Below are 115,343 nucleotides of genomic sequence, written 5' to 3' on the forward strand. Positions count from 1 at the left end.
CAGCGTCTGGGCCGATCTGGACCCTCAATCATGACGGATCACGCCGTGTCCTCCCCGACTCCCGCCGCAACCGGCCTGCCGCCGCGCACGCGCATCAAGCTGTGCGGGCTGTCGCGCCCCGAGGACGTGCTGCACGCGGCGGCGCTCGGCGCCGACGCGATCGGCCTCGTGTTCTATCCGAAGAGCCCGCGCGCGGTGACCATCGCGCAGGCGGCCGAGCTGGCGAGCCTCGCGCCGCCGTTCGTGTCGGTGGTCGGGCTGTTCGTGAACGCGACCGAAGCCGAGATCGAGGCCGTCGTGCGCGACGTGCCGCTCACGTTGCTGCAGCTCCACGGCGACGAGACGCCCGAGCAGTGCGACGCGCTCGGCCGCGCGGCACGCCTGCCGTGGCTGCGTGCGGTGCGCGTCGGCCCCTCGACGCAGCGTGCCGATTTGGTAGAATCGGCTCTTCATTATTCGAAAGCGCGCGGCCTCCTGTTCGACACCCTGGTGCCGGATTACGGTGGTAGCGGCAAGGTCTTCGATTGGTCTCTTATTCCCGCAGAGCTCGCGCATCGGGCCGTTTTGAGTGGTGGCTTGAGCGCGCAAAACGTCGGTGATGCGATCCGCCAGCTGCGTCCGTTTGCTGTCGATGTCTCGAGTGGCATCGAAGTAGAGGGCGCAAAGGGCGTGAAGGATCACGCCCGGATGGCGGCGTTCGTACGCGCGGTGCGCGAAGCGGACGCCCGGTGATGCAAGCGGTGCGGCCTGGCAAGCGGGGCGCGCCGACCGATCGAGAGAGACACCATGTACAACCTTCCTGATGATCGCGGCCATTTCGGCCCGTATGGCGGCGTGTTCGTCGCCGAGACGCTGATTCACGCGCTGGACGAACTGCGCGCGGCGTATGAAAAATTCCGGAACGATCCCGACTTCGTCGCCGAATACGAGCGCGAGCTGAAGTATTTCGTCGGCCGTCCGTCGCCGATCTACCACGCGCAGCGCTGGAGCGAGATGCTCGGCGGCGCGCAGGTCTACCTGAAGCGCGAAGACCTGAACCACACGGGCGCGCACAAGATCAACAACGTGATCGGCCAGGCGCTGCTCGCGAAGCGCATGGGCAAGAAGCGCGTGATCGCCGAAACCGGTGCCGGCCAGCACGGCGTCGCAACCGCGACGATCTGCGCGCGCTTCGGCATGGAGTGCATCGTCTACATGGGCGCCGAGGACGTGCGCCGGCAGGCGGCGAACGTGTACCGGATGAAGCTGCTTGGTGCTACGGTCGTGCCGGTCGAATCGGGTTCGCGCACGCTGAAGGACGCGCTGAACGAAGCGATGCGCGACTGGGTCACGAACATCGAGAGCACGTTCTACATCATCGGCACGGTCGCGGGCCCGCACCCGTACCCGATGATGGTGCGCGACTTCCAGCGCGTGATCGGCGACGAGTGCAAGGTGCAGATGCCCGAACTCGCGGGCCGGCAGCCCGATGCGGTAATTGCCTGCGTCGGCGGCGGCTCGAACGCGATGGGCATCTTCTATCCGTACATCGACGACGAATCGGTGCAGCTGATCGGCGTCGAAGCGGCCGGCGACGGCCTTGACACGGGCCATCATGCGGCCTCGCTGATCGCCGGCAGCCCGGGCGTGCTGCACGGCAACCGCACGTACCTGCTGCAGGACGACAACGGCCAGATCATCGAGACGCATTCGGTGTCGGCGGGCCTCGACTATCCGGGCGTCGGCCCCGAACACGCGTGGCTGAAGGACAGCGGCCGCGCGCAGTACGTGCCGATCACCGACGACGAAGCGCTGAAGGCATTCCACGACTGCTGCCGGATCGAGGGGATCATTCCCGCGCTCGAGTCGAGCCACGCGATCGCGTATGGCGTGAAGCTCGCACCGACGTTGCCGAAGGACAAGATCCTGCTCGTCAACCTGTCGGGCCGCGGTGACAAGGACATGCACACGGTCGCCGAGCGATCGGGCATCGACCTCTGACCCGACCGATGCGTGACCTGATCGAAGAGCCGGGCGGCGGTGCCGCGAGCGAGGCGGAGGCGGTTCAGCCCGTCGCCGCGGCGCCGCGCGCGCTGCCGTCCGGTATCGAACTGCATAACCGCGATTTCCTGACCGATGCCGCGCACCTGCCGGATGCGTCGATCGACCTGATCGTCGCCGATCCGCCGTACGGGCTCGGCAAGGACTACGGCAACGACTCGGACAAGCGTTCGGGCGACGATTTCCTCGCGTGGACGCGCGAGTGGCTCGAGCTCGCGATTCCGAAGCTGAAGCCGAGCGGGTCGATGTACATCTTCTGCACGTGGCAGTACGCGCCGGAAATCTTCAGTTTCCTGAAGACGAAGCTCACGATGGTCAACGAGATTATCTGGGACCGGCGCGTGCCGAGCATGGGCGGCACGACGCGCCGTTTCACGTCGGTGCACGACAACATCGGCTTTTTCGCGGTTTCCAAGGCGTATTACTTCGATCTCGATCCGGTCCGCATCCCGTACGACGCCGATACGAAGAAGGCCCGCTCGCGCAAGCTGTTCGAAGGCAGCAAGTGGCTGGAGATGGGCTACAACCCGAAGGACGTCTGGTCGGTCTCGCGCCTGCACCGGCAGCACGCGGAGCGCGTCGATCATCCGACCCAGAAGCCGCTGGAAATCATCGAGCGGATGGTGCTCGCAAGCTGCCCGCCGGGCGGCCGCGTGCTCGATCCGTTCATGGGCAGCGGCACGACCGCGGTGGCCTGCGCACGGCAGGGGCGCGACTTCGTCGGCTACGAGATCAACGAAAGCTATTGTGCGATCGCGCACGAGCGCGTGAACGCGCTCGCGGCGCCGGCGTGCGCGTGAATCGCGCCGCCGCATCGCCGATCGCAATGCATCCAGGAAAATTGCCATGTCCCGTATTCAGCAGACCTTCGCCGCGCTCGCCGAACAAGGCCGTAAGGGCCTGATCCCGTTCATCACGGCCGGCGACCCCGATCCCGCGAAAACCGTCGAATTCATGCACGCGCTCGCCGCAGGCGGCGCGGACGTGATCGAGCTCGGCGTGCCGTTCTCGGACCCGATGGCCGACGGCCCCGTGATCCAGCGCTCGTCGGAACGCGCGCTGGCGCGCGGCGTCACGTTGAAGAGCGTGCTCGCCGACGTGAAGCGTTTCCGCGAAACCGACCCCAAAACGCCTGTCGTGCTGATGGGCTATGCGAACCCGATCGAACGGATGGGCGTCGACGCGTTCGCGGCCGAAGCGCACGCGGCCGGCGTTGACGGCGTGCTGGTGGTCGACTATCCGCCGGAAGAGGCGGGCGTATTCGCCGAAAAGATGCGTGCCGCGCAGATCGATCCGATCTTCCTGCTCGCGCCCACGTCGACCGACGAACGCATCGCCGACGTCGGCAAGATCGCGAGCGGCTACGTCTATTACGTGTCGCTCAAGGGCGTGACCGGCGCAGGAAATCTGGATGTTTCGAGCATTGCGGGTAAAATCCCGGCCATCAAGTCGCGCGTGCCGGTTCCGGTGGGTGTCGGCTTCGGCATCCGCGACGCCGAAACGGCGCGCGCGGTGGCCGAAGTGTCGGACGCCGTCGTGATCGGCAGCCGCCTCGTGCAGCTGCTCGAAAGCGCCGAACCGGACGCTGCCGCCGCCGCGCTGAAGACTTTCATCGCCGAGCTGCGTGCCGCCCTGGACGGCGCGGGCAAGACGGCGCGATAAACACAACAGGAAGCGGGCGGGCCTTGCGGCTCGTCCCGCCACGGAACAGGAAACCATACGATGAGCTGGCTCGACAAACTGTTGCCGCCGAAGATCAAGCAGACCGACCCGAAAAGCCGCAAGGGCATTCCGGAAGGCCTGTGGGTCAAGTGCCCGTCCTGCGAGGCCGTGCTGTACCGCAATGACGTGGACGCGAACCTGCACGTGTGCCCGAAGTGCGATCACCACATGCGCATCGGCGCGCGCGAGCGCCTCGACGGGCTGCTCGATCCGGAAGGCCGCTATGAAATCGGCCAGGAAATCGTGCCGGTCGATTCGCTGAAGTTCAAGGACAGCCGCAAGTACCCCGATCGTCTGAAGGAAGCGATGGACGACACGGGCGAAACCGACGCGATGGTCGTGATGGGCGGTGCGATCCACACGCTGCCGGTCGTCGCGGCCTGTTTCGAGTTTTCTTTCATGGGCGGCTCGATGGGCTCGGTGGTCGGCGAGCGCTTCGCACGCGGCGCGCAGAACGCGCTCGAACAGCAGGTGCCGTTCATCTGCTTCACCGCTTCGGGCGGTGCGCGGATGCAGGAAAGCCTGCTGTCGCTGATGCAGATGGCGAAAACCACCGCGATGCTGACCAAGCTGGCCGAAGCGAAGCTGCCGTTCATCTCGGTGCTGACCGACCCGACGATGGGTGGCGTGTCGGCGAGCTTTGCGTTCCTCGGCGACGTCGTGATCGCCGAACCGAAGGCGCTGATCGGCTTTGCCGGCCCGCGCGTGATCGAGCAGACGGTTCGCGAGAAGCTGCCGGAAGGCTTCCAGCGCGCCGAATTCCTGATCAAGACGGGCGCGATCGACATGATCGTCGACCGTCGCAAGATGCGCGACGAGATCGCGCAACTGCTCGCGCTGCTGCAGCGACAGCCGGCCGACGCGCTGGCTTGACCGGCGCAAGGTTGTGAACTCCGCGCGTCGCCTGGCTGCAGCGTCAGGCGGCGCGCTTCGTTTTTTGGCGTAGTGGCGGTACCGATCCAGATTTGATCCGATGAGCACTTTTCCCACTCTCGACGCGTGGCTTTCGCATCTCGAACGCGCGCACCCGGTCGGCATCGACATGGGCCTGACCCGCATCGGGCAGGTCAAGGCGGCGCTGCAGCTCGAATTCGCATGCCCCGTCATCACCGTCGGCGGCACGAACGGCAAGGGCTCGACCTGCGCGTTCCTCGAGACGATCCTCGTGCGCGCGGGCTACAAGGTCGGCTGCCATACGTCGCCGCACCTGCTCGAATTCAACGAGCGCGCGCGCGTGAACGGGCAGAACGTCACCGACGACGAACTGCTGCCGCATTTCGAGGCCGTCGAAGCCGCGCGCACGTCGCTGGCCGAACCGGTGTCGCTCACGTATTTCGAATTCACGACGCTCGCAATCCTGCACCTGTTCGCGTCGCGCGGGCTCGACGCGGTGATCCTCGAAGTCGGCCTCGGCGGCCGGCTCGATGCGGTCAACATCATCGACACCGATTGCGCGATCGTCACGAGCATCGACATCGACCACACCGAATACCTCGGTGACACGCGCGAGAAGATCGCGTTCGAGAAGGCCGGGATCTTCCGCGCGGGCAAGCCGGCGATCTGCGGCGATCCGGCCGCGCCGCAAACGCTGATCGACCACGCCGAGGCGATCGGCGCCGACCTGTGGCTCGTCGGGCGCGACTTCCGCTACGAGGCGCAGGCAGGCGCGGAGCGCCAGCAGTGGAGCTACCTCGGCCGCGAGAAGCGCTATCCGGCGCTGGCGTATCCGGCGCTGCGCGGCGCGAATCAGCTGATCAATGCGTCGGCCGCGCTCGCCGCGCTCGAGGCGCTGCGCCCGGTGCTGCCGGTGTCCGCGCAGGACATCCGGCTCGGGCTCGCGAACGTCGAGCTGCCGGGGCGCTTCCAGGTGCTGCCCGGCAAGCCCGCAATCGTGCTCGACGTCGCGCACAACCCGCATGCGTCGGCCGTGCTCGAGCAGAACCTCGGCAACATGGGGTTCTTCCCGTACACGTACGCGGTGTTCGGCGCGATGCACGACAAGGACATCGGCGGCGTGCTGCAGCACCTGAAGGGCGAGATCGACCACTGGTGCGTGACCGACCTGCCGCTGCCGCGCGCGGCCTCCGCGGAGCAGCTCGAAGCCGCGCTGCGCAAGGCCGGCGTGGAGGAGGGGCCCGATTCGAGCGTGACGCGTTACGCGTCGCCTGCAGAAGCGTTTCGCGATGCACTAAAAAGAGCATCCGAGAATGATAGAATCGTGGTTTTCGGCAGTTTCCATACGGTTGCCGGCGTGCTGGCCTACCGTAAATCGCAGCAACACTGACTGACGGGCAGTTTCGGACTCAGCCATTCATGGGCATTTTCTCGTTCGGCAAAAAAGACGACGACGCGCCGCCGCGGCGCGGCGGTCGTACCGGGACCTCCCGGAACGTGCGCACGGAGCGCACCACTGAACGCGTCGAGCGCCGCTCGCGCCGCACCGAGCGTCCGGAATCGGACGCGCTGCTCCTCGATCCGACCCTTCCAGAAAAGCAACGCGCACGCCGTCGCCTCGTCGGCGCGATCGCGCTCGTCGTGGCAGCGGTGATCGTGCTGCCGATGGTGCTCGATTCGCACCCGAAGCCGGTCACGGACGACATCGCGATCGACATCCCGAACCGGCCCGCGCACCAGGCGGTCGCGCCGCGTGACGACGATGCGGCCGATGTGCAGGCAGGCGTCGCGCACGACGAACCGCCGGCGTCCGACACGGCCGTTGCGGCTGCACCGGCACCTGTGCCGGCGCCCGCAGCCAAGCCGGCCGCGCAACCCGATACGACGGCCACGGCGAGCGTGACGCCGCCCAAGCCCACGCCGAAGCCGGCCGCGCCCGCACCGAAACCGGCCGCGCCGAAGCCCGCGACCGTCGCGAATGCCGACGCCGCGAGCCCAGACAGCAGCGACGCATCGTCGCCGGCATCGCCGGCCGGTGCGCGTTTCGCGGTGCAGCTCGGTTCGTTCAAGGATGATGCGACGGCCCGTTCGTGGGCAACCAAATTGAAATCGGCGGGTGTGCCCGCATATGTCGAGCATCGCAAGCAGGCAGACGGCAGCACGGCTACACTGTTGCGTGCAGGCCCGTTCGCGGATCGCTCGGCGGCATCCGCCGCGATCGCGAAGGTGCGCGAAGCCGGTCTGACGCAGTAACGCGCGATGCTGACGGCTTTCGACTACGCTGTATTGGCGGTGATCGTGTTGTCGGCGCTGCGCGGTGCGTGGCGCGGCTTCGTGTCGGAGATATTCGGGCTGATCGGCTGGATTGCGGCGATCGTGATCGCGGGCCGCTACGTCGGGCTGGTCGTGCCGTATATCCCGGCGAACTGGCCGGGCGGTGCGCTGACGCAATGGGTGATCGCCTTCGCGGTGCTCGTGATCGGCGTCGTGCTGGTCGCCGGTGTCGCAAACGCGCTGCTGTCGCGGATCGCGCAGGCGAGTGGCCTGGGCGGCGTCGACCGCTCGCTGGGCATGATGTTCGGGCTCGTCCGCGGCTGTGTGCTGGTGGTGCTGCTGGTCGCGGCGGCCGGGCTGACCGAACTGCCCAAACAGGATTTCTGGCGCAATGCGCTATTGCGTCCCTTTGCCGAACAGGGCGTGCACGAGCTGAAGCAGCTCCTGCCCGACGGCATGGCCCAGTACGTACGCGTGTGACGACGCGGCCGGGCAGGACGGAACCGATTTTGTCATTCTGAAGGACATGCCATGTGCGGCATCGTAGGCGTTATCTCCCAATCCCCGGTCAATCAGCTGATCTATGACAGCCTGCTGCTCCTGCAGCATCGCGGTCAGGACGCGGCGGGCATCGCGACGGCGGACGGCAGCAATTTCCACATGTACAAGGCGAACGGCATGGTGCGCGACGTGTTCCGCACGCGCAACATGCGCAGCCTGCCCGGCACCTACGGCATCGGCCAGGTGCGCTACCCGACGGCCGGTTCGGCGTCGAGCGAAGCCGAAGCGCAGCCGTTCTACGTGAACGCGCCGTTCGGGATCATCCTCGCGCACAACGGCAACCTGACGAACTGGCAGCAACTGAAGGACGAGATGTTCCGGATCGACCGCCGGCACATCAACACCAATTCCGACAGCGAAGTGCTGCTCAACGTGTTCGCGCACGAGCTGCAACTGTCGACCACCGGCCTCGAGCTCGATCCGGCGTCCGTGTTCAAGGCAGTCTCGGGCGTGCATCGCCGCCTGCAGGGTTCGTATGCGATCGTGTCGCTGATCGCCGGCTACGGCCTGCTCGCGTTCCGCGATCCGTTCGGCATCCGTCCGCTGTGCATCGGCAAGCTCGAGACCGAGCACGGCACCGAATGGATGGTCGCGTCGGAGTCGGTGGCGGTCGAAGGCATCGGTTTCGAATTCGTGCGTGACCTGGAGCCGGGCGAAGCGATCTTCATCGACAAGGCCGGCAACTTCCACAGCCAGCAGTGCGCGGTGAACCCGACGCTGAATCCGTGCATGTTCGAATACGTGTATCTGGCCCGTCCGGATTCGTGCCTCGACGGCGTGCCGGTCTACAACGTGCGCCTGCGCATGGGCGACTATCTCGCCGAGAAGATCAAGCGCGAACTGCCGAACGTGCCGATCGACGTCGTGATGCCGATTCCCGATTCGTCGCGCCCGGCTGCGATGCAGGTCGCCGCGAAGCTCGGCGTCGAGTATCGCGAAGGCTTCTTCAAGAACCGCTACGTCGGCCGTACGTTCATCATGCCGGGGCAGGCCGTGCGCAAGAAGTCGGTGCGCCAGAAGCTCAACGCGATGAGCATCGAGTTCAAGGACAAGAACGTGCTGATCGTCGACGACTCGATCGTGCGCGGCACGACCTCGCATGAAATCGTGCAGATGGCGCGCGATGCGGGCGCGAAGTCGGTGATCTTCGCGTCGGCCGCGCCGCCCGTGAAGTTCCCGAACGTGTACGGCATCGACATGCCGACGCGCGGCGAGCTCGTCGCACACGGCCGCTCCGACGAAGAAGTCGCGAAGATGATCGGCGCCGACCACCTGATCTACCAGGACGTCGACGACCTGCGCCGCGCGGTGCGCGACATCAACCCGAAGCTCGAGCGCTTCGAGGCATCGTGCTTCGACGGCAACTACATCACCGGCGACGTGACGCCCGAGTATCTCGATGCGATCGAGCGCGCGCGTCTCGCACCGGCGTCGCAGGCCGATCGCGACACGGCCGGCGACACCGAGCGTTCGCAGATGAACCTGCAACTGTCGGTCGAGTGACACCGGCGCACGCTTGCGGAGAAGCGTGATAGGATGTGGCCTTGCGTCGATTTGATATCAGCTTGCGGACGCGGGGCGACTTCCCAAAACAGCTAAAGCGAAGGCCGGCGACAGCCGGCCCGAGTCGATCGCTGTCGTACCGCACCGAAGCCCGCTGATGCAGACGCATAGCGGGCTTTTTGTTTTTTGGCCTGGTTTTGATCTGGCCTGCGCGATGCGCGTGGCCATCGGATACGGAAAACGGAACATGGACGACTCCCTCAACTTCGACACGCTTGCCGTGCGCGCAGGCACGCTGCGCAGCGACTTCAACGAGCACTCGGAAGCGCTGTTCCTCACGTCGAGCTTCTGCTTCTCCAGCGCGGCCGACGCGGCCGAGCGCTTCGCGAACTCGGAAGACTACTTCACCTATTCGCGCTTCACGAACCCGACCGTCACCATGTTCCAGGAGCGTCTCGCGGCGCTCGAGGGCGGCGAGGCGTGCATCGCGACGGCGTCGGGGATGGCCGCGATCATGTCGGTCGTGATGTCCGCACTGCAGGCCGGCGACCACCTCGTCAGCTCGCGCAGCCTGTTCGGTTCGACGCTCGGGATGTTCTCGCAGATCTTCAGCAAGTTCGGGATCACGACGACCTTCGTCGACCCGACCGACCTGAACGCATGGCAGGAAGCCGTGCGGCCGGAAACGAAGATGTTCTTCCTCGAGACGCCGTCGAACCCGCTGACCGAACTCGCCGACATCGAGGCGATCGGCAAGATCGCGAAGGCCGCGAATGCGCTGTTCGTCGTCGACAACTGTTTCTGCAGCCCGGTGCTGCAGCAGCCGTTGAAGCTCGGCGCGGATGTCGTGATGCACTCGGCCACGAAATTTCTCGACGGGCAAGGCCGCGTGCTCGGCGGTGCGCTGGTCGGCTCGAAGGAATTCATCATGGGCAAGGTGTTCCCGTTCGTGCGCAGCGCGGGCCCGACGCTGTCGGCCTTCAACGCGTGGGTGCTGCTGAAGGGGATGGAAACGCTGTCGCTGCGCGTCGAGAAGCAATCGGCGAACGCGCTGGAAATCGCGCGCTGGCTCGATTCGCATCCGGCCGTGGCGCGCGTGTTCTATCCGAGCCTCGAATCGCATCCGCAGCATGAACTCGCGAAGCGCCAGCAGAAGGCGGGCGGCGCAATCGTGTCGTTCGAGCTGAAGGGCGACACGCCAGAGCAGCAGCGCGCGAACGCGTGGCGCGTGATCGACAACACGAAGCTCGTGTCGATTACCGGCAACCTCGGCGACACGCGCACGACGATCACGCATCCGGCCACCACGACGCACGGCCGCATCACGCCGGAAGCGCGTGCGGCAGCCGGGATCACCGAAGGGCTGATCCGCCTGGCGGTCGGCCTCGAGCACGCAGCCGACGTTCGCGCCGATCTCGCGCGCGGTCTCGAAGGCTGAGTCGCGCCGCCGGGCTCCGGGCCGGCATGAATGAAGCGGGCCGCTCGAAAGACCGGCCCGCTGTCGTTTCCGTGCACGCCGTTACACGTGCGTGGCGTCGCCCGGTTCAGCCGGCGTGCCCGGGCGGCGGCGCGGCGCGCATCGCGTCGACCATCCACCGCAGCGTTTCATCGAGCGGCGTGACGGGCAATTCGCCCACCGCGCGCCGCAGCTTGTCGCGCGACCCGCTCAGGCTCTTCACCTCGTTGTGCCGCACGAAGCGCGGATCGATCGTCACGTCGATCACGTAACCGGCGATGCGCGACAGCATCGCCAGCACTTCCTTCAGCGAATACGCGCGCTCCGAGCAGACGTTGAACGTCTCGCCGGCCGGTGCGGCTTCGACCAGCTTCAGATAGGCGGCCGTCACGTCGCGCACGTCGGAGAAATCGCGGCTCACGTCGAGGTTGCCGAGCGAGATCCGCGGCGCGTTGCGCGCGTAGTGCGCGACGAGCTTCGGCAGCAGGTACGCGTCGCTCTGGCCGACACCCGTGTAGTTGAACGGTCGCGCGATCACGATCGGCAGCCGGTCGGCCCACAGCTTCCCCGCGTATTCCATCGCGAGCTTGCTGACCGCGTAGTCGTTCGCCGGGGCCGGTGCGACGGTTTCGTCGAGCACGCCGGCCGTCGAGTTGCCGTAGATGTTCGCACTGCTGGCCAGCAGCACGGCCGACGGGCGGCGGTCGAGGCCCGCGAGTGCGGCCAGCAGGTTGCGCGTACCGGAGATGTTGACCGCGTAAGTTTGCGACGGCTCATCCTGTGCGACATGCGCGCGCGCGGCGAGATGCACGACCGCATCGGGCCGTGCATCGGCCGCCGCCGCGCGCATCGCCTCTGCGTCGAGCAGGTCGACCGGCAGCAGCGTGCAGTGCGCGAACGCCGGATCGTCGGGGCGCGGCGCGCCGGGCGCGATCGTACCCCAGACGTCATAGCCGGCCGCCTGCAGGCGTTCGGCCATGTAGCGGCCCGTGAAGCCCGTCAGGCCCGTGACGAACGCACGGCGCGACGGGCGTCCGCTTTCAGAACGTGTCATGGTGTTGGTTCCGCGTCAAATCCGCTTCGACCATCATCTGGCAAAGTTGTTCGAGCGTCGTCTTGGGTGCCCAGCCAAGTTTGCTTTTCGCCTTGTCCGCGCAGCCGATCAGCAGGTCGACCTCGGCAGGGCGGTAGAACTTCGGGTTCACTTCGACGAGCACGTTGCCGGTCGCCGCGTCGAGGCCGCGCTCCTGCTCGCCCTTGCCGGACCATTCGAGCTGGTAGCCGGCCGCCGCGAACGCCATCCGGACGAAGTCGCGCACGGTCTCGGTGCGGTTGGTCGCCAGCACGTAGGTGTCGGGCTCGTCGGCCTGCAGCATGCGCCACATCCCTTCGACGTATTCGAGTGCAAAGCCCCAGTCGCGCTTTGCGTCGAGGTTGCCGAGCTCGAGGCGCGTCGCCTTGCCGAGCTTGATCTTCGCGATCGTGTCGGTGATCTTGCGCGTGACGAACTCGCGGCCGCGCAGCGGCGACTCATGGTTGAACAGGATGCCGCTGCTGCCGAACAGGCCGTACGACTCGCGGTAGTTCACGGTCATCCAGTGCGCGTACAGCTTCGCGACGCCGTACGGGCTGCGCGGATAGAACGCGGTCGTCTCGGTCTGCGGAATGGCCTGCACCTTGCCGAACATCTCCGACGTCGATGCCTGGTAGAAACGCGTCTTCGGGCTCACGACGCGGATCGCCTCGAGCAGGTTCAGCGGGCCGATGCCGGTCACTTCGGCGGTCGTCGCCGGCTGGTCGAACGACACGCCGACGAAGCTCTGCGCGGCGAGGTTGTACAGCTCGTCGGGTTGCGTGCGTTCGAGCAGGCGCAGGCTCGAGCCGGCGTCGGTCAGGTCGTGCTCGACGAGCGTGAGGTTCGGGTGCGTGTCGACGCCGAGCTCGGCGATGCGCCAGAAATTCACCGAGCTGGTGCGGCGGTAGGTGCCGGTGACCTCGTAGCCCTTGTCGAGCAGCAGCTTGGTCAGGTACGCACCGTCCTGCCCCGAAATCCCGGTGATGATGGCCTTCTTGCGAGTTTGGCTCATGGCGTTGTCCTGGTAGAAACGATGGATGGTGAAATTCAGGCGGTCGTGCCGGCGGCGGCCGGCAGCGCGCGGCGCGCGGGGCCGCGCGTCAGGCGCCGTTCGAAGCCGTACCAGCTCAGGGTTGCGTACGCGAGCGTGATCGCCAGCGCGAGCGCAGCCGTGACGAAGCGGTTCAGGTGCAGCGGCCAGAGCGCATACAGCACGCTCAGGTGGATCAGGTACACGGTGTAGCTGACGGTACCGACGTAGACGAGCATCGGGTTGGTCAGTACACGTTGCACGAGGCCGCGGCCGCGCAACGCGATCACGACGATCGACGTGCACAGCAGCAGCGAGATGCTGTAGAGCGCTGCATTCGACAGCGGCGTGTTCGCGGCGCGGAAGCGCGGGAACGACAGGTGCAGCCAGCCGAGGATCGCGAGCGCCAGGAGTGCACCGACGATCGCGAGCGGATAGAACGGCTCCAGCGCGCGCCGGTCGCGGCGCAGCACGATCGCGAGCACCGCGCCGGCCGCGAGCAGGTCCATCCGGAACGGCGTCAGGTAGTAGATCGGCCAGAACGAATCGAACCACGGCGTCGCGATCGCGCGCAGCACGGGGGCTGCGACGACCAGCGCGGCGGCGATCCACAGCAGCGCGCGCTCCGAGCACCACAGCACGACGAACGGCCAGAAGATATAAAACTGCTCCTCGACCGCGAGCGACCACAGCACGTTCAGGCTGTCATGGCCGATGCTGCCGAGCGACAGCCCGATGTTGGTCGAGAAAAACGCGAACCACGGCCAGTGCGGCAGCCAGCTCGCGCCGAACAGGAGCGTCGACACCACCAGCAGCAGCACGTACGGCGGCAGGATGCGGCGCACGCGGCGCGCATAGAAATGGCTGAAGTACGACTGCCCGCGCGCCTTGCGATCGAGCAGGATGCCGGTGATCAGCAGGCCGCTCAGCACGAAGAACAGGTCGACGCCCATCCACAGCGGCGCTTTCAGCGCGTGCTGCAGGAACACGGCGCCCACCGCGATCGCGCGCAGCCCGTCGAGCTGCACGATGCGGCCGTGGTGCGGCGGGGTCAGGTCGGCGGGTCGCGAGATGCCCGTCATCGCGCCGCTCCTTTGCGACGCACGGCCGGGGCCGCGCCGTGTCGCACATCCGATGCGTGAACGTAATGCATGCCTTTGAATGAAATATCGAGTCGAAATCGATTCTAGGGAAAAGAAATCGGCAAAAAAACGCACGTCGTTTATCCGACGGAAAACATTCGAATGCCGATTAATCCGGTCGAAAGATGAAAGGTTGGCGCCCGGACCGCCTTGATAGGCGGCGCGGAGCGGCATTTTCTACGTGGTGGCGTGCGCAATGCGGTCGTTATTGCCGTTTCCAGATGCAATTTATCGCCTGTTCCGGCTCGATATTTCAGGCAGAAACATCCCCAAATATTTCCAAATTTCTTGTGATTATTTTTGCTTGTAACCTGCATCGCGACGTTTGAAACCCATTTAGCGACAGGGTGCGCCGGCGGCAGTCCGCGGCAGCGCCGGTCGCTGCTGCATCAAGTCTGGAGAAGCGCATTGCGACGTCTGATTTTGGTAGGCATGACGGTAAGCGCGGCGCTGCTGGCGAGCGCAGCGCCGGCCGAAACGGTGTTGCCCGCGACGACGTCGTGGATCGGCAACACGTTCGGCTATGGCGACGGCAGCTGGACGCAGATCGACATCCGCGCGATTGCGGTGACGCCTGAAGGCAAGGTGTATACGAACGCGCCGTGGGACGAGAGCGGGGCCGAGGCGAGCGTCTACCAGGACGGGAAGATGCTCGGCTTCGCTGGCGGCACGCACGGCTGGGGCAACCTCGGCGGCAACGCGATCGCCGTGAACAGCAAGTACGCGTATGTCGCGATCGGCGTCGGCAACGAGCGCGGCCACCTGCAATCGCCCGGCATCTGGCCGGACAAGGGCAAGCAGTGGTTCGGCATCTCGCGGCGCACGATCGGCGACATGAAGCAGCCCGCGCCGTTTCGCGCGTCGCCGCAGGTCGCGCCGGGCGGGCGCGCCGATGCCGGCCGCGCGCGGATGGCCGCGAGCTTCATGATGATGAACGAGGTGCCGGCCCCCGCGCGCTCGGAAGTGGGCGAGGCGAAGGCGGAAGTGGGCGGTCTCGCGGTGGATGACAAGACGCTGTTCGCGACGAATCCGTCGCACGACGTCGTGAATGTCTACGACGCCGAGACGATGCAGCAGAAGGGCACGTGGAGCGCGCACGAGCCGGGCCGCATCGCGCTCGCCGGCGACGGCACGCTGTGGCTGCTGACCGATACGCTGAGCGGGCCCGCGCATCTCGTGCACGTGCGTGCCGACGGCCGCAAGCTCGACGATGCGCCCGCGCTGCCGGAAGGCACCGACGCGGTGGACGTGGCCGTCGACACGAAAGGGCGCGTGCTCGTCGCGGACAACGGGCCGCGCCAGCAGATCCTGATTTTCTCGAAAGGCGGCAAGGGCTATGCGCAGTCGGGCACGTTCGGCGAGCGCGGCGGCATCTTCGCGGGCCCCGTGCCGGGGCGTCCCGGGCCGCAGCGCTTCAACGGGCTGACGGGCGTCGGCGTCGACCGCGCGGGCAACATCTATGTGTCGATGAACGGCATCGGGCCGCGCCACGACACGATCGGCGCCGGGCTCGGCGCGGTGCTCGAAAGCTACACGCCGGACGGCAAGCCGCGCTGGCAGGTGCAGGGGCTGCTGTTCGTCGACGGCGCATGGCTCGACCCGGCACGGCCGAACAGCGTGTACACGGGCAACAAGCGCTTCGAGCTCGACTTGTCGAAGCCGCCGGGCCAGGACTGGAAATACGTCGGCTTCCTGTCGAATCGCTTCAAGTATCCGGACGATCCCGTGTTCCACACGGACCAGTATCCGGGCATGCCGATCGCGCGGCGCGTCGACGGCCGCACGTTCCTGTACCTGACCGACATGTACGCCGATCACCTGAAGATCTACCGCTTCGACGCGAAGCGCGACGGCGAGGTCGCGATTCCGTCGGGCCTGATCGCGGGCCGCGCGCGGCCGGTCGACAAGGTGCCGAACAAGCCGCCTGGCGGCGACTGGCTGTGGCGCGACGCGAACGGCAACGGCCGCATCGATGCCGACGAATCCGAGATCAACACGACGGGCAAGGCGAAGGCGGGCGGCTGGGGCTGGTGGGTCGACACGAAGGGCGACATCTGGCGTACCAGCGACGTGCGCGGCATCCACCGCTTCCAGTACGGCGGCGTCGACAAGGCCGGCAACCCGATCTACTCGTACGACAAGGTCACGACCTATCCGATGCCGCAGCCGTTCACGCAGCTGCGCCGTTCGATCTACGAGCCGCAGACCGACACGCTGTACGTGACCGGCTACACGGCCGACGCGCCGCCGCAGCCGGGCATCAACAAGGAAGTGGGGCGCGTGCTGATCCGCTTCGACAAGTGGTCGACGGGCTCGCCGGTCGTGCGCTACCAGGTGGCGCTGCCGTGGCAGCTCGATGCGAAGCCGATCCTGGACCTGATCGGGATCACGGTCGAGGGCCGCTACATCTTCACCGTGGAGCCGGTCGGCAAGATCCACGTGTACGACAAGGACACCGGCAAGGAAGTGGGCGTGATGAGCCCGGGCACCGAGGTCGGCAAGGCATCCGGCTGGGTCGACGTGCCGTTCGGCATCAGCGCATTCCGGCGCGAGAACGGCGAATACCTCGTGTTCGTCGAGGAAGACGCGCGCGGCAAGGTGCTGATGTATCGCTGGAAACCGTGACGGGCGGCGCGCCGTCGTCGCTGTCACTCAAGGCATGAGCATGGACAAAGGCATTCTAAAGAACGTTTCGATCAACTTCATCGGGCTGATCCTGCCGACCTTCGTGTCGCTGGTGACGGTGCCCGCCTACATCCACGCGCTCGGCGTCGAGCGTTATGGCGTCGTCAGCCTCGTGTGGACGCTGATCGGCTATTTCGGGATCCTCGATCTCGGGATGAGCATGGCCGCGCAGAACCACATCTCGAAGGCGCTCGCGAGCGGCAACGCCGACGAAAGCGCGCGCGTGTTCTGGAGCGCGTTCTGGCTGAATCTCGGCACCGGCATCGTCGGCGGGCTGCTGATCTATTTCGGCGCGTTCGTCTACACCGCGTACTTCACGAAGGTCTCGGCCGCGATGCAGCACGAGGTGTATCTCGCGCTGCCGTGGCTCGCGCTCGCGATTCCGCTCGCGAACGTGTCGTGGGTGTTCGCCGGCGCGATCAACGGCGCCGAACGGTTCGGCGTGTTCAACACGAACCAGACGATCGGTACGTTCCTGTTCCAGCTGCTGCCGCTCGGCGCCGCGTGGTGGATCGCGCCGAACCTGCAGACGGTGCTCGCGGCGGCCGTCGTCGCGCGCCTGATCGCGGCGGTGATGCTCGGCCAGGCCAGCATCAAGGTGCTCGGGATCCGGCGCATCGATCCGCCGCAGTGGGGCACCGCGAAAGGGCTGTTCAACTTCGGCGGCTGGATGCTGATCGCGAGCACGACGAGCATGATCGCCGACACGCTCGATCGCGTGATGCTCGGCGCCGGCATGGGCGCGAAGTTCGTCACCTACTACACGGTGCCGCAGAACCTCGTCACGCGCCTGAACATGCTGCCGAACGCGCTCGTGCGCACGCTGTTTCCGCGCCTGTCGGCGGTGGGTCGCGATCACGCCGACACGCTCGCGCGGCAGTCGCTCGAATTCCTGAACGGCGTGTTCACGCCGGTCGGCATCGTCGCGATCTTCGCGCTCGCGCCGTTCCTCACGCTGTGGGTCGGCGCCGATCTCGCCGCGCATTCGGCGCCGGTCGGCCGCGTGCTGGTGATCAGCGTGTGGCTCGTCGGCCAGGCGAGCGTGACGCGGATCCTGATCCAGTCGCAGGTCAATCCGGCCCGCGCGGCATTCGCCGGGCTCGTCGAGATGCCGTTCTTCGTCGGCGGCCTGTGGTTCGGCATTCATCACTTCGGGCTGATCGGCGCGGCGGTGGTCGTCGCGGCGCGCGCGCTCGTCGACTACGGCGTGCTGCTGTACCTGTCGGCGATCCGGATGCGCGCGATCGTGCTCGACATGCTCGCGCACCTCGCGTTCCTGCTGGCGAGCCTGTTCCTGGCGCAGGCCTGGCCGGGGCTCGGCGAGTCGATCGGCATGTGCGCGGTCGTGCTGGTGCTGAACGTCGCGTGGTCGCTCACGATGACGCCGGGGCTGCGCGCACTCGTGCGCGACCTGTTTGTCCGTCTCAATGCGAGGAAAACCGTATGAATCGCGATCTGGCGGAACACGCCGTCCTGAATCTCGCCACGGCCGATGCCGCCGTGGCCCACCCGGGCGACGCCGCCGCGCTGCACCGCGCGGTGCCGGCCGAGCGCGCCAGCGCGCGGCAGCCGTCCCGCGCGCTGCGCGTGGCGATCGTCCACGACTGGCTCGTCACCTATGCGGGCGCCGAGCGCGTGCTCGAACAGATCGTCGCGTGCTTTCCCGACGCCGATTTGTTCAGCCTCGTCGATTTCCTCGACGACCGCGCGTTCGTGCGCGGCAAGCCGGTGACGACGTCGTTCATCCAGAAGCTGCCGTTCGCGCGCACCAAATACCGCAGCTACCTGCCGCTGATGCCGCTCGCGATCGAGCAGCTCGACGTGTCCGAGTACGACCTCGTGATCTCGAGCAGCCACGCGGTCGCGAAGGGCGTACTGACGGGGCCGGACCAGGTGCACATCAGCTACGTGCATTCGCCGATCCGCTATGCGTGGGACCTGCAGCACCAGTATCTGGAACAGTCGAACCTCACGCACGGGCCGAAATCGCTGCTCGCGCGGATGATCCTGCATTACATCCGCAACTGGGACACGCGCACCGCGAACGCGGTGGACGGCTTCGTTGCCAACTCCGCGTTCATCGCGCGGCGCATCAAGAAGGTCTACCACCGCGACGCGGCGGTGATCTTCCCGCCGGTCGACGTCGACGCATTTTCGCTGAACGCCGAGAAGGACGATTTCTACCTGACCGCGTCGCGGATGGTGCCGTACAAGAAGATCGACCTGATCGTCGAAGCCTTCTCGCGCACGCCCGAGCGCAAGCTCGTCGTGATCGGCGACGGCCCGGAGATGCAGAAGATCCGCGCGAAGGCCGGCCCGAACGTCGAGATCATGGGCTACCAGCCGTTCGCGGTGCTGCACGACCGGATGCGGCGCGCGAAGGCGTTCGTGTTTGCGGCCGAGGAGGATTTCGGGATCTCGGTCGTCGAGGCGCAGGCGTGCGGCACGCCGGTGATCGCGTACGGCAAGGGCGGCGCGCTCGAAACCGTGCTCGACCCGCAATCGGACCTGAACCCGACCGGGCTGTTCTTCGACGAACAGACGCCGCACGCGATCGTCGCGGCCGTCGACGATTTCGAGCGCGCGCCGCAGCGCTTCACGCCGGCCGCCTGCCGCACGAACGCGGAGCGGTTTTCCGCCGATACGTTCCGGCGGCGCTTCCTCGACTATGTAGAGGAAGCGCTGCCCGGCTCGACGGCGCAGCGCGGCACGGCGATCGCGCCGATGCCGGCCGCGCGCGGCCCGGCGACGCTCGTGCTCGACCAGAGCGGCGTGCTCGGCGGCGCCGAGCTGTCGCTGCTCGAGATCATGAAGCACATGCGCGCGAACGCCGACGTGCTGCTGTTCGACGACGGCCCGTTCCGCGCGGCGCTCGACGAGATCGGCGCGCGCGTCGACGTGGTCGACCAGGGTGCGCTCGCGGGCGTGCGCAAGCAGGGCGGCGTGTCGCTCGGCGCGGTGAAGCAGATCGTGCGGCTGGTGCGCGATGTCGCGCGCCGCGCACGCCGTGCCGAAGTAATCTACGCGAACACGCAGCGCGCGATGGTGGTCGCCGCGCTGGCCGGACGGCTCGCGCGCAAGCCGGTGGTCTGGCACCTGCGCGACATCGTCAGCACCGACCATTTCGGCAGCAAGCAGTTGCTGGCGATTAAGTACTGCTCGCGGCTCGGCGTCACGCGCGTGATCGCGAACTCCGACGCATCCGCGCAGGCGTTCCGCACGCTGACGGGCTTCACGCCGCAGCACGTCGACGTCGTGTTCAACGGGATTTCGGCCGAGCCGTTCGACGCGCTGGAAGGCGTCAGCCAGGCCGCGCTGCGCACGCGCCTCGGGTTGCCCGAGAACGCATGGCTCGTCGGTTCGTTCAGCCGGCTCGCGCGCTGGAAGGGGCAGCACGTGCTGCTGGAAGCCGCCGCACGGCATCCCGACATGCACGTGGTGCTGGTCGGCGCGCCGTTGTTCGGCGAGGACGAATACGCGGCGCAGCTGCACGAATACGTCGCGCGGCACGGGATGGACGAGCGCGTGCATTTCCTCGGCTTCCAGCGCGACGTGGCCGCCTGCATGACGGCGGTCGACGTCGTCGCGCATACGTCGATCACGCCGGAGCCGTTCGGGCGCGTGATCGTCGAAGGGATGCTCGCGCGCCGGCCGGTCGTCGCGGCCCGCGCGGGCGGCGTCGTCGAGATCATCGAGGACGGCGACAACGGGCTGCTCTGCGAGCCGGGCGACGCGACCGCGCTGGCCGGCGCGCTCGACAGGCTGAAGCGTGACGGTGCGCTGCGCGCGCGGCTCGTCGCGAGCGGACGCGCGACGGCGGTGCGCCGGTTCGGCACCGAGACCTATGTGGAGCGCGTCGAGAAGATCCTCTCGGATACGGCGAAAGCCGCGAAGGCGAAGAAGCGGTAGCCGCAGCCGGCGTGCGCCGGCGGGAAACGGGCCCTCATGCGGCGTTGCGCTGCGTGGGGGCTTTGCTTTTCGGGGAGTCTGGTTCGGCGGACGCGTGGCGGGCGGGGGGCTTGCGAGGTGCGGGAGGGGGCGGGGTGCGAGATCGTCTGATCGCGTTTCGATGGCGATCGTGAAGCGGCAACCCGCGCGGGGGCAGTCGCGTGGCGGAAACCGGCCGTGGACGGCCCAACACGTGCCGTGGCGCGGCCGGACGGCAGCGGGCTGCCCATCCCCGTGCCATCCGGCATGCAACCGCGTGCCGGCCATGCAAAAGCCCCCGCACGGCGACACGCCGCACGGGGGCTTCGACATCCTGCCAACCGCGTCAGGCGGCCTGTTCGGGCGCCGGCGCGACGACGCGGGCCGGGCGCGTCGGCTTGAAGCTGGCCGACCACATCATCGCCGGCCGTTCGAACATCCGGTAGAACAGGTACGCGACCGGGATCGCGACGGCCATGAACGCGAACGACGGCCAGATCGACAGTTGCAGTTCGGAGTGGAACAGCACCGAGCCGAGGCAGACGAACAGCGGCAGGTGGACGAGGTACAGCGAGTAGCTGAAGTCGCCGAACCAGCTCAGCACGCGCAGCGGCGGCGTCGGGCGCGGCGGGCGGGCGAGCGCGCGGTACAGGAAGCACGCGAAGCCGGCCGACCACAGCTGGAATGCACCGTACTGGCCGAAATGGAACGCGCCGCAGCCGGCGGCCAGCAGCACGGCGGCCGCCACGTACCACGCACGCGACGGCACGGGGGCGGCCGCGCCGCGCGCCTGCTGCGCACGCACGTCGGCGATCCACGCGCCGATCGTCCAGGACAGCCAGTACGACGTAAAGAACTGCAGGTCGTGTCGTTCGAGCAACCATGCCGACGCGACGTTGACGATCGCAATCGCGGCCACGACGGCCGGCATGCCGATGCGTCGGCGCAGCGCGAACAGCAGCGGGTAGATCGCGTAGAACTGCACCTCGAGCGACAGCGTCCACAGCGCGCCGTTCGACCCGTATGTATAGCCGGCCACGCCTTGGAGCGAGAACAGGTTCACGAGGAACGCGAGGACGCCGACGTCGCGGATCTTGTGGCTGACGGGCTCGATCTGCAGGCTGACGGAGTCGAGCGCGAGCGTGAACAGCAGCGCGGCGAGCAGCACCGGGTAGATGCGCGCGAACCGGCGTATCCAGAAGTTCGGCGCGTCGAGCCGGTACGCGGGGTTGGCCGCGAGCTTGAGCGCCGCGTTGCGATGGATGCAGTAGCCGCTGATCACGAAGAAGATCGGCACGCCGGCGGAGCCCCACGCGAACGGGAAGGTCAGGTAGCCGGCGATCACGCCCGGGTTCAGGGCATGGCCGTAAGCCTGATGGAAGCTCTGCATGCCGACCCAGACGACCTGCCGGCAGTGGAAGTAGGCGACGAGCAGCGCCGCGAAGCCGCGCATCGCGTCGATCACGTGTTCCTTGTGATCGGCGGCCGGCGGCGCGGTCAGAGACGATCCGCTGAAAGCTTGCATGCGATTCGATTCCTTGCGACGGATGGAGGGGAAGTTTCATCCAATCGTAATGCGCAAGAATTCGATCAATGAATAAAAAAATCTCGCCCGGAAATAACGGTATTCCACATGATGGTTGTGTCGCGGTCTGAAAGCGGTTCCGCCGGCGCTTCAATTATTTGCCGATTTTTTTCTGATAGTTTGAAGCTCCAGTTGATTGATGCAAAGGAGCGGCAAGATGGACATGCATTGGATCGCGAGCGCAGCAGTACTGCTGGTCATGGCCGTGTTGTCGGCGTACCGCGAGGCGCTGAAGAACGAACCGATTCGCCCGGGTCTCGAACGGGGCGGCGTGCCCTATATCGAGGAATTCGAATCGTAAGAATTTGTATCCGGAAAATCGGTAATTTGTTTCTGCCTCGGCACTCGGTCCGGCAATATCGACCGAATGGAAGGGATTATATTTTTTTCGGAATAATTGGGCAATCGTCCATATCGATAATGAGCGGAGTGGAATTGGCAGTACCGTCGATTCTCGATATGCCGTTCGGAACACAATCGCGCCGGGTCGCTGGTCGACGCGGCGCAGTCAACGCAATCAGGATGCGAACATGTTGAAAGTCACCAAGGCCGTGTTCCCCGTTGCCGGACTCGGCACGCGGTTCCTCCCGGCAACGAAGGCGAGCCCGAAGGAGATGTTGCCCGTCGTCGACAAGCCGCTGATTCAGTACGCGGTCGAGGAAGCGATCAACGCCGGTATCACCGAGATGATCTTCGTCACCGGGCGCAGCAAGCGCGCGATCGAGGATCACTTCGACAAGTCGTACGAGATCGAGGCCGAACTCGAGGCGCGCGGCAAGGAAAAGCTGCTGGAACTCGTGCGCGGCATCAAGCCGAGCAACGTCAACTGCTTCTACGTGCGCCAGCCGGAAGCGCTCGGCCTCGGCCATGCGGTGCTGTGCGCGGAGAAGCTCGTGCACGGCGAGCCGTTCGCGGTGATCCTCGCCGACGACCTGTTGCACGGCGAACAGCCGGTGCTCAAGCAGCTCGTCGACGTGTTCGACCACTATCACAGCTCGGTGATCGGCGTCGAGACGATCGCGCGCGAGGACAGCCGCTCGTACGGCGTCGTCGAAGGCCGCGAATGGGAAGAGGACGTCATCAAGCTGTCGGGCATCATCGAGAAGCCCGCGCCCGAGGATGCGCCGTCGAATCTCGGCGTGGTCGGCCGCTACGTGTTCATGCCGACGATCTTCGATCATCTGCGCAAGCTCAAGCCGGGCGCCGGCGGCGAGCTGCAGCTGACCGATGCGGTCCAGTCGCTGCTCGCGAACGAGCAGGTGCTCGCGTATCGCTACTTCGGCACGCGCTTCGACTGCGGCAGCAAGATCGGCTATCTCAAGGCAACTGTCGAACTCGCGCTCCAGCATCCGGAAGTGGCCCGCGAATTCGAGGCATACCTGCGTACCTGCTTGCCCGCGCTGGCTGCTGTCGCATAAGCGGCTGCGCGCTTCGTTGTTTCAGGTGGTGGTTGTTCCGTTGGCCCCGGCCGCTCAGGCGCCGGGGCTTTTTTGCATCTGCGGCGTGCGCGATCGTGGTGCGCGCCGCCGGTGTGTCGTGCCTGAAACCGGTGCCGACGCGCCGGCCCGCACGCATGTTTCGGCGGTTTCGTCGGCGTGACGCAGGTTGACGTGCGGGCCGGCGCCGGGCAGCTCGGTGCCGCGCGATGAAGTCGCGCCGCTCGTCGAGTAGCGCGAAATGGGCGTTGCCTTTCCTTCGGATCGGGGGCGCTTGCGCGTGACGTTCAGCGCGGCGACGTGCTCGGCTGCGCGGCGAAGTGCCGGGCGAGCATCGTGGCGATCGGCTTCTTGAAGTCGAGCAGCCGCTTTTCGAGGTAGCGCCAGGACAGGTGCGCAAGCAGCACGGCGAGCGCGAATTGCAGCATCTCGGGCAGCGCTTCGCGGACGAATTCCGGTATCGGCACGTGCGCGAAGGATGCGGGCAGCACGCCGAAGCGCGTCGGAATCAGGTTGTGGAACAGGTAGAAGCCATAGCTGATCGTGCCGAGATAGACGAGCGGCCCCCAGTCGAGCAGCGCGACGACCGGATGCTCGGGTTCGCTGACGATCCACAGCATCAGCGCGCCGAGCGACGCGGACAGGCCGAGATCCGCGAGCCCCGCGACCGCGTCGGGCAACGCCGTGCACGCGGGCAGTGCAAGGAAGAACACGACGCCTGCCGCGCCGAGCCAGCCGGGCGGAACGCGGCGTAAGGCGGACGCGCCGCGATCCGCGAGCGCCATCGCACCGACGCCGCCGAGCGCGATCAGTGCGAAATTCCACGGGGAAAACGCGTAGATCAGCACCGGCGACGCATCGGACAGATAGAGCGCGAGATGCGCGACCGCGCACAGCGCGATGGCCGCGATGCCGAGCGCGACGTGTCGCGCGGCAGGCACCGCGAGCAGCGCGAGCGGCGCGATCAGATAGAACTGCTGTTCAACCGCGAGGCTCCAGAAGTGCGACGTGGAGCCTGGCCAGCCGTCCTTGACGACGCCGATCCAGTAATTCGACAGGAACACCGCGTGCCACGCGAGCCCGAGATTGACGCCGCGCTGGTAGAACAGCGCATGCGCGATCGCGAGCGCGGCGAGCAGCAGGTAGTACACGGGAAAGATCCGCAGCGCGCGCTTCGCGAGGAACAGCGCGAACGCGTGACGGCGCGTCATGGTGCCGCATTCGACGGCCTGGCGATTGCGATGCAGTTCGCCGACGATCAGGAATCCGCTGATGAGGAAAAACGTCCACACACCAAGCTTGCCGACGTCGACGGCAAGGACGTGGCCCTTGTGGGACAGGAAAACGAGGATGACGGCGAGGGCTCGCAGGCCGTCGAGTCCTTTGACGTATCTGGCTTCGCGCATGGAGGCATCCGGGCATTGAGCGAGCCCAGTATAGGTGCGCAAATATCGAACGTAATTCACGTTCGGGCTCGTTTGGACGTATACGTGAAGGCGTTTTTCGATGTGAGGGCCTGTTTACGCATGGAACGCACATGCGAATGCCCGAAATCGCTCGCAGGGCAAGGAGTGAGGAGCGCCGTTTGGCCGAGCCAAACAAGCGACGAGCGACGCCGCCATGCGGGCGATTTCGGGCATTCCCGTGGAATGTATTTTTAAAATTTGGGGTTGCCACGAGAACGGCCGCTCGCTGCGTTGCGCTCCTTGCGAATACGTCCAGTATTCGCAGCGTCGCGCGCCTTGCGAGCGGCCGTTCTCGTGGCAACGCATGTGCGTTCCATGCGTAAACAGGCCCTCATGCGCCGACGAAGTCGGTCGCGCGCAACAAAACCTGCGGGAAACCCCGCGAAAACGCATAAAAGTACTGCACGAAGCGTCAAGGCGCTTGTAGAATCCGGCGTTGAAGCGCGCGCGTTGCACGCTTCGTGTATCCAACGACCACACCTAGTAGGAGAAACATGGCGACTTCCGCAAAAAAGGTGGCCAAGAAGGCTGCCGCACCGGCCACCAAGAAAGTGGCTGCCAAAAAGGCTGCGCCCGCGAAGAAAGTAGTGGCCAAGAAGGCTGTCGCGAAGGCAGCACCGGCTGCTCCGACGCCGCTGAAGGACAAGTTCACGAAGGCATCGCTCGCAACGCACATCGCTGAGCGCGCAGCTGTCGAAGTGAAGGCGGTCAAGGCAGTGCTCGCCGCTCTCGAGAACGTCGTGCTGGGCTCGGTCCACAAGAAGGGCGCAGGCGAATTCACGCTGCCGGGCCTGCTGAAGATCACGGCACAAGTCGTGCCGGCGAAGAAGAAGCGCTTCGGCAAGGACCCGTTCTCGGGCGAAGAGCGTTGGTTCCCGGCGAAGCCGGCCAGCGTGCGCGTGAAGGCACGTGCGCTGAAGAAGCTGAAGGACGCGGCAGCGTAGTGCCGCGCAACGACTGCCGAATGCATGTCGGCAGCCGTTGCGGAGTCCTGCGATCCCCGTACGCGAAAGCGTGCGGGGATTTTTATTGCGCTGCGCAAATCGCGCGGCAGCGAAGCGGTGCAGCGTAGGCGATGTCCGGCTCGATGCGTGCCGTGAAGCGAATGACGCGTCGCGCCCGCGCGATGCCGAACGGCAGCCCTCGTTCGCGCCGCCGGATGTTTCCGCACGCGCGGATCGTTCTCGCCGGACCTGTTGCGAGCGCATCGTGATGGATTGCATTCCCGTCGACATCGCCGCGCAGGTGGCCGCCGCGCGCACGACGATCGAGCGGCATCTCGGCGCCACGCTGGAAGCCATCCACCTGTTCGGATCGGCGCTCGACGGCGGATTGAAACCGCGCAGCGACATCGACCTGCTGGTGACGGTGACGGCGCGACCCGGCAAAGCGGTACGCCATGTGTTGATGCGCGATCTCCTCGCCGTGTCGGCGCGGCCTGATGGCGCAGGCGGCATGCGCGCACTGGAAGTCACCGTCGTCGCGCACGACGACGTGGTGCCGTGGCGTCATCCTGCGCGGCGCGAACTGCAGTTCGGCGAGTGGTTGCGCCGCGATCTCGACGCCGGCATCGTCGAACCGCCGCGCGTCGATCACGATCTGGCCATCCGGTTGACGAAGGCGCGGCAGCACAGCATCGCGCTGGTCGGGCCATCCGCGGCCGCGCTGTTCGAGCCGGTGCCCGCGCGCGATTTCGTCGCCGCGCTGCTCGATACCGTTGCGCAATGGAATGGCGAGCCGGACTGGCGCGGCGACGAGTGCAACGTGGTGCTCGCGCTCGCGCGCATCTGGTACAGCGCCGCGACCGGTTCGATCGCGCCCAAGGACGTCGCAGCCGCATGGGTGCTGGCGCGCCTGCCGGATGCGTATCGACCGGTGGTGGCAGCCGCGCGCGACGCCTATCTCGACGACGACGCGGGCGCGGCCATCCTGTCCGGCGAACCGCTCGCCGCCTTCATCGGCTACGCGCGGCGAACCGTCGAATCGATGCTGCGGGTATAGCGGCAGATGCCTGGCGCGTGACCGGCGCACGGTCATGCATGCGCGGCGGCGCGACGTGCATCGTCAGCTCGTCGTGCCCGCAAAGGCAGCCTTCAGTGCGGCGTCGTCGAACTTGACCATCTGCATCATCGCCGCGGCCACGCGCGCTGCCTTGACCGGGTCGCGGTCGGCCATCATCGGGATGAGCGCTTCCGGGACGATCTGCCACGACACGCCGTAGCGATCCCTCAGCCAGCCGCAGGCGTCGGCCGTGCCGCCGTTGTCGAGCAGGGCGTTCCAGTAGCGGTCGAGTTCCGCCTGGTCGGCGCAACTGACCAGCAGCGAGATCGTGTGGTTGAACGTCTCCGTGCGCGGGTGGCTCATTGCGAAGAACGTTTGCCCGAACAGCTCGAATTCGACCATCCGCGTGCCGTCGGTGCCGGGTACGGCCGTGACGCGCACGATGCGCGAATCCGGAAAGATGCCTGCATAGAAGGCCGCTGCTTCTTCGGCTTCGGTCGAATACCAGAGAAAAGGCGTGATCTTCTGAATCGTCATGGCGAATCTCCTGTGTGTTTTGGGGCGACGCGCGAACCGCGTGCCGCCATCGATACGACGGATGACGGTTGCCGAAATCGACACGCGCCGGCACATGGCCGTCGCACCGGAGGACCGGCGCCGGCAGTGCGGATGGTAATCGCTCGGCGGACGGATGGCGACCGGCGCACCGCAAATGCTGTTTCCGGCGCTTTGCGGTCGCCAGGTGCTGATTCCAGCCGGTCGGCGTGCATCGGGCTCGGGTTCGCGGTGCCGGCCCGTGCAGGCGCTGCCGGCACGCGGGAGACGGACGAAAAAAAGCCAGTCGCGGCCGAAACCGGGACTGGCTTTCCAGGTCGGCGGCAAGGCGTCGGAGACGCCGTGCACGCCGGAAACGTACTTCTTAGAACTTGTGGCGCAGGCCGAGAGCGACCAGTTCGGCCGAGCTCTTGCCGGCGTAGCCGTACGAGCCGATCGAAGCTTGCGCGTTCTGCTGAACGCCGTCGACGAGCTGCGTGCCGCTTGCGTGCTGGTATGCGCCGACCAGGTAGACGTCCGTGCGCTTCGACAGCGAGTAGTCCGCGCCCAGCGAAACCTGGTGGTACTTCGCGGTCGTGTCGCCGCTCGACTTCGTGTACGAGTAGCCGAGGCCCAGCAGCAGCGGCGGCGTGACTTGATACGTCACGAAGCCGCGGCCCGTGTTGTACTTCTCGGTCGAACCGAAGCCCGACGATGCGTCCGGCTTGTATTGCGCGTTGCTGTAGCCGAGGCCGACGGTGACCGGGCCGATTGCGTACTGACCTGCAACCTGTGCGATCGCGATCGACTTCGCCGTCACGTAACCCGAGTTGATCGGGCCGTCGATGATGTTGTCCGACGTCGTCGAACCCCAGCCCGAGCGGATGCCAGCAGCCGTCGGCGTCGGGTTGTTCGCGTAGAAGTAGCCAGCTGCAACGCCGACCGGGCCGTTGTTGTAGGCAGCTGCGACCGACCACGTCTGGCCTGCGCCCGTCTTGCCTGCGACGCCGCCGAGGGCGTACATGCCTTCAGCCTGGAAACCGGCGATCACCGGCGACGTGTACTTGATTGCGTTGCTGACGCGCAGGCTGTTGTCGTTGTTGTCGACGTCACCCGGCGTGGCGAACGTGCTGCCGAAGTAGTTGTCAGCCGTGACTGCCTGGACCAGGTCGACGATCGGGTCGTACTGGCGGCCGAGCGTCAGCGTGCCGTACTGGGCGCTTTCGAGGCCGACGAATGCCTGACGACCGAACATGCGGCCGCCTTGGCCCAGTCGGCCGGTGCCCGGATCAAAACCGTTTTCCAACTGGAAGATTGCCTTCAGGCCACCGCCGAGGTCCTCTGCGCCCTTCAGGCCGAAGCGGCTGCCTTGCAGGTTGCCCGACAGCATTTGCCACGAGTTGTTGGCCTGGCCGTCATTGCCGTGCACCCAGGCAATCGACGTATCGATCACGCCGTACAGCGTCACGCTCGATTGAGCGTGTGCAGCGCCAGCGGCGCCCAGCAGGGCGAGCGAGAGGGTCGAGAGAGCAAGTTTCTTCATCGTTGAGTTTCTCCACGCAAGTGATTCATCGTTATTTGTTGCGGATTGGAGAATAGCTCAGTGCCATCGACGCAAGAAAGCTTAAAAAATAAAGTGTCTCGAAAAGGTAACAGCGGGAAAAAGTCCATATATATCAAGCACATCAACGACTGTTCCGGTTTTTGAAATAGTTGACAATTGCTGCGATGCGATTGTTTCAGAAGTTGACGCGCAATGCGGCAGGTCGCCTGTTTTGCCGGGTTCTGGTGCGGAAACGGAGTCGTGCAAACGTTTGCGATTGCAGCTACGTACGCGCAGGCATGCAAGATGCATGTCAACGCCGCGCAAACGCGCGGCGGACAGCGTGGCTGCAAAGGGGCGGGCGGATGTGCGGGGGATTTGCGGTCGGGAAAATCAATCGCCGCGCGAGTGGTCGTTGCCCGGACCGGGTCGAGGTTGGGGTTGTACGGACGTAGCCGGCGCGGTGCCGGCCGGCCGGTGCGCATTGCCGCGCGCCGCCGCGAACTCCGCGCCGAGCAGCAGCACGATCGCGGAGAAGTACAGCCACATCAACAGGACCGCGAACGATCCGGCCGCGCCGAATGCGCTGGCCGTGCCCGCATGCGCGAGGTACAGCGCGAACAGCTTCTTGCCGCCGGAGAACAGGATCGCGGACACGATGCCGCCGATCGCGGCGTCGCGCCACGCGACACGTGCGTCGGGCAGGAACTTCATCAGCGAGGCGAACGCCGCCGCGAGCACCGCGATGCCGACGAAGAACTGCACGAGGTTCGTGACGACCACGTACGGCGAATTGCCGAGCAGCCAGGTGCCGACGAACGTGATCGCGGTGTCGAGCACGAGCGACACGATCAGCAGGAACGCGACGCCGAGCACGAGCCCGAACGAGATCAGCCGCACGCGCACGAGCCCGAGCATGCTCGACCAGCGGTTCTCGGTGGCCGGCCAGATCACGCTGAGCGCGGCGCTGAGCGACGCGAACGTGGCCGACGCGCCGATCGCGAGCGCGGCGAACGAGATCAGCGTGGCGAGGCCGCCGCGCTGGCCCGCGCGGTGCGCGTTCTGCACGATCGTCTGGATGCTGGCCGCCGCGTCGTCGCCGATCAGCTGGTGTGCCTGCTCGAATACCTGGCCGCGCGCGGCATCGTCGCCGTAGAACCAGCCGGCCACCGCGATCACCATCACGAGCATCGGCGCGAGCGAGAACGCGGAGAAAAACGCGATGCCGGCGGCCATCGCGGAGCAGCGGTCGGACGAGAAGCGCTTGAACGCGGTGAGGGCCCAGTTGGCCTGTTGCTGGGCAAGACGGGTTGCTTCGGAAGTGATCTGTCGTTTCATGACGGGTCGGTTGCGCGCGGAACGCGGATCATCGTGGGTAATCAGACAATTCGATATTGATCCGAGGATTCGAACATAGTTGCGCGAACTGTCTATAATTCCTTTCAGTTTCCTCACCCCCACAATAACGCCGAGACCAGCCATGCTACAAATGTCCCGGCGCCAGTTCCTGAAGGTGACGGCCACGTCGCTTGCCGGATCGAGTCTTGCCCTGATGGGCTTTTCTCCGTCCGAAGCGCTGGCCGAGGTCCGACAGTACAAACTGGCGCGCACAGTCGAAACGCGCAACACCTGTCCTTACTGTTCAGTGGGTTGCGGCATCCTGATGTACAGCCTCGGAGACGGCGCGAAGAACGCCCAGCCGAGCATCATCCACATCGAGGGCGACCCCGACCATCCCGTCAATCGCGGCACGCTGTGCCCGAAGGGCGCGAGCCTGATCGACTTCATCCACAGCCCGAACCGCCTGACGCACCCCGAGTATCGTGCGCCCGGCTCGGACAAGTGGGAACCGATTTCGTGGAACGACGCGCTCGACCGCATCGCGAAGCTGATGAAGGCCGACCGCGACGCGAACTTCGTCGAGACGGCCGAAGACGGCTCGAAGGTCAACCGCTGGCTCACGACCGGCATGCTGGCCGCGTCGGCCGGCAGCAACGAAGTCGGGTACCTGACGCACAAGACTGTCCGCAGTCTTGGCATGCTCGCATTCGACAATCAGGCGCGTGTCTGACATGGCCCGACGGTGGCAGGTCTTGCCCCGACGTTTGGCCGTGGAGCGATGACGAACCATTGGGTCGACATCAAGAACGCGGACGTGATTCTCGTGATGGGCGGCAATGCAGCCGAGGCCCATCCGTGCGGTTTCAAGTGGGTAACGGAGGCGAAGGCGCACCGCAAGGCGCGGCTGATCGTTGTCGACCCGCGCTTCACGCGTACGGCCTCGGTGGCCGATTACTACGCGCCGATCCGCACCGGCACCGACATCGTCTTCCTGGGCGGCGTCATCAACTATCTGCTGACGAACGACAAGATCCAGCACGAGTACGTGAAGAACTACACGGACTTCTCGTTCATCGTGCGCGAGGATTTCGCGTTCAACGACGGCATCTATTCCGGCTATGACGCGGAGAAGCACGCGTATCCGGACAAATCGAGCTGGGACTACGAGCGCGGCGAAGACGGCTTCGTGAAGGTCGACCCGACGCTGCAGCATCCGCGTTGCGTGTACAACCTGCTGAAGCAGCACTACGCGCGCTATACGGCGGACATGGTCCAGCAGACGTGCGGCACGCCGAAGGAGAAGTTCCTGAAGGTGTGCGAAATGCTCGCAACGACGGCCGTGCCCGGCCGTGCCGGCACGATCCTGTACGCGCTCGGCTGGACGCACCACTCGGTCGGCGCGCAGATGATCCGCACCGGCGCGATGGTGCAGCTGCTGCTCGGCAACATCGGCATCGCTGGCGGCGGGATGAACGCGCTGCGCGGGCACTCGAACATCCAGGGGTTGACCGACCTCGGGCTGATGTCGAACCTGCTGCCGGGCTACATGACGCTGCCGATGCAGTCCGAGCAGGATTTCGACGCTTACATCAAGAAGCGCGTGCAGCTGCCGCTGCGGCCGAACCAGTTGAGCTACTGGAAGAACTACAAGGCGTTCCACGTCAGCTTCATGAAGTCGTGGTGGGGCGATGCGGCGACCGCCGAGAACAACTGGGGCTACGACTACCTGCCGAAGCTGGACAAGCAGTACGACCTGCTGCAGGTGATCGAGCTGATGAATGCCGGCAAGATGAACGGCTACATCTGCCAGGGCTTCAACCCGCTGGCGGCGGCGCCGTCGAAGGTGAAGACGGCGGCCGGTCTCGCGAAGCTGAAGTGGCTCGTGATCATGGATCCGCTCGCGACCGAGACGTCCGAGTTCTGGAAGCATCACGGCGACTACAACGACGTCGACGCGTCGAAGATCCAGACCGAGGTGTTCCGTCTGCCGACCACGTGCTTCGCGGAGGAAAACGGTTCGCTCGTGAGTTCGAGCCGCGTGTTGCAGTGGCACTGGAAGGGCGCGGAGCCGCCGGGCGAGGCGAAGAGCGATCTCGAGATCATGTCGGGGCTGTTCCTGCGCATGCGCAAGATGTACCAGGCGGACGGCGGCAAGTATCCGGACCCGATCGTGAACCTGACGTGGCCGTACGCGAACCCGGAAAGCCCGACGCCCGAAGAGCTGGCAATGGAGTTCAACGGGCGTGCGCTCGCCGATCTGCCCGACCCGAAGGACCCGGCCAAGACGCTCGTGAAGAAGGGCGAGCAGCTCGCCGCGTTCGCGCAGCTGAAGGACGACGGCACGACCGCGAGCGGCTGCTGGATCTTCTGCGGTGCGTGGACGCAGGCCGGCAACCAGATGGGGCGGCGCGACAACTCCGACCCGACCGGCATCGGCCAGACGCTGAACTGGGCGTGGGCGTGGCCGGCGAACCGGCGGATCCTGTACAACCGCGCGTCGTGCGACGTCGCCGGCAAGCCGTTCGACCCGACCCGCAAGCTGATCGGCTGGAACGGCAGCGCATGGAAGGGCGCCGACGTGCCGGACTTCAAGGCGGACGAAGCGCCCGAAAACGGGATGGGGCCGTTCATCATGAACCCGGAAGGCGTGGCGCGCTTCTTCGCGCGTGCGGGGATGAACGAAGGTCCGTTCCCCGAGCACTACGAGCCGTTCGAGACGCCGCTCGACGCGAACCCGCTGCACCCGAACAACCCGCAGGCGCTGAACAACCCGGCTGCGCGCGTGTTCGCGGACGACCGTGCGTCGTTCGGCAAGGCGGCGGAGTTCCCGCACGTGGCGACGACGTACCGGCTGACCGAGCATTTCCACTACTGGACCAAGCATGCGCGGCTGAACGCGATCATCCAGCCCGAGCAATTCGTCGAGATCGGCGAAGACCTCGCGAAGGAAGTCGGCGTCGCGCATGGCGAGCACGTGAAGGTGTCGTCCAAGCGCGGCTACATCATCGCGGTCGCCCTCGTCACGAAGCGGATCAAGCCGCTGACGATCGACGGCAAGAAGGTCCAGACGGTCGGCGTCCCGTTGCACTGGGGCTTCAAGGGTCTGACGAAGCCCGGCTATCTCGCCAATACCCTGACTCCGTCCGTGGGTGACGGCAACTCGTACACACCGGAATTCAAGTCGTTCCTGGTGAAGGTCGAAAAGGCGTAAGGGGAAAGAGATGGCATTGCAATCGCTGGATATCAAGCGCGTCTCGGCCACCACGACGCCACCGCCCACGGTGCGCGAACCGGTGACCGGGAGCGTCGCGAAGCTGATCGACGTATCGAAGTGCATCGGCTGCAAGGCGTGCCAGACGGCATGCATGGAGTGGAACGACCTGCGCGACGAGGTCGGCACCAACGTCGGCGTGTACGACAACCCGGCCGACCTGACCGAGCATTCGTGGACGGTCATGCGGTTCTCCGAATACGAGAACCCGGCGGGCGACCTCGAGTGGCTGATCCGCAAGGACGGCTGCATGCACTGCGAGGATCCGGGCTGCCTGAAGGCGTGTCCGTCGCCGGGTGCGATCGTGCAGTACAACAACGGGATCGTCGATTTCCACGAGGAGAACTGCATCGGTTGCGGCTACTGCGTGACCGGCTGCCCGTTCAACGTTCCGCGGATCTCGAAGAAGGATCATCGCGCGTACAAGTGCACGCTCTGTTCCGATCGCGTCGCGGTCGGCCAGGAACCGGCCTGCGTGAAGACCTGCCCGACGGGCGCGATCGTGTTCGGCACCAAGGAGGACATGAAGCAGCACGCGGCCGAGCGGATCGAGGACCTGAAGGAGCGCGGCTTCGAGCATGCGGGGCTGTACGACCCGCAGGGCGTCGGCGGCACGCACGTGATGTATGTGCTGCACCACGCGGACAAACCGTCGCTGTACCACGGGCTGCCCGACAACCCGTCGATCAGCCCGATGGTGAAGCTGTGGAAGGGGATCGCGAAACCGCTCGCGGTCGCGGGCCTCGCGCTGACCGCGCTGGCCGGGTTCTTCCACTACACGCGGGTCGGGCCGAACGAGGTCACCGACGACGAGGAAGCTGCCGCGCGCGACGAGGCGCGACGCATCAAGGAGGACGCGAAATGAGCCACGACGACCCCAACCTGATCGTCCGCTACACGCCGAACGAGCGCACGAACCACTGGATCACCGCGATCACGTTCGTGCTGCTCGCGTTGTCCGGGCTCGCGCTGTTCCACCCGTCGATGTTCTGGCTGACCGCGCTTTTCGGCGGCGGCCAGTGGACGCGGATCCTGCACCCGTTCGTCGGCCTCGTGATGTTCGTGTCGTTCGCGATCCTCGTGGTGCGCTTCTGGCACCACAACGCGCTCGACGCGGACGATCGGCAGTGGCTGAAGCAGATCGGCGACGTGCTGACCAACCAGGAAGACAAGCTGCCGCCGGTCGGGCGCTATAACGCCGGGCAGAAGCTGCTATTCTTTACGTTGGTGGCGTGCCTGCTGCTGCTCCTGCTGTCGGGAGTCGTGATCTGGCGGCGCTACTTCTCGTTCTACTTCCCGATCGGGGTGATCCGCGCGGCCGCTGTCGTGCATGCCGTGGCGGCCTTCGTGCTGATCGCGAGCATCATCGTGCACATTTACGCGGCGTTGTGGGTGAAGGGCTCGATCGGCGCGATGGTGCGTGGCACCGTCACGCTGGGCTGGGCCCGCAAGCATCACCCGAAGTGGTTCCGTGAAAGCGTGAAATAACGCACCGGAGCGGGGCGGCTCGCCAGTTGCGGCGGCCGTTCCGCCAACCGCCGGAATCGCCCGAAAGCGCCGATTCGTCGGCGCTTGGTTTTTTGGAAGATATATTTGTGACACAACGCATTCTCGAACCGACCGAGATCTCGGCACTCGATCATTCGGCCATTCCGCGCTTTCGCCTGCCGGAGCGCGCCACCGCGTTCGCGGCGCGCGCCGCGCGGCTGCGCAAGCTTGCCGACCTGAACCCGATCAGCGGCTACCTGCGGCTGATGGCCACCGTCGCCGACGCGCAGCACGCGACGCTGCAGACGCTGGAGCTGCCGCTGCCGTCGCAGGAAGCGATCGCACGCGCGCAGCAGCATTCGATGCCGCTCGTGCCGGCGCTCGACGGCGAGCGCGATGCGCGCTGGCGCGCCGTGCTGTACGAACTGCTCGACCGCGTCGAAGGCGCCGGGCTCGTCAACCCGCAGCTCGCGAAACTGCTCGACCGGCTGCGCCTGATGGCGCCGGCCGAACTCGATGCGCAGGCCGACGCGATCCTCGCGCTGCGCTTCGCCGAAGTCGACCCGGCTACCGCGCCGTTCCTGATGGCGGCGCTGCAGGTGGCCTGGACGGACCTCGCGAGCCGCGTGACGCCGACCGACGTCCCGTATCTCGACCAGCCGGGGCTGTGCCCCGTGTGCGGCACGCATCCGGTCGCGAGCGTCGTGCGGGTCGGCGGCCCGTACCAGGGCTACCGTTTCCTGCAATGCGGGCTGTGCACGACCGAGTGGCACATGGTGCGCACGAAGTGCTCGCACTGCGATTCGACGAAGGGCATCGCGTATCACGGCATCGAGGGCGGCAGCGAAGCCGTCAAGGCCGAATCGTGCGACGAGTGCAAGACCTATCGCAAGATCGGTTATCAGGACAAGGACTACGAGTTCGAGCCGCTCGCGGACGATCTCGCGAGTCTCACGCTCGACCTGCTCATGAACGAGGCCGGCTACCAGCGCAGTTCGCCGAACCCGCTGCTGTGGCCGGACGTCGCGCGGGAAGCGGACTGACGGCACGGGGCCGGTGGCGGTGCGCGAGCGCCGGCGCCGGCCGACTGCGACGCATGAGACTGGAGCCACAACTACGTGACCGAACCGGGTGTGAATGAATTGAATGCGGTACTGGCGCGCGTGCCGTCCGTCGAGCGCGTGCTGTCGTCGGCGCCGTTGCAACCTCTGATCGCGGACTATGGCCGCACGCGCGTGTTGAACGCCGTGCGCGCCGAACTGGAGCGCTGGCGCACCGCCGCCCAGCACGATCCGGCCACGGCCGAGCCGCTCGACGAGCCGCGCATCGCCGCCGCCATCGCGCGCACGCTGGCCGCGCAGAGCACGGGCGCCGTGCGTGCCGTGTTCAACCTGACCGGTACCGTGCTGCACACGAATCTCGGGCGTGCGCTGTTGCCCGACGACGCGGTGCGCGCGGTGGTCGACGCGCTCACGCGGCCCGTCAACCTCGAATTCGATCTCGCCACGGGCCGCCGCGGCGATCGTGACGACCTGATCGACGCTCTGCTGTGCGAACTGACGGGCGCGGAAGCCGCGACCGTCGTCAACAACAATGCGGCGGCCGTGCTGCTGACGCTGTCGGCGCTCGCGACGAAGCGGGAAGTGATCGTGTCTCGCGGCGAGCTGGTCGAGATCGGCGGCGCATTCCGCATTCCCGACATCATGAGCCGTGCCGGCGCGAAGCTGCGCGAGGTCGGCACGACCAACCGCACGCATCTGCGCGACTACGCGGACGCGATCGGCCCGCGCACGGCGCTGCTGATGAAGGTGCACTGCAGCAACTATGCGATCAGCGGCTTCACGAAGGAGGCGACGCTCGCCGAACTCGCGCCGCTCGCGCGCGAGCGCGGCGTGCCGGTTGCCGTCGATCTCGGCAGCGGCACGCTCGCCGACCTGACGCAATGGGGCCTGCCGCACGAGACGACCGTGCAGGAAACCGTCGCCGCCGGCGCAAACGTTGTCACGTTCAGCGGCGACAAGCTGCTCGGCGGGCCGCAGGCCGGCCTGATCGTCGGCGATCGCGTGCTGATCGCGAAGATCAAGAAGCATCCGCTCAAGCGCGCGCTGCGCGTCGGCAAGCTGACGCTCGCGGCGCTCGAACCCGTGCTGCGCCTGTACCAGTCGCCCGAATTCCTGCGCGACCGGCTCACGACGCTGCGCCTGCTGACGCGGCCGCAGCGCGAGATCGCCGAGGCCGCCGAACGCGTGCGTCCGGCGCTGCAGGCGGCGCTCGGCAGCGATTTCGACGTGACGGTCGAGCCGATGTTCAGCCAGATCGGCAGCGGCGCGCTGCCGGTCGATCAACTGCCGAGCGCCGGGCTCGTCGTGCGCACGGCGGACGGCAAGCGCGGCGGCCGCGCGCTCGCACAGCTCGAGAAGCGTCTGCGCGAATGGCCGCGCCCGGTGATCGGGCGCATCGCCGACAACGCGCTGCGGCTTGACCTGCGCTGCCTCGAAGCCGCCGACGAAGCGGCACTCGTCGCACAATGCGCGCCGCTGGCGGGGCCCGCTGCATGATCGTCGGGACCGCGGGGCACATCGACCACGGCAAGACGACGCTGGCGCGCGCGCTGACGGGCGTCGATACCGACCGCCTGAAGGAAGAGAAGGCGCGCGGCATCTCGATCGAGCTCGGTTATGCCTATACGCCGCTCGACAACGGCGACGTGCTTGGCCTGATCGACGTGCCGGGACACGAGAAGCTGATTCATACGATGGCGGCCGGCGCGTGCGGGATCGACTTCGCGCTGCTCGTGATCGCCGCCGACGACGGCGTGATGCCGCAGACGCGCGAGCATCTCGCGATCCTGCAGCTGCTCGGTGTCGCGCATGGCGCCGTCGCGCTGACCAAATGCGATCGCGTCGATGCCGCGCGCGTGGCCGAGGTGCGCGACGAGATCGCCGCGTGGCTGCACGATTCCACGCTGGCCGGCGTGCCGATCTTCGAAACGCGGGCGACCGTCGCAGACGATCCGGGTGTCGCCGCGCTGAAGCAGCATCTGGCCGACGCGGCGATCGCGTGGCGCGCGCGCCGCGACGACGGGCTGTTCCGGCTCGCGGTCGATCGCGTGTTCACGCTCGCGGGGCAGGGCACGGTCGTGACGGGTACCGCGTTCGCGGGCCGCGTCGCGACGGGCGACACGCTCGCGATCGTGCGTACCGGCGGCGCGGCCCGCGTGCGCAGCATCCATGCGCAGAACCGGCCGGTCGAGGCCGGCCGAGCGGGCGAGCGTTGCGCGCTGAACCTGGCCGGTGTCGACAAGGCCGACGTCGAGCGCGGCGATACCGTCGCCGATGCGCGGCTCGTCGCGACGTCGCCGCGTCTCGACGTCGAGCTGACGTTGCTCGCGGACGCCGGGCTGACATTGACGCACTGGGCGCCGCTGCACGTGCATCTCGGCACGCTGCATCGCGTCGCCCATGTCGCGCTGCTCGACGGCGATACGCTCGCGGCCGGCCAGCGGATGCGCGTGCAACTGGTGTTCGACGAACCGGTGTTCGCGCTGCCGGGCGACCGGTTCATCGTCCGCAATCCGCAGGCGACGCGCACCGTCGGCGGCGGCCGCGTGCTCGATCCGTTCGGGCCGGCCCGCAAGCGCCGTACGCCTGCCCGCCGCGCGTGGCTCGATGCGCTGGCCGCGTGGCTCGACGAAGGGCGCCTCGATGCGCTGCTCACGCAGGCGCCGCTCGGCATTCCGCGCACGACGCTCACGCATCTGACGGGGTTCGCGCCGAATGCGCTGGCGTTGCCGGAAGACGCGCTGGCGATCGGGCAGCGCGACGCCGCCTCGAACGATGGCGCGGTGATTTCGCAGGCGCACTGGCGTGCGCTGCAGGCGCGGGCGATCGAGACGCTGCGCACGTATCACGAACGCATGCCCGACGAGCAGGGGCTCGACGCCGCACGCCTGCGGCGGATGGCTGCGCCGCTGGTTGGCGACGCGCTATGGCGTGCGCTCGTCGATGCGCTGGTGGCGGGCGGCGAGGTCGCGCGCAGCGGGCCGTGGCTGCATCTGCCGTCGCATTCGGTGAGCCTGGAGCCGCGGGAGGAAACGCTGGCGCAGCAACTATTGCCGCTGATTCATGCGGGGCGTTTCGATCCACCGTGGGTGCGCGATCTGGCGCGCGACACGGGCGCGGCCGAGGACGCGGTGCGCACGCTGTTGCGCAAGCTCGCGCGGCGCGGCGACGTGCATCAGGTCGTGCGCGACCTGTTCTATCACGCGGACGTCATGCGCGAGCTGGCGGAGCTGGTCGCGCATCTCGCCCCGTCGCGCGGCGGCGGACTCGATGCCGCGACGTTCCGCGACGCGACGGGGCTCGGCCGCAAGCGCGCGATCCAGATTCTCGAGTTCTTCGATCGGGTTGGGTATACTCGCTTCCACCGCGATCTTCACTACCTGCGGCCTGACAGCGGTTGGGTGGGTATTCAGGCGTAGGCGCTCGTTGTTCTTCGGTTTTTTCCCCACGGAAGGCATTCGTATCCGGTGGTACGGCTGGACTTCAAATCCAGTTGGGGGTGTCAGACACTCCCGGGTCGGTTCGACTCCGGCTGCCTTCCGCCAGTCATGGCTTCCGCGGCATTCCGACGACTTCCGTAAACGCCACGTAGGTCGCTGATTTCAAAGCGATTTGTGGGTAACGGCATGCTTGCGACTTCCGCCTCGGCTCCGCACAATCTCCCCATGAAATATGGGTAGCGGTGTGGGTTTTGTGGGTAGGAAAGGAGGGCGATATGGCGGGACGACACTTGCATCGACTCAGCGCGCTGCGCGTCGCGAAGGCGGTGAATCCCGGGCATTACTCGGACGGTGGCGGCCTCTACCTGCAGATTGCAGACAGCGGTGCGCGCTCATGGGTGTTTCGCTTCAAGCTTGATGGTCGCATGCGCGAAATGGGCCTTGGACCGCTATCGCGGGTTTCGCTTGGTGAAGCGCGGAAGCTGGCTACGGGATATCGCGAGATGGTCGGCAACCAGATTGATCCCATCCTCGCCCGGCGCGAAGAACAGCGTCGGCGACAGCTTGATATCTCGATCGACGCCAATGTGACGTTCCGTGAGGCGGCTGAAGCATTCATCCGCGCACGCGAACCGGAATGGCGAAACCGCAAGCATGTCCAACAGTGGGGCAATACGCTGGCGACCTACGCCTATCCCGTTATCGGCGACGTGCGCGTGCGTGATATCGACACCGCGATGATTGTGCGTATTCTCCAGCCGATCTGGACGAAAAAAGCCGAGACCGCACGGCGGGTGCGCGGGCGCATCAAGGCGATCCTCGACGCGGAGACCGTGATGGGGCACCGCACCGGCGGCAACCCTGCCCGGTACGTCGACCATCTCCAACTGGTGTTGCCGCGCTCAAAAAGGCGCTCGCAGATCAAGCATCATCCGGCGCTGCCTTGGGAAGACCTGCCGACATTTATCCGTGAACTGGAACTCCGTCCCCGACGCGCGGCACGAATGCTGCATTTGCTTATTCTCACAGCGACTCGTACGAACGAGGTCCGATTTGCGCGGGTCGACGAATTCGATCTCGACAGTCGTATCTGGAGCATCCCGGGCGATCGAACGAAAAGTGGTCGGCCGCTGCGCGTGCCGCTTTGTCAGCGAGCTGTCGAAGTCGTCCGTGCGGCACTACCGAAGGCCAAATATGGGTACCGGGGGTGCGGCGGAATTCTTGGACTGGTTTATGTCGTCAGCCCGAGGCTCTCCCGGTATTCAATCGGACTGAGTGCGCCAAGCGAGATCTTGATCCGTTTCTCGTTGTACCAGCGAATGTACGAGTCAACGACCTCAATGAACTGGTCGGTGCTGACGGCCTGCCAGTCCCGAGAGTAAAACAGTTCCGTTTTCAGCCGTCCAAAGAAGCCTTCGCACGCCGCGTTGTCGGGCGAGCAGCCCTTGCGCGACATTGAGCGAATCAGCCTGGCCTCACGTATCCGGGTAAGCCAGCCTGGCCAGCGATAATGCGCACCGCGGTCTGAATGGACAACAGGTCGGCTGTTGCTGCTACCGATTGCTTCGATGGCGGCATCGAGCATCGTGTTCACAAGCTCGGCGTCTGGTCGCGTACCGATCGACCAACTGATCACCAGTCCATCGAAGCAATCGATGACCGGAGACAGATAGACTTTACCGGCGGGAATCTGGAACTCTGTGATGTCCGTGAGCCACTTTTCATTCGGTGCTGCGGCCCGGAAGTCCCGGTTGATAAGGTTCTCCGGAGCCGGATCTATTTCTCCGGCGTAGGATCCGTATCGACGTCGCCTCGTTGTGGCTGCGCTTAGCTGTTCCTGCTTCATCAAGCGCCGAACGACCTTTTCCGAGATGAAGACTTTCTGCCTGCCAAGTGCCGCGCGCACTCGGCGATATCCGTAGCAGCGGTGATTCAGTTCAAAGATATCTGCGATGGCAAGGCGTACACCGGCATACTTGTCGGCAGCTTGTATCCGTGCCCGGTGATAGAAGTAGGAGCTACGGGCGAGCCCCAGTTCAGCAAAGAGCTCCGGCAGCGTGTAAGTCTGTTTCAGGGCATCAACCAGCGCCGTCTTCTCCCGATTCGTCAGGAGTTGCGGGTCGACGCCCAGGCCTTTTTTTATTATTTCATTGGCCTTTTTCAGAATGTCATGTTCGATCTGGAGCTTTCGAATGTCTCGTCGGAGTGATTCGATCTGCTGCTCCAGCGTCGCTTTCTCCGAGGTTTGCGGCGGATCGTTGCGGCGTGTCATGGTTGAAACGGCCTCCTGATCGAGTAACCGATTTCTCCAGTTGTACAGCGTTGGGCGGCTCACGCCAATCTTTTTAGCAACTTCCTCTGCGCTTTCTCGTCGAGTGCATAGATCGATGACCGCTGTCTGCCTGAGCTCTGGTGTATACCGAACACCTGACGCCTTCCCGAGAACGCGTTTCTTTCGCTCAGGATGCAGCTCGTCGAGCCAGACGACGAGCGTTCCGCGTCCCGGATACCCCAAAGCCTTGGTCGTTGCTGCCAGACACTGGCCATGGGTCATATAGTGGTCTGTGGCCGCTTTTTTTGTTCTGCCGAATAGCGCGGCCTCAGGCAGATACGTTCCTTCGGCAAGTCTAGACATCGCTCGTACATCTGATACCAGCGTTCGAGCGACTTCGTCGTTGGATAGCCTAATTGACGAACGGTCGCGGTAAGGCGCTTTCCAAGCTTCAAGTAGAGCTTGACTGCTCGGATGCGTTCTTCGTATGAGTACATGGACTAGCTCCTGATAGTCCAAGAATTCCGCCGCACCCCCCGAACGGACATTTCAATCTGGCTATGACAAGCGCGTGTAGCAGTCCGCGCGATCCCGTGCGTGACCCGACGGTATCGATGACGGTATTTCTACAGAGGCCGTCACCGAGATGTGCGGTCTTCGTGGATTTTCAACGAAAACATGCCTTGATTTTCCGGTGCGGTCCCTCCAGTACCGGCAACAGCCAGCCGGATTCTTCGGTATCTTTGACGGTATCGTCGCTACGCGACCGCGTGGAAGCGGCGTCTCCTCAATGGTTCAGCCCATCAATTGACAATCGAGTGGGTATTAGGTGGCGCGAGCACACTTTCTTCGTGAATGCTGGTCCCTCCTGCAGCGATACTTCCGACCATGGGGCGTCTGTTGCGGAAACGCGACACAAGGCGCCAAAAACTGAAGATGTAAGCCGGCGTAGGTTTTGGCGTAGGTGAGCTGATGAGGGCATTGTTAGGTAAGGCCAATTCACTACTTCGAGGAAAACGAGTAATCATCACGGGCGCACCACCTGCGCCCGTTTCTCGTTGTCTGTTCTATCCATCGCGGGCAGACGCGACGATCGAGATTCCCCCTGCGTCAGCCGTCCCGCCTTCGGGTTCGTGACGTCGCCTGCGTTCCGCCACTTCCCGTACGATCCGCATCGCCCATGTCCGCCCCCTCGAAGATCGAAACCGAACGTTTGACGCTGCGCCGCTGGCGCGCGTCGGATGCGGGTGCGCTTGCGGCGATGCATGCGGACCCGGACGTGACCGCGTGGCTCGCGCGCGGTCCGATGTCCGTCGACGAGGCGAGCGACGCAATTGCGCGCTTCGAAGCGCATTTCGAGGCACACGGTTTCGGTGTGTGGGCGGTCGAACGTCGCGCCGATGCGATGCTGATCGGGCTTTGCGGCCTGTCGCGCGAAGCGCGCGCAATGCATCCGATGGCGCCATGTGTCGAGATCATGTGGCGGCAGGCGCGCCACGCGTGGGGGTGTGGCCATGCTGCAGAAGCGGCCGCCGCCGCACTGGTCGACGGGTTCGGCCGGGCAGGGCTCGACGAGATCTTCGCGTGGACGGCCAATACCAACCAGCGATCACGGCGCGTGATGGAACGGCTCGGCATGCTGCGCCAACTCACGCGCGATTTCGATCATCCGGCGTTGCCGGACGGGCATCCGCTGCGGCCGCACGTCGTGTATGTCGCACGCGCCGACGGGGTTGCGGGCGCGTAACGGTTCACGCGTATCCGCGTGTCAGCGCCAGGTGCCGTTCTGCAGCACGATCCGGTAGCCGTCGGCATCCTCGAAGGTCTGGCCGGAAATTTCCCAGTACGGATTGAACGACGTCACGGGCATGAAGCCGTGCGCGGTGGCGCGCTCGCACGCGGCTTCCCATTCCGGGCGATCGGGCAGGTAGAAGACGATCAGGTCTTCGGGCGTCGGCGACGGCGCGATCGGATGATCGGGGCAGTGCGTGAATTCGAAGTGATAGTCGAGACCTTCGCGTCCGATCATCACGCCGGAAAAGCCGTCGTGATCTTCGAAGCGTGCGAGAACCGACAAGTCGAGGGCGTTGCGATACATGCGTTCGGTGCGGGCGAGGTTGCTGACCGGGCGGGCAATGCGCAGGTGGGCGTGCAAGATGGCCTCGGGGGAGAGTGGCGGGCCGGTCAATGATAAGCCGGCCGATCAGGATTGCGCGAGGCGAGCGGATCGTGTCGCGGCGCACGCTCGTCGTATCGAACGATATCGCTTCATTCCGGCCAAACGAAGCGACCGGTCGACTCCCGACTCACGAAACAACAACATGACGCTTCCGAATCAATGTGTGCACCGCGTCGCAGCGGCTGCACGTTCGCAGGACCTTCGAATCCCCGCCTTCCGCAGCGCCGGCCGCTCGACGCGCGGATACATGCGTGCCGGACGGGAGGTGACGTATGGGTAAGCCCGATCTGCGTCGGCCGGTTGCCGGACCGTATCGCCAGTCGCGATGGGCGACCGGACTGGAGGCCGCCTTTGGATGGGTGGCAAAGGGAACGTTGGTACTGGTCGGGCTTGCGGTGGCCGCGTTGGCGGCGCTGACGGGCGACGTCGGTGCCCTGGCAGATCTGCCGTCGACCAGGAAGGGCTGGCTGTATCTGTTGCTGATACTGGTCGTGACGGTCGCGCTGATATTTGCGGTGCATCACTACTGGCTGCGTCCGGCGGCCTAGCCGGAGCGGGAAACGATGTGGCCCCCGCAATCCGCGCAGGCAATAAAAAAGCCCGCTGCTTGAGCGGGCTGAATCCATGTTTGGAGACATGGAGGAGACAGGCGTAAATTTAAGGGAAAACCCGGACGTTTGCAAGCCCTAGTTGTATCCATGCAACTCGCAGCCGTCACCGGTTCACATGCCGCCGGCCCGTGCATGCGCCGCAAACGCGCCGAACCGCTCTTGCGCGACGGGCAGCGCGTACTTGTCGCGCATTTCCGTCTCGATCCATGCACAGGCCTCGCGAGCGCAGTCGGTCAGCGCGTGCCGCGTCGCATGCCCGTCGATGTCGTAGACGAAACGCACGCCGACCTCGTCGTCGGCGACCTGTCGTTCGAGCTGGTTGAGCTGCAGTTGCGGCCCGTGCTGCTGCGACAGCGCGCGCAGTTCGTCAAAGTGATATTCGAGCCAGTCGGCGAAAAACAGCGCATCGCTATGGCACGGCAAGCGGAAGGCCGCGCTGCGCGACGGACGCGCTGCGGCGTCGCCGGTCGTCGCGAGCGGCTCGCCGTCGGCGGCGAGGGCCGTATCGACGGGCGCAAGCGGGTGCTGAATGTGCCGGTAGGGTTCGCGGTCGCGCAGCGCATGCCACAGCAATTCGTCGCCGGCGGCGCCGGACGGCTGCATCGTCAGGTCGTGCCGGCCGCTGTCGGCCGGGGCGACGTCGCGAATCACGAGGCGCAGCGAGCAGAGCGGTTCGTCGGCGACCAGCAGCGTCGCCGGGCGCGGCAGCCCGCAGACGAGCGGCGCAGCGCCCGCGGCACGAAACACGAGCCCGCGGCGGTCGAGCCGCACGAGCGGCAGCGGCCTGGGAAACGACGGATAGGCGACCGTGATGCGGGCGCCGCCGACGCTCGTCAACCCGGGCATCATCGCGCGAAAGACCTGAGACTGGTCCACGTTGGTTCTCCTTCGTTACGAGGCCGCCCGGACGGAAGCGCGTGCTCCGGCTCAGGCGGCGATGGCTTGCCGGGCTGCCTGCCCCGGCTCGATTCCTAGTGCCGCAAACGTTTGCGGATCGATGTCGATCCAGCACGCGACCACCAGACGACCGTCCACCTGTTTCGGCGGCCCTGCGCGGTGCGCGTGAATGCCGATCCGGCGGAACAGCCGCTCCATGCTCGCGAACGTCACGCCGATCAGCTGCCGCGCGCCGAGTTGCGCCGCGCATTCGACGACGGCCGCCAGCATCGGGCGCACGGCCCACTCGGCATTGCCCGGCCCGCCTTCGTCGTCGGTCGCCGCGAACCTGGACAGCTCCCAGACGGCGGCCGATTGCGGCAATGGCATGTCTTCGGCGATCAGGTCGGCGAACAGCGACTTGAGCAGATACGGGCGCGTGGTAGGCAGCAGGCGCGCACATCCGCACATGTCGCCGCCGGCGTTCCTCGCAAACACGTAGACGGTATCGTCGCGATCGAACTGGTCGCGCTCGAAGCTTTCGTTCGCCGACGGGAGCGCCCAACCGAGCTGCTCGATGAACACGCGGCGCCGGTAGCGCCCGAGATCCGCTGCAAGTTCGTGTGGCAACCGCCCTTCATCGTGAACGAAGGTCCGCATGGTGTCCTCGGATCTGTGCTTTTGTATGCGTGCATTACATCGCGCGGCACGAGGAGGCGGTAACTGGTAACTCTTACAGGGTGACCGCGCAAAAAGGATATTTGCGGCGTGGTAACGGTTTCTTGATCAACGGGATTGAAAACTGGACGGCTTTTGCTTATAAAGAGCGCCAGTCTTGCGAAATGATCGGAGGAATGCGCGACAGGTTGTCACTGGAGCGTGGGACCGGCATGATAGGCGTCGTTGCGACCGAGCAGGGCCGCTGCGACCGCGGCGGGCCAGTCGATGCCGGCGAGCCGCGCGGCGAGCGCGGCGGCGGTGCGGAACATGCCGATGTCGGTGCCGGCGGCATCGATGACCATCACGTTGCTGCGGACGTCGCCGCCCGCGATCACGAACGTGCCCGTCGCGCGTTCGAGGTACCAGTCCCAGCCGACCGTCACGTAAGGGGCGCCGGCACTGGCCGTGCGATGCCATTCGGTATAGCCGGCAAGGCGTGCGTCGATCGCGCTGTCGCGCAGTTCGGACAGCAGCGATGCGTCGAGGCCGCTCGAGACATGGTCGAGTGCAAGCACGGCCAGTGCGCCTTCTGGCAGGCGTACGTAGCCGTCCGGGGACGGGCCGGGGACCGGGTGCAGCAAAGGTGAGGTCATGCGCGGAATGTATCAGCGTCGAACGGGTGCTGGAACCTGACAAGTATGACAGCGTGACGTTGTCGGAGAAAGAATGGAACTGCGCTGGCAGGATGCCTATCAACAATTCAGCGCCGCGGAAGACGAGCAGCAGCTCTTCCAGCGGATCGCCGCCTATTCCAAGCGGCTGGGATTCGAATATTGCTGCTACGGCATTCGCGTACCGTTGCCCGTATCGAAGCCGTCGGTCGCCATCTTCAATACCTATCCCGACGGCTGGATGGCGCACTACCAGGCGAAGAACTACATCGAGATCGATTCGACGGTTCGCGACGGCGCGCTCAGCACCAACATGATCGTCTGGCCGGACGTCGACCGGATCGACCCGTGCCCGCTGTGGCAGGACGCACGCGATTTCGGGCTGTCGGTGGGCGTCGCGCAGTCGAGCTGGGCGGCCCGCGGTGCGTTCGGCCTGCTGAGCATCGCGCGCCATGCCGACCGGCTGACGCCTGCTGAAATCAACATGCTGACGCTGCAGACGAACTGGCTCGCGAACCTGTCGCATTCGCTGATGAGCCGCTTCATGGTGCCGAAGCTGTCGCCCGCGGCGGGTGTCACGCTGACCGCGCGCGAGCGCGAGGTGCTGTGCTGGACGGCCGAGGGCAAGACTGCGTGTGAAATCGGCCAGATCCTCAGTATCTCGGAGCGGACGGTCAACTTCCACGTCAACAACATCCTCGAGAAGCTCGGCGCGACCAACAAGGTCCAGGCAGTCGTCAAGGCGATTTCGGCCGGACTCATCGACGCACCGTGACGCAGGCGAGGGCGGCGCCGGATACGGTGGCCGCCACGCCGCTCACTCCATCATCGGTTCCGCTTCCTTCGCGGTCCAGCTCACGCTGGAAATGCTCTTCTCCATGCTCATCCGGCTCGCGATCTGCTCGAGCTTCTGCTGATCCTTCGGATGCAGCTTCAGCGTCGCCGTCACCTTCAGCCGGTCCGGCTGGTCGGGCACGTCCTCGCTCGTCAGGCTCTGGAACGACAGCGGCTTCGCGTACATCGAGTTCGACAGCAGCGTGCGGATATGCACTTCGTCGGCGGTCAGGCAGATCACCGTGATCTGGTATTCGCGGACGAGATCGGCATTCGATACGGGCGTGGCGTTGATCGCCTGGCTGACGCCGCGCAGCACGGTATTGGTGAGCAGCACGACACCCGTGCCGGCAAGCGCGGGCACGTAATGGCCGGAGCCGGCCAGTACGCCGACGGCGGCCGAGCACCACAGCGTCGCGGCCGTGTTGATGCCCTGGATCGAGCCCTTGTCGCGCATGATCACGCCGCCGCCGAGGAAGCCGACGCCCGACACGACGTACGCGGCGATCTGCGTGACGCCCGCGACGCCGTTGCCGGTCAGCACGCCGAGCGTGACGAACAGGCATGCGCCGCTCGCGACGAGCGTGATCGTGCGCAGGCCGGCCGTGCGCTGGCGCATCTGGCGCTCGAGGCCGATGGCGACGCCGCAGGCGAACGCGGTGAAGAGACGGAGTGCGAAATCGAAAGTCATGGTTGTCCTGCCGTGCAAGAAGCGCATGCCGGCTCGCGTTGCCGCGGTGCAAGGCCGCAGGCGACGCGGCAATAGCCGTCAGCGCGCGGTACTCTACCGCGCGAATGCGTCATTCAGTGTGAAACGGGTAGGCGTGCGGCTCGCGGAACGCGAGCCGCGGCAGGAGAACTGCGTCGGACAGGCGTTCAGGCGGCAAGCGGCGCACGCAACGGAGTGCTGCAACTGTCCACGATGGTTCCTGAAGGAAGAATGGGCGGCATTCTAGTGGGCGGCGCGTGCAGGCGTCAACCGCCTGGCGGCCGCCGCGCTACTGCGCCGAGCCGATCGTGCCCGTCGCGAGCGCGAGTGCGGCGGCCGCCGACAACGCACCGGCGTAGCTGTCGACCTCCGCGTTCCGGGCCGCGAGCAGCTGGCTCTGTGCGATCGTCGCGTCGGTGACCGAGCCGACGCCGTTGCGGTACGCGGTCAGCGCCGCGTCGTAGCTCGTCTGCGCGGCATCGACGAGCGCCTTGGCCGCGTCGTGCGACGCGAGGCTCGTCTGCACTGCGTTCTGCGCGGCGACGACCTGGCGTACCGCTTCCTCCTTGGTCCGCGTGAGGCGGGCAGACGCGCTTTCCGCGTCGTTGCGCGCCTGCATCAGCACGGCCGAGCGCAGGCCGCCGTCGTACAGCGGGATCGTCACGCCGAGGAACACGCCGCCGCCGTAGCGGCTGCCGTTCAGGTTGACGGTCGGCGCCTGGTCGCCGATCGCGGGCAGCGCGGAGATGGACGTGCCGCCGCTCGCGTACGACGTCGACGCGGACAGGAAGATCTTCGGCATGAATGCGGCTTGAGCCGCCTTGATCTTCGCGCGATTGGCCTTTTCGAGCGCGAACGCGCCCTGCAGGTCGGGGCGGCGCGCGATCGCGTCCGACACGATCGCGTCGACCGACGAACCGAGTGCGGGCGGTAGCGGCCGCTTCGGCAAGGCGGCGATCGTCGGCTTCGACAGCGGCGAGATGCCGAGCGCGGAGACGAGCGCGAGGTAGCTGTCGCTTTCCGCGCCGTTCGCCTGCACGAGCGCGAGGTTCGCCTGCGCGCGGTTCTGCGTCGCCTGCGCGAGCTCGACGACCGTGCCGACGCCATGCTTGAGCCGCGCGCGCGATGCCGCGAGGATCGCATCCGCGTTCGCGAGGCCCTGCTGCGCGCTGACGGCGCGCGAGCGTGCGGCCTCGTAGCGGTAGTAGCCGACGGTCACGTCGTGGATCACCTGCTGATGCACCGCGGTGAACGCGACGTTCGACGCGATCGAGGCCTGTTCGGCCGCCTCGACGCGCGCCGCGCGGCCGCCGAAATCGAACAGCAGCCATTGCAGCGACAGCGCCGAGATCGTGCCGTGCACGGTGGTGTTGCTCGACGAATCGCCGAGGATCGTCGACGTCGAGCCGTGGTTCGCCTGGTATGCGCCCATCGCGGTCGCCGACAGGCGCGGCAGGTAGGCGGACTTCGCGAGGCCGACCGCGAGCGCCGCGTTGCGCGCGTCGTTCCAGGCGATGCGGGTGAGCGGGTTCGCCGATTCGGCGAGATCGATCAGTTCGGGCAGCGTGTACGGATGCGCGGTATCGAGCGTGGCCGGCGGCGAGACCGACGCGAGCGCCGGCGATGCGGGCAGCGTGTAGTCGTGCGCGCCTTGCGCTAACGCGCGCGGCGGGCCCGGCACGATTTCGCCCGCGACCGACGTTTGCGGCTGCCACGGGCGATCGGATGCCTCCGGCGCCAGGTCGATCGACGACGTCGCGCAGCCGGCCAGCGCGGCGGCGGTCGCGAGGGCGGCTACGGCGATCGAGGCGGCCGGCGGTTCAGGTCGACGCATGGGGGGCAGGCTCCTTCGGTGTGGCTTGACGGGCGGCGTCGGCGATCTGCGCGAGCCGTGTGTCGATCAGGTTCAGCAGCGCGTCGCGTGCAGGGTCGATGGGGGCGGCGCCCGGCGGCGGAGCCGTTGGCGCGGGGGAGGCCGCATGGGGCGCGGCTTCGTCGTCGTGCGGTTCGGTCACGCGCGAGAGTTGCGCGCCGATCGCCGCGTCGCCGGGCTGGCGTTCGGCGAGCAGGAACAGCGGGCCCTCGATCGCACCGAGTTCCGCAAGGGCGCGCCGTCGCGTGGCGAGCCACGTCGCGGCCGGCCGCACCCACGATGGTTCGTAATGGACCAGGCCGAGTTCCTGCGAGATCGCCCCGTGACGCGCGAACGCCTCGGCCGCGAGCGCGCGCCGTTCGGCCGGTTGCGCGATCTGCGCGATGCGCCGCCACTGGTCGAGCAGCGCGGCGAACGCGACGTCGATCTGCTTGCCGATGCTGACGGGCCAGATGCGCGTGAACACGAGATACACGACGAAGTTGCCGAGCAGGATGCCGATCGTGCGGTCGCGTGCGATCGTGAGGTCGAAGCCGGGGCCGGCGCCCTGGATCACGCACAGGAAGAACGCGAACGCGATCTGGAAGCCCGCATACGCGATGCGCGGCGAGCCGAAGGCGATCCACGCGGACAGCCACGCACCGGCGAACACCAGCGCCATCAGGTGGCCGACCGACGACAGCGCCGGCACGACGAACACGAGCGCGGCGGTGCCGAGCAGCGCGCCGATCATGCAGCCGAAGATCCGCAGCGTGAGCTTCTCGACCGTTTCGGCCGTCGAGCCGAGCGACACGATGTAGCAGGTAACGACGCAGGTATGGATGCCCGACCAGTCGAGCTGCGAGTACAGCAGATAGCAGAAGATCGCCGCGGCGGTCGTCTTCAGCGCACAGCGGATGTGGTCGGGATTGGTGCGTGCGTCGGGCAGGAAGAAGCCGCCGCGCGGGGCCGGTGCGGCAGTGGGTGCTTCGTGCGTGGCTGCGGGGGCGGCGGGCGTCGTGCCGGCCGCAGCCTCCGTCGCTGCATCGGCCGTCGGGGCCGTCGCGCCCGGCTCCGCGAAGTGCATGATCGCTGCCTTGAGATCGGTCGCGGCGATGCGCGCGAGCGGCGGCAGCGCATCGACGGGCGGCAGCGCGAGCGTCACGTCGACCGGGTAGCCGCCGCGTTCGAGAATGGCGGCCATCTCGTCGAGCGTCGCGGCGATCGGCGTGGCGAACGCATCGGGCAGCCATGCGTCCGGTTCGCGATCGGCCAGCGCGACGCCGACCATCAGCGCGGTGCTCGACGCGATGGCCTGCCGCAGCGCCGCGAAGTCGGCGGCGGTCGACGAGCCTTCGAGCTTCGACAGCTTGAGCCATGTGAGCAGCTGCTTGTCGCCTTCGCGCAGGCTCGCGTCGAATGCGGCACGTGCATCGTCGTCGCCGCGCAGTCGCCGTGCGGCGAGCCGCAGCCGCTTCGCGAGCTGCGCGTGCGCAAGCGTGCGCGGCGACGGCGCGATCAGCAGGTTGACGACGATCGCCACGCCGACGGGAATCGCGATCGTCAGCCAGATGTACAGCAACGCGCGGGTGGCGGCTTCGCCGAACGGTGCGAGGCCGAGCTGGTCGAGCCCGAAGCCGACGATCATCGCGAGGATCGCGCCCACCGGGCGCAGCTTGCTGGCGGACGTCAGGTACAGGAGGGCGACCGACAGCACGGCCATGCACGCGACCCGCAGGATCGAATAGTCGATGCTGAAGATCGCGATGCCGAGCACGAGCCCGATCACGATCGTGACGATCAGCAGCAGCGCGGCCGCGAGCACGACGCTCGTCACGCGGTCGGCGCGGATCATGAAGAACACGACGTACGCGGAAAGTGCGGCTTCGGGCGTGCCGTACGCGGCCGTCACGAGCGCGGTCAGCGCGCAGATCAGCGCGACGCGCACGGCGATGGCCATGCGCCCCGGAAACGGCGCGAGCAGTCGCAGGACTTCGCGCGGTCCCGGCGCGCGAACGTCAGCGGCAGGCAGTGCCATGCCGGACCTCGACGATCGCGCTGGCGCCGACGCGCACGAGCCTGGCATCGGGTTCGTCGAGCTTCACGCGCACCGGGAAGCGTTGCGCGACGTGCACCCAGTTCACCGAGTTCTGCACGATCGGCAGCGAGCGCGGCAGGTTGATGCGCGCGCTGTCCGCGATGCCGGCGCCGATGCCGACGACCTTGCCCGTGAGCGGGCGGCTGCGGTCGATCATCGAGTAGACGGTCGCGCAATCGCCGACCGCGATGCGGCTCAGCGCCGTCTCGCGGAAATTGCCGACAGCGAACCATTCGCGCGCGTCGATCAGCGTGAAGATCGACTGGTTCGGCGCGAGGGTTTCGCCGGCGAGGACGCTCAGGCCCGTCACGAGCCCGTCGTGCGGCGCGCGCACGACCGTATCGTCGAGCGCATGCTGCGCGCGGGCGAGCGCGGCTTCGCGCGCATGCAGCGTCGCGATCGCGTCGGCTTCGTCGCCGATCGTCTGCGCGGATGCACGCTGCTGCTCCTGTGCCTGCGCGAGCGACACGGACGCGTCGCGCTGGCGGACCTTCGCCTGGTCGAACTGCTGCGCGCTGACATAGCCTTGCGCGGCGAGCGGCGCGAGCCGGTTCACGTCGCGCGTGGCGAGATCGTGGTTCTGCGTCGCGCGCTTGACCTGCTCGGCGGCGACGGACGCGTTCGAGCGCTCGCCGATCAGCGAACGGCGGCGCGTGTCGAGCGACGCGCGCGCGAGTTCGACGTCGGCCTGCGCCTGCGCAACCGTCAGCCGGTACGGCACGGGATCGATTTCGTACAGCAGGTCACCCTTCGCGACGCGCTGGTTCTCGTGCACCGCGAGCTGGACGATGCGTCCGCCGACTGGCGATGCGACGTGCACGACGTCCGCGTCGATCGACGCGTCGTCGGTGGACGGGTAGGCGGTCGTGCGGCAGTACGCATACACGAGCGCGGCGATGCCGAGCGCGACGATCGCGAGTGCGATCACGCGGCCCTTCACGGAGGGGCGGGGGAGTCCGGCGGCCTTCATGCGAACGGCCCCGTGCCGGCGAGCCAGACGATCACGGCGACCACGAGCCCGATCGCGGTGCAGACGGCGAGCTGGTAAGGCACGGTGGAAGCCCAGCCGGTCGCGACGAACACGCGGTGCGCGACGATCGCGCCGATGACGCCGACGATCGCACTGACGAGCCAGAGGGGGAAATACGCGCCGAACAGCACGTACGACGGTGCGCCGCGCGATGCGCAGCCCGCGAGCGGCAGGGCGGGCGCCAGGACGGCGGCAACGCGCAGGCGCGCGCGCGGCGTTGTTTTTCTCATGGTGTGACGAGCTCGACGTTGGGGGTGGATGCCGGGCGCGGCGCAATGTGGATCGTCGCGACCGGCCGGGCCGCGACGACGATCCCTGGATACGGAGCCGATCATAAATCAGCGCGATATGGATCGCCAGCCATCCGGCATGCATACGCGGCACGGGCCGTGGCCGGTCGCGGGCGCACCGGCGATCGTGCCGGCTCGTCCGGTCGCGCGTTTCCGCGGCAACGGTCCGATCGCCGCGATTCTGCCAGCGCACGCTCGCGCAGGGTTGCTGGCAGACTGTAAAGAATCGTCAGACTAACGAGGAATGGCGGCATTTGCCGTGCCGGCGTAGCGGAATCGGCGCACACGCGGGCGATTGCATCTCGAATGCGTGCGAATCCGGTCAGTCGGGCTGGCTGCGGGCAGCCCCGACGAGCGGGTCGACGAGATCGCGCGCGAAGCGCGGCAGTGCATCGAGATCGGCGACGCAGAGCTGCAGCTCGCGTTCGGCCCAGTCGTCCTCGAGCGCGACGACGCGCAGCGCCATCGTCTTCGCATGGCGGCGTGCGGTGCCTTCGGGCAGCGCGCCGACACCGACGTTCGCCTCGATCATCCGGCAGGCTGCCTCGAAGCTGTTGACCTGGATGCGCCGGCGCAGCGTGCGCTGCACGTCGGCGGCCGCGCGCTTCAGGAAATTGTGGATCGCGCTCGCTTCGGACAGGCCGATGAAATCATGGTCGAGCGTCGCGGCGAACGGCGTCGAGGCCTGGCCGGCGAGCGAAGCCGCACGGCGCTCCACCGGCGGCCGCGACCGGTCGTCATGGCCGGGATCTGTGTACCATCGTGCGTAGGGTGCGACGTGCGGCACGCGGGGCATCACGATCCCGTGCGGCGCGCGGCGCGCGGCGCGGAAGCGGTATCGGTATCGCAACGAAGGTGAGCGTTCCATGCGAAGTTTCTTTGTCCGGTTCATTGCAATCGGCGTGCTGTTCCATCTGTACGTCGGGATGCGGATCATTCCCGATGCGTTCGCGTCGCCGGTCGCGCGCACGATCGCGGCGCTCGTGCTGGCGAGTTTCGTCGTGCTGATTCCGGTCGGCATGTTCTCGCGCCGCTTCGACGAAGGCTGGGCCGCGACGCTGGTCGGCTGGGCCGGCGCGCTCGCGATGGGTTTCTTTTCGTCGCTGCTGGTGCTGACGTTCCTGCGCGATTGCTTGCTGCTCGGCGTGGTCGCGTGGCGACATCTCGGGCACGACGGCGCGTGGAGCGGCGCCGCGGCCGACACGGCGCTCGGCGTGCTGGTGGCCGCGGTGCTCGTCACGGCGATCGGGTTCGTCGGAGCGCGCCGCACGGCGGCGGTCAAGCGCGTGTCGATTCCGGTCGCGGGGCTGCCGGCGGCGCTCGACGGGCTGTCGATCGTGCAGCTGTCCGACATCCACGTCGGGCCGACGATCAAGCGGCCGTATATCGAACGGATCGTGCGCGCGGTCAATGCGCTCGACGCCGATCTGGTGGTCGTGACGGGCGACGTGGTGGACGGCTCGGTCAAGCGCCTGCGCGACCACACGACGCCGCTCGGCCGGATGCGGTCGCGGCACGGCAGCTTCCTCGTGACCGGCAACCATGAGTACTACGCGGGCGCACATGCGTGGATCGACGAATTCCGCCGCATCGGGCTGACGGTGCTGCTGAACGAGCACGTGCTGATCGAGCACGACGGCGCACGCGCGGTGCTCGCGGGCGTGACCGATTTCACGGCCGGCGGGTTCGATCCCGCGCATCGCAGCGACCCCGCGCAGGCGCTGGCGGGTGCGCCGCGCGATGTCGCCACGAAGATCCTGCTCGCGCACCAGCCGCGCAGCGCGGAAGCGGCGAACCGCGCGGGTTACACCGTGCAGCTGTCGGGCCACACGCACGGCGGGCAGTTCCTGCCGTGGCCGCCGTTCGTGCGGATGCAGCAGCCGGTGATCGGCGGGCTGAACCGCTTCGGCGACATGTGGCTCTATACGAGCCGCGGCACCGGATACTGGGGGCCGCCGAACCGCTTCGGCGTGCCGTCTGAAATCACGCTGATCCGGTTGACGCGAGGTTAGGGCCTGTTCCCGCTAATAACGGGCTTGCGCTGACCCCCAGAAGGGCCGAGCGCAAGGATTGCGACGAAGCGAATACTCGACGTATTCGTGAGGAGCATGACGCGGCGATCGGCCCTTCTGGGGGCCAGCCCTACGAATGAATTTTTCCAAACAGGGGAACGTGCCTTGCCGGCCGCATTGCGGCGTCGCGCGTCGCTTGTCTGGCTCGGCCAAACGGCGCTCCTTGCTTCTTGCACTGCGGCCGGCAAGGCACGTTCGCAAGCCCGTTATTAGCGTGAACAGGCCCTACCGGCAACGATTACTCGATGCGAGCGATATCGTCGAAATCGAAGCGCGGGCTGCGCGGGAACAGGCCGGCCGGATCGCCGTAGCCGAGGTTCACGAGGAAGTTGCTCTTGACCGTGGTGCCCGCGAAGAATTCGGCATCGACCTTCGCGCCGTCGAAGCCCGACATCGGGCCCGCGTCGAGACCGAGCGCGCGGGCGGCCAGGATCAGGTATGCGCCCTGCAGCGACGCGTTGCGGAACGTGGTGGCCTGGATCAGCGCATCGTTGCCGGCGAACCAGCTGCGCGCGTCGGCATGCGGGAACAGGCGCGGCAGGTGCTCGTAGAACGCGTAATCCATCCCGACGATCACGGTGACGGGCGCGGCCATCGTCTTCGCGAGGTTGCCTTCGGACAGCGCGGGTTTCAGGCGCGCCTTCGCTTCGGGCGACTTGACGAACAAGAAGCGCGCGGGGCTCGAGTTCGCCGACGTCGGGCCGAATTTCGTCAGGTCGATCAGCCGGTGCAGCAACGCGTCGTCGACGGGTTTGTCCTGCCATGCGTTGTGCGTGCGGGCGGAGAGAAACAGTTGGTCGAGGGCGGAATCGGAGAGCGTCGTCATGATGGGATCCGGGAAGAAAGCGGCCGGGGCGCGCCGGCCGGCGTGGCGGAGAAAAGCGGCGCCCCTCGGCAGGGCGTGCCGCGGCACGCCGCGATGATAGCGTGATGCGCGAACGCGCATCGCGGTGCGCGGCGGTTTCCTTTCAGCGGTGAATGAAAGCGCATGGCGGTGCAGGACGCCGTTGGCTAGTATGCAGACATGTACCCATCACGCCATTCCTCGCCCGTTCGTTCCGACATGTCGACACTCGATCTCTTCGCCGATACGCCCGTGCCCGACGTGGACTGGTACCCGGACTGGCTTGCACGACCCGATGCCGACCGCACGCTCGCCGCGCTGATCGGCGAGGTCGCGTGGCGGCAGGACACGATCCGCACGCCGCGCGGCCGCATTCCGTTGCCGAGGCTCACCGCGTGGCAGGGCGAGCCGGATGCCGTCTACGTGTACTCGGGAATCCGCAACGTGCCCGCGCCGTGGACGCCGGCCGTGCTCGACCTGAAGCAGGCGGTCGAGACGACCTGCGGCGCGCGCTTCAACAGCGTGCTGCTCAATCGCTACCGCAACGGGCTCGACAGCCTCGGCTGGCATGCGGACAACGAGCCGGAACTCGGTGACGAACCGGTGATCGCGTCGGTGAGCCTCGGTGCGATGCGCGTATTCGACCTGCGCCATCGCACGACCGGCGTCACGCATGCGTACCGCCTCGTGCACGGCAGCCTGCTCGTGATGCGCGGGCGCACGCAGGTCGAATGGCAGCATCGCGTGCCGAAGGCGCCGGGCGTGCAGGGCGAACGCGTCAACCTGACGTTCCGGCGCGTGATGTCCGCCGGATAGATCGCGCCCCGTTTCCGCGATCCACGAATGGCCGATGCAAGCAATCGGTCGCGTATGCGGCACGTTGCCGCACGAATGCGTCACCGTGCCGCCTGGTAGCGCCCGGAAGCCTGTCCCGTATGGGTTTCAGTCAATCTCGATCGACCGGACGGTTCCGATAGATGAGTGAAACCTCTGATGGTGCGTCGCAACAATTATTGATTAGACTGTCGAATAGCAGAAACGCGTCGGCACCCCGGCGCGACCCTTTCGACATGCCCGGAGTGTTGCCGATACGGCGCGCAAGGGGCAGGAGCAAAACGCGTGACCGTACTCGACCCTTCCTTCGAACCCTCGCTGCACGTCTTCGAACAAGACGGCGGATGGCAATGGGCGCTGACGGTGAAGCGGGCGACCGGCGTCGGCGTGAAAGTCGTAGCGTTCAGCCGGGAAGGCTTTCGCGGCGAGGCCGAGGCGGTCGCCGCCGGCCAGCTTGCCCGCGCCGAATACGACGCCGCCGTGACGGCCTGACACCGCCGCGGCGATCCCGCCCGAGGATCGCCTTCGCCGTTTGCCGTTCACCTTTCGCCGTCCGTTGCCGGACGGTTCTTTCCCGATTCCTTTCCGTTTTCAGCTTTTTGGCCGCCGGCCGCCGCGATGCGCGCAGCGCGCGACTCCGCCTGCGCGGCACCGGCACGCCCGTCCGCCCGCGCTTGTCGCGCCGAATGGTCCGTACCATTCGACACGTGCGTGCCATACGTCGCGCTTAACGTCCGTGCACGGCGTCCGTCGCGCCGGCGACGCGGCCTGCGCCGCGGTTTGACCGCCGGACGCCGACCCATCGACAAGAATGATGCAGGTCATGTGCGACGACAGAACCGACTACCACCGCCAGGCGCGCCGCGGATTGCGCACGGCGCATGCGCCGCAACGGGGATTCACGCTGATCGAGGTGCTGATCGCGCTGGCGATCGTGGCCGTGGCGCTGGGCGCCGTGATGCGCGCGATCGGCGCGCTCGCGTCGGATACCGACATGGCGCGCATGCGGCTGCTCGCGCTATGGAGTGCCGACAATGCGCTCGGCGAAATCCGCATCGCGTCGACCTGGCCGTCCGTCGGCACGAACACGTTCGCGTGCCCGCAGGGCCGCTACCGGTTCGTGTGCCGCCAGTCGGTGGCCGCGCTGCCGAGCCCGCTCGTGCGGCGCGTGACGGTGAGCGTGTATCCGTCCGCGGCGAGCCGCAACGTGCTCGCCGAAGTCGTCACGGTGATCCAGAATGAAGCGCGCCAGTGAACCGCGCGCGGCGGCGCGTGCGCCGCAACGGGGCTTCACGCTGATCGAGATGCTGGTCGCGATCGCGCTGCTCGCCGTGATCGCGTTGCTGTCGTGGCGCGGCCTCGATGCGACGATGCGCGGTCGCGACGATATCGCGTCGAATCTGGCGCAAACGCGTCTGCTCGGCCGCTATTTCTCCCAGTTGCAGTTCGACCTGACCAACCTCGTGACGGCCGACGAAGTGTTCGGGCCGCCGCTGCGCATTCGCCCGAACGAACTCGTGATGGTGCGCCATCTCGGCGTCGGCGGCGGGCCGGCGCAGATGCAGGTCGTGCGCTACCAGCTCAAGGGGCGCGAGCTCGTGCGCAGCGCGTCGCAGCCGCTCGCGTCGCTGGCCGACGTGGAGGACGCGCTGCAGCACATGGACGCGTTCGCGCGCGTGGTGGTCAGCAACGATGCGCGGACGATGCAGCTTTCCGTGTGGATTCCGCCGGGCGGATGGACGACGAGCCAGGCCGTCATCGAGCAGAGCTATGCGCAGTTTCTCGCGCAGCACGGCGTCAGCAATCTCACGTCGCTCGGCATGCCGCTGCCGCGCGGCGTGCGCTTCGCGGTCACGATGGGCGCGCCGGCAGTCGAGTACGTGCGGACGATCCCGATCGGCCAGTGACGGCGGCACGGGTTGTTCGACGCGCGGAACGTGTTCCGTCCCCCGGACAAAATGGTCCGTAACTTTCGTCATACATCTGTTATTGCCCGTCCGTTAGTCTCGTGGCGAGCATGACCGCCGCGACCGGTTCCATCGAGCCGTGTCAGCGGCGGCATCGGCAAACGGGAAGGGGGCGAACGTGACGGTCGAGCACCGGCATGATGCACACGCGGGCGCGTCGGGACTCGACGCGCGCGGGCAACGGCAATCGGCGGCGATCCTGAGCCGCGCACAAAACTGGCACGGTGCAGGACGGTTCGACGACGCGGCGCGCGAATATCTCGCCGTGCTCGAGCAGGAACCGGACAATCCCCAGGCATTGCACCTGTACGGCGTGCTGCAGTTCCAGCGGGGCGCGGCCGACGATGCCGAAGCGTTGTTGCGCCGGTCGATCGCGATCGCACCCGGCACGCGCGTCCTGTCGGATCTCGGCGCGATCGCCGGCGAGCGCGGCCGCATTGGCGAGGCGCTCGAGCATTTCGCGGCCGCGCTGCGTACGACACCCGACGACGTGCAGACGCTCGTGCGCCGCGGCAACACGCTGCTCGGATTGCGTCGTTACGACGATGCACTGGCGTCGTTCGACCGCGCGCTCGCGGTGTCGCCGCTGGTACTCGATGCGCTCTGCAATCGCGGCAGCGCGCTGCGTGCGCTGCGCCGCTTCGACGATGCGCTCGATACCTACGATCGCGCGCTGATGGTCGACCCGCGTTCGTTCGAATCGTGGTTCAACCGCGGCCTCGTGCTGCGCGAACTGCAGCGGCCGGCCGATGCGCTGCAGTGCTTCGAGCGCGCCAGCGCGATCCGTCCCGGCATGGCCGCGATCATGGCCGAGCGCGGCCGCACGCTGATCGATCTCGATCGGCCGGGCGAGGCGCTCGACGCGTTCAACGAAGCGATCGCGGCCGATCCGGCGCGGCTCGACGTGCTCTACAACAGCGCGGTCGCGCTCGAACGGCTCGGCCGCGCGGACGAAGCGCTGGCCCGCTGCGAGCGCGTGCTGGCGTTCGATCCGGATCATGTCCGCGCCCATGCGAGTCGCGGCAACGCGCTGCTGCAGCTCAAGCGCCACGACGAAGCCCTGGCCGCCTATGCGCGCGCGCTGGCGCTCGATCCGCACTCGACGGAGACGTTGTGCAACCGCGGTACCGCGTTGCGTTACCTGAAGCGCTTCGACGAAGCACTGGCCAGCTACGACGCCGCGCTTGCGCGCGACGCACGGTTCGCCGAGGCCTGGACCAACCGCAGCAACGTATTGCAGGACCTGCATCGCTACGACGAAGCGATGGCGTCGCTCGACCGTGCGCTCGCGCTGCGTCCCGATCACGCGACGAACTGGCTCAACCGCGGCAACCTGCATTTCGAAACGGCGCGCACGGACGACGCGCTCGCCGCGTACGACCGCGCGATCGCACTGCATCCCGACTATGCCGAAGCGCATTTCGCGCGCGCGTCGCTGTATCTGATCGAAGGCGATTTCGCGCGCGGCTGGCCCGAGTACGAATGGCGGCTGCGCGATGCGCAGCTTGCGCGGCACTACCGGCCGTTCACGCAGCCGGCGTGGCAGGGCGACACGCCGCTCGACGGCCGGACGGTGCTGATTCATGCGGAACAAGGGTTCGGCGACACGCTGCAGTTCTGCCGTTATGTGCCGCTGGTGGCCGCGCGCGGTGCGCGGGTCGTGTTCGAGGTGCAGCCGCCGCTGCGCGCGCTGATGGCGTCGCTGCCCGGTGCGGTCGACGTGATCGCGCGCGGCGAGCCGCTGCCGGCGTTCGACTGCCAGGCGCCGCTGCTGAGCCTGCCGCATGCGTTTCGCACCGACGAAGCCACCATTCCGCAAGCCGGCGCCTATCTGCATGCCGACCCGCAGCGCACGCGCGAGTGGGAAGCGCTGCTCGGCGAGCGGCGCCGGCCGCGGATCGGGATCGCGTGGGCCGGCAATCCGGAGCATCGCAACGATCACAACCGGTCGATCGATTTCGCGCGGCTCGCGCCGCTGTTCGATCTCGACGTCGACTGGATCAGCCTGCAAAAACCCGTGCGCGAACGCGACGCCGTGCTGCTCACGCAGGCGCCGGTGCTTCGCGTCGACGACGAACTTGGCGACTTCGCGGACACGGCCGCGCTGATCGGCGCGCTGGATCTCGTGATCGCGGTCGATTCCGCGGTCGCGCACCTGGCGGGCGCGCTGGGCCGCGCGGTCTGGGTGCTGCTGCCAGATCCGGCGGAGTGGCGCTGGATGCGGACCCGCGGCGACAGCCCGTGGTACCCGTCCGCGCGGCTGTTCCGGCAGGCGGCGCCGGGCGACTGGAAGAGCGCGATCGACGCGGTGCGTGCCGCGCTCGCGCCGATGGCACGTTAGACACGACACGCGACACGAACAGCGACCAGTGGGGGCCACACGATGACACCGAACGGGGAAGGGACGACACTCGCGAGCGCGCCGGTCGCGCCGGATCGCCGTCCGCCCGACACCGCGCAACTCGAACGGCTGCTCCTGCGCGCGCGCAAGGCACACCACGACGGCGCGCTGCAGCATGCGGAACACGCGTATACCGAATTGCTGACGCTCGATCCCGAGCATCCGGAGGCGCTGCACCTGCTCGGCGCGGTGCGATTCCAGCAAGGGCGCCTCGACGATGCCGAGCCGCTGATGCGGCGCTCGATCGAGCGCCGGCCGGTGCCGCTCGCGCTCGCGAATTATGCGGCGGTGCTGACGGGGCTCGGGCGCGAGCACGACGCGCTCACGCGGCTCGACGAAGCACTCGCGATCAATCCGGTCCATCAGCGCGTGCTGTTCCAGCGCGCGGGCCTGCTCGCGCAACTCGCGCGGTACGACGATGCGTGCGCGGTCTACGATCGGCTGCTCGAATTGACGCCCGGTTTTGCCGACGGCTATGTGAAGCGCAGCGACATGCTGCGCGCGCTCGGCCGTCACGACGACGCGCTCGCCGATTGCGACCGGTCGATCGCGCTGGCCGGGCGTTCGTTCGACGCGATGCGCGCGCGTGGCCTCGCGCTGCGCGAACTCGGCCGCTTTCGCGAGGCGGTCGACAGTTACGGCTACGCGCTCGCACAGAAACCGGGCAGCATCGATGTGCTGTTCCTGCGCGGCGTCGCGTATCTCGACCTGAGCGATCCGGAACGCGCGCTGGCGGATTTCAATGCGGCGATCGCGGCGAGCCCGACCTTCGTCGATGCGATCTTCAACAGCTCGATCGCGCTCGAACAGCTCGGCCGGCACGACGAGGCGCTCGTGCGCTGCGACCGCGTGCTCGCGATCGATCCGCGCCACGCGCGGGCGCTCGCGAACCGCGGCAATGCGGCCAGCCACCTGGAGCGCTATCGCGACGCGGTCGACAGCTATGCGCGCGCGCTCGACGTGGAACCGCGCAGCCCCGGCGTGCTGTGCAACTACGCGAGCGCGCTGATGCGCGTCGAGCGTCACGACGATGCGCGCGACATGTGCGACCGCGCGCTGGCGCTCGACGCCGGCTACGTGCCCGCCTGGTTCACGCGCGGCCGCGTGCAGCTCGAGACGCACCGCTACGCGGCCGCGCTCGACGACTTCGCGCGCGTGATCGACGCGACGCCACACGACAAGCTCGCGCACTTTCACAAGGGCAATGCGTTGCGCGCGTTGCGGCACCACGATGCCGCGCGGCAGGCGTATGCGGATGCGATCGATATCGATCCCGACTACGTGCTCGCGCACTGCATGCGCGCGTTCCTGTGTTTGTCGATCGGCGATTTCGAAGCCGGCTGGGCCGAGTACGAATGGCGCTGGCGCGACACGCAGCTCGATGCGAGCCGGCGCACGTTCGCGCAGCCGCGCTGGACGCACGGGATGCCGCTCGACGGCAAGACGATCCTGCTGTACCCGGAACAGGGGCTCGGCGACACGCTGCAGTTCTGCCGCTATGTCCCGCTCGTGAAAGCGCTCGGCGCGCGCATCGTGCTCGAAGCGCCGGTCGAACTGAAGACGCTGTTCGCGACGCTCGACGGCGTCGATACGCTCGTCGCGCGCGGCGAGCCGCTGCCGCCGTTCGACCTGCATTGCCCGCTGCTGAGCCTGCCGCTCGAATTCCGCACGGACCTGGCGTCGATTCCCGCCGGCGTGCCGTATCTCGCGGCCGACCCCGTACGTGTCGCGCAATGGCGCGAACGGCTTGGCGCCGCGACGCGGCCGCGTATCGGCCTCGTGTGGTCCGGCAACCCGCTGCACCTGAACGACCGCAACCGCTCGATGACGCTCGCGGATCTGCTGCCGCTGTTCGACGACCGTTACGAGTGGATCAGCCTGCAGAAGGTGGTCCGCGACGAGGACCGTCCGGTGCTCGACGCGAGCGCGGTGCGCTTCGTCGGCGACGACCTTGCCGACTTCGCCGATACGGCGGCGCTGACTGCGCTGATGGACGGCATCGTCAGCGTCGATACGTCCGTCGCGCACCTTGCCGGCGCGCTCGGCCGGCCGCTTGCGCTGATGATTCCCCATACGCCCGATTTCCGCTGGCTGCTCGAACGCGACGACAGCCCGTGGTATCCGTCGGCGCGGCTGTTCCGCCAGCCCGAGGGCGGGCAGTGGGCGCCCGTCGTCGAGCGGATCGCGGCCGGGTTGCCAATGCTCGTCGGCGGAGGCGCGCAATGAGTGCGCGCCGCGCGGCTGCGCCGCTGGCGGGCGCCGTACCGGGCGCTGCGGCCGTGCCGCTGCAAGCGGTGCTCGCCGATGCGCTGCGCCAGGCGCGCACGCGTCTCGAACAGCGCGACTTCGCCGGGGCCGGACGGCTCTACGAAGGCGTGCTGGCGATGGCGCCCGATCATGTCGAGGCGCTGCACCTGCTGGGCCTCGTGCACCTGCAGCTCGGCGATCCCGCACGGGCCGAGCCGCTGATCGCGCGCTCGATGACGCTCGGATTGACCCAGCCGTGGAATCTGGCGAACCACGCGGCGGCACTGACCGGTGTCGGCCGTCATCGCGACGCACTCGCGCTCGCCGATCGCGCACTCGCGGCCGATCCGGACCATGCGCCGTCGCATGCGGCGCGCGGCGATGCGCTGCTTGCGCTCGGGCAATACGACGCGGCGTTGGCCACTTACGATCGGGCGCTCGTGCGCGAACCGGCGCATGCAATGGCGTGGCGCAAGCGCGGCGAGACGTTGCGCCGGCTCGAGCGGCCCGCTGACGCGCTGATCAGCATCGAGCGCGCGTTGCGGATCGACCCGAACGATGCGACCGCGAACATCGAGCGCGGGCATGCGCTGCGCGCGCTCGGCCATCGCGAGCAGGCGCTGCACAGCTATCAGCTCGCGATGGTCGTGCGCGGCAAGACGCCGGAGCTCGTCTACGCGTGCGGCGTCGTGATGACCGAACTGGGTCGCCCGGCCGACGCGCTCGCGTGTCTCGACGAAGGGCTCGCACGTCTGCCGAAGGACGAGCAGTTGCTGTACGCGAGTTGCGTTGCGCTGGATTTGCTACATGCCCGCGACGAATTGCTGAAGCGCTGCGACCGGCTGCTCGCGCTGAATCGCGGCAACGTCGCCGCGTGGGTCGGGCGCGGCAACGCGCTGCTCGGGCTCGAACGTCACGCGGAAGCCGCGCAGGCGTATGCCGAAGCGCTGGCACGCAATCCCGGCGATATCGACGCGCGCCGCAATCGCGCGGCTGCGCTGCGCGCGCTCGGCCGGTTCGACGACGCGCTCGCCGATTACGACGCGGCGCTGGCGCTGACGGGCCCGCACGCGGAACTGCATTACAACCGCGCGCTCGCGCTGCAGCAGCTCGGCCGCTACGACGACGCGCTCGCGAGCCACGCGGCGGCGGCGGCCGCGCCGGCGGACACGGCGCAGGCTTTGTTCACGCGTGCGCTTGCACGCCAGCACCTCGGCGCCGACGACGCGGCGCTGACCGATTACGCCGACGCATGCCGGCGCGATCCGAATCATGGCGCCGCGCGCCGCTCGGAGGCGTTCTGCCGGCTGCTGACGGGCGATTTCGACGCGGGCTGGCGGCAGCACGAGGCGCGCTGGGAGGCGGCCGACGTGATGCTGCACCGGCGTCATGCGGACCGGCCGCGATGGACCGGCGACGAACCGCTCGCGGGTCGCACGCTGCTGCTGCATGCGGAGCAGGGTTATGGCGACACGCTGCAGTTCTGCCGCTACGCGAACCTGGCGCACGACGCGGGCGCGACCGTGATCGTCGAGGCGCCGGCCGCGCTCGGCGAGCTGCTCGGCACGCTGCGCGGCGTGAGCCGCGTCGTCACCGAAGGGCAGCCTATGCCGGCGTTCGACCTGCACTGTCCGCTGATGAGCCTGCCGTACGCGTTCCGCACGACGCTCGATACGGTGCCGGCCGACGTACCGTACTTGCGCGCCGATGTGTCGCGGCGTGCCGCGTGGGCACGGCGCATCGACGCGATCGCGCCGCCGGGCCGGTTGCGCGTCGGGCTCGCGTGGTCCGGCAACCCGCGCCACTCGAACGACGAGAACCGCTCGATACCGTTCGCCATGCTCGCACCGCTCGTCGCGAGCGACGCGCTCGACGCGACGTTCGTGAGCCTGCAGTCGCAGGTTCGCGCGCGCGATGCCGACGCGTTCGCCGCGAGCGGCGTGCTGTCGTTCGCGGACGCGTTGCACGACTTCTCCGAAACGGCGGCGCTGGTCGACACGCTGGATCTCGTGATCAGCGTCGACACGTCGGTCGCGCATCTGGCCGGCGCGCTCGGGCGGCCGGTCTGGGTGCTGCTGCCGCGCGTGCCGGACTGGCGCTGGCTGCTCGAACGCGACGACAGCCCGTGGTATCCGGCCGCGACGCTGTTCCGGCAGACGCGGCCGGGAGACTGGCCGGCGGTCATCGGCCGCGTGGTCGACGCGCTCGGCAAGGCACGCCGCGACCGCCCCGCGGCGGCGTGACCGGCCTTCCATGACAAAAGCTACGGACCTTTTCACGGCGGCCGGAATGGTCCGTAACAGTCGCCACGTCGCTGCCATTCGCGCTTCGTATGGTCTTCGGATTCCAGCGGCCCGTTTCGGGCGCAACGACATGTGCGGTGCCGGACCGGCGCCGCGCGCAAATTCCTAGCATCGGGGTGGCAAGAATGGCAGCACGCGCACGTACGGAACGGCAACTTCGCGCAACGGCCTCGCGGTCGGTCCTGAAATCGGAGCTGAGCCCGCTTTACCGGGCGGTCGTGCTGATGCTCGCGGCGGGCGTGTCGGCGCATGCGCACGGGGCCGGCATCATGAACCTCGGGCAGGTCGCACGTGTGTCCGGTGGCGGCGCGGGCGGCGCCGCCGGCATGCCGGGCGTGCCGAATCTCGGCGTGTCGCCGCAGCAGGCGCTGCAGGCGAGCCAGCCGTCGATCCGCAACCTCGGCTATGCCGCGCACGCGATCGCCGCGCAGATCGCCGCGCAGCAGAATGCGGCGGCGGCCGCGGCGAAGCTGCCGTCGACCGTGCCGAACGGGCTGGCGCCGGGCGGGCTGCAGGTGGCGGCGGGCGCGTCGGGCGATACGAACAATCCGGTGCTGTGGTTCAACGCGAATGCGCCGACGCAGAACACCGACGCGAGCGGCCACGTGAACGTCGACGTGAAGCAGACCGGGCAGAACGCGGTGCTGACGTGGGAGACGATGAACGTCGGCCGGCAGACCACGCTGAACTTCGACCAGTCGGGCGGCACGCAGACGAACGGCGCGAACAACTGGGCCGTGCTGAACCGGATCAACGATCCGAGCGGACGGCCGAGCCAGATTCTCGGAAACATCACGGCGCAGGGCGCGGTGTATGTAATCAACCGGAACGGCGTGCTGTTCGGCGCCGGGTCGCAGGTGAACGTGCATTCGCTGGTGGCGTCGTCGCTCGACGTGCTGAACATGAACAATTACAACCAGACCCTGGTCAACAAGGTCCCGGTTGTGACGGACAGCAGCCTCGCGCAGGATGCCGCCGGGATCGTCGCGAGCAACAAGCAGTTCCTGAGCCTGCCGGCCGGGACGACGGGCGGGCTCGCGTATGCGGAGTCGGGCAGTTCGGCCGGGGTGAACGGCAACAGCCGGGTTCCGAACGAGGTGCTCGGCCTGGGCAACCAGGTCAATCTCACGTCTGCCGGCCAGTATCAGCCGTGGGGTGATGTCACCATCGAGCAAGGCGCATCGATCACCACGCACGCGAACGGCAATGTGAGCGATGGCGGCTTCGTGATGATCGCGGCGCCGAACGTGACCAACGCGGGACATATCAAGGCGACGGATGGGCAGGTGGTGCTGGCGGCAGGTGTCGGCGTAAGCCTGCGACCCAACAGCGGCGCCACGACGAATCCGCAGGTGCTGCTCCCAGAGCTGAGCGGCAAGATCACGCTGCTCGGCTCGAACGGCCAAATGACCGACATCACGCCGGCCGGCACGCTGACCAATACCGGCATCGTGGAGGCCGCGCGAGGCAACGTGAACCTGCTCGGCAGCCGCGTCGCGCAGAACGGGGTGGTGGGCGTGACGACGAGCGTCAACTCGCCCGGCGCGATCACGATTTCCACGGTCGACGAATATCAGTCGAACAATCCGAACGGAGTGGCCTATCTCGGGCAGGGGCTTCAGACGACGGACAGCACCGGTGGCGCTAATGACACGCACCGCGCCGGCCTGCTGAGCTTCGGCCCCGATTCGGTGACGACGGTGATGCCGGACGGCAATGGCCAGACGACGCCGTCGACGCCCGGCGCGACCTTCACGCCGGGCGGCATCGGCATGACGGCCGGCTCGGTATGGTTCCAGGGCGGCTCGCTGATCGAGGCACCCGGTTCGAAGGTATCGGTCGGGGCGCTCGCGCCGTCGGCATCGGGCGCCCAGGCGCCGGCCGGCCAGACCGCCGTGCCGGGCCGGATCTATGTCGACAGCGGCGCGACGATCGACGTGTCGGGTCTCGCGAACGTCGAGGTGCCGATCGCGCAGACGCTCGTGACGGTCGACCGCATCGGCCAGAACGAACTCGCCGATTCGCCGCTGCTGCGCAACGGGTTTCTGTTCGGCTACAAGAATCTCGTGTTCGACAGCACGCTGACGGGCACGCGCAGCGACGGCGTGTCGTGGGTCGGCAGCCCGATCCTGAACCTGTCGGGCTATGTGAACCTGATTCCGCGCACCGTCGACCAACTGCTGACCAACGGCGGTTCGATCATGTTGTCGGGCAACGAGGTGATGACCGCGACCGGTTCGTCGATGAACCTGAACGGCGGCTACGTGCACGTCGATGGCGGGATCGTCAACACGACGCGGCTGGTCGATGCCAACGGCGCCATCGTGCCGATCGACAAGGCGAGCCCGTACGACACCTACGTCGGCGTCGCGGGCCAGTTCACCGAATCTCACCCACGCTGGGGCGTGACGAAGTCCTGGTACAACCCGCTGCAGACGGCGGGCACGTATCAGGGCGACTACATCGTCGGCGGCAACGCGGGCACGCTCGATATTTATGGGCTGCAGTCCACAGTGCTCGACGGCGACATCAGCGCGCAGGCATTCGGCGGCGCGAAACAGATGCAGGGCAACAGCCTGCCGAGCGGCGGGACGTTCAACCTCGGCGCCGATCCGAAACTCGACGGCGCCGCGCTGGTGCACCTGACGTCGAACAACAACGAGGTTGCGTCGGGCACCGCGGGCCTGGTCGTGCTGCAGGACAAGGCGCCGCAGCTTGCCGACATCGCGCCGGGTTTCTCGATCGATACGCCGCTCGACCAGACGGCGCTGCAGGCGCTGCCCGCGACCGATCCGCGCAATGTGCTCACGACCACCGTGGTGCCGGTCGCGACGTTGAACAACGGCGGCTTCGCGAACCTGAACGTGACCGAGGACAAGGCGGGCGGCAAGGGCGTCGTGGTGCCGCAAGGCACGCAGCTGAACCTGCAGCCAGGCGGCTCCATCACCATCAATAGCCCGGTGGCCGGTACCGACGTCAACGTGGCCGGCCGCCTGTCCGTGCCGTCGGGGGTGATTTCGATCACGAGCGGCGGCAACGTGATCGTCGGCCCGCAGGGCGTGATCAGTGCCGCGGGGCAGTGGGTAAACAACGACGTGCAGGCGGCGCCCGGTACGACGCCGGGCAACAGCCAGTTCATCAACGGCGGCAGCATCACGCTCTCCGCGCTGCTCGGATCGAACGTCATCGGCGGCGGGCTGGTGGGCGACACCTCGGGTTCGGTGCTGCTGCAGCCCGGCAGCGTACTGGACGTATCGAGCGGCGGCGAGATGCTGTCCAACGGCCAACTGCTGATGCAGAACGGCGTGCCTGCCGGACGCGGCGGAAATGTGACGTTGCAGGCGTATTCCGCGACGCCGCTGAAACAGTTTGGCGGGTCGGACGGCGCGCCGACCTTGCCCAGCGTACAGCCGACGGCCGGCACGATCGCACTGGGCGGCACGATCCTGAGCGAAGGGTTTTCGGGCGGCGGCACGCTGACGCTGCAGGCGCTCGGATTCCGGATCGGCGGCGCTGAAGCCGCCGCGTCGCCCTGGGACGTCTATCTTCCGGAAACCTTCTTTGCACGGCAGGGCTTCGGCAAGTATGTGCTGAATGCGTTCTACGACACGACGGTCGCGCCCGGCGCGTCGGTTGCCGTCACGCAATTGAATCGTATTCCGGACATGTTTGCACTTCAGCAGGCGGCCACGGGTGCAAACCTGGCGGCGGGCGGCCTGACCACGATCGGGCAGCTCGATGCGTATCACCGGCAGGCAACGGGTCTCGTCCTGACGGCCGGCAACGATACGTCGTGGCGGCAGGGCCAGCTTGCCACCACGCCGTCGTATCCGGGCGTCACCGGCGCAGTCACGCTGTCGGAAGGCGCATCGATTCACGCGGATGCCGGCGCGAGCATCGGCCTTGGGTCGCCGGCGCAGGTTACCGTGCTCGGCTCCATCGTCGCGCCGGGCGGGTCGATCACGCTGAGCGCGGACGGGAACGGCACGAACGCGCTGGCCGGGCAGTTCAGCACCGGTTTCATGAGCGCGAGCCAGTCGGTCTGGCTCGGCGCGGATGCTTCGCTCGACGTATCGGGCACGGCAGTGGCCAATCCGCTTGCGGCGCCGGTCAAGATCGGCGCGACGGCGGTCGTGCCGAACACGGGCAAGGTGCTCGCGGGCGGCTCGGTCACGATGTCGAGCGATACGGGTTACGTGGTCGCGCAGTCGGGTTCGAAGATCGACGTATCCGGCACGTCGGCGACATTCGACCAGTTGCAGCCCAATGGCACATACGCGTCGCAGCCGGTGTGGAGCGACGCCGGCTCGATCACGCTGTCGGCGGCGAACGGGTTGTTCGTGGATGCGACGCTGGCCGGGCGTCCGGGCGCCGTGCAGGCACGGGGCGGCACGCTGACGATCCTGCCGCGCCAGGCGGACCCGCATAGCAACGGTTCGACCGCCACCGCGCTCGTGGTGCGGCAAGACGGTACATTCGTGCCCGCGGGCCTGATGCCCGGGCAGAGTTTCTCGTCGGCGATCGATTCGACCACCGGCTTGCCGATCGGGCAGTCGAGCGGCGTCCTTCAGTTCGCGGCGGACCGGCTCGACGGGTCCGGCATCGCCAATCTGGTATTGGGCAGCGGCATACCGCCCAACGGTGCGCCATCAATACCGATCCTGTTTGCCGGCAACGTCACGCTGTCGTTGCCGGAATCCGTGACGTTGAACACGGGGCGCGTCGCCGCCATCGGCATGGGGCAACTGTCGTCGCTGCTATCAACGCCGGCGCGCAAGGCCGACGGGACGCTCGCGGCCGCCGTCGACGGCTTGCTCGCGCAACCGCAGCCTTCACTGGGCACGACGGTCGAGATCGATGCGCCGTACGTCGCGTTGTCGGGGCCGCCCATCCAGTCGCTGTCGAAGCAGTTCAAGCCGGTCGCGGCACTGTCCGATGCGACGCTGAACGTGAACGCATCCTTTATCGACCTGAAGAACCAGGCCCAGCTCAACAATTTCGCTCATGCGAACTTCACGAGCAGCGGCGATATACGCCTGAGCTCGACGAACGCGGGTGGGTCCGCAACTGGCACCGCGCCGGGGATGCTTTATACGCCGGGCAACCTGACGTTCAACGCGGCGGATCTGTATCCGTCGACCGGTAGCACGTTCGTCGTCGCCGCGGTCGGTCCGACCGATTCGGCCACGGGCAAACCGGTGCCGACGACGGTCACGTTCGCGTCGAACGGCGTGTCGGGCACGCCGTTGTCGGCGGGTGGCGCGCTGCTCGTGGACGCGACGAACATCGTGCAGGGCGGCACGGTGCGCGCGCCGTCCGGCACGATCGTGTTCGGCGTGGGCGATCCGTCGAATGCGGCGACGCAGGCCCAGTTTGCCGGGTTGCCGCTCGTCGCGACGGATACGGTGAAGCTCGTGAACGGCAGCGTGACGTCGGTTTCGAACGGCGGCTTGGTCATTCCGTACGGCGCGACGATCGACGGAGTCGAGTGGCAGTTCAATCCGCTTGCCGGCAACACGACGTCCGACCTGACCGCGCCGCCCGCGAAATACGTGGGCGTGAACGGCAGCAATGTCGCGCTCGACAAGGGCGCGACGATTGACCTGTCCGGCGGCGGCGACCTGCAGGCTATCGAGTGGGTGCCCGGCACTGGCGGCACGCGCGACGTGCTGTCGCAATACAACGTGAGCTATGCAAGCGGCAAGGGAGCGACGGCCATACCGATCAATGTCGGAGCCGGGAACGTCTATGCGATCGTGCCGGGCAAGCAGTCACCGGTCGCGGCGTATGACCCGACCCTCGCGCAGACGATACAACCGTCCACCAATGACAACGGCACGGCAACGACCGCGACGGCGACGATGGGCGTCGGGCGGGCGAGCCTGACCGACCCGGTCGGCAAGGCCGTGTATCTGTCGGGCGTGCCGGGGCTGGCGCCCGGCTACTACACGCTGCTGCCGGGCAAGTACGCGACGCTGCCGGGCGCGTATCGCGTCACGGTGTCGAACACGGCCGGCAATCTCGTGCCGGGCGCGAGCCAGGTGCTGCAGGACGGCACGGTCGTGACGGCCGGCTATTTCGCCGACGCGTTGACCGGCAGCCGAAGCGCGACGCCGACGCTGTTCAACGTGCAGTCGAACAATGTGTGGCAGCAGTACTCGCAATACACGCTGACGGGCGCGAACGCGTATTTCACGAAACTCGCCGCGACGAAGGGCAACGTGACGCCGCCGTTGCCGGTGGACGGCGGCCAACTGGTGCTGGCGGCGACGAAGGCGCTGTCGCTCGGCGCGACGCTGAATGCGGCCGCCGGTGCGGGCGGCGCGCCGGCCCAGGTCGACATCGCGTCGCAGGACATCCAGATCACCGGTAACGGCAGCGCGGCGCTGCCCGGCTATCTGCAGATCGGCAGCGACGCGCTCGATTCGCTGAATGCGGGCAGCCTGTTGATCGGCGGCACGCGCGCGGCGACGACGAGCGGCGTCACGATCACGCCGATCGCGAACAGCGTCGTCGTGTCCAACGACGGAAGCACGACGCTGAAGGGTCCCGAGATCCTGCTCGTCACGAAGACCGACGGCAGCGGCACCGATCCGAACGCGGCAAACGGGCTGCGCGTCGATGCCAGTGCGTCGATCGCCGCGCAGGGCGATTACCCGGCAGCCAAGGATCAGCCGATCGCGATCGCCGGCGACGGTGCGTTGCTGCGCGTGTCGAACGGCGCGATGGCGCCGCTGTCGCGCACTGGCGGCACGGGCAAGGGATTGATGACGGTCGGCGCGGGCGCGACGCTCGCGGGCGGACAGGCGCTGCTGCTCGATTCGTCCGGCGACCTGAAGGTCGATCCGTCCGCCGTGCTGTCGGCCAAGGCGATCACGGCGGACGGCTCTGCGATCACGTTCACCAACGCGAGCGGCGCGTCGGCGGCGAGCCTGCCGGGCTTCGTCGTCGATCCGGCCGGCCTCGCGCAGTTCGCGAACGCGCAGCAGGTCACGCTGCGCAGCTACGGCGCGATCGGTTTCGTCGGCGACGTGAACGCGACGTTCGGCAACAGCGTCGATCTGAGTGCGGGCAGGTTCACGAGCGATGGCGGCCACGTCACGCTGAATGCGCAGCAGGTTGCGTTCACGAACGAGATGGGCGCCGCGCCCGGCACGACGACGGCCGGAAACGGCACGCTGACGGTCAATGCGAAGGAAATCGACTTCGGCACGGGCACGAAGGCGGCCAGCGGCTTCGGCTCGGCGGTGATGAACGCGACGGCCGGCATCGTCGGCCAGGGTACCGGCACGTTCGACTTCGGCGCATTGCCGGTCACGCTCAATGCGCCGGTCTACCTTGCCGATACGAGCTCGGCCGCCACCGTGAAGACGACAGGCGCGCTGACGTTGAACGGCGCGTCGGGCAAGGCATTGAAGCGCGACGCGGTCGGCGGCGCATGGGCCTTCACCGGCGGCACCGTCGTCGACAACGGTGCGACGATCAGCGCGCCGGCCGGCAACGTGACGCTCGAGGCGACGACCGGCAACCTGACGATCGGCGGCGGATCGACGGTCAGCGCGGCAGGCGTGTCGAAACAGTTCTTCGACGTGACGCGCTACGCGCCGGCCGGTTCGATTGCGTTGACGGCCGATGCGGGCACGGTCGACGTGCAGGCGGGCTCGACGCTCGATTTCTCCGGCGCCAGCGGCGGTGGCGCGGCAGGCAGTCTTTCGCTGTCGGCGCCGCAACAGGTCGTGAACCTGAACGGCACGATCAAGGGCGGCGCGGCGAGCGGTTATGCGGGCGGGGCGTTCTCGCTGAATACCGGTGGTGCTGCGGACCTCGATGCGCTGTCGAAGACGCTGGCATCGAGCGGCGTGAACCAGGCGATCACCGTCCACACGAAGACGGGCAACCTGACGCTGTCGCCGGGTAACACGCTGACCGCGCACTCGGTGCTGCTGACGGCCGACGGCGGTTCGGGAAGCTCGGCCGATACGGCGAACGGCAACGTGAACGTGCTCGGGACGATCGACGCGTCCGGCAAGGCAGGCGGTGAGATCGACCTGTACGGCCGCAACGGCGTGGACATCGAAGGTTCGCTGCTGGCACGCGGCTCCGATCCGAACCAGCGCGGCGGCAAGGTCAACATCGGCACGACCGCATTGTTCGATCCGACGATCGTCGACGCGAACGGCAACTCGGTCGCGTACAACGCAACCTATGGTTACGAGAACATCCTGCGTGCGAACGCGGGCGCCATTACGCTCGGCGCGAATGCGCTGATCGATGTGTCGGGCGGGACTGCCGGCGGTTTGTCGGGCGGCACGGTGAATTTCCGTGCGCCGCTACTGGCCGACAACGGCGTGAAGGTCAACCTGCCGGATACGTTCAACGACGGCAAGGGCATCGTCGGCTCGCGCGCGACGACGCTCGAGGCGTATGCGGTATGGAGCACGACGGACGCGACGACCGGCGCGCAGCACTTCGACGGCGTCATCGACCCGGCGGGGTGGTATGACAAGAGCGGGCATCTGCTGGCCGGCACGTTCACTGCACAAGGGACGTCCGGCACGCCGGCGACGTTCTCGTTCGCGCCGGACGGTTCGGGCGGCGGCACGCTGACGAATCAGACGACGGGCGTATCGTCGACTGTCACGCAGGTGCAGCTTCAAGGCGGCGATAAGGACATGGGTTTCGGCGGGTTGAACAACATGTACTTCGCGCCCGTGAGCGGCGGCACGAATACGGATCACCAGACTTTCTACGGATATCAGAACGGCGATGCATCGACGGCGGCGCCGGGAACGCTAATGGGGTTTGTGCAGCACGGGCTCGATACGCTGGTCGATCCGTTTGCTGGCAAGAACATCGCGAACGCACGCATCGTGCCGGGGATCGAGCTCGACAACCCGAGTTCGGCGATCAACGGCGGCGATATTCAGGTGCTGACGAACTGGAACCTCGGCGCGGGTACATCGCCGACGAATCTCGCGTTCCGGTTCGATGGGCAAGCGCCGGTCGTGACGCTGCGCGCCGAGAACAACGTGAAGGTGAAGGCGAGCCTGTCGGACGGATTCTTCCAGATCGCGAATCCGCTGGGCGGCGGGGGGACGATTCCGGTGCCGCCGTTGTCGACGTTGGCTGCGGCGCAGACGATTTATGGCGCGTCGGCGGGGCATTACGGGTACGCACTTTCGTTTTGGACGAGCTATGGCCTGGCGTCCGGTCCCGGGCAACCGATCGGAGGTGCGCCAGACGAAATTGCCGAATACTATGCACTTTATACGGCGTACGCGAATTTCCTGGACCAGACCGCCACGAGCCTTTCGTCGGCGCTGGGACCAGGCTGGTCGCCGAACGACACCAACGTCGAGATTATCTATGGGATTCGGGCCTCCAACTCCAGCACGATGCTGCCCGGTCAGCCGACGGCTCCGGTTGCGCCGACCGTGGCCGAGCAGGCGTCGAATCCTGGATCCTATCTGATCTATCTGAATCAGTATCAGAAGTATCTGTCCGATTCTGTACAGTTTGTGGTTCAGCATCAGCAATGGCCGCTGGTAACCAGCGTCGATGCACCAAAGGTTCAGCCTGTATCTGTCATTGCAACAACGACGATCAGCGTGCCGGCAGTGACGGACAATACGCCATCTCCGACGTCGGTTGCGACCGTTCCAATTCCGCTTGTGTCTGCTTCGCTGACGGGCGGCCCGAGCAGTTCCTTCCGCGTAGTGGCAGGGGCGGATCTGAACAGCACGAATCCGCTGGCGCTTCAGGCGCGGACTGCAGGAAGCGGATCGAACGACAAGAGCGTGACTTTCGACGGGCATACGACGTTCGTCGACAGCAATGGTCTGGCAATTCTGGCGCCGACGATGATACGCACCGGTACCGGTTCGATCGATATCGCGGCAGGCAATGACATCGCGCTATTCGACAGCAGTTCGATTCAGCCGAACAGTCCTGACATAACCGTTCCCGGTGTGATTTACACAGGCGGCGCGCCTGCGACGGGGGCGCCGGCCGGCACGGGTCTTTCGATCATTCATGGCTTGAACAACAATCCGGATATTCTGGTCACGTCCGCCGTCAATCCGGACTCGGCCGGCGATATCACGATTCATGCGCAGGGCGATATCAAGGGCGCGGAGTATCTGACCGACGTGAATGGGACGGTGACCGGGCGGCAAGGCGCCAACATCAGCCCGTTCTGGTGGCAGTGGATGCAGATCGGCAATCCGACCGGGATGGTAGGGGCGACCAATCCCGTGTCGCAGACCGTACAGACGTCGATCAACTTCGGCGCATTCGATCAAGGCGTGTTGAGCGCGGGTGGCAACGTGTCCGTGTCGGCTGGCGGGAATATTTCCGACCTTTCGGTGTCGCTGCCGACCACGTGGTATTTGACCGGCGCCAATACCGACAATCCCACGGTCAATACGGTTGGCGGCGGCAACCTGTCGGTGCGAGCCGGAGGGGACATTCTGAGCGGCGGCTATTTCGTCGCAAAGGGAACCGGAACGATCACGGCGGGCGGGAAGATCGGGGCGGACATTGCGGTGCCTTCGTCAGTCGACGGCCAGCCTGCCGTCACGATGGATACGCTGCTGGCGACACAGGATGGCGTGCTCGACGTAAGCGCGCGACAAGGCGTCAGCATCGGGCGCGTGTTCGATCCGTCGTATGTGCAGAGCATTGCGCTGTTGAACGCATATAGGCAGCAGGCCGACATGCAGGGCTATTCGTCGACGTCCGCCGTTAATATTGTGTCGACGACGGGTGATGTCGCGATCGGCACGCTGTCGAACATCAGCCTGATCGGCGGTGGTTCGACCGAATCCCAGGCACCGGGGCGCGGCGACTTTTCGTCTGTCCTGCCGGCATCGATGAACGTGACTGCATTGACTGGCGGCATCGCGCTGGCGGCCAGCGGCGTGCTCTATCCGTCTGCATCAGGCGATCTGAGTCTGATCGCTGATCAATCGGTCACTCTGTCGAGTGTCAACGGAATGGGTTGGGACGGACGTGCGGTGTTCGGCATGTTCGACATCGACCCGTCCGCGATGCCGTCGCCGTCGCGACCAAATGTCATCGTTGCCAATCCTACGGATCCGTCTGCGGCGGCGCACAATTCCACAGGGTTGCATGGTGACGACACGGTACCGGCGCGGATCTACAGTCTGAATGGCGATATCGTCGATGGTGCTCTGCAGGCAGCCGATGTTAACGCCGGTTTCTACGGAAATCTAGTGCCCGTCGCGATAGACAAGCCCGCTTTGGTTCAGGCAGGGCGTGACATCGTGAACCTGTCGCTTTTCGGGCAAAACCTGCGCAAGTCCGATGTGACGCGGATCGTCGCAGGGCAAGATATCTACGATACGCCGCTCATACATAACGTCGACGCAGTTATACCAGTGCTGGCGCTGGGTGGCCCTGGGACATTTGATATCCAGGCTGGTCGAAACATCGGCCCGCTGACTAGTCAGCTGGATGTCTCGTCCGCCCTGACGAGCCCGGCCGGAAAGACCACTGGCATCAACGCGATCGGCAACGCAAACAACCCATACTTGCCTCACGAGAGCGCTAGCGTCAATGTGTTGTTCGGTGTCGGGCCGGGCATCGATACCGCGACGTTTGTCTCGTCATATATCGATCCGGCAAGATCCGTATCCGGCGTGTCCAGCGCGACGCCCGCGCTCGTTACGTTCATGGAGCAATACGAGGCGGGGCTTTCGGTCGACACGGGGTTGGTCAACGATCAGCCGGCGATCAAGCCGTTGAGCGCGGACGAAGCGTGGTCGAAATTCAAGGCGCTGCCGCAGTATGTCCAGCAGCTCTTTGCCGAGCAGGTGCTGTTCAAGGTTCTGACCAGCGTCGGCGAGGATTACAACAATCCCGCCAGTCCGTACTATCAGAAATACGCACGCGGCTACGAGGCGCTCAATACAATGTTCCCGGCTTCGCTCGGCTACACGGCCAACAATCTCGGCGGCGGCAGCAACGGTGCGAACAAGCTGACCGACACGGGCGATCTGGACATTCGCAGTACGACCATCCAGACCCAGCAGGGCGGCAACGTATCGATCCTTGGCCCGGGCGGCCAGGCGCTGATCGGGAGTACATCCGCACCGCCTCAGATCGTCGACAGTGCGACCGGCAAGACGATCGCCGGGCCCGGAATGATGGGTGTCCTCACGCTCGAGAAGGGTGACATCAACATCTTTACGGATCGCAGCGTGCTGCTCGCCCAGAGCCGGATCTTCACCGAGCAGGGCGGCGACATGACGATCTGGAGTTCGAACGGCGACATCAATGCGGGCAAGGGTGCGAAGTCGTCGGCCGACACACCGGCGCCGCAATACGTGTGCGACGCGAACCACTATTGCACGGTCGACGCGCGCGGGCAGGTTACGGGCGCGGGCATTGCAACGTTGCAAAGCGTGCCAGGCGTGCCGATCGGTACGATCAACCTGATCGCGCCTCGTGGCACGGTCGATGCGGGCGATGCGGGGATTCGTGCGGGCAACTTGAACGTCGCTGCGCTGCGCGTGGTGAATGCCGACAACATTCAGGTGACCGGTAAGGCGACCGGCATCCCGCTCGTGCAGGCGGTGAATACCGGTGCGTTGACGGCCGCGAGTGCTGCTGCATCGGCCGCCACTCAGGTGGCGCAGGATATCGCGAAGAACAATGCGTCAGGCGGTGCGGTGCGGCGCTGGACGATCTCGGTGCAGGTCGAAGGCTTCGGCGATGCGGGCGGCGACGGTACGAAGAAGCACAAGCAGCAGGTCGGCTACGATTCGTCGAACGCGGTGTCGATTCTTGGGTTCGGTCAACCCGGAGCCACGCAACGGGCCACGTTGACATCCGAGGAGCGGAACCGATTGGGCAAGATCTAATAGAGCGAAATGTGCGCGACGCGGGTTGCCGGTAACATCTCGGCGCTCGCGTTTTTTATGCGGGCGCTGCATGCATGGTTCGAACAGGTGAGGATGGGCGTCTCCCGCGACCCGGATCCCTGCGGTTCGATGAAAGGAACGATCTGAGTTGATAGCTCCTTTGCACGGACTCATTACACGTCGCGGGGCGATCCGACACTCTCCGAGTGCAGTGAAATTAGCCGGGCAGGTACAGACCTGCCGATGCACAGGTTGATGGCTGTCAAATGAAACTGCGCCCCTGGTATCCCAGGGGCGCAGCGGTCTGGCTCTCTGTAGTCAGCGTGTCGACGAATTAACGACCGACTACGGTACCCGTGCAGACGCTCGTGTTGCCGATGTCGAGGTTGAAGCCGCTCGCGTTGCTCAGGAAGTCGTTCGAGATGGCCGTCTGGTAGTTCGACGGAACCGTGTCGAAGCCGTTGCCATGCACGATCGACGCAAAGCTGGCGTTCGTGTAGTGGCTGTTCAGGAAGTCATGAACGGCCGTCTTGACGGTCGCATCCTTGTAGCACTGGCTCAGGATGATCTGGCTGGTGCCGGAAACCGGGTAGCCCGACACCGGATTGCCGGCGGCCGGCACCCATTGCGAAGGATCCGAGGCTCCGGCCTTGAGCGCCGGCGGCTTGACCGAACCGAGTGCCGTCGAAGCATTTGCATACGTCGGTGCGTAGTAGATGCCATTCGTATTGTTCACGAGGCTGGCCACCGGCAGTTGCAGCGCGCCGGCCGGCGTCACGACCGTGCTCGACGGGGCGAGGAACGTGTTCGTATAGTCGGGGCTCAGGTACGCGACGGCGGCACCGGTGGAGGACGACAGCGCATTGCGCACGCCGCCGCTGCCCGACGCGCCGGTGAAGTTCGACGGCACGACGCCGCCGGGGAACGAAGCCGCGAACGTCAGCGAATCGACGAACGTTACGCCCGTGGCCGTGTTGCCTGCCTTACAGACGGCTGCCAGATGGCGGGTCAGCAGTTCCGTCGTGCCGCTGCCGTCCGAGCGGTAGATGACCTTGATCGGTGCGTTCGTCGTATAGGCTGCGGTCGTTTCCGGATTGATGACCTGGTTCCAGTTCGTCAGCTTGCCCGAGAAGATGCCGCACAGATCGTCGTCGTTCAGCGCGATGCTATGCGCTTGACCCGGCGTCGTCTGCGGCGTCGTCGTGCTCGTGACGGCCGGGCCGTTGACGACCGGCACCGTGATCGGCGTGACGATGTACGGAATCTGGATCAGCGGGCCGTTGGTCGCGCCGAGGCCGGCCTTGTACGACGTGAGCTGGGCGGTCGACAGCGCCGCATCGCTGTTCGCGAAGTGGACCGTGCCCGTGACCGTCGAGCCGAAGTACGTCGGCTGGTTGTTCAGGAATGCGTTCTGGCCGGCGCCCGAGCCAACCGAGTAGTACGTGAACGAGCCTTCGGCCGTGCCGAACAGGCCGATTTCGGTCGCGGTGTTGCCGATCGCGCCGATGGTCGGGGCGACGAGCGACGAACCGCCGCCGTGGATGTCCGCGGCCATTGCGGCCGTGGCGCCCAGACCGGAAACAACGAGAGCGAGGACTTGACAGATCTTGCGCTTGCTGGATTTCATGAGAAATTTCCTTGAACGAAGATAAACGGGAACCCCTGCTGTTGCGGTTGGAATACTTATGGACCGCCGCGTAAATGTAGGGGGTAATTCGAATGACGCGTGTGAATTTTTCATAACGAATGGTGCGTAACATTTTTATCGAGCAAGCCATTGCGTTATTCGAATTGATAAAGTGCGGAGCGGAGCGTAATTCGGCACAGGTTGGAACGTTCAGATATTGAGATTTGGACGGAATCGTTCGGCGGATCGCGCGCGGGAGCCCGCATGAGACTTGATGGAAGCTGTTGAAGCAGCACGCGAGTCCGCGCACGGCTATCCCAACTTCAAGACGATTTCGTGGCGGATGTTACGGAACATTCTGCACGTCGATGAATATCTTCCGTTTTGATGTATTTCTTCCGTTTTTTTGCGCGAATCTGTAAATGGAAGGTCGATGAGGGGCGCGAGTATTTAATGTATGACCGGTTAATTGATTGGGTAAGAATGAAATCGTTTTTGCGTTATAAGAATAACGGCGACGGGTAATAAGACCCGCCAAAAAAGGTAGCCCAACATCCGTCACAAATTTGCGCCGGTTCGCTCCGTAGTCTTCCCCGGCGACTCCGTCCGGCAACCTGCGCGACGTCATCGGAAGCAGTCGCGCACGTGACAGGAGAGCATCGGCATGTCGGCATTCCGCTACGAAGCGATCGATCCCACCGGCCGCACGCTGAAAGGCGTGCTCGAAGCCGACAGCGCGCGCGCCGGCCGCAGCCATCTGCGCACGCAAGGTCTCACGCCGCTCGTCGTCGAACTGGCCGCGCAGCGCCTGCACGGCGAGCGCCATCAACGTTTGTCGCTCGGCCGCAAGCTGTCGCAGCGCGAGCAGGCGATTATCACGCGCCAGCTCGCGAGCCTGCTGGTCGCGGGTTTGCCGCTCGACGAATCGCTGTCGGTGCTGAGCGAGCAGGCCGAGCGCGAATACGTGCGCGAGCTGATGGCGTCGATCCGGGCGGAAGTCGTCGGCGGCCATTCGTTCGCGAATGCGTTGAGCCAGCATCCGCGCGATTTCCCCGAGATCTATCGAGCGCTCGTCGCGGCCGGCGAGCACACCGGCAAGCTCGGCATCGTGCTGTCGCGTCTCGCCGACTACATCGAACAAAGCAACGCGCTGAAACAGAAGATCCTGCTGGCGTTCACCTATCCGGGCATCGTCACGCTGATCGCGTTCGGCATCGTCACGTTCCTGCTGAGCTACGTGGTGCCGCAGGTTGCGAACGTGTTCACCAGCACCAAGCAACAGCTGCCGACACTGACGGTCGTGATGCTCGCGCTATCGGACTTCGTGCGGCACTGGTGGTGGGCATCGCTCGCGGCGACGGTCGCGATCGCCTATGCGATCCGCAAGGTGCTGTCGCGCGATGCGCCGCGGCTCAGGTTCGACACGTGGGTGCTCACCGCGCCGCTCGCCGGCAAGCTCGTGCGCGGCTACAACACGGTGCGCTTCGCGAGCACGCTCGGCATTCTCACCGCGGCCGGCGTACCGATCCTGCGCGCCTTGCAGGCGGCCGGCGAGACGTTGTCGAACCGCGCGATGCGCGCGAACGTCGACGACGCGATCGTCCGCGTGCGCGAAGGCTCGGCGCTGTCACGCGCGCTGGCGCATACGAAGACGTTTCCGCCGGTACTCGTGCACCTGATCCGCTCGGGCGAGGCGACCGGCGACGTGACGACGATGCTCGATCGCGCATCCGAAGGCGAATCGCGCGAGCTGGAACGCCGCACGATGTTCCTGACGAGCCTGCTCGAACCGCTGTTGATTCTAGCGATGGGCGGCGTGGTGCTCGTGATCGTGCTCGCGGTGATGATGCCGATCATCGAGCTGAACAACATGGTGCAGTGATGCGCGGCTCAGCGCACGAACGCGTTGGCCTTCTCTGCGGCGGGCAGCGCGATTTCGCGTTGCAGGCCGTTGCGGTCGACGACGATCGAGCGCGCGCGAACCTCGGCGAGCTTCGCGGCTTCGCCGATCGCCGCACCGAGCGACACGACGCGCGATGTCTCACCGCCGACGCTGACGATCGCCGCCGCACGGCGCGCGTCGAAGGCGAGCACGCCGAGCAACTGGATGGCGTCGTGGCCGTCGTCGGGTTTCGCGCCGAACAGCCGCGCGCCGGCCGCAACGTCGATCGGCGCGGGTGGCGGTGCAAGCGCCGCGACCGGCGCATCGGCGGCGCTCAATACGCGCACGGCCCACAGCGACACGGCAGCGAGCGCCGCGGCGGCGGCGAGCGTTGCCGCGAGCGGTACGAGATCGGCGCGGGACGGCGCGATGCGAAGCAGGTCGAACGGTTTCATGGCGTCACGTCGATGCGATGGACAGAAGACGTTTCCATTCTTTGCCGCGAGGGTGAATGCATGATGACGGGCCTCAACGAAACCCGAACGTCGTACGCTGGCCAGTCGCGTGGACACGCGCGTCGCCGCACGCAACGCGGCTTCACGCTGCTGGAGATGCTCGTCGTGCTCGTGATCGTCGGGCTGCTGGTCGCGGTCGTGACGCTCGCGCCGTCGCGCAATCGCCGCACCGATCTGGCGGAGGAGGCGCAGCGCCTCGCGAACCTGCTCGAATCGGCCGGCGACGAGGCGCAGGTGCGATCGATGCCGATCGCATGGCAACCGGTCGGCGGCGGCTATCGCTTCGTGCAGCGCACCGACAGCGGCAGCTGGGCGCCGATGACCGACGATCTCTATCGCGCACGCCGCTGGGGCACCGAGGTAACGGGCGTGTCGGTGCGCTACACCGGCGGCGGCGAAGTGCCGTCGCGCGTGGTGCTCGGCAGCGAAAGCATCGACGTGCCCGTGACGATCACGCTGTGGTCCGGCGACGTGCGGATGGCCGTCGTCGGCACGGGCATCGGCAGCTTCGTCGTGCGCCGGCCTTGAGCGACGCGTGGCGCCGCGCGCGAACACGATGGATGAACACGTCTGGATTGAATCGCGCCGCTGCATGCTTCACCTGACTGTCACACAGCCCGCTCACAATCTGTCGTTCGCTTGCGACGGAGCCGCTCCCGGGGGCGCGCGCTTCGGCACGCGGCGTGCAACTCCACTTCCGTCCAGGGATTCATGACTCGTTCACGGGCGCCGACCGGTGTCCTGGCGCTCGTCGCGTGGCTCGCGCTGGTCGTGCTGTGCATGCGCGGCGTGCACGCGCAGGAGACCGGTTCCATCGGCCGCCAGCCGGGCCGCGCGGTGCATTTCGATCTGCCCGCGCAGCCGCTCGCGAAGACGTTGCAGGATTTCGCGCGGCTCACCGAGCTGATCGTGCTCGCGCCGGCGCCGCTGCTCGACGGGCGCACGAGTGCGCCGGTCCAGGGCGATTTCACGCCGCGCGACGCGCTCGAGCGGATGCTGGCCGGAACGGGGTTGCGTGCGGAATTCTCGCGTCCGGACGAAGCGATCATCGTCGCGCAGCCGGCCGCCGAGACGCCGCCCGCGACGGCCGACACGCCGGCGGATCCGGCGCTGCCGATCGACGGGATCGGCGATTCGGGCGATCGGCGCGCGTTCGCGGGCCTGCTGCAGGCGCATCTGATCGATGCGCTGTGCGCGCAGCCGGCAGCCGTGCCGGGCAGCTATCGACTCGTCGCGCAGGTGCGCATCGACAACAGGGGGGCGGTGGTGGCGGTCAACATGGTGGCATCGAGCGGTTCGGCCGCCCGCGACGCGGCGGTGATGCGCGCGCTGCGCGCGCTGAAGCTGGACGATGGGCCGCCGGCAGACTTGCCGCAGCCGGTCACGATCCTGCTGCGCCCGGCCGGCAACGGCGTGCATTTCCGTTGCCCGGCGCCGCAGCCGGCCGTCCGGGGCTAGGCCGCCATGTCCGACAGCAACCGCTCCGGGCTCAGGCATCTGCTGGCGACGCGCTACGCGTACCTGGTCAGGCGGCTCGAACGCGTGACGGGGTCGAAGGACGGCGCCGCCGATGCGCTGCACGAAACCTGGCTGCGCCTCGAGAACGCGAACGTCTCCACGCAGGTGACGAACGCGGACGCCTATATACTCGGGATGGCGAACAATGTCGCGATCGACCAGCATCGGCGCGAACGGCGGCATCTGCACGACGACGACGTCGAGACGCTGCTGGAAATGCCCGACGAACTCGCCGATCCCGAGCGCATCGTCGCGGCACGCCGCAAGGTCGAGACGCTGAAGGACGTGCTGCGCGGCCTGCCGCCTCGGCGCCGCGCGATCCTGCTGGCCGCCCGCGTGGACGGCCTGCTGAACCGCGAGATCGCCGAGCATTTCGGTATTTCGCTGCGGCTCGTCGAAAGCGAGTTGAGCGCGGCGATGAAGTACTGCCTGCAGCGCATGCAGGAAGACGGTGATTCGTACACGGGCACGCGAGGCGGCCCGCGCAAATTTTGAGCATCCGGACGATGACGAAAGCCCAGGCCCAACCTGCCCACGACGAACTCGACGAAGCGAGTGCGTGGCTGCTGCGTCTGCGCTCGGGAGAAGCGGGCCAGGCCGAAGCCGATGCGTTCGAGCGCTGGTGTGCCGATCGTCCGCAAGCCGCCGATCTGCTGCGCGATACGTGGAGCTCGCTGCGCACGGCGGCGACCGAACTCGCGCACGAGGAGCGCACGGCTGCTGCCTGGGCAGACGTTGCAAAGCGCGAACGCACGATGCGCACCGGACGCCGCGCGTTCATCGGCTTCGCGGTCGCGGCCGGCACATCATGGCTCGCGGTGCGGCCGCCGATGCAGCTGTGGCCGTCGCTCGGCGACATCGCGGCCGATTACCACACGGGTACCGGCGAGCAGCGCAGCGTCGCGCTGTCGTCGCGCGTGACGGTCGAGCTGAATACGCAGACGCGCCTCGACGTGCTGCCCGCGAGCGATGCCGCGCATGGCGTCGAAGTCGTCGCGGGCGAGGCCGAGATCGACGCGGCCGCACCGCCGGCCGGCCGTGCGACGCCGATCCAGCCCGTCACCGTGGTGGCGGGCGGCGGCCGCATGCAGGCGACGGTCGCGCGCTTCAACGTGCGGCGCACGGGTACGCAGGTCTGCGTGACCTGCCTGTCCGGCACGGTCGCGCTCGAGCATCCGCGCGGCGCACGCACGCTGAACGCCGACGATCAGGTCGTCTACGACGATCGCGGCGTGCAGCCGGTGTCGCGGATCGATCCGGGCGCCGTCAGCGCATGGCGGCGCGGGATGCTGGTGTTCAACGGCGTGCCGCTGTCGGACGTCGTCGACGAGATCAACCGCTACCGGCGCGGCAAGGTCATCTTGCGCAGCGCGTCGCTCGGCGCGAACCGGATGCAGGCGCAGTTCCCGATCACGCGGCTCGACGACGTGATCGACATGGTCGGCCGCCTGTATGGCGCGCACATCACGCGCCTGCCCGGCAACATCGTGCTGCTGAGCTGACGCAGCTTCCCGCGTCTTCCGCTTCCTTCCCTTTCTTCCTGTCTCCGCCAGGCGGCGCGTTCGCCTGCTTCGGGGCTGCCTGCGCTGCGGGTTACGGCCCTTCGATACGACTTTATCCATGAGGGCCGGCAAACGCCGGGCTGTCGTTCGCGACGGCCCGGCGGGGCGTCGTCGGACCCGAGGCGTGGGTGGCAAGCGCCCCGGCCGCGCAGCGATGCGCGGGGTGGGGAAGGTGTGTCGAATGAGCTTCGGGCGGTGGCGTGATCATGAACGAATCGCAACGGGAATCGGATTCCGGCGACGCGGACACGCGCGCCGATGCGATCCGCGAGGGCGCGGTGCGCTGGCTGCTGTGGCTGCGCGCCGGCGACACGACGGAGCAGGAACGCGACGCTTTCGGGCGCTGGCGCGCGCAGAGCGACGAGCATGCGCGCACGGTCCGCGAACTGATCTGGATGTGGGCCGTGCTGGAGACGGTCGGCCGCCAGGAGCCCGGCGAGCCGGGCGGGTCGACGCGCACGCATTGACCGGGTGCAGGGGCATCGCAAGAAAGTCTGCGGGTTAGCCGGGCCCGCTTCGACCTTGTATACGAGAGAGCGAGGGGGCCGTGCAGAGGGGCCGAGAGGCGGAGACCGGGACCGGAAGCCTGAACGGGCTTCCGGATCGCCGTTCACGCGCGGTGGCCGCCGTGTGCGCCGCTCCAGGCGGCGTCGAGCGGATCGCGGGTGTCGCGCAGCGGCTCGCGCAGAAACGGAAAGCGTTCGACGAACGGTGCGGATTCTTGCAGGGACACGATATGGCCGACCATCCATTGCAGCAGTTCGCCGCCGTGCCGGACCTGTTCCGGGCGCCAGTCCGGCATCGTCGAGAAGAGCGCGGAGAAGCCGCTCCAGCGCGACGGCCGGTCGTTGTCGCCGGGCCGGAGATAGGTGTTCATCGCGACGTCGTGCGCATCGGTCAGCGTGCCGACGAACAGCCCGTGCGGCGTCGGCACGCCGATCTGCTGCCAGCCTTCCGCGAGCGCGAGCGAACGCATCACGCGCGCCGCGACGAACGCGATGCGTGTCTCATGCTCGATTTCCGCCAGCGACATCACGCCGTTGCGCTGCATGCAGCGCGCGACCGCGTGCGGCCGAATCACGTTCGATGCGAAGCTGCGCAGCACGAGGTCGGGCACCGTCAGCTGAAGCTGGAATTCGCGCAGCCCGTGCTCGGCGCTCATCGTCGAGAAATTGACGAACAATCCTTCGGCATGACCGAGCACGCCGACGTACGGTTCGAGCCCGAGGCGCGCGAGCTTCGGCGCGATCTGGCGCTCGAGCAGCCGCATCAGGTTGCGGCGGTTGCGCACGCCCGTGAAATCGTCGATGCCGCGCGTGACGACGTCGCTGATCTCCCAGCGGCGCTCGTCGGCGACGAGCCGCGGGGAGCCGCTCAGGTCGAACCGGGCGCGGCCGTGCGCCACGCGGGGATCTACGTACATGCCGGTGCCTCGTGCATCGATTGCGGGCGGACCGTCGCGACGGCGCGGCGTCGCGCGGATCGGGTCGCCCACGATGCTGCGGTGTCGCCGGCGCGCCGTCAAGAGCGAACGCATCGCGACGCACGCATGCGCATGCCGTCGCGGCGGCCCGCGCGATCAACCAGACAGTGTGGGGTATCCCGATGATGCGCACGATCGTGGAACGCTTTGTCGAGCAGAGCCCGATGACGATCATGACGCGGCTCGTGCTGCAATGCGCGCTGCACGACGACTGGGTCGGCGCCGCGGCGGATGCCGGCGACGAGCCCGACGGCGAGTCGATCCGCGAGGCGCTGTTTGCCGTCGCCGTCGACGCGATCGCCGCGATTGCCGCGCGGCAGCGGACGCCCGATGCCGCCGCGGCCGTCGCGCCGGGGTTGGGTGCGACCGTGACGGCGCTGCACGATTGCATGAGCCGGTGGCGCTCGGGCTGGGGGCGCGCGCTGGCCAGGGACAGCGTCGACCTGCTGCTGCCGGTTGCGTCGGGGTGCAGCGTCGACGGCGCGCGCGCAGTCGACGGGATGCGGCTGCGCGTGCTGGACGGGTTCGGCGAGGCCTGCGCACCGCGGGCCGACGGTTGCGGCTGCGGGCGTGCGTGCGACGACCCCGCGCGCGATGCGGCGGCGGGCGGTGTGCGCGTCCTGCCGGTCTACGATCCGGATCTCGGGATGATCGTCGACCTGCTGCCTTGCGAACGCGGCCGGTCGCACGAGCGTGCCTTCGTCGGCGCGCTGCTCGAGACGGTCCGGCCCGGCGAGCTGTGGATCGTCGACGGGCGGTTCGATACGGACGCGATCCTGTCCGGCTGGCCGCGCCGCGGCGGCGCATTCGTGCTGCGCGAATACGGCCGCTCGGCCGCATGCCGGCCGCTTGGCGACTGGCAGGAAGCCGGCGTGTTCGGCGGCGGCTGCGTTCGCGAACAGTCCGTCGGGATGGCCGGCGAAGGCGGCGTGTCGGGCGCGTTTCGGCGGATCGAATGGCACGGTGACGAGACGCCCGGCGACATCGTCACGCTGCTGACCGACCTGCCGGCCGAGCGGTTCGATGCGCCGCAGGTCGTGGCGCTGTCGCGCCGGCGCTGGCGCGACGCGTTGCCGCTGTCGCTCGAGCCCGTCACGGGCGGCGCGCCGTTCGGCGCCGTGCCCGCGCGCGCGGCGCTGCTGGCGTGCGGGATCGCCGCCTTCGCATACAACGCGTTCAGCGTGATGGCGCGCGTGGTCGGCGGTGCGCTCGATCTCGACGCGCGGGACGTCGACCGCCTGCCGTCGCTGATCGCCGACGGCGTGACGGCCACCTATGCGGGCATGATGATCGCGCTGCCGCCGGAGTGGTGGGCGCGCTACGACCAGTTGCCGGCGGCGACGCTGGGGCAGATCGTGCACATGCTCGCCGTGCATGTCGACCCGCGCAGCGAGCGGCGCCGGCGCCGCGACAACCGGCTGTCCGCGAAGTCGCAGGCGTTACTGCGCGCGGCAACGCTCGAGCGCCTGATGCACGACGACGGCGACGATCCGGCCGCGAACGTGTTCAGCCTGCGCACGATCGCGATGGCCACGCGCGACTTCAGCAGTAATCCGTCGAAGGCGCTGCGGCACGCAGGCGAGGCGCTCGTGATGGTCACCAAGTACAACCGGCCGATCGCATTGCTCGTGTCGATCGACGACTGGAACCGGCTGCTCGGCGAAGTGCGCGAGACGAGCTTCACGCGGCTGACGTTCGATGCGGCGGCGCAGGGCCCGCGACCGGTGACGTTGAGTGAATCGTCGCTGAATTAGCGGGCACCGATCGCACGTTGGCGACCCGGCCCGCAGTTCGAACTGCTTCGGCACAGCCCGCATCCGGCTTCAACTCGTCAGCCGCCGCACCCAGATGACCGACGTCCACGCGAAATTGCCGCTGCCGTAGCGCGCGATCAGCGTGTCGATGCGTGCGTTGATCCGCGCCGAATGCACGCGGCAGTGCACGATGAAATAGCCGCTGTTCACGCCGACGGCCGAGCCGTCCGGCAGCGTCGGGTTGCCGCCTTGCGCGGGCAGCAGGTATTCGGCGATGTCGCCGGTGCTGACGAAATACGCAGTCGCGCGCCGGTCGACGAGCCGCTTGGCCTGGCTCGCCGACAGCGTCGGGATCGCGGCGACGAGCACGGGTTCGGTCGCGGTGTTCGCGTTGACGACGGTCAGGTCGGGCAGGATCGTGACGAACGGCGCAAGCGTGTCGATCGCATGCGCGTCGTAGCCGGGAATGCGGGCGAGATCGTCGACGGACACGAGCTGCAGCGGCCAGCCGCCCGGGCCGTTCGCGTCGCGCAGCGAGCGCAGCATGTAGTCGGCCGTCGGTTGCGCGAGCGCCGGATCGAGCGACAGCTGGACGAGCAGGCGCCGGTACGCCAGTACGCCTTCACCATTGGACTGCCACGGCTTGCCGGGCGCGACGCGCGACACGAGATTCGTCAGGTTGAAGCGCGCCTGCGCGTCCTCGACGCTGCCCGAGATCCACGCGCGCGACAACTCCGCATTGACCGCCAGTGCGTCGGACGGCAGCAGGTCCGAGAGCGGCACGTCGGCGACCGGCGCCGACCACGGCTGGCCGACGAACGTGACGTTCGACGTCGCGCTTTGCGCGCGCAGCGTCGCGCGTGCCCACTCGACCGCGGCGCGTTCGATCCACATCGTCTGCGTCGCGAGCCGCTGGTTCTCGACGTCGCGTGTCGCGACCTGCTGGCGCCACAGTACGCTGGCCGCGAGCGTGGCCGCCAGCGCGACGACGAGCAGCACCGTCACGATCGCGATGCCGCGTTCGCGCCGTGCGTGCGCCGTCCGTCCTGTCCCGTATCGATGCATCCGCGTGCCCCCGCAGTATCGGCGCGGCGCGCTCACACCTCGAACGCCAGCCACGCATGCGCGATGCTCGCATGCGCAGATGACGTGACGCCGAACAGCGCGGCGAGCCCCGCGACCCAGCACGCGAGCGTCGCGGGCCGCATGCCGTCGGCCGCCAGCGGGCCGACGAGGCCGCCGATCGCGTGCGAGCGCCACAGCAGCAGCACGAACAGCGTGCAGCCGACGGTCATCGCGATCGCGAACATGTGCGCCGCGATCGCGGGGCGCCGCGTGAACGGCGCGCGGTGATGCCGCTGGTTGGTCGCGACGATCGCGACCCCGTTCGCGACGGGCACGATCGCCATCGCGAGCGCCCAGAACAGCGGCTGGTCGCTCGACGGATTGATCAGCAGCAGCGTGCCGATCATCCAGATCGGCGGCGCGAGCAGCGTGAGCACGGACCACGACAGCAGCTGCCACGCGAGCCACGGCGTGCGCCAGCGCAGCGGCGGATCCGACGCGGCATGAGCGGCGCGCGGCCGCAGCCGGCCCGGCATTCCGGCGGCGCCGGCCAGCCGTCCGGCGAGCCACCGTACGAGCATCGTGGCGAATGACATGGCGTGTCCTGTCGTTGACATGTTTCGTTCTCAATAGCTAGGACGAAGCGGGCAGCCGAAAACCGCAGGATTTCGCGCGTGCTCGCGATGCCGCGGTGCGGTGTAAACGGTCCCGCGTGGGTTTCGCGCGAACGCGTGCCGTGTTTTCGCGAGCGTTTCGTGAATATCTTCAGCGGAATGTCACAAAAACTTCCCGGTTGAAACCGGAGGATTGTCGGGCCGCACGCTGGCCGGCCGCGTTTTCGCGTGCACGTCGGCCAGGCAACGACACGTATACGAAAAAGGGGGCCACGCAAGGTCATGCGCCGCGTCTCGCGAGTCTCGCGCGAGGGAGCGGCTGCGCGCATTGCAGGCCGCTTGCGTCGACCGCTCGCCGGTGCCGGCGGATCGGTCGACGTCACGCGAAAAAAACATTGCGGCAATGCGCGCTTCGTTCCGTCTAGGTAGGTGGGAGCTGCGACTTGGTGCGTCGCGCGCGGCCCCGTTCGCGACCGACGCGCGTGCGTCGGGCCGGCGGGCGGGAGTACGCAAGCGGGCACATTTTTTCTCATCAGGCGGCGTGAAGCCGACAGGTGCATGACAGTGGAACAGTTCGAGGAAACCCGGCCGGCGGGCGAAGGCGTTGCACCGACGGACGACGTATCGGCGCGACAGGCGGAAGCGCTGTCGCCGGTCATCAACCTGCGCGACACGGGGCGCTTCCTGCAGGTGCTCGAGGCGCTCGGGTGCTCGCTGGCCGTGAGCCGCCGCCCGTCCGGCGTGGCCGTGATCGGCGTCGACGACGGCGTGCCCACGCTGTCCGCGTGCCTGTTGCCGCGCTCGATGGGGATGGCCGTGTCGGGCAAGCGGCTCGCGGTCGCGACGATGCACGAGCTGATGGTATTCGCCAACGTGTCGACGCTCGCGCCGCACTATCCGGCCCGCCCGGATCACTACGACGCGATGTTCGTGCCGCGCATGTCCTACTACACGGGCGATCTCGACCTGCACGACATGGCGTTCGACAAGCACGTGCTGCTCGCGGTCAACACGCGCTATTCCTGCATCAGCGTGATCGACGGCTATTTCAACTTCACGCCGATATGGCAGCCGCCGTTCGTGACGGAGACCACGCCGGACGATCGCTGCCACCTGAACGGCATGGCGTTCGCCGACGGCAAGGTGCGGTTCGCGACGGCGCTCGGCATGAGCAACGAGCCGTTCGGCTGGCGCAGCGGGATGGCCGGCAGCGGCATCGTGATGGAGGTGCCGTCCGGCCGGGTCGTCGCTTCGGGGCTCTCGATGCCGCACTCGCCGCGTGTGATCGGCGGGCGCCTGCATGTGCTCGAAGGCGGCCGCGGCCACGTGCTGCAGATCGATCCGCAGTCCGGCGCGCGGCACGTGCTCGCGAAGCTGCCGGGCTTTACGCACGGTCTCGCGGCGTACGGCGGCGTGTTGTTCGTCGGGCTGTCGAAGCTGCGCGACAAACGCGGTCCGCAAGGGTTGCCGATCGAAAGTGAATCGGATGGGTTGGTCGCGGGCGTCGCTGCGCTCGACGCGAATACCGGCGACGTGCTCGGCATCCTGCAGTTCTTCAACGGCGTCGACGAGATCTTCGACGTGCAGGTGATCCCCGACGTGCGGCGTGCCGAAATCCTGAGCCCGCACCAATGGGCCGAGACGCCGTCGATCGTGACGATGCAGGGCGGCTTCTGGCAGACGCGTCCGCGCGAGGACGACGAACCCGCGAAGGCGGCGGAGCACGCGTGATGAACGACGATCGATGCGGGTTTCAAGAGGTCGTTTCGTCCTTATCGGTAGACGTGGCTCGCGCATGGCGGGGCGTGTCGCCGCAACGGGCCGGCGGCGTGTTGTGGCTCACGGGGCTGTCGGGCGCGGGCAAGACGACGCTGGCCGACGCGGTGGCGGCGCGACTGCGCGACCGGCGCGTGCATCCGGTCGTGCTCGACGGCGACCGGCTGCGGACCGGGCTGAATCGGGACCTCGGTTTTACGGTGCGGGACCGTTTCGAGAACGTGCGGCGCATCGCCGAAGTCGCGGCACTGACGAGCGAATCCGGCGCGCTGGCGATCGTCGCGGTCATTTCGCCGCTCGCGGCGATGCGCGATGCGGCGAGAGCGATCGTGGGGCCGGCCTTTCGTGAAGTGTATGTGAGCACGACGCTGGCCTGCTGCGAGGCGCGGGATCCGAAAGGGCTGTACGCGAAGGCGCGGTGCGGCGCGCTGCCGGAATTCACAGGCGTTTCGGCGCCGTACGAACCGCCGGTGCGAGCCGATCTCGCGATCGATACCGGCGCTGCATCGCTCGCGACGTGTGTCGATACGCTGATGCAATTCGCGATGGCGCAGTTCGGTTTCCAGGCCGGTGTGCAGGCTTCGCTGACGCATCACGGCTGAGTTCGGATCGGCAGTAGCAGAAAGCATTGCGCAGTTCATGATAAGGATGGCGAATCAATCGTCATCAAAGTGAAACAGGCAACTGATAGCGGAGCGAGCGGCTGGTGCAGTGCGGCTTCGCTGCGATCCGGAACAACAAAGGGGAATGGCGCATGCCGCCGAGAGTAGACCGCAAGTCACGCGAACGATGGCGGCTGAATGCCCGATGCCTGGCCGGCGCCGTGCTGGCCGGAGGGTTGAGCGTCGCACCGGGCATTCATGCGCAGGAAGCCGCGCCGGCCGCGAAGGCGGCACCGGCCGCGCCGCAGTCGTTCGACGTGAATGCCTTCGTGGTGCGCGGCAATACGACGTTGCCGACGCTCGAGATCGAGAAGGCCGTGTATCCGTACGAAGGGCCGGGCCGCACGCTCGCCGACGTGAATGCGGCCCGCGATGCGTTGCAGAAGGCGTACCAGGATCGCGGCTACCAGTCGGTTGTCGTCGAGCTGCCGCAGCAGCAGGTGAAGAACGGCGTGATCCTGCTGCAGGTGACCGAGGCGAAGGTCGGGCGCCTGCGCGTGGACGGCGCGAAGTACAACTCGCCGCAGAACATCCGCGACGCGGTGCCCGCACTGGCCGAGGGCCAGGTGCCCGATTTCAACCAGGCGCAGCAGCAGCTCACCGAGCTGAACCGCTCGGCGGACCGGCAGGTGATTCCGGTGCTGAAGCCGGGCGCGCTGCCGCAGACGGTCGACGTCGACCTGAAGGTCGACGATCACAGCCCGCTGCACGGCTCGCTCGAACTGAACAACGACAACAGCCCCGGCACGTCGACGCTGCGCACGACCGCGAGCCTCAGCTATTCGAATCTCTGGCAGCTCGGCCACGTGATTTCCGGCACCTACGTGATCGCGCCGCAGCATCCGAACGATGCGCGCGTCTACGCGTTCTCGTATCTCGCGCCGATCAAGGATTCGCGCTGGAGCTTCCTCGCGACGGTCGTGCATTCGGACAGCAACGTCGCGTCGGTCGGCAACACCAACGTGCTCGGCAAGGGCACCACGTACGGCTTCACCGCGATCTATTCGCTGCCGGCGACGGAGACCTACGCGCACTCGGTCAGCATCGAGATCGACCGCAAGCATTACGACGAAGACGTGTCGCTGCCGGGCCAGGGCGGCTCGACGGCACCGCTCACCTACGTGCCGGTCACGCTGTCGTACAACGGCCAGCTGAGCCTGAAGAATTCGCAGACTTCGTTCTCCGCGTCGCTGACGACGAACATCCGCGGCCTCGGCAGCGACTGGGGCGCATGGGACAACAAGCGCTACAACGCGACGCCCGATTTCGTGTACGGCAAGTTCGACGTGAATCACACGCAGCGCTTCGCGAACGACATGCAGGCCAATGCGCACGTGAACGCACAGATCTCGAACTCGCCGCTCGTGTCGAGCGAGCAGTTCGCCGCGGGCGGGATGAACAGCGTGCGCGGCTACATGCAGGCCGAGAACACGGCCGACAGCGGCGTGATCGCGTCGCTCGAGCTGCGCAGCCCGTCGCTCGCGAAATGGCTGGGCGGCGCGGTCGGCAGCCGCCTGAACGAGTGGCGCTTCCACGCATTTTTCGACGCGGCGCACCTGTGGCTGCTGAGCCCGCTGCCGGAGCAGACGTCGCGCTTCAACCTGATGAGCGTCGGCGTCGGCACGCGGCTGCAGCTGATGAAGTACGCGAGTGCGGATTTCGAGGCCGGCTGGCCGTTGAAGGCGGGCGTCTATACGCGGCAGTACAGCCCGCGGTTCGATTTCTACGTGAGGCTGGGGTTCTGACGGATTTTCTATCGTGGCGGGGCGATGCGACGAGCGCGGCGCCCGCCCATTCGGGGAGTGGATCGTGAAGCGAGTCTTGTTTTTCCTGTTGGCGGTGATGCTCGGCGTGCTGCCCGGCATCGCGAACGCATGGTGGCAGAACGACTGGTCGTACCGGAAGGCGATCACGATCGACGCGAGCGCGAAAGGCGCGAACCTGGCGGAGTCGGCCGGCCGCGTGCCGCTGCTGATCCGCCTGCATTCCGGCAACTTCCAGTTCGACGGGCTGGCCGACAACGGCGCCGACATCCGCTTCGTCGCCGCCGACGACAAGACGCCGCTGAATTTCCACGTCGAGCAATACGATCCCGTGCTCGGCGTCGCATTGATATGGGTCGACGTGCCGAAGATGCCGGCCGGCGCCGCGGAGTCGATCTGGATGTACTACGGCAACAAGAAAGCGCCGGACGGCGGAAGGCCGGCCGAGACGTTCGATGCCGACTACACGCTCGTCTACCACTTCAACGGCGCGGCCGGCGTACCGCCGAAGGATGCGACCGCGTACGGCAACCACGCGCAGAACGCGTCGTTCCGCACGGTCGAGGACGGCATCGTCGGCAAGGGCGCGCGGTTCGACGGGACGGGTTCGCTGACGCTGCCTGCCAGCGCCTCGCTGAATGTGCCGGCCGGCGGCAGCTTCACGTTCAGCGCGTGGGTGAAGCCGTCGGCGCTGGCCGCGAACACGCTGTTGTACAGCCGTCGTGACGGAGCGAACGCGCTGCTGATCGGCCTCGACAACGGCGTGCCGTTCGCGGAAGTCGCCGGCGCGGCCGGCAATCCGGCGCCGGTGCGCACGCCGGCCGCACCGCCAGTCGCCGCGAACCAGTGGACCTACCTCGCGGTCACGGCCGACGGCAAGAACCTGACCGTCTACGTGAACGGCAAGCAGGCCGCGCAGGTCGCGGCGACGCTGCCCGCGCTGAACGGTGCGGCGACGATCGGCGCGGACGTCGGCGGCGCGCCGGCCGGTTTCGCAGCCTATTCGGGTGCACTCGACGAACTGCGCCTGTCGAAGATCGCACGCTCGCCGGCCGCGATCGCCGTCGACGCGCTCGCGCAGGGTTCGGAATCGAAGCTCGTCGCGTACGGCGCCGACGAGAAGCAGTCGGGCTTCGGCTTCGGCTACTTCGGCGTGATCGTGCAGTCTGTAACCGTCGATGCGTGGGTCGTGATCACGATCCTGCTCGGCATGGCGCTCGTGTCGTGGATCGTGATGTGGACGAAGGCGCGCTACGTCGGCACGGTCGACAAGGCCAACCAGTATTTCGTGCAGCGCTTTCGCGAAGTGGCCGGCCGCCACCTGGTCGGTCTCGCGCATGTCGACGAAGCGAGCGCCGACGGCCGCCGGCTGTACCAGTCGTCGCTGTACCGGCTGTACAAGGCCGGCGTGCATGAAATCCACAGCCGCGTGGACGGCAACGGCCGCACGGTGATCACGTCCGAATCGATCGAGGCGATCCGCGCGTCGATGGACGCGACGCTCGTGCGCGAGAACCAGCGGCTGTCGAAATCGATGGTGCTGCTGACGATCGCGATCTCGGGCGGCCCGTTCCTCGGCCTGCTCGGCACGGTGGTGGGCGTGATGATCACGTTCGCGGCGATCGCGGCGGCCGGCGACGTGAACGTGAACGCGATCGCACCGGGTATCGCGGCCGCGCTGCTCGCCACCGTCACGGGCCTGTTCGTCGCGATTCCGGCGCTGTTCGGCTACAACTACCTGCTGATCCGCAACAAGAACGTGACGGCGAACATGCAGGTGTTCGTCGACGAATTCGTCACGCGCCTCGCCGAAGCCCATCGCGCGCCCGATCACGCGGTGCTGGCCGACTGACCGCACGCAGGAGACCACCATGCAGGTTCAGGACGACGACAAGCCGTACGACGACATCAACATCACGCCGATGCTCGACCTCGCGTACGTGCTGCTGATCATCTTCATCATCATGACGACCGCGTCGGTGCAGGGCATCAAGGTCGACCTGCCGAAGGCGAGCTCGTCCGCGAGCCTCGCGAAGCCGAAGACGAAGGCGATCACGGTCGCCGATTCGGGGCAGGTGTTCCTCGACGCGTACCCGGTGACGATGGACGAGCTCGAAAGCCGGCTGCGCACCGAGAAGGCGACCAATCCGGAATTCCCGATCGTGCTGAAGGGCGACGCGGCCGTGCAGTACCAGAAGGTCATGGACGTGCTCGACCTGCTGCGCCGCCTCGACCTGTCGCAGGTCGGGCTCGTGACCGGCAAGGCGAAGCAGGGCGGCTAGCGCGATGGAAATGACCTATAACGGCGGCCCGCCGCAGAAAGGCCCCGGCCGCTTCGTGAAGCCGCTGGCGATCGCGCTCGTGCTCGCGGGGCTGGCCGCGCTGATCTGGCATTTCGCGGGCGATACCGCGGGCGTGAAGCGCGTGAGCGCGCCGCAGGTGACGACGGTGATCCCGTTGCCGCCGCCCCCGCCGCCGCCGAAGCAGAAGCCGCCGCCCGAGAAGGTGAAGGAGGAGGTCAAGACGCCGGTCGAGCGGCCGACGATCGCGCCGAAGCCGTCCGAGGCGCCGAAGCCGTCGGACAACCAGCCGAAGCAGATGACGATGAATGCCGATGCGCAGGCCGGCACCGACAGCTTCGGCATCGGCGCGGGCGACGGCTCGGGAATGATCGGCAGCGGCGGAGGCGGCAAGTTCGGCAATGCGAGCTACGCGCAATACATGGTGTACGTGCTGCAGCGCGCGATCGAGCAGGACAAGGGCGTGCAGGACGCCGGCGGTGCGCGCTTCGCGGGCAGCCTGAACCTGTGGATGGATGCGTCGGGGCGGATCACGAAGGTGACGATCGCGCAGTCGACCGGCGACGCGAAGATCGACACGGCCGTCGTCGCGGCGGTGGAGGCGCTCGGCCGGGTCGATGAAGTACCGCCGCCGGCGACGACGTATCCGGTGCTCGTCAGGCTCCAGGGCCGCAAGCCGGCATGACGATGCGCGAGAGAGACCACGCAAGAATCATGGGGCAGCGCCGTCGCACGGATGCTGCCGGAAAAGAAACGAAAATTGTTCGGAGTGCTTCGATGATTCGGAAGATGAACGAACGGGGTGGGGTGCCCCGCAACGGCGCGCTGCCCGCGCGCCTGTCGCGTGTCGGCGCGGCGGTGCTGACGCTCGGGCTGACGTGCACGTCTGCCGCGCACGGGCAATCGCTCGAAGCGCAGGCGGCATCGGGGAAGGCCGCGCCGACGGAAAGCGTGGTGATCAACCTGATCAACCTGCTCGTGAAGCGCGGCGTGCTCACGCAGCAGAACGCCAATGAGCTGATCAGCGAGGCGCGCACGGAAGCCGTGCAGGCGAGGTCGGCGCGCGCGTCGGGCGCGCCGGTCGTGGCGGGCGGCGTGGTCAACCCGCCGACGCAGCCGGGCGACGTCGCGGTGCCGTACGTGCCGCAGCTCGTGCGCGACCAGATCCGCGACCAGGTGAAGCAGGAAGTGATCGCGCAGGCGAAGGCCGAGAACTGGGCGCAGCCGAACACGTTCCCCGACTGGGTGTCGCGCATCAAGCTCGACGGCGACCTGCGCGTGCGCGACGAATATCACTTCTACGGCAGCCGCAACGCGAACAACGTCACGAATTTCGCGGCGATCAACCAGGGCGGCGGGTTCGACATCAACCCGAACACCAACACGACGCAGCTGCCGACGCAGAACACCACGCAGAACCGCAACAACCTGCTGCGCTACCGCGCACGGCTCGGCGTGACGGCGACGCTGTCCGACGAAATGACGGCCGGGCTCCAGCTCGCGAGCGGCAACGACAACGGCCCGGTTTCCACCACGGGAACGGCCGGCGGCGGCTGGGGCAAGAAGAACATCTGGCTGAACAAGGCGTTCTTCGCGTACAAGCCGACGTCGTGGCTGAACCTGACGGCCGGCCGTTTCGACAACCCGTTCTTCAAGTCGGATCTCGTGTTCTCCGACGACCTGATGATGGACGGGCTCGCCGCGAACCTGCGCCATGCGCTGCCGTGGAATCCGGACGTCACGCTGTTCGGCACGCTCGGCGTGTTCCCGATCCAGTACACGAGCGAGAACTTCCCGTCGAACAGCACCGAAAAGGCCGGCAGCGACACGAAGTGGATGTTCGGCGCGCAGTTCGGCGCGGACTGGAAGATCGACGCGAAGAACCGGCTGCGCGGCGCGGTCGCGTACTACGACTTCCAGAACATGCGCGGCACGCTGTCGTCGCCGTGCGCGCTGGGGCAAGGCCCGACGAGCTGCAGCACCGACAACGAGGCGCCCACGTTCATGCAGGGCGGCAACACGCTGATCGCGCTGCGCAACATCGTGCAGAACCCGAACCTCGCGCCGGGAATGACGCCGCAGCCGCAACTGTTCGGGCTTGCGTACAACTACCGGCTGCTCGACCTGAAGGCGCAGTGGGACACGGTGGTGGCCGACCGCTTCAAGCTGCGGCTCGACGGCGAATACGTGCGCAACCTCGCGTACAACGACAACAAGGCGTTCGCGGCGGCGTCGCTGCCGGTCAACAACTATGAATCGACGTCGGTGAGCGCGACGCGCGCCGACTATCGCAGCGGCCCGAACGGCTTCCTCGCGAAGGCGACGGTCGGCGAGCCGGAACCGCGCGAGAAGGGCCAGTGGAATTTCTCGATCGCGTACAAGTACCTGCAGCCGGACGCCGTGCTCGATGCGTTCAACGATCCCGACTTCCATCTCGGCGGCACCAACGCGCGCGGCTACGTGATCGGCGCTGCGTATGCGGTCGCGCGCGACACGTGGGTGTCGGCCCGCTACCTGAGCTCGAAGGAAGTGTACGGGCCGCCGGTGTCGATCGACGTGTTGCAGATCGAGCTCAATGCTCGCTTCTGACCGGAGCCGCGAATGAACACCACCACTCGCAGGATGCTGTCCGCCGCCGTGGCCGGCGCGCTGCTGTTCGCGGCCGGCGGCGCGCATGCGCAGAGCATCGAGGACAAGCTGCGCAGCCAGTTGCGCTCGACCGTGCAGGAGCTGCGCCAGCTGCAGGACGGCCAGGCGCAGTTGCAGAGCGACAAGGCGGCGGCCGAGAAGCAGCGCGACGACGCGCTCGCGCAACTGAAGGCGATGCAGGGTCAGCTTGCGGCGGCCCGCGGCGACTCGGGCGCCGAGGCGGCCGCGAAGCGCGCGCTCGCGCAGGAGCGGGCGGGCCGCGAGCAGGATGCGAAGTCGCTCGCGAAATACAAGGCGTCCTACGAAGACCTGCTCGCGGTGTCGCGCGCCCGCGATGCGCAGCACACGCAACTGCAGAAGGACGCCGCCGCGCGTGACACGCAACTGAAAACCTGCCAGGCACACAATGCCGAGCTGTATCGCGTAGGACACGAGATTCTCGACGCGTACGAGCATGTCGGGATCGGCACGTTCTTCTCGTCGCGGCAGCCGTTCGCGCAGTCGGCGCGCGTGAAGTACGACGATCTCGCGCAACGCTACGGCGACGCGCTGTATGCGGGCAAGTACGACCCGGCCGCACGTGCGGCCGTCGCGGCACCGGCATCGGCTGCAAGCGCACCGTGAGCGGGCAGCCGGGCACGTCATTGAAATTCATCGATTCGTCGAATACGGGGGACACCGACATGCAAGACAAGCAACCGAACGCCGGCGACGAACGCACGGCACACGATGCGCCGATCGAAGCGATCAGCGCCGACCGCCTGGCCGACGTGCTGCGCCGCGCGGGCTACCGCGTGACGGCGGCCGAGCAGAACGGCACGGTGCAGCTGATGAGCGCGAGCCAGGGCATCGGCTTTGCGGTGCGCTTCGGCAACCCGGCAGCGCCGCTTGCGCCGCAGGGTGCCGACACGCCGCTCGCCGCACTGCCGTACATCGACTACACGCTGTCGTGCGTGCTGCAGGTGCAGGGTGACCTGCCGGCCGAACTCGTCGCGGACTGGAACCGCACCAAGCGCTTCGCGCGTCTCGCGAGCCACGGGCAGTTTCTCGCGCTGGAGATGGACGTCGTCGTCGCGGGCGGCGTGTCGGAACGCTACCTGCGTTCGACGATCGAGCTGTGGGACCGGCTGATCCAGGAGTTCCTGCTGCACCTGCGCAATCGTCCCGCGATGGCCGAGCAGGAAGCGGCGGCGCGTGCGGCGGCGGGCGAGCGGCGCGGCGAGGCGGCAACTTCCGCCGCGGCCGGGATCGAGGCGGCCGCGCAATCATGATCGTCGCGCGCCGGATCGGCGCCGCGCTGCGCGCGTGGCTGCCGGGCCGCCCGCGATCCGGCGCGACGGCCGTGCATGATGCGCCCGCCGCGTGGGGCGACTATGCGCAACATACGGCGCGCTGGTTTCAGACGGCGCTCGATGGCGACGATGTCGCCGCGAGCCGCCTGCGCGGCGATGTCGAGCGTTGGGCCGATGCGCTGGCCGATGCCGGCGACGCCGAGCCCGTGCTGCCGGTGCGTGCGTGGCTCGACCGGCGCGGGCGGGTGACGCGCGTCGACAGCGCGGCGGCCGGGCCGGCGGCGCTCGACGCCGCGCTGCACGCTGCGCTCGTTGGCAGGGCGGTCGGCCTGGCGCCGCCGCGCGGGATGGCGCAACCGCTCGTCCTGCGCGTGACGCTGACGGGCGCGCGCTGATGCGGCGTCTGCATTTCAAGAGAGCAATCCAGAGGGCACTCGAACGATGATGACGAAAATGAAGATGCGGGCGATGGTGGCAGGCAGTCTCGTGCTGGGCGCACCGTTCGTCGCGCATGCCCAGGACGACGTGATCGCGAACGCCGCGCAGGCGTCCGTCACGCAGGCCGACTTCGCGGCGCTGTTGAAGACCGTGGGCCCCGAAGGGCGCGAGCGCCTCGCGGCCGATCCGGCGGCGCTGGACCAGGTCGTGCGTGCGACGCTCGCGCAGAAGGCCGTGCTGGCCGAGGCGAAATCGAAGGGCTGGGACAAGCAGGCGCAGGTGCAGGCGGCCGTCGAGCAGGCACAGCGCGACATCGTCGTGCGCAGCTATCTGGCGTCGGTGAACGCGCCGGCGGCCGATTATCCGTCGGACGCGGAGCTCCAGTCCGCGTACGACAAGAACCGCGCGGCGTTCATGGCGCCGCGTGCGCTGCATGTCGCGCAGATCTACATCGCTGTGCCGCCGAACGCGGACGCCGCGACGCTCGACAAGGCGCGCAAGCAGGCGGCCGATCTCGCGAGCCGGGCACGCAGCGGCGATTTTGCGGTGCTGGCGAAGGCGAATTCGCAGGACAAGGCGAGCGCCGCGAACGGCGGCGATCTCGGCTTCGTGCCCGATCAGCTGATGGTGCCGGCGGTCCGCCAGGCGGCCGACGCGCTGAAGCCGGGCCAGGTCTCCGCGCCGATCCAGACGCCGTCCGGCTTTCACGTCGTGAAGCTGATCGAGATACGCGCGGCCGCGCCGCGCCCGCTGGCCGACGTGAAGGAGCAACTGCGCGCGATGCTGCGCGCGCAGCGCACGCAGCAGAATGCACAGGCGTATCTCGCGAAGCTGGCCGCGAACGCGCCCATCAACGAAGACGCGCTGAAGAAAGCGCTCGCGTCCGCCCGGTAGGCGCGCCCATGGAAACCGTCCGTTCGACGCCGCGCGTCGAGGTGCCCGACGCGCGCACGCCGGGGCGGCGTCGCGCGGCCGCCGCCGACCGTCCGCGCATGCCGAAGGCGAACCCGTGGCCGGGCCGGCCCGGCGAGTGGCCGACGCATTGCCCGCTGTGCTTCGGCGCGCTGGAGCCGCTGCCCGGTGCGGGCGGCTATGCGCGGCACCGGAGCGCGCGCTGTTCCGCGCAATGCGTGCTCACGACACGCCAGTATCAACCGGACGAGCTGACGATACGCGGGGCGCGCGACGTGCAGGTCGCGGCGTTGCATCGCGAGCGTTTCGTCGCGCAGTGGCCGCGCCATTACGCGCTGATGCGGCGCGCGTGGCCCGCGCTGACGATCGGGCGTTTCATCGCGGTGATCGCGTGCGTGGATGTCGCGGATCTCTGGTCGTACCGGATGTTGCGCGACGACGATCTCGCGGCCGTGCTGCTCGTGCTGGCCGGCTTCCTGCGCGTGCCGGAGGTGTCGGGCGCCGCTGCGCCGGTCGACGACGCGCGCGCGCCCACGGTGCGATGGGTGCGGTTCTGGTTCGACGCGAGCGTGCGCGACGTCGGCGATCTGTGGACGGCCGGCAGCACCGCGCCGCCGCTGTTTCGCGTCGACTATCGGGAGCCGCTCGTCACGCCGTATCCGACCGGTGCGCAGGTGCACGCGTGGCAGCCGGTCGACGGCATGCGCGACGCGTGGGCGCAGCACGCCGACGCGCATGAACCGGCCGTCGACGCGGCCGAGCGCGCGGCGTTCGAGCGTTTCCTCGCGCGTGCGCAGGCGCCGGGCGCGAGTGTATGAGTGCGAGTGCGGCCGCCGGCGCGATGACATCACTGAAGGAGGCGCGGATGAAGGTGCGACGTAACGGATTCGCGACGATCGTCTGCCTGCTGCTGGCGGCCGGCGCACACGCACCGGCACCGGCCAGCCCCGGATCGGCGGCGAAGCCGGTGTGCGTCGATGCGGAAGTCGACGGCAAGCGCGCGCTGTCGTACGACTGCCTGAGCCAGCAGCTGAAGCCGACGGCCGAGCCGCAGGCGGGCGCATCGCAAACGGATTCGGAGCGGTTGTCGAAGCAGCCGTCGAACCGTCTCGGCACGTTCAACCTGTCGACCGAACGGAACCGCTTCGGCACGAACTGGGGCCGGTCGATCACGCCGCAGCGGCCCGATGCGCCGGTCGCGGTGCCGCCGAAGTGATGCCCGCGCCGCGCGATTGGCCGGAACCGACGAGGAACAGCGACATGAGAGCGGTCAGGCAGACGGGCCGGGCGATGGTGCTGCGGGCAATGGCGGGCATGCTCGCATTCACGTGCGCTTGTACTTGTGCGCCGGCACGGTCGGCCGAGCGCGCCGCGCAGCCCGGTGCCGCACCGCCGACCGCCGCGCTGCCGAACTTCGCCGCGCTGGTCCGGCGTGTCGGTCCGGCCGTCGTCAACATCAGCGTCACGCGCGAAGTCACGCAGATGGGCATCCAGTTGCCGCCCGGCATCGCGCCCGATCATCCGCTCGCGCCGTTTCTCGCGCGGCGCGTGATCGGCAACCGTGAGGAAGTGAGCCTCGGCTCCGGCTTCATCGTCAGTGCGGACGGCGTGATCCTGACCAACCGGCACGTGGTCGGCGACGCCGTCGCCATCGACGTGAAGCTGACCGACAAGCGGCAGTTCAAGGGGCGCGTGATCGGCAGCGATCCCGTGTCCGATGTCGCGGTGATCCGCATCGACGCGCACGACCTGCCGGTCGTCGCGACCGGCGACCCCGCGCGCACGGAAGTCGGCGACTGGGTGATGGCGATCGGCTCGCCGTACGGGTTCGCGAACACGGTCACGCAGGGCATCGTCAGCGCGAAATCGCGTTCGTTGCCCGGCGAGCGCGCGATCCCGTTCATCCAGACCGACGTGCCGATCAATCCCGGCAATTCGGGCGGCCCGCTGTTCGACCTCGGCGGCCGCGTGATCGCGATCAACTCGATGATCTTCTCGAAGACGGGCGGCTACCAGGGGCTCGCGTTCGCGATTCCGATCGATATCGCGCTCGACGTGAAGGACCAGTTGCTGCGCACCGGCAAGGTCACGCGCGGCCGGCTCGGCGTCGCGTTGCAGGAGGTGAGCCAGGCGCTCGCGCGCTCGTTCGGCCTCGCCAGCCCCGACGGCGCGCTGGTCACGATGGTCGAGCCGGACGGCCCGGCCGCGCACGCGGGATTGCAGGCCGGCGACGTCGTGCTCGCAGTCGACGGCAAGCCGGTGGCCGAATCCGCGGACCTGCTCGGCACGGTCGCCGGCATGCGGGCCGGGCGGCAGGCCGACCTGCTCGTGTGGCGTGCCGGCCGCGCGATGCACGTGATCGCGACGGTCGGCGCATTCGACAGCGGTACGGCGTCGGCAGGCGGCGAACAGGGGCCCGCACGGTTCGGGCTCGCGCTGCGCGCGGCGACCGAGCAGGAGCGCGCGCGGCTCGGCGTCGGCCAGGCGCTCGTCGTCGAACAGGCGAGCGGCCAGGCCGCGCGTGCCGGCTTGCAGCCCGGCGATGTCGTGCTGTCGGTCAACGGCACGCCGGTTGCGAGCATCGGCGCGTTGATGACCGAGATCGACGCCGCGCACGGCAACGTCGCGCTGCTCGTCCAGCGCGGCGGCACGCGGCTGTATGTGCCGATCGAGATCGGGTGAGCGGGCGCGGCCGGGCGGCGCGCGCGTGATTGAAATCGGAGGCGGGATGAAGCGAATGCAGGAGCGGGGCGCAACCGGATGGCTGCGGGGAATCGTCATGGCGTGTGCGCTGGTCGCGGGGGCCGCGCCCGCCGTCGCGCAAACCGTCGGCGTGCCGGCCACGTGGATCCGTTATGGCCAACTCGCCGGGCAGCAGTTCCAGGCGTGGCTCGAGGCGGACGGCGCGGCAGCCGACCGGCTGCACCGCTATCTCGAAGCACGCGTGCTGAACGCGCGTGCCGATGCGCCGCCGCCCGCGATCGTCGTGCGCGCGTGGATCGGTGCGAACGGCACCGTCACGCGCGTCGAGTTCGCGTCGCTCGGCGATCCCGATGCGGACGCGACGCTGCGGCAGCTGCTCACGGCCGGCCCGCTGGCGGAACCGCCGCCGCCCGACATGCTGCAGCCGCTGCGCGTGCGCCTGCGGCTTGCGCCGAATCCCGATGCGCAGGCAGTCGATCCGGCGTCGTCACCGGCGGCGGCACGCGCGCCGTAACGAGACGTGACGTGACGTGACGCCCGGAGCCTGGTCGACGCCGGTGGATATCGTAATAAGATATGAAGTTATTGCGTTGGCGGGACGATGGTGTCCGTCTTCCTCACAAGGAGCTATCCATGCAACTGACCCAGCTAGGCGGGCATGTCGCCCAATCCGGCCTCGGCGAACGGCAAAAACACGCGCAAGCGCTGATGTTCGGGATGGCCAACATCAACGAGTACGTATCCGGCGGAGTCTGCTATGACGCCGCGGCCTATGTCCGGTATCTGCTGCGCGCCGACGCGCTGATCTCGCCCGGTACGCTGCTCGACACGATCGGCCAGCTGTGGAAGCCGCGCTTCAATTTCGAGACCGGCGATCAGTGGGACGGGCGTGCGAGCATTCCGGCGGGCACCGCGGTCGGCTTCTCCCGGAACGGCAACGTGTTTCATGCCGCGATCGCCGTCGGCGGCAGCCGGATCCGCGCGATCAACGGCGGCCTGCTGGGCAGCGGCTGGATGTATGCGGTCGATCTTGCGCGGGTGCTGGAGCGGGACCCGGCCGGCGGCTTCACGTACGACCGCGCGAACCTTCGCGTCTACCTGTCGCGCCTGTAGGCACACCGGTGCACCGGCGCGCCATGCCGGGCACGGGCCGGCCGCACCGTTCGGCCAGGCGGGCGTCGGCCCGTCGTCCGGCCATTTCCGCATGGCGTCGCGCCGTCCAACGCTGCTATCCTCTCGACCTTGAATGACACCGCATGGCGGCGTGGCAGCGCATGCTGCGTCGCGGCGATGCGTGCCGGTGCGATCCGGCGCGCGCGCTGAGGTAGCATGACTGAATATCCACGATGATCCATGACCTGTTCCGTGACTGATTTCCTTTCGTCCATGTCCACATGGTCAAGACAACGATGAGCGGCGCACCCGATCCGGCGCCGCCGGGCGACGACGAATCGTCCGGTGGCGCGTCGTCCTACCTGGTGCCGGGGCTCGAACGCGGGCTGCGGATCCTCGCCGAATTCTCCGCGCGCGAGCCCGTGCTCGGCGCGCCGGAGCTGTCGAAGCGCATCGGCATTCCGCGCACGACCACGTTCCGCCTGCTGCAGACGCTCGAGGCGCTCGGTTTCCTCGAGCGCGTGAACGGTGACCGCTATTTCCGGCTCGGCGTCGGCGTGCTGCGGCTCGGCTTCGAATACCTGAATTCGCTCGAACTGACTGATCTCGGCACGCCCGTGCTCGAACGGCTGCGCGATGCGACCGGCCTGTCGACGCACCTGCTGATCCGCGACCAGCGCGACGTCGTGTTCGTCGCGAAGGCGCAGAGCAATACGTCGATGTTCGGTTCGGTGAAGGTGCACGTCGGCACGCGCCTGCCCGCGCACGCCACCGTGCACGGCCACGTGCTGATGGGCGACCTGACGCGCGATGCGCTGCGTCAGCTCTATCCGGAGAAAAAGCTCGAGCAGTTCACCGAGCGCACGCCGGGCAGCGTCGATGAATTGTATGAACGCGTGCGCCACTACGCGCGGCTCGGCTACGCGGTCAGCGAGGCGGCGTTCGAGAGCGGCATTTCCGCCGTGACGGCGCCCGTGCGCGATCAGTCGGGCTCGATCGTCGCGGCGATCACCGCGACGGTGCCGCGTTCGGAGATCGGCGAGGCCGGCGAGAAGGAGCGGCTCGTCGAAGCCGTGTGCGGCGCGGCGGTCGACCTGTCGCAGCGGCTGAACTACCGTCCGCTCGAAAGCGACCCGACGTTCGCGCATGCGCGCCACAAGGTCGCGATGTTCTGACGCGCGCTCATTGGACGGGCCGCTGCACGCGGCATCGCAAACGAAAAAGAGCGGCCCGCGGGCCGCTCTTTTCATTTCCGGCATCGAATCCCGGCACCGCTCAGAACGAGTGGTGGATGCCGGTCAGCACGATCACCTGGTTCGCGGTGCTCGACACGCCGGCCGTGAAGAACGCAGCCTTGGCGCCGCCCGAGCCGTGTTCGTAGAGCACGTTCGCATAGAGCTGCGTGCGTTTCGACAGCGCGTAGATGTCGCCGAGCTCGACCTGCGTCCAGCGGCGGCCGGCCAGTGTCGTCGTCGCCGCACCGCCCGCGATCGTGTTGAACGCGCTGCTGCGGTAGTTCACGCCCGCGTCGTAGCTCTGGAACGTATCCGAAAAGCCGTTCGACTGCATCTTCGTGCGCGTGTAGAGACCATGGACGAGGAAGTCGCCGAACTGGTAGGACGCGCCCGCGCCGATGTTCTCGACCTTGCTCGCGAGATAGCCGTTCGCGGTGTTCTGCCCCTGGAACGACGTGATACCGGTCGTGCCGATCAGGATCGAGCGGTCGTGCTCGTTCGAGTACACGGCCGACGCCTTGAACGGCCCGTTCGCGTAGTTCAGCGCGACGCCGACCGACTTGCCGGTCGAGAAGTTCGTCGTGTTGCCGAGCGCCAGCGTGGCCGCGGCCGAGAAGCCCGCGAAGGTCGGCGAACGGTACTTGATCGCGTTGTTGTACGGCACGTTGCCGGTCGCGGCGAGCCCGTCGATGTTGCCGGGGTGGAACGCGTACCAGCTCAACGCGAGGTAGGCCGTGCTGAGCGGATCGAGATAGTCGAACGACAGCGGCGTCTGGCGGCCGAGCGTCAGCGTGCCGTAGCGGTCCGAGCTGAGGCCGACGAATGCCGCGCGGTTCCAGATCGTGTTCGCGGTCGCGAACTGGCCGTTGTTCGTATAGAAGCCGTTTTCGAGCTGGAAGATTGCCGACAGGCCGCTGCCGAGATCTTCCTTGCCCTTCAGGCCCCACCGGTCGGGCTGGGTGTTGCCCTGGATCATCGCCCACTTTGCATGGCCGCCGACGTTGTTTACGTAGGCGACGCCCGCATCGAGGCTGCCGTACAGCGTCACGCTGCTCTGCGCCCATGCGCCGGACGCGGCGCCCAATCCGATCACTGCTGCTGCTACCGCATGCTTGATCATTTGATCTCCTGAATCTCCAACCTGATGAAAACGTGCCGTGGCGTCGTGCGCGGGGACGGCCGTCCATTGCGCAGGGATTCGCCACGTGGCGGGCATTTGTGTGTTCCATATAAGGAACAATGTGCCTCTGGTGGAATGAAGTATAGAGGCGTCAAGCGCCGGATCAAAAATAATTTTTTCGGGACGGAAGGGTTTCGTGTCGATGCCCGACGGCGGTGCGGCATGTCTCGAAAAAGACGATAAATCCCTGTCGAACAACAAAAAATTACATTCGACAAGGTAATCGGGAGCGATTGCCAACCAGACGGTCAGTGTTTTCCCTAGGACATGCAGCTTTTTGTTTTGCTCGTGGAAAGTCACTTCTATAATCACCATCCATAAACTGATGTTCCTAATATGGAACAAATCGGAACAAACCGAGAGTCGATCAGAAGGAAGGGTGTGAGATGTCTGAGCAATGGATTTGCGCCGGTCACGCCGGCGCGCTGTCGGAAGACACGCCGATCGAGTTCAAGCGGACCGACGGCGTCGAAATCGGGATCTACCGCGTCGGCGACGACGTGTATGCGCTCGAGAACGTGTGCCCGCATGCGTACGCGCTGCTGACGCAGGGGTTCGTCGACGAGGGTACGGTCGAATGCCCGCTGCACGAGGCCGTGTTCGACATCAGGACGGGCGCATGCCTGAAGGGTCCGGGCGGACGCGCGCTGAAGCAGTACGCGGTGCGCCTCGCCGGTGAAGAAATCCAGATCAAGGTGGAATGACATGAAAGAAGCGACCGTCAACTTCAATCCCTTCCTGAAGCCGTGGGTGGCGCCGCAGCCGAACAACGTCGCGGGCAAGGGGCAGATCGAGATCCCCGGGCAGGTCGAGAACCAGGTCTGGCAGAACCGCAAGGCCGCACCGACGCAGTACGAGAACGACCTCGGCGACGCGCTCGAGCGCGTGTTCGAAGCCGGCGCAACCGAGCTGGACGACGTCGTCGCGGGCCTGAACCGCATCGGCTTCCGCGCACCGGACGGCACCGCGTGGACCGCGGAGCGCTTCCGCGCCGAAATGGCCTCGCTGGCGGAATGAACGCACCGACCGCGCCGCGCGCCTGAGCGCCGACCCGACAACCGCATCCGGAGCACACTGATGACGTCCCCCGTACAACACGCAGTCCAACACGACCCGGTCCGTGACTATCTCGACCGCGGCATCAAGAACTACTGGTATCCCGTTGCACCGAGCTGGCAGGTGTCGAACGCGCCCGTCGGCCTCACGCGCCTGTCCGAGCAAATCGTGCTGTGGCGCGATCACGACGGCAAGGTCCACGCTCTGGAAGATCGCTGCCCGCACCGCGGCGCGCGCCTGTCGCTCGGCTGGAACCTCGGCGGCAACATCGCGTGCTGGTATCACGGCATCGAAGTCGACGGCGGCGGCACGGTCAATCGCGTGCCGGCCGTGTCGAACTGTCCGCTCGAAGGCACGAAGTGCGTGAAGTCGTATCCGGTCGAAGAGAAGGCCGGCGCGATCTTCCTGTGGTTCGGCGATGAAGCGCACGGCGAGCCGGCGCCGCTGAACCTGCCCGAGGAACTGGTCGCCGACGAGTACGGCCACTTCCTGTGCGTGTCGAACTGGAAGTGCAATTACCAGTACGCGATCGACAACGTGATGGACCCGATGCACGGCGCGTATCTGCACGCCACCTCGCACTCGATGGCCGAAGGCGACAAGCAGGCCGACATGCGCGTGCGCAAGACGGAAACGGGCCTGATGTTCGAGAAGATCGGCCAGCGCGACGTGAACTTCGACTGGGTCGAGCTCGGCGAAACGGGCTGCCTGTGGATGCGCCTCGCGATTCCGTACAAGCAGAAGTTCGGCCCGGGCGGCAACTTCGGGATCATCGGCTTCGCGACGCCGGTCGACGGCGACAACTGCCAGGTCTATTTCTGGCGGACGCGCAAGGTCAGCGGCTGGCAGCGCGACGTGTGGCGCTTCATGTACCGCAACCGCCTCGAAGGCCTGCACTGGGACGTGCTCGAGCAGGACCGCTACGTCCTCGAAAGCCTCGCGCCGCACGCGCGCGATCACGAATACCTGTACCAGCACGACGTCGGCATCACGCGCGTGCGCCGGATGCTGCGCCAGCGTGCGCAGGAACACCTGTCCGCACTCGATGCACATCGCGCGGCACAGGCCGCGTCGGAGCCCGCGCATGGCTGAGCTCGCTCCGGTCGTGTCGCTGCCGGGGCGCCGCGTGCTCGTCACGGGCGGTGCGCGCGGGCTCGGCGCGGCGTTTGTGAAGGCGCTCGTCGTAGCCGGCGCGCAGGTCGCGTTCGGCGACGTGCTCGTCGACGAGGGCCGTGCGCTGGCCGCCGAACTCACGCAAGCCGGCCACGTCGCGCATTTCTTCGCGCTCGACCTCGCCGATCCGGCCAGCATCGACGCGTTCGTCGCGCAGGGCGCGGCGGCGCTCGGCGGCATCGACGCACTGATCAACAACGCGGCGATCACGAACTCGGGCGGCAAGCTGTCCACGGAGCTCGACGTGTCGACGTGGGACGCCGTGATGAACGTGAACGTGCGCGGCGTGTGGCTCGTCAGCAATGCAGCGCTGCCGCACCTCGCGCAGTCGGGCCGCGGCGCGATCGTGAACCTCGCGTCGGACACCGCGCTGTGGGGCGCGCCGAAGCTGCTCGCGTACGTCGCGAGCAAGGGCGCGGTGATCGCGATGACGCATGCGCAGGCACGCGAGTTCGGCGCGCACGGCGTGACGGTCAACGCGATCGCGCCGGGGCTCACCGAAGTCGAGGCGACCGCCTACGTACCGGCCGAGCGTCATGCGTTCTACCTGCAGGGCCGCGCGCTGACACGCGCGCAGGTGCCCGACGACGTTACGGGCCCCGTGCTGTTCCTGCTGTCGGACGGCGCGCGCTTCGTGACGGGTCAATTGCTGCCGGTGAACGGCGGCTTCGTAATGAATTGATGTTTTCACACTGAATGAAGGAGAGGACGATGGCGGACGCCGATCTCGAACGCAAGTCGTGGGACCAGCCGGAAGGCGCAAGCTTCGACGACTGGATGGAAGGGCGCGTCGCGCGTTACGCGACGCGGCGCTACGACTGGGACGCGCTGAAGTTCCAGGCCGACTACGACCCGAAGTACCGCCGTGCGCAGATGCGCTACGTCGGCACGGGCGGCACGGGCGTCGCGAAGGACGTCAACACGGTGCCGGCCGGCGGCTTCACGTTCTCGACGATGGTCATCCCGGCCGGCAACATCGGCCCGAGCCACATCCACATGGACGTCGAGGAAATCTTCTTCGTGCTGCGCGGCAAGATGAAGGTGATCTGCGAGCGCGACGGCGAGACCTGGGAAGCGGTCCTCGGCGAGCGCGACCTGATCTCGGTGCCGCCGGGCGTGTATCGCACGGAAATCAACATCGGCGAGGAAGATGCGCTGATGTGCGTGATGCTCGGTTCGCCGAAGCCGGTCACGCCGACGTATCCGCCCGATTCGCCGCTCGCGAAGATCAAGCGTTGAGACGGAGCCGGTGAAGCAATGAGTGTCATCGACAAACGTGAACGCGACCGCACCGCGGCGTTCGCTGCGCTGCTCGGGCGGTTTCCCGAGCAGCGTTGCGCAACCGGCGCGGCGGGCACGATCGGCTACCGCGAGGCCGGCGCGCAGCATGCGGGCCGTGCGCTGCCCGTCGTGCTGCTGCACGGGATCGGCTCGGGCGCCGCATCGTGGGTCCGCCAGCTCGACACGCTCGGCGCGTCGCGCCGCGTGCTCGCGTGGGATGCGCCCGGCTACGGCGTGTCGACGCCCGTGCACGGCGCGTCGCCGGCCGCCGCCGATTACGCGGCATCGCTTGACGCGTGGCTCGAGGCACTCGGCATCGAGCGTTGCGTGCTGGTCGGTCATTCGCTCGGCGCGATCATTGCGGGCGGTCTCGCCCGCGTGATGCCCGCGCGGATCGCCGGCCTGCTGCTCGTGTCGCCCGCGGGCGGCTACGGCAGCGCACCGGCCGAAACGCGCGAATCGCGCCGCGACGCGCGGCTCGCGATGCTCGCGGAACTCGGCCCGGCCGGGCTCGCCGAGCAGCGCAGCGGCAACATGCTGTCCGGTTTCGCGAACGAGGATGCAAAGGCGTGGGTGCGCTGGAACATGGCGCGCATCGTGCCGGCCGGCTACGCGCAGGCCACGCATCTGCTCGCGAACGCCGATCTCGCCGCCGATCTCGCCGGCTTTCGCGGTCGTACGGCCGTGGCCGTCGGTGCGAACGACGCGATCACGCCGCCCGCCGCGTGCGAGCGGATCGCCGCGGCCGCGCACGTCGCGCTGCAGGTGATTCCGCAAGCCGGTCATGCCGGCTACGTGGAGGCACCGGCCGTTTATTCCGCGCTGATCGAAACGTTCTGCCGCCAGTGCGACCAACAGCGGGGGCAGGCATGAGCGAACCGCTGGAACAACCGGTTTCCGACAACGCGAAGTCCGACGCCGGCTATGTGGTGCCCGGCCTCGAGCGCGGGTTGCGGATCCTCGCCGAATTCTCGCCGCGCGAGCCCGTGCTCGGCGCGCCCGAATTGTCGAAGCGGCTCGGCATTCCGCGCACGACGGTGTTCCGTCTGCTGCAGACGCTGGAATCGCTCGGCTTCCTCGAGCGTGCGGACAAGGATCGCAACTACAAGCTCGGGATCGCCGTGCTGCGGCTCGGCTTCGAATACCTGAGCTCGCTGGAGCTGACCGATCTCGGCCTGCCGGTGATCGAAAGCCTGCGCGATGCGACCGGCTTCACGACGCACATCGTGATCCGCGACGGCCGCGACGTGGTGTTCGTCGCGAAGGCGCAGAGCCAGTCGCCGGTGTTCAGCTCGATCCGCGTGAACGTCGGCACGCGCCTGCCCGCGCATGCGACGACCCACGGCCACGTGCTGATGGGCGACCTGTCGCTGAAGGAGCTGCACGCGCTGTATCCGGAAGGCGCGCTGAACCGGATGACGAACGCGACGCCGGAAACGGTCGACGCGCTGTACGAAGTAATCCGCGAGGATGCACTGCGCGGCTACGGCGTCAGCAATTCGTCGTTCGAGCGCGGGATTTCGGTGGTGACGGCGCCGGTGCGAAACGAGACGCAGAAGATCGTCGCGTGCATCACGGTGACGGTGCCGCGTCCGGAAATCGACGCGGCGCTGATCGCGGACGGACTGATCGACAAGGTGCAGCGCGCGGCGGCGGAACTGTCGCGGCGGCTCAATTACCGCTCGGATGACGAGCACACGTTTCTGAAAGCATTAGGACTCCGATGATCCAGATCGATCTGACCGGGCAGGTTGCGGTAGTGACGGGCGGTTCGTCCGGCATTGGCCTCGCGACGGCCGAACGGTTTCTGCAGGCCGGTGCGTCGGTTGCCATCTGCGGCCGCGACAGCGACCGCCTTGCACGCGCCGAAGCGATGCTGCGCGACAAGTACGCCGATGCGCAACTGCTGGCCGCACGCTGCAACGTGCTCGACGAAGCCGACGTGACTGCGTTCGCACAAGCGGTATCCGCCCGCTTCGGCCGCGCCGACATGCTGGTCAACAACGCCGGCCAGGGCCGCGTGTCGACCTTCGCGGATACGACCGACGACGCATGGCGCGAAGAACTCGAACTGAAGTACTTCAGTATCATCCGCCCGACGCGTGCGTTCCTGCCGCTGCTGCGCGACGCTCAGGCGCCGACGATCACCTGCGTGAACTCGCTGCTTGCATTGCAGCCCGAGCCGCACATGGTCGCGACGTCGTCGGCGCGCGCGGGCGTGCTGAGCCTCGTGAAGTCGCTCGCGACCGAGCTGGCGCCGCAACGCATCCGCGTGAACTCGATCCTGATCGGCATCGTCGAGTCGGGGCAGTGGCGCCGTCGCTACGAAACGCAGGCACAACCCGGCGAAAGCTGGGAAGACTGGACGGGCGCGCTCGCCCGCAAGAAGAACATTCCGCTGAATCGCTTCGGCAAGCCTGACGAGGCCGCCTGGGCACTGTTTTATCTCGCAACGCATCTGTCGTCGTACACGACGGGCAGCCATATCGACGTTTCTGGAGGCTTTGCACGCCATGTCTAAAAAAACCACGGTTGGCGAGCTGATTGCCGCCTTTCTCGAGCAGTGCGGCGTGAAAACCGCATTCGGTGTCATCTCGATCCACAACATGCCGATCCTCGACGCGATCAACTCGCGCGGCAACATCCGGTATGTCGGCGCGCGCGGTGAAGCCGGTGCGTTG

At 67.2% G+C, this 115,343-nt stretch carries 94 protein-coding genes, 1 tRNA gene and 2 pseudogenes (2 of these 97 running past the window's edge); 71 read left to right on the forward strand and 26 right to left on the reverse strand.

Annotated elements, in window-relative coordinates; all coding sequences use genetic code 11:
• The 11 genes from truA to DIE03_RS01105 form a co-directional block, all read left to right on the forward strand.
• Window positions 1–34: the 3' portion of a tRNA pseudouridine(38-40) synthase TruA gene (gene truA / locus DIE03_RS01050; RefSeq protein ID WP_124446625.1), read on the forward strand. The gene continues 779 nt to the left of window position 1, outside the view; 34 of the gene's 813 nt are visible here — the last part of the coding sequence; its start codon lies off the left edge, out of view; the stop codon is at window positions 32–34.
• On the forward strand, window positions 31–732 hold the full coding sequence (locus DIE03_RS01055; RefSeq protein WP_124446627.1) for a phosphoribosylanthranilate isomerase: 702 nt from the start codon (window positions 31–33) through the stop codon (window positions 730–732). Before truA ends, DIE03_RS01055 begins: the two co-directional genes overlap by 4 nt.
• 54 nt (window positions 733–786) lie before the next feature.
• The gene (trpB, locus tag DIE03_RS01060; protein ID WP_124446629.1) at window positions 787–1,980 is read left to right on the forward strand and encodes a tryptophan synthase subunit beta; all 1,194 of its coding nucleotides are present in this window, start codon (window positions 787–789) and stop codon (window positions 1,978–1,980) included.
• 8 nt (window positions 1,981–1,988) lie between these two features.
• Window positions 1,989–2,840 carry a site-specific DNA-methyltransferase gene (locus DIE03_RS01065; protein ID WP_124446631.1) on the forward strand — a complete coding sequence of 284 codons (852 nt, stop codon included), beginning with the start codon at window positions 1,989–1,991 and terminating at the stop codon, window positions 2,838–2,840.
• A 46-nt stretch (window positions 2,841–2,886) separates the two neighbouring features.
• Complete coding sequence (gene trpA / locus DIE03_RS01070) at window positions 2,887–3,702, forward strand: tryptophan synthase subunit alpha (RefSeq protein WP_124446633.1); 816 nt, start codon at window positions 2,887–2,889, stop codon at window positions 3,700–3,702.
• A 60-nt stretch (window positions 3,703–3,762) separates the two neighbouring features.
• The gene (gene accD / locus DIE03_RS01075) at window positions 3,763–4,635 is read left to right on the forward strand and encodes an acetyl-CoA carboxylase, carboxyltransferase subunit beta (protein WP_124446635.1); all 873 of its coding nucleotides are present in this window, start codon (window positions 3,763–3,765) and stop codon (window positions 4,633–4,635) included.
• Between the two features lie 100 nt (window positions 4,636–4,735).
• Window positions 4,736–6,046, forward strand: a complete 1,311-nt coding sequence (folC, locus tag DIE03_RS01080) for a bifunctional tetrahydrofolate synthase/dihydrofolate synthase (RefSeq protein ID WP_124446636.1) — start codon at window positions 4,736–4,738, stop codon at window positions 6,044–6,046.
• Window positions 6,047–6,075: 29 nt separating this feature from the next.
• A complete protein-coding gene (locus DIE03_RS01085; protein WP_124446638.1) occupies window positions 6,076–6,909 on the forward strand; it encodes an SPOR domain-containing protein in 834 nt (277 codons plus the stop codon).
• Between the two features lie 6 nt (window positions 6,910–6,915).
• Window positions 6,916–7,410 (forward strand): CvpA family protein, encoded by a 495-nt coding sequence (locus DIE03_RS01090; protein WP_124446640.1) that lies wholly within the window; start codon window positions 6,916–6,918, stop codon window positions 7,408–7,410.
• Between the two features lie 51 nt (window positions 7,411–7,461).
• Window positions 7,462–8,994 (forward strand): amidophosphoribosyltransferase, encoded by a 1,533-nt coding sequence (gene purF / locus DIE03_RS01095; protein ID WP_124446642.1) that lies wholly within the window; start codon window positions 7,462–7,464, stop codon window positions 8,992–8,994.
• Window positions 8,995–9,241: 247 nt separating this feature from the next.
• On the forward strand, window positions 9,242–10,432 hold the full coding sequence (locus DIE03_RS01105) for an O-succinylhomoserine sulfhydrylase (protein WP_124446646.1): 1,191 nt from the start codon (window positions 9,242–9,244) through the stop codon (window positions 10,430–10,432).
• Between the two features lie 106 nt (window positions 10,433–10,538).
• On the opposite strand, the gene DIE03_RS01110 is transcribed toward DIE03_RS01105, so the two are convergent.
• Genes DIE03_RS01110 through DIE03_RS01120 form a run of 3 tightly spaced genes read right to left on the reverse strand, consistent with a single transcriptional unit; the run spans window position 10,539 to window position 13,637 of the window.
• Window positions 10,539–11,504: an NAD-dependent epimerase/dehydratase family protein gene (locus DIE03_RS01110; RefSeq protein ID WP_124446648.1), complete on the reverse strand. Its 966-nt coding sequence runs from the start codon at window positions 11,502–11,504 to the stop codon at window positions 10,539–10,541.
• Window positions 11,491–12,537 (reverse strand): GDP-mannose 4,6-dehydratase, encoded by a 1,047-nt coding sequence (gmd, locus tag DIE03_RS01115; protein ID WP_124446650.1) that lies wholly within the window; start codon window positions 12,535–12,537, stop codon window positions 11,491–11,493. The genes DIE03_RS01110 and gmd overlap by 14 nt, the downstream gene beginning before the upstream one ends.
• A 35-nt stretch (window positions 12,538–12,572) precedes the next feature.
• A complete protein-coding gene (locus tag DIE03_RS01120) occupies window positions 12,573–13,637 on the reverse strand; it encodes an acyltransferase (RefSeq protein ID WP_124446652.1) in 1,065 nt (354 codons plus the stop codon).
• Between the two features lie 492 nt (window positions 13,638–14,129).
• Here DIE03_RS01120 and DIE03_RS01125 point away from each other — a divergent pair, with 492 nt between their 5' ends.
• The 3 genes from DIE03_RS01125 to DIE03_RS01135 are packed head-to-tail and all read left to right on the forward strand — an operon-like array spanning window position 14,130 to window position 20,291.
• Window positions 14,130–16,322 carry a hypothetical protein gene (locus tag DIE03_RS01125; RefSeq protein WP_185658084.1) on the forward strand — a complete coding sequence of 731 codons (2,193 nt, stop codon included), beginning with the start codon at window positions 14,130–14,132 and terminating at the stop codon, window positions 16,320–16,322.
• Window positions 16,323–16,362: 40 nt separating this feature from the next.
• Window positions 16,363–17,829, forward strand: a complete 1,467-nt coding sequence (locus tag DIE03_RS01130; protein ID WP_034185827.1) for a flippase — start codon at window positions 16,363–16,365, stop codon at window positions 17,827–17,829.
• Window positions 17,826–20,291 (forward strand): glycosyltransferase family 4 protein, encoded by a 2,466-nt coding sequence (locus tag DIE03_RS01135; protein WP_185658073.1) that lies wholly within the window; start codon window positions 17,826–17,828, stop codon window positions 20,289–20,291. The genes DIE03_RS01130 and DIE03_RS01135 overlap by 4 nt, the downstream gene beginning before the upstream one ends.
• 364 nt (window positions 20,292–20,655) lie before the next feature.
• On the opposite strand, the gene DIE03_RS01140 is transcribed toward DIE03_RS01135, so the two are convergent.
• Window positions 20,656–21,834, reverse strand: coding sequence for an acyltransferase (locus DIE03_RS01140; protein WP_124446658.1), 1,179 nt, complete (start codon window positions 21,832–21,834; stop codon window positions 20,656–20,658).
• Window positions 21,835–22,051: 217 nt separating this feature from the next.
• On the opposite strand from DIE03_RS01140, the gene DIE03_RS38095 reads away from it, so the two are divergent.
• On the forward strand, window positions 22,052–22,195 hold the full coding sequence (locus tag DIE03_RS38095; protein WP_006479318.1) for a hypothetical protein: 144 nt from the start codon (window positions 22,052–22,054) through the stop codon (window positions 22,193–22,195).
• A 229-nt stretch (window positions 22,196–22,424) separates the two neighbouring features.
• Complete coding sequence (gene galU / locus DIE03_RS01150; protein WP_085041520.1) at window positions 22,425–23,312, forward strand: UTP--glucose-1-phosphate uridylyltransferase GalU; 888 nt, start codon at window positions 22,425–22,427, stop codon at window positions 23,310–23,312.
• Window positions 23,313–23,617: 305 nt separating this feature from the next.
• Here the strand turns inward: galU and DIE03_RS01155 are convergent, their stop codons facing one another.
• Window positions 23,618–24,736: an acyltransferase gene (locus tag DIE03_RS01155; protein ID WP_124446662.1), complete on the reverse strand. Its 1,119-nt coding sequence runs from the start codon at window positions 24,734–24,736 to the stop codon at window positions 23,618–23,620.
• A 554-nt stretch (window positions 24,737–25,290) separates the two neighbouring features.
• On the opposite strand from DIE03_RS01155, the gene DIE03_RS01170 reads away from it, so the two are divergent.
• Both DIE03_RS01170 and DIE03_RS01175 read left to right on the forward strand, forming a co-directional pair.
• Window positions 25,291–25,740 (forward strand): HU family DNA-binding protein, encoded by a 450-nt coding sequence (locus tag DIE03_RS01170; protein ID WP_034185832.1) that lies wholly within the window; start codon window positions 25,291–25,293, stop codon window positions 25,738–25,740.
• 265 nt (window positions 25,741–26,005) lie between these two features.
• Window positions 26,006–26,797 carry an AadA family aminoglycoside 3''-O-nucleotidyltransferase gene (locus tag DIE03_RS01175; RefSeq protein ID WP_409364403.1) on the forward strand — a complete coding sequence of 264 codons (792 nt, stop codon included), beginning with the start codon at window positions 26,006–26,008 and terminating at the stop codon, window positions 26,795–26,797.
• Between the two features lie 63 nt (window positions 26,798–26,860).
• Here DIE03_RS01175 and DIE03_RS01180 read toward each other — a convergent pair whose 3' ends face one another.
• The 3 genes from DIE03_RS01180 to DIE03_RS38610 form a co-directional block, all read right to left on the reverse strand.
• Window positions 26,861–27,334, reverse strand: a complete 474-nt coding sequence (locus DIE03_RS01180; protein WP_124447263.1) for a VOC family protein — start codon at window positions 27,332–27,334, stop codon at window positions 26,861–26,863.
• A 382-nt stretch (window positions 27,335–27,716) separates the two neighbouring features.
• Window positions 27,717–28,874, reverse strand: coding sequence for a porin (locus DIE03_RS38605; protein WP_124446668.1), 1,158 nt, complete (start codon window positions 28,872–28,874; stop codon window positions 27,717–27,719).
• 393 nt (window positions 28,875–29,267) lie between these two features.
• Window positions 29,268–30,212 (reverse strand): YihY/virulence factor BrkB family protein, encoded by a 945-nt coding sequence (locus DIE03_RS38610; protein WP_124446670.1) that lies wholly within the window; start codon window positions 30,210–30,212, stop codon window positions 29,268–29,270.
• A 142-nt stretch (window positions 30,213–30,354) separates the two neighbouring features.
• Between DIE03_RS38610 and fdnG the strand changes: the two genes are divergently transcribed.
• From fdnG to DIE03_RS39045, 8 genes and pseudogenes are all read left to right on the forward strand, one after another.
• A complete protein-coding gene (gene fdnG / locus DIE03_RS01200) occupies window positions 30,355–33,426 on the forward strand; it encodes a formate dehydrogenase-N subunit alpha (RefSeq protein ID WP_148092898.1) in 3,072 nt (1,023 codons plus the stop codon).
• Window positions 33,427–33,436: 10 nt separating this feature from the next.
• Complete coding sequence (gene fdxH / locus DIE03_RS01205; protein WP_059783956.1) at window positions 33,437–34,351, forward strand: formate dehydrogenase subunit beta; 915 nt, start codon at window positions 33,437–33,439, stop codon at window positions 34,349–34,351.
• On the forward strand, window positions 34,348–34,974 hold the full coding sequence (locus DIE03_RS01210) for a formate dehydrogenase subunit gamma (protein WP_034205142.1): 627 nt from the start codon (window positions 34,348–34,350) through the stop codon (window positions 34,972–34,974). The genes fdxH and DIE03_RS01210 overlap by 4 nt, the downstream gene beginning before the upstream one ends.
• Window positions 34,975–35,081: 107 nt before the next feature.
• Window positions 35,082–36,017, forward strand: coding sequence for a formate dehydrogenase accessory protein FdhE (gene fdhE, locus DIE03_RS01215; RefSeq protein ID WP_185658074.1), 936 nt, complete (start codon window positions 35,082–35,084; stop codon window positions 36,015–36,017).
• Between the two features lie 75 nt (window positions 36,018–36,092).
• Window positions 36,093–37,532, forward strand: a complete 1,440-nt coding sequence (gene selA, locus DIE03_RS01220) for an L-seryl-tRNA(Sec) selenium transferase (protein WP_124446676.1) — start codon at window positions 36,093–36,095, stop codon at window positions 37,530–37,532.
• Window positions 37,529–39,454, forward strand: coding sequence for a selenocysteine-specific translation elongation factor (selB, locus tag DIE03_RS01225; RefSeq protein ID WP_124446678.1), 1,926 nt, complete (start codon window positions 37,529–37,531; stop codon window positions 39,452–39,454). Before selA ends, selB begins: the two co-directional genes overlap by 4 nt.
• A gap of 30 nt (window positions 39,455–39,484) precedes the next feature.
• Window positions 39,485–39,580 (forward strand) — tRNA-Sec (locus tag DIE03_RS01230).
• A 170-nt stretch (window positions 39,581–39,750) separates the two neighbouring features.
• Window positions 39,751–40,335, forward strand: a pseudogene (locus DIE03_RS39045) (tyrosine-type recombinase/integrase); the annotation flags it as partial.
• 371 nt (window positions 40,336–40,706) lie between these two features.
• Here the strand turns inward: DIE03_RS39045 and DIE03_RS01240 are convergent.
• A protein-coding gene (locus DIE03_RS01240; RefSeq protein ID WP_124446680.1) for an IS3 family transposase occupies window positions 40,707–42,244 on the reverse strand; the annotation gives its coding sequence in 2 pieces (ribosomal slippage) (window positions 40,707–42,049 and window positions 42,049–42,244; 1,539 coding nt in all).
• A gap of 683 nt (window positions 42,245–42,927) precedes the next feature.
• On the opposite strand from DIE03_RS01240, the gene DIE03_RS01245 reads away from it, so the two are divergent.
• On the forward strand, window positions 42,928–43,494 hold the full coding sequence (locus DIE03_RS01245) for a GNAT family N-acetyltransferase (protein WP_124446682.1): 567 nt from the start codon (window positions 42,928–42,930) through the stop codon (window positions 43,492–43,494).
• Between the two features lie 21 nt (window positions 43,495–43,515).
• On the opposite strand, the gene DIE03_RS01250 is transcribed toward DIE03_RS01245, so the two are convergent.
• Window positions 43,516–43,902, reverse strand: a complete 387-nt coding sequence (locus DIE03_RS01250; protein WP_124446684.1) for a VOC family protein — start codon at window positions 43,900–43,902, stop codon at window positions 43,516–43,518.
• A 296-nt stretch (window positions 43,903–44,198) separates the two neighbouring features.
• Between DIE03_RS01250 and DIE03_RS01255 the strand changes: the two genes are divergently transcribed.
• Window positions 44,199–44,474: a hypothetical protein gene (locus DIE03_RS01255; protein ID WP_124446686.1), complete on the forward strand. Its 276-nt coding sequence runs from the start codon at window positions 44,199–44,201 to the stop codon at window positions 44,472–44,474.
• A 174-nt stretch (window positions 44,475–44,648) separates the two neighbouring features.
• Here the strand turns inward: DIE03_RS01255 and DIE03_RS01260 are convergent, their stop codons facing one another.
• The 3 genes from DIE03_RS01260 to DIE03_RS01270 form a co-directional block, all read right to left on the reverse strand.
• On the reverse strand, window positions 44,649–45,413 hold the full coding sequence (locus tag DIE03_RS01260; protein WP_185658075.1) for a hypothetical protein: 765 nt from the start codon (window positions 45,411–45,413) through the stop codon (window positions 44,649–44,651).
• Window positions 45,414–45,464: 51 nt separating this feature from the next.
• Complete coding sequence (locus tag DIE03_RS01265) at window positions 45,465–46,073, reverse strand: acyl-homoserine-lactone synthase (RefSeq protein ID WP_124446688.1); 609 nt, start codon at window positions 46,071–46,073, stop codon at window positions 45,465–45,467.
• A gap of 209 nt (window positions 46,074–46,282) precedes the next feature.
• Window positions 46,283–46,726 carry a DUF4902 domain-containing protein gene (locus DIE03_RS01270; protein ID WP_124446690.1) on the reverse strand — a complete coding sequence of 148 codons (444 nt, stop codon included), beginning with the start codon at window positions 46,724–46,726 and terminating at the stop codon, window positions 46,283–46,285.
• Between the two features lie 73 nt (window positions 46,727–46,799).
• On the opposite strand from DIE03_RS01270, the gene DIE03_RS01275 reads away from it, so the two are divergent.
• Window positions 46,800–47,519, forward strand: a complete 720-nt coding sequence (locus DIE03_RS01275) for an autoinducer binding domain-containing protein (protein WP_124446692.1) — start codon at window positions 46,800–46,802, stop codon at window positions 47,517–47,519.
• Window positions 47,520–47,561: 42 nt separating this feature from the next.
• Here the strand turns inward: DIE03_RS01275 and DIE03_RS01280 are convergent, their stop codons facing one another.
• The 6 genes and pseudogenes from DIE03_RS01280 to DIE03_RS38615 form a co-directional block, all read right to left on the reverse strand.
• Window positions 47,562–48,269, reverse strand: coding sequence for an MgtC/SapB family protein (locus tag DIE03_RS01280; RefSeq protein WP_021162348.1), 708 nt, complete (start codon window positions 48,267–48,269; stop codon window positions 47,562–47,564).
• 307 nt (window positions 48,270–48,576) lie between these two features.
• Window positions 48,577–50,121, reverse strand: a complete 1,545-nt coding sequence (locus DIE03_RS01290) for a TolC family protein (protein WP_124446696.1) — start codon at window positions 50,119–50,121, stop codon at window positions 48,577–48,579.
• Complete coding sequence (locus tag DIE03_RS01295) at window positions 50,108–52,177, reverse strand: FUSC family protein (RefSeq protein ID WP_124446698.1); 2,070 nt, start codon at window positions 52,175–52,177, stop codon at window positions 50,108–50,110. Before DIE03_RS01295 ends, DIE03_RS01290 begins: the two co-directional genes overlap by 14 nt.
• Window positions 52,158–53,207: a multidrug transporter subunit MdtN gene (gene mdtN, locus DIE03_RS01300; RefSeq protein ID WP_124446700.1), complete on the reverse strand. Its 1,050-nt coding sequence runs from the start codon at window positions 53,205–53,207 to the stop codon at window positions 52,158–52,160. Before mdtN ends, DIE03_RS01295 begins: the two co-directional genes overlap by 20 nt.
• A complete protein-coding gene (locus tag DIE03_RS01305; RefSeq protein WP_124446702.1) occupies window positions 53,204–53,497 on the reverse strand; it encodes a hypothetical protein in 294 nt (97 codons plus the stop codon). Before DIE03_RS01305 ends, mdtN begins: the two co-directional genes overlap by 4 nt.
• A gap of 382 nt (window positions 53,498–53,879) precedes the next feature.
• Window positions 53,880–54,254, reverse strand: a pseudogene (locus DIE03_RS38615) (LysR substrate-binding domain-containing protein); the annotation flags it as partial.
• A 169-nt stretch (window positions 54,255–54,423) separates the two neighbouring features.
• Between DIE03_RS38615 and DIE03_RS01315 the strand changes: the two are divergent.
• Entirely contained in the window at window positions 54,424–55,569 is a 1,146-nt protein-coding gene (locus tag DIE03_RS01315) for a metallophosphoesterase (RefSeq protein WP_124446704.1), read from the forward strand.
• A gap of 298 nt (window positions 55,570–55,867) precedes the next feature.
• On the opposite strand, the gene DIE03_RS01320 is transcribed toward DIE03_RS01315, so the two are convergent.
• On the reverse strand, window positions 55,868–56,455 hold the full coding sequence (locus DIE03_RS01320; RefSeq protein ID WP_124446706.1) for a malonic semialdehyde reductase: 588 nt from the start codon (window positions 56,453–56,455) through the stop codon (window positions 55,868–55,870).
• Window positions 56,456–56,692: 237 nt separating this feature from the next.
• Here DIE03_RS01320 and DIE03_RS01325 point away from each other — a divergent pair, with 237 nt between their 5' ends.
• The 8 genes from DIE03_RS01325 (at window position 56,693) to DIE03_RS01360 (ending at window position 79,109) form a co-directional block, all read left to right on the forward strand.
• Window positions 56,693–57,289, forward strand: a complete 597-nt coding sequence (locus tag DIE03_RS01325) for an alpha-ketoglutarate-dependent dioxygenase AlkB (RefSeq protein ID WP_124446708.1) — start codon at window positions 56,693–56,695, stop codon at window positions 57,287–57,289.
• A gap of 303 nt (window positions 57,290–57,592) precedes the next feature.
• Complete coding sequence (locus DIE03_RS01330) at window positions 57,593–57,799, forward strand: hypothetical protein (RefSeq protein ID WP_124446710.1); 207 nt, start codon at window positions 57,593–57,595, stop codon at window positions 57,797–57,799.
• 331 nt (window positions 57,800–58,130) lie between these two features.
• Window positions 58,131–58,562 carry a type II secretion system minor pseudopilin GspI gene (gspI, locus tag DIE03_RS01335; RefSeq protein WP_124446712.1) on the forward strand — a complete coding sequence of 144 codons (432 nt, stop codon included), beginning with the start codon at window positions 58,131–58,133 and terminating at the stop codon, window positions 58,560–58,562.
• Complete coding sequence (locus tag DIE03_RS01340) at window positions 58,546–59,214, forward strand: type II secretion system protein J (RefSeq protein ID WP_124446714.1); 669 nt, start codon at window positions 58,546–58,548, stop codon at window positions 59,212–59,214. Before gspI ends, DIE03_RS01340 begins: the two co-directional genes overlap by 17 nt.
• Before the next feature lie 178 nt (window positions 59,215–59,392).
• Window positions 59,393–61,615 carry a tetratricopeptide repeat protein gene (locus DIE03_RS01345; protein WP_124446716.1) on the forward strand — a complete coding sequence of 741 codons (2,223 nt, stop codon included), beginning with the start codon at window positions 59,393–59,395 and terminating at the stop codon, window positions 61,613–61,615.
• A gap of 42 nt (window positions 61,616–61,657) precedes the next feature.
• On the forward strand, window positions 61,658–63,901 hold the full coding sequence (locus DIE03_RS01350; protein WP_124446718.1) for a tetratricopeptide repeat protein: 2,244 nt from the start codon (window positions 61,658–61,660) through the stop codon (window positions 63,899–63,901).
• A complete protein-coding gene (locus DIE03_RS01355) occupies window positions 63,898–66,165 on the forward strand; it encodes a tetratricopeptide repeat protein (RefSeq protein ID WP_124446720.1) in 2,268 nt (755 codons plus the stop codon). The genes DIE03_RS01350 and DIE03_RS01355 overlap by 4 nt, the downstream gene beginning before the upstream one ends.
• A 185-nt stretch (window positions 66,166–66,350) precedes the next feature.
• Entirely contained in the window at window positions 66,351–79,109 is a 12,759-nt protein-coding gene (locus tag DIE03_RS01360) for a filamentous haemagglutinin family protein (RefSeq protein WP_124446722.1), read from the forward strand.
• A gap of 334 nt (window positions 79,110–79,443) precedes the next feature.
• Here the strand turns inward: DIE03_RS01360 and DIE03_RS01365 are convergent, their stop codons facing one another.
• Window positions 79,444–80,736 carry a substrate-binding domain-containing protein gene (locus tag DIE03_RS01365; RefSeq protein ID WP_124446724.1) on the reverse strand — a complete coding sequence of 431 codons (1,293 nt, stop codon included), beginning with the start codon at window positions 80,734–80,736 and terminating at the stop codon, window positions 79,444–79,446.
• Window positions 80,737–81,400: 664 nt separating this feature from the next.
• Between DIE03_RS01365 and gspF the strand changes: the two genes are divergently transcribed.
• Window positions 81,401–82,618: a type II secretion system inner membrane protein GspF gene (gene gspF / locus DIE03_RS01370; protein WP_124446726.1), complete on the forward strand. Its 1,218-nt coding sequence runs from the start codon at window positions 81,401–81,403 to the stop codon at window positions 82,616–82,618.
• An 8-nt stretch (window positions 82,619–82,626) separates the two neighbouring features.
• On the opposite strand, the gene DIE03_RS01375 is transcribed toward gspF, so the two are convergent.
• Complete coding sequence (locus tag DIE03_RS01375) at window positions 82,627–83,073, reverse strand: type II secretion system protein N (protein ID WP_124446728.1); 447 nt, start codon at window positions 83,071–83,073, stop codon at window positions 82,627–82,629.
• A gap of 60 nt (window positions 83,074–83,133) precedes the next feature.
• Between DIE03_RS01375 and gspH the strand changes: the two genes are divergently transcribed.
• The 5 genes from gspH (at window position 83,134) to DIE03_RS01400 (ending at window position 86,680) form a co-directional block, all read left to right on the forward strand.
• Window positions 83,134–83,661 (forward strand): type II secretion system minor pseudopilin GspH, encoded by a 528-nt coding sequence (gene gspH, locus DIE03_RS01380; RefSeq protein ID WP_124446730.1) that lies wholly within the window; start codon window positions 83,134–83,136, stop codon window positions 83,659–83,661.
• Between the two features lie 183 nt (window positions 83,662–83,844).
• On the forward strand, window positions 83,845–84,591 hold the full coding sequence (locus DIE03_RS01385; protein ID WP_124446732.1) for a secretin and TonB N-terminal domain-containing protein: 747 nt from the start codon (window positions 83,845–83,847) through the stop codon (window positions 84,589–84,591).
• 6 nt (window positions 84,592–84,597) lie between these two features.
• Window positions 84,598–85,146 carry an RNA polymerase sigma factor gene (locus tag DIE03_RS01390; RefSeq protein WP_124446734.1) on the forward strand — a complete coding sequence of 183 codons (549 nt, stop codon included), beginning with the start codon at window positions 84,598–84,600 and terminating at the stop codon, window positions 85,144–85,146.
• An 11-nt stretch (window positions 85,147–85,157) separates the two neighbouring features.
• Window positions 85,158–86,153, forward strand: a complete 996-nt coding sequence (locus tag DIE03_RS01395) for a FecR domain-containing protein (RefSeq protein WP_124446736.1) — start codon at window positions 85,158–85,160, stop codon at window positions 86,151–86,153.
• Window positions 86,154–86,419: 266 nt separating this feature from the next.
• Window positions 86,420–86,680 (forward strand): DUF4880 domain-containing protein, encoded by a 261-nt coding sequence (locus DIE03_RS01400; RefSeq protein ID WP_124446738.1) that lies wholly within the window; start codon window positions 86,420–86,422, stop codon window positions 86,678–86,680.
• Between the two features lie 143 nt (window positions 86,681–86,823).
• On the opposite strand, the gene DIE03_RS01405 is transcribed toward DIE03_RS01400, so the two are convergent.
• Window positions 86,824–87,636: a hypothetical protein gene (locus DIE03_RS01405; RefSeq protein WP_124446740.1), complete on the reverse strand. Its 813-nt coding sequence runs from the start codon at window positions 87,634–87,636 to the stop codon at window positions 86,824–86,826.
• 182 nt (window positions 87,637–87,818) lie between these two features.
• Here DIE03_RS01405 and DIE03_RS01410 point away from each other — a divergent pair, with 182 nt between their 5' ends.
• On the forward strand, window positions 87,819–89,450 hold the full coding sequence (locus tag DIE03_RS01410; RefSeq protein ID WP_124446742.1) for a transposase: 1,632 nt from the start codon (window positions 87,819–87,821) through the stop codon (window positions 89,448–89,450).
• A 69-nt stretch (window positions 89,451–89,519) separates the two neighbouring features.
• Here the strand turns inward: DIE03_RS01410 and gspK are convergent, their stop codons facing one another.
• Both gspK and DIE03_RS01420 read right to left on the reverse strand, forming a co-directional pair.
• Complete coding sequence (gspK, locus tag DIE03_RS01415) at window positions 89,520–90,515, reverse strand: type II secretion system minor pseudopilin GspK (RefSeq protein WP_124446744.1); 996 nt, start codon at window positions 90,513–90,515, stop codon at window positions 89,520–89,522.
• A 32-nt stretch (window positions 90,516–90,547) separates the two neighbouring features.
• Complete coding sequence (locus DIE03_RS01420; RefSeq protein ID WP_124446746.1) at window positions 90,548–91,111, reverse strand: hypothetical protein; 564 nt, start codon at window positions 91,109–91,111, stop codon at window positions 90,548–90,550.
• 576 nt (window positions 91,112–91,687) lie between these two features.
• Between DIE03_RS01420 and DIE03_RS01425 the strand changes: the two genes are divergently transcribed.
• The 17 genes from DIE03_RS01425 to DIE03_RS01505 all read left to right on the forward strand — a co-directional run bounded on the left by DIE03_RS01425 (window position 91,688) and on the right by DIE03_RS01505 (window position 107,912).
• Complete coding sequence (locus tag DIE03_RS01425; protein WP_124446748.1) at window positions 91,688–92,860, forward strand: TIGR03032 family protein; 1,173 nt, start codon at window positions 91,688–91,690, stop codon at window positions 92,858–92,860.
• Window positions 92,860–93,507, forward strand: a complete 648-nt coding sequence (cysC, locus tag DIE03_RS01430; protein WP_260434769.1) for an adenylyl-sulfate kinase — start codon at window positions 92,860–92,862, stop codon at window positions 93,505–93,507. Before DIE03_RS01425 ends, cysC begins: the two co-directional genes overlap by 1 nt.
• Window positions 93,508–93,659: 152 nt before the next feature.
• Complete coding sequence (locus DIE03_RS01435) at window positions 93,660–95,312, forward strand: ShlB/FhaC/HecB family hemolysin secretion/activation protein (RefSeq protein ID WP_260434770.1); 1,653 nt, start codon at window positions 93,660–93,662, stop codon at window positions 95,310–95,312.
• Between the two features lie 64 nt (window positions 95,313–95,376).
• A complete protein-coding gene (locus DIE03_RS01440) occupies window positions 95,377–97,182 on the forward strand; it encodes a DUF2341 domain-containing protein (RefSeq protein WP_124446752.1) in 1,806 nt (601 codons plus the stop codon).
• A 19-nt stretch (window positions 97,183–97,201) separates the two neighbouring features.
• Complete coding sequence (locus DIE03_RS01445; RefSeq protein ID WP_027780971.1) at window positions 97,202–97,612, forward strand: biopolymer transporter ExbD; 411 nt, start codon at window positions 97,202–97,204, stop codon at window positions 97,610–97,612.
• 4 nt (window positions 97,613–97,616) lie between these two features.
• Entirely contained in the window at window positions 97,617–98,315 is a 699-nt protein-coding gene (locus tag DIE03_RS01450) for an energy transducer TonB (RefSeq protein ID WP_124446754.1), read from the forward strand.
• Between the two features lie 92 nt (window positions 98,316–98,407).
• Entirely contained in the window at window positions 98,408–100,219 is a 1,812-nt protein-coding gene (locus DIE03_RS01455; protein WP_124446756.1) for a putative porin, read from the forward strand.
• Window positions 100,220–100,231: 12 nt separating this feature from the next.
• The gene (locus DIE03_RS01460) at window positions 100,232–100,903 is read left to right on the forward strand and encodes a hypothetical protein (RefSeq protein WP_124446758.1); all 672 of its coding nucleotides are present in this window, start codon (window positions 100,232–100,234) and stop codon (window positions 100,901–100,903) included.
• Window positions 100,904–100,962: 59 nt separating this feature from the next.
• Window positions 100,963–101,550: a YbjN domain-containing protein gene (locus DIE03_RS01465; RefSeq protein WP_124446760.1), complete on the forward strand. Its 588-nt coding sequence runs from the start codon at window positions 100,963–100,965 to the stop codon at window positions 101,548–101,550.
• Window positions 101,547–101,966, forward strand: coding sequence for a hypothetical protein (locus tag DIE03_RS01470; protein WP_124446762.1), 420 nt, complete (start codon window positions 101,547–101,549; stop codon window positions 101,964–101,966). The genes DIE03_RS01465 and DIE03_RS01470 overlap by 4 nt, the downstream gene beginning before the upstream one ends.
• Window positions 101,967–102,012: 46 nt before the next feature.
• The gene (locus DIE03_RS01475) at window positions 102,013–102,903 is read left to right on the forward strand and encodes a peptidylprolyl isomerase (RefSeq protein WP_124446764.1); all 891 of its coding nucleotides are present in this window, start codon (window positions 102,013–102,015) and stop codon (window positions 102,901–102,903) included.
• Between the two features lie 8 nt (window positions 102,904–102,911).
• Entirely contained in the window at window positions 102,912–103,739 is an 828-nt protein-coding gene (locus tag DIE03_RS01480) for a hypothetical protein (protein ID WP_124446766.1), read from the forward strand.
• A gap of 47 nt (window positions 103,740–103,786) precedes the next feature.
• Window positions 103,787–104,137, forward strand: coding sequence for a hypothetical protein (locus DIE03_RS01485; RefSeq protein ID WP_124446768.1), 351 nt, complete (start codon window positions 103,787–103,789; stop codon window positions 104,135–104,137).
• Window positions 104,138–104,181: 44 nt separating this feature from the next.
• A complete protein-coding gene (locus DIE03_RS01490) occupies window positions 104,182–105,603 on the forward strand; it encodes a Do family serine endopeptidase (protein ID WP_124446770.1) in 1,422 nt (473 codons plus the stop codon).
• Window positions 105,604–105,649: 46 nt separating this feature from the next.
• Window positions 105,650–106,138, forward strand: a complete 489-nt coding sequence (locus DIE03_RS01495) for a YbaB/EbfC family DNA-binding protein (protein ID WP_124446772.1) — start codon at window positions 105,650–105,652, stop codon at window positions 106,136–106,138.
• A 119-nt stretch (window positions 106,139–106,257) separates the two neighbouring features.
• Window positions 106,258–106,737 carry a type 6 secretion system effector deamidase TecA gene (gene tecA, locus DIE03_RS01500; protein ID WP_124446774.1) on the forward strand — a complete coding sequence of 160 codons (480 nt, stop codon included), beginning with the start codon at window positions 106,258–106,260 and terminating at the stop codon, window positions 106,735–106,737.
• A gap of 281 nt (window positions 106,738–107,018) precedes the next feature.
• Complete coding sequence (locus DIE03_RS01505) at window positions 107,019–107,912, forward strand: IclR family transcriptional regulator (RefSeq protein ID WP_124446776.1); 894 nt, start codon at window positions 107,019–107,021, stop codon at window positions 107,910–107,912.
• 100 nt (window positions 107,913–108,012) lie between these two features.
• Here DIE03_RS01505 and DIE03_RS01510 read toward each other — a convergent pair whose 3' ends face one another.
• Window positions 108,013–109,092: a porin gene (locus DIE03_RS01510; protein ID WP_124446778.1), complete on the reverse strand. Its 1,080-nt coding sequence runs from the start codon at window positions 109,090–109,092 to the stop codon at window positions 108,013–108,015.
• A 446-nt stretch (window positions 109,093–109,538) separates the two neighbouring features.
• Here DIE03_RS01510 and DIE03_RS01515 point away from each other — a divergent pair, with 446 nt between their 5' ends.
• The 9 genes in view from DIE03_RS01515 to DIE03_RS01555 are tightly spaced (at most 60 nt apart) and all read left to right on the forward strand, a layout consistent with a single transcriptional unit that may run on beyond the window.
• Window positions 109,539–109,856: a non-heme iron oxygenase ferredoxin subunit gene (locus DIE03_RS01515; RefSeq protein ID WP_124446781.1), complete on the forward strand. Its 318-nt coding sequence runs from the start codon at window positions 109,539–109,541 to the stop codon at window positions 109,854–109,856.
• A gap of 1 nt (window position 109,857) precedes the next feature.
• Window positions 109,858–110,169 (forward strand): recombinase-like helix-turn-helix domain-containing protein, encoded by a 312-nt coding sequence (locus DIE03_RS01520; RefSeq protein ID WP_027789383.1) that lies wholly within the window; start codon window positions 109,858–109,860, stop codon window positions 110,167–110,169.
• Window positions 110,170–110,229: 60 nt separating this feature from the next.
• A complete protein-coding gene (locus DIE03_RS01525; protein ID WP_124446783.1) occupies window positions 110,230–111,300 on the forward strand; it encodes an aromatic ring-hydroxylating dioxygenase subunit alpha in 1,071 nt (356 codons plus the stop codon).
• Window positions 111,293–112,063 carry an SDR family oxidoreductase gene (locus DIE03_RS01530; RefSeq protein WP_124446785.1) on the forward strand — a complete coding sequence of 257 codons (771 nt, stop codon included), beginning with the start codon at window positions 111,293–111,295 and terminating at the stop codon, window positions 112,061–112,063. The genes DIE03_RS01525 and DIE03_RS01530 overlap by 8 nt, the downstream gene beginning before the upstream one ends.
• A gap of 29 nt (window positions 112,064–112,092) precedes the next feature.
• The gene (locus tag DIE03_RS01535; RefSeq protein ID WP_124446787.1) at window positions 112,093–112,620 is read left to right on the forward strand and encodes a cupin domain-containing protein; all 528 of its coding nucleotides are present in this window, start codon (window positions 112,093–112,095) and stop codon (window positions 112,618–112,620) included.
• Window positions 112,621–112,638: 18 nt separating this feature from the next.
• Entirely contained in the window at window positions 112,639–113,535 is an 897-nt protein-coding gene (locus DIE03_RS01540) for an alpha/beta fold hydrolase (protein ID WP_124446789.1), read from the forward strand.
• Window positions 113,532–114,389: an IclR family transcriptional regulator gene (locus tag DIE03_RS01545; RefSeq protein ID WP_124446791.1), complete on the forward strand. Its 858-nt coding sequence runs from the start codon at window positions 113,532–113,534 to the stop codon at window positions 114,387–114,389. The genes DIE03_RS01540 and DIE03_RS01545 overlap by 4 nt, the downstream gene beginning before the upstream one ends.
• A complete protein-coding gene (locus DIE03_RS01550; RefSeq protein WP_124446793.1) occupies window positions 114,386–115,183 on the forward strand; it encodes an SDR family oxidoreductase in 798 nt (265 codons plus the stop codon). Before DIE03_RS01545 ends, DIE03_RS01550 begins: the two co-directional genes overlap by 4 nt.
• Window positions 115,176–115,343, forward strand: partial view of a thiamine pyrophosphate-binding protein gene (locus DIE03_RS01555; RefSeq protein ID WP_124446795.1) — the beginning only. It continues 1,500 nt past the right edge of the window; only the first 168 of its 1,668 coding nucleotides appear in the window; the start codon lies at window positions 115,176–115,178; the stop codon falls past the right edge of the window. Before DIE03_RS01550 ends, DIE03_RS01555 begins: the two co-directional genes overlap by 8 nt.

It is taken from the genome of Burkholderia sp. Bp8992 (assembly GCF_003853705.1).
In the GTDB taxonomy this organism is placed as follows: Bacteria; Pseudomonadota; Gammaproteobacteria; order Burkholderiales; family Burkholderiaceae; genus Burkholderia.

Bases quoted from the DNA above. Each gene is read 5' to 3' on its own strand.
- DIE03_RS01055 (WP_124446627.1), top strand. From the start codon at position 31: ATGACGGATCACGCCGTGTCCTCCCCGACTCCCGCCGCAACCGGCCTG.
- trpB (WP_124446629.1), top strand. From the start codon at position 787: ATGTACAACCTTCCTGATGATCGCGGCCATTTCGGCCCGTATGGCGGC.
- DIE03_RS01065 (WP_124446631.1), top strand. From the start codon at position 1,989: ATGCGTGACCTGATCGAAGAGCCGGGCGGCGGTGCCGCGAGCGAGGCG.
- trpA (WP_124446633.1), top strand. From the start codon at position 2,887: ATGTCCCGTATTCAGCAGACCTTCGCCGCGCTCGCCGAACAAGGCCGT.
- accD (WP_124446635.1), top strand. From the start codon at position 3,763: ATGAGCTGGCTCGACAAACTGTTGCCGCCGAAGATCAAGCAGACCGAC.
- folC (WP_124446636.1), top strand. From the start codon at position 4,736: ATGAGCACTTTTCCCACTCTCGACGCGTGGCTTTCGCATCTCGAACGC.
- DIE03_RS01085 (WP_124446638.1), top strand. From the start codon at position 6,076: ATGGGCATTTTCTCGTTCGGCAAAAAAGACGACGACGCGCCGCCGCGG.
- DIE03_RS01090 (WP_124446640.1), top strand. From the start codon at position 6,916: ATGCTGACGGCTTTCGACTACGCTGTATTGGCGGTGATCGTGTTGTCG.
- purF (WP_124446642.1), top strand. From the start codon at position 7,462: ATGTGCGGCATCGTAGGCGTTATCTCCCAATCCCCGGTCAATCAGCTG.
- DIE03_RS01105 (WP_124446646.1), top strand. From the start codon at position 9,242: ATGGACGACTCCCTCAACTTCGACACGCTTGCCGTGCGCGCAGGCACG.
- DIE03_RS01110 (WP_124446648.1), bottom strand. From the start codon at position 11,504: ATGACACGTTCTGAAAGCGGACGCCCGTCGCGCCGTGCGTTCGTCACG.
- gmd (WP_124446650.1), bottom strand. From the start codon at position 12,537: ATGAGCCAAACTCGCAAGAAGGCCATCATCACCGGGATTTCGGGGCAG.
- DIE03_RS01120 (WP_124446652.1), bottom strand. From the start codon at position 13,637: ATGACGGGCATCTCGCGACCCGCCGACCTGACCCCGCCGCACCACGGC.
- DIE03_RS01125 (WP_185658084.1), top strand. From the start codon at position 14,130: ATGACGGTAAGCGCGGCGCTGCTGGCGAGCGCAGCGCCGGCCGAAACG.
- DIE03_RS01130 (WP_034185827.1), top strand. From the start codon at position 16,363: ATGGACAAAGGCATTCTAAAGAACGTTTCGATCAACTTCATCGGGCTG.
- DIE03_RS01135 (WP_185658073.1), top strand. From the start codon at position 17,826: ATGAATCGCGATCTGGCGGAACACGCCGTCCTGAATCTCGCCACGGCC.
- DIE03_RS01140 (WP_124446658.1), bottom strand. From the start codon at position 21,834: ATGCAAGCTTTCAGCGGATCGTCTCTGACCGCGCCGCCGGCCGCCGAT.
- DIE03_RS38095 (WP_006479318.1), top strand. From the start codon at position 22,052: ATGGACATGCATTGGATCGCGAGCGCAGCAGTACTGCTGGTCATGGCC.
- galU (WP_085041520.1), top strand. From the start codon at position 22,425: ATGTTGAAAGTCACCAAGGCCGTGTTCCCCGTTGCCGGACTCGGCACG.
- DIE03_RS01155 (WP_124446662.1), bottom strand. From the start codon at position 24,736: ATGCGCGAAGCCAGATACGTCAAAGGACTCGACGGCCTGCGAGCCCTC.
- DIE03_RS01170 (WP_034185832.1), top strand. From the start codon at position 25,291: ATGGCGACTTCCGCAAAAAAGGTGGCCAAGAAGGCTGCCGCACCGGCC.
- DIE03_RS01180 (WP_124447263.1), bottom strand. From the start codon at position 27,334: ATGACGATTCAGAAGATCACGCCTTTTCTCTGGTATTCGACCGAAGCC.
- DIE03_RS38605 (WP_124446668.1), bottom strand. From the start codon at position 28,874: ATGAAGAAACTTGCTCTCTCGACCCTCTCGCTCGCCCTGCTGGGCGCC.
- DIE03_RS38610 (WP_124446670.1), bottom strand. From the start codon at position 30,212: ATGAAACGACAGATCACTTCCGAAGCAACCCGTCTTGCCCAGCAACAG.
- fdxH (WP_059783956.1), top strand. From the start codon at position 33,437: ATGGCATTGCAATCGCTGGATATCAAGCGCGTCTCGGCCACCACGACG.
- DIE03_RS01210 (WP_034205142.1), top strand. From the start codon at position 34,348: ATGAGCCACGACGACCCCAACCTGATCGTCCGCTACACGCCGAACGAG.
- selB (WP_124446678.1), top strand. From the start codon at position 37,529: ATGATCGTCGGGACCGCGGGGCACATCGACCACGGCAAGACGACGCTG.
- DIE03_RS01245 (WP_124446682.1), top strand. From the start codon at position 42,928: ATGTCCGCCCCCTCGAAGATCGAAACCGAACGTTTGACGCTGCGCCGC.
- DIE03_RS01255 (WP_124446686.1), top strand. From the start codon at position 44,199: ATGGGTAAGCCCGATCTGCGTCGGCCGGTTGCCGGACCGTATCGCCAG.
- DIE03_RS01265 (WP_124446688.1), bottom strand. From the start codon at position 46,073: ATGCGGACCTTCGTTCACGATGAAGGGCGGTTGCCACACGAACTTGCA.
- DIE03_RS01270 (WP_124446690.1), bottom strand. From the start codon at position 46,726: ATGACCTCACCTTTGCTGCACCCGGTCCCCGGCCCGTCCCCGGACGGC.
- DIE03_RS01275 (WP_124446692.1), top strand. From the start codon at position 46,800: ATGGAACTGCGCTGGCAGGATGCCTATCAACAATTCAGCGCCGCGGAA.
- DIE03_RS01280 (WP_021162348.1), bottom strand. From the start codon at position 48,269: ATGACTTTCGATTTCGCACTCCGTCTCTTCACCGCGTTCGCCTGCGGC.
- DIE03_RS01290 (WP_124446696.1), bottom strand. From the start codon at position 50,121: ATGCGTCGACCTGAACCGCCGGCCGCCTCGATCGCCGTAGCCGCCCTC.
- DIE03_RS01295 (WP_124446698.1), bottom strand. From the start codon at position 52,177: ATGGCACTGCCTGCCGCTGACGTTCGCGCGCCGGGACCGCGCGAAGTC.
- mdtN (WP_124446700.1), bottom strand. From the start codon at position 53,207: ATGAAGGCCGCCGGACTCCCCCGCCCCTCCGTGAAGGGCCGCGTGATC.
- DIE03_RS01305 (WP_124446702.1), bottom strand. From the start codon at position 53,497: ATGAGAAAAACAACGCCGCGCGCGCGCCTGCGCGTTGCCGCCGTCCTG.
- DIE03_RS01315 (WP_124446704.1), top strand. From the start codon at position 54,424: ATGCGAAGTTTCTTTGTCCGGTTCATTGCAATCGGCGTGCTGTTCCAT.
- DIE03_RS01320 (WP_124446706.1), bottom strand. From the start codon at position 56,455: ATGACGACGCTCTCCGATTCCGCCCTCGACCAACTGTTTCTCTCCGCC.
- DIE03_RS01325 (WP_124446708.1), top strand. From the start codon at position 56,693: ATGTCGACACTCGATCTCTTCGCCGATACGCCCGTGCCCGACGTGGAC.
- gspI (WP_124446712.1), top strand. From the start codon at position 58,131: ATGTGCGACGACAGAACCGACTACCACCGCCAGGCGCGCCGCGGATTG.
- DIE03_RS01340 (WP_124446714.1), top strand. From the start codon at position 58,546: ATGAAGCGCGCCAGTGAACCGCGCGCGGCGGCGCGTGCGCCGCAACGG.
- DIE03_RS01350 (WP_124446718.1), top strand. From the start codon at position 61,658: ATGACACCGAACGGGGAAGGGACGACACTCGCGAGCGCGCCGGTCGCG.
- DIE03_RS01355 (WP_124446720.1), top strand. From the start codon at position 63,898: ATGAGTGCGCGCCGCGCGGCTGCGCCGCTGGCGGGCGCCGTACCGGGC.
- DIE03_RS01360 (WP_124446722.1), top strand. From the start codon at position 66,351: ATGGCAGCACGCGCACGTACGGAACGGCAACTTCGCGCAACGGCCTCG.
- DIE03_RS01365 (WP_124446724.1), bottom strand. From the start codon at position 80,736: ATGAAATCCAGCAAGCGCAAGATCTGTCAAGTCCTCGCTCTCGTTGTT.
- gspF (WP_124446726.1), top strand. From the start codon at position 81,401: ATGTCGGCATTCCGCTACGAAGCGATCGATCCCACCGGCCGCACGCTG.
- DIE03_RS01375 (WP_124446728.1), bottom strand. From the start codon at position 83,073: ATGAAACCGTTCGACCTGCTTCGCATCGCGCCGTCCCGCGCCGATCTC.
- gspH (WP_124446730.1), top strand. From the start codon at position 83,134: ATGATGACGGGCCTCAACGAAACCCGAACGTCGTACGCTGGCCAGTCG.
- DIE03_RS01385 (WP_124446732.1), top strand. From the start codon at position 83,845: ATGACTCGTTCACGGGCGCCGACCGGTGTCCTGGCGCTCGTCGCGTGG.
- DIE03_RS01390 (WP_124446734.1), top strand. From the start codon at position 84,598: ATGTCCGACAGCAACCGCTCCGGGCTCAGGCATCTGCTGGCGACGCGC.
- DIE03_RS01395 (WP_124446736.1), top strand. From the start codon at position 85,158: ATGACGAAAGCCCAGGCCCAACCTGCCCACGACGAACTCGACGAAGCG.
- DIE03_RS01400 (WP_124446738.1), top strand. From the start codon at position 86,420: ATGAACGAATCGCAACGGGAATCGGATTCCGGCGACGCGGACACGCGC.
- DIE03_RS01405 (WP_124446740.1), bottom strand. From the start codon at position 87,636: ATGTACGTAGATCCCCGCGTGGCGCACGGCCGCGCCCGGTTCGACCTG.
- DIE03_RS01410 (WP_124446742.1), top strand. From the start codon at position 87,819: ATGATGCGCACGATCGTGGAACGCTTTGTCGAGCAGAGCCCGATGACG.
- gspK (WP_124446744.1), bottom strand. From the start codon at position 90,515: ATGCATCGATACGGGACAGGACGGACGGCGCACGCACGGCGCGAACGC.
- DIE03_RS01420 (WP_124446746.1), bottom strand. From the start codon at position 91,111: ATGTCATTCGCCACGATGCTCGTACGGTGGCTCGCCGGACGGCTGGCC.
- DIE03_RS01425 (WP_124446748.1), top strand. From the start codon at position 91,688: ATGACAGTGGAACAGTTCGAGGAAACCCGGCCGGCGGGCGAAGGCGTT.
- cysC (WP_260434769.1), top strand. From the start codon at position 92,860: ATGAACGACGATCGATGCGGGTTTCAAGAGGTCGTTTCGTCCTTATCG.
- DIE03_RS01435 (WP_260434770.1), top strand. From the start codon at position 93,660: ATGCCGCCGAGAGTAGACCGCAAGTCACGCGAACGATGGCGGCTGAAT.
- DIE03_RS01445 (WP_027780971.1), top strand. From the start codon at position 97,202: ATGCAGGTTCAGGACGACGACAAGCCGTACGACGACATCAACATCACG.
- DIE03_RS01450 (WP_124446754.1), top strand. From the start codon at position 97,617: ATGGAAATGACCTATAACGGCGGCCCGCCGCAGAAAGGCCCCGGCCGC.
- DIE03_RS01455 (WP_124446756.1), top strand. From the start codon at position 98,408: ATGATTCGGAAGATGAACGAACGGGGTGGGGTGCCCCGCAACGGCGCG.
- DIE03_RS01460 (WP_124446758.1), top strand. From the start codon at position 100,232: ATGAACACCACCACTCGCAGGATGCTGTCCGCCGCCGTGGCCGGCGCG.
- DIE03_RS01465 (WP_124446760.1), top strand. From the start codon at position 100,963: ATGCAAGACAAGCAACCGAACGCCGGCGACGAACGCACGGCACACGAT.
- DIE03_RS01470 (WP_124446762.1), top strand. From the start codon at position 101,547: ATGATCGTCGCGCGCCGGATCGGCGCCGCGCTGCGCGCGTGGCTGCCG.
- DIE03_RS01475 (WP_124446764.1), top strand. From the start codon at position 102,013: ATGATGACGAAAATGAAGATGCGGGCGATGGTGGCAGGCAGTCTCGTG.
- DIE03_RS01480 (WP_124446766.1), top strand. From the start codon at position 102,912: ATGGAAACCGTCCGTTCGACGCCGCGCGTCGAGGTGCCCGACGCGCGC.
- DIE03_RS01485 (WP_124446768.1), top strand. From the start codon at position 103,787: ATGAAGGTGCGACGTAACGGATTCGCGACGATCGTCTGCCTGCTGCTG.
- DIE03_RS01490 (WP_124446770.1), top strand. From the start codon at position 104,182: ATGAGAGCGGTCAGGCAGACGGGCCGGGCGATGGTGCTGCGGGCAATG.
- DIE03_RS01495 (WP_124446772.1), top strand. From the start codon at position 105,650: ATGAAGCGAATGCAGGAGCGGGGCGCAACCGGATGGCTGCGGGGAATC.
- tecA (WP_124446774.1), top strand. From the start codon at position 106,258: ATGCAACTGACCCAGCTAGGCGGGCATGTCGCCCAATCCGGCCTCGGC.
- DIE03_RS01505 (WP_124446776.1), top strand. From the start codon at position 107,019: ATGGTCAAGACAACGATGAGCGGCGCACCCGATCCGGCGCCGCCGGGC.
- DIE03_RS01510 (WP_124446778.1), bottom strand. From the start codon at position 109,092: ATGATCAAGCATGCGGTAGCAGCAGCAGTGATCGGATTGGGCGCCGCG.
- DIE03_RS01515 (WP_124446781.1), top strand. From the start codon at position 109,539: ATGTCTGAGCAATGGATTTGCGCCGGTCACGCCGGCGCGCTGTCGGAA.
- DIE03_RS01520 (WP_027789383.1), top strand. From the start codon at position 109,858: ATGAAAGAAGCGACCGTCAACTTCAATCCCTTCCTGAAGCCGTGGGTG.
- DIE03_RS01525 (WP_124446783.1), top strand. From the start codon at position 110,230: ATGACGTCCCCCGTACAACACGCAGTCCAACACGACCCGGTCCGTGAC.
- DIE03_RS01530 (WP_124446785.1), top strand. From the start codon at position 111,293: ATGGCTGAGCTCGCTCCGGTCGTGTCGCTGCCGGGGCGCCGCGTGCTC.
- DIE03_RS01535 (WP_124446787.1), top strand. From the start codon at position 112,093: ATGGCGGACGCCGATCTCGAACGCAAGTCGTGGGACCAGCCGGAAGGC.
- DIE03_RS01540 (WP_124446789.1), top strand. From the start codon at position 112,639: ATGAGTGTCATCGACAAACGTGAACGCGACCGCACCGCGGCGTTCGCT.
- DIE03_RS01545 (WP_124446791.1), top strand. From the start codon at position 113,532: ATGAGCGAACCGCTGGAACAACCGGTTTCCGACAACGCGAAGTCCGAC.
- DIE03_RS01550 (WP_124446793.1), top strand. From the start codon at position 114,386: ATGATCCAGATCGATCTGACCGGGCAGGTTGCGGTAGTGACGGGCGGT.